The following is a 110,026-nucleotide window of genomic DNA, read 5'->3' on the forward strand; positions in this document are numbered from 1 at the left end:
ATTGGAAGACATCAGGCGCTGCATCGCGCAGTGCATGAGCTGCTACCAGAGCTGCCTCGGCACCGCGATGAACCATTGCCTCGAGACCGGCGGCAGGCACGTCGAGCCCAGCCATTTTCGCCTGATGATGGCCTGCGCAGAAATGTGCCGGACAGCCGCGCATTTCATGCTGATCAACACGCCGCATCATCGGCATGCTTGCGGCGAATGCGCCGAGATCTGCAGCGAAGCGGCCTGAGCCGATGCCCATGCTGGAAGACAAGCTCAAGGAAGCCATCATCGGCGAACTGGAACGCCAGGCGGCCGACCGGCCGCAAGCTCTCGAGGTCCAGGGCGCGAGCGAGGCGAACCGCTCGGAACAGCTGACCGTCAACGGCAAGATCGATCTTGCCGCTTTGGTCATGGTGATCGCGGGATCGGTTGCGGGCGGACCCTAGCTCGCGCGGGTGGGCCTCGTTTAGCCGTATTCCTCGCCGATGCCGTACTCCTTGTAGATCTCCAGCGGATCCATGTCGGGAAACAGGCGGCATTTGGCCTGGGCGAGGTGCAGGCTCACTGCCGCCGGCTCCTTGCCGTTCGCGAGCATCTTGCGGATGTCGTCCATATGCGCGGTCGGCTGGTGCTTCGGCGCGAGCTGCTCCAGCGCGACCAGCGCAGTCGCGAGGGCCTCGGTCAGAACCCATTCGTCGTGGCCCGTGATTCCCTTCTTCGGCATCGGCAGACCCCAGCTATGGCGGCGCTGCCCACTCTAACGCGACTTGCGTCAAATCGCCATTGAGCCGTCGCCCCCGGCCCGGCAGGCGCGCCCTTGCATTATGGCAGCGCGTGGCCAAAAGGCGGCAAATTGCAGCGCTGCGGTATCTTTGTTGAAACGACTATTGGCGTAGACGGGCGCCTGCAGGGATCCAGCCGGCAGTTCCGGTCTGGCTCCATTGACCCGCATTCGCAGCACGCTTCCGCCTGCGCACCCTCAAGGCACAAGCCAGTATGGTCTTTCTCAGCTTCGTCTACCGCTTCGTCACCAACTTCGCGTTCCTGGCTGTGGTCTATTTCAGCCTGAACTTCATGGAGAAGTATCCGAACCGGGCGATCCTCGCGATCCTGGTGCTGGTCTATGCCGGCATGCGCGCGGCCTCGACGCTGCGAGCGTTCTACTTCTTCCAGAAGATCGAGAAGCTGGAGGTCGAGACGAAGCGTCTCCAGGCCCCGATCAATGACGGCTCGGGCGGAACGAATGCGCGCAAGCAGATCGTGGCCGACGTTGCGCGGCTGCGCCGCGACGGCGAGCTCAAATCCTATATGGACCTGTTCTTCCTGGCGCTCATCGTGCTGCTCTGCGTCGCCGCGATCATGCGGCAATAACCGCTTTAGGCGCGCTTCTTCACGCTGTTCGGGCGGGACGCCGTGCCCTTGGATGCAGTGCTCTTGGCCTGCGCGGCATGCCTGGGTGCGGCAGGCGCCGCATGCGCCGTCCGAGCCGCGTGCGGCTTGATGGCCTTGCCCTTTGCGGCCTTATCCTTGGCCGCGCCGGGGGTCTCGGCGGCCATCGCCATCCGCGCCGCGGCGCGCCGCGACAAGGTCGTGGACAGCAGTACCTCGACCGAGCCTTCCGGAATGGCAAACAGATCGCGGCCGGGCACGGGCAGGGTGGATGCGATATCCGTCTGCCCCTTGGTCCGGCCTGGCAGCAGCGGCTGATGCTCGGCCTGCGCATTGAGGTCGGCCAGCGCGGGCGCCGGCAGCGTCCTGGTCTCGGTGAACACGAAATTCGGAACGGCCGGCCAGCGTGCGATCGGCGTCGTCTCGGTCGGCGGATGCAGCAGCCATTCGACCGGTGTAGTCGGCGTTTTCGGGCGGTCCGCGGTCGCCGGCACCACATGCACGATGCGATAGCCGCGCGCCTTGAGGTCGCGGATGATCTTCGGCAGCGCTGCAACCGTCCGCGCCTGGATGTCGTGCAGCAGCAAAATGCCCTTGCCCTTGGCCTCCAGTCGCTGGATCGCGAGCTGATAGACGCGATCGGACGACACGTGCCGCCAGTCGTCGGCCGGGAAATCGGCGCTCCAGACCTGGATGCCGCGCGAGATCAGATAATTTTCGACGCCCTCGGCGCGCATCAGGCCGGGAATGCGGAAGAACGGCGCGAGTTTTGACGGGTCGATCATCGCGGCCGAGGTCCACTCGATGCCGCCGTTGATCTCGGGCTCATATTTCTCGACCGCCATCCGGTCGAACGTCAGCGGATGGGTCATGCTGTGGGTGCCGACGGTGTGTCCCGCCGCCACCAGCTTGCGTACGCCTTCCGGGTTCGCCTTGGCCTGCTGGCCGATGATGAAGAAGGTCGCCTTGATGCACTCGTCGTCGAGCATCTTGAGGACCTGGTTGGAATATTTCGGCAGCGGACCGTCGTCGAAGGTCAGGACGACCTCGTGATCCTTCAGGGGCAGCGTCTCGCGGTATTGCATGGTGCCGATGCGCGGATGCTCGCGCGGGTCGACCACGAGGGTGCGGGATGTGCCGAGCGCGTCGGGATGGCCGGGGCAATCGGCCGCATAGGCCGCCGATGCGCCCACTGTCAGCAAACCCAGACAGAGGACGATCCACGATCGCGTCCGAACCACAACGCTACTTCCGATCATCAACCCGGTCTGCCCTCATCAATTGCCGCCATTGTAGGTCGGAGCTGCACTGGAACGGTTCAGGCGCAAGTCCCCTTCCATCTTTGCATTCCGTAGCATGAACAGAGTGTTAATAGGGCCAAAATCACCCCATTTTGCGCCGCCGTGACATTCCGGCATCAGCGCGCATCGGCATTCCTTTGGGGGGTGCCGGCCGGGACCACGTGAACCACGCGAAACCCGTTCTCCTTCAGATACCGCAGGAAGGCCGGCATGATCGCCGCCGTGCGCGCCTTGGGATCGTGGAAGAGGATGATACCCTTGCCGCTCGCGGCAAGGCGCTCCGTGACGAGCTTCAGCTCCTGCTCCGGCGTCATCTCGTTCCAGTCGCTGGCCCAGAGGTCGGCGCCGAACACGGCGATGCCGCGCGACTGCAGCAGATCGAGCTGTCCTTGCGTCGCCTCGAAATAGGGGAAGCGAAAGAACGGCGTCGAGGGCGTCGTTGTCGACACCCCGTGCAGCGCCAGCTCGTCGGCTGCGATGCCGCGCTCGATCTCGCTCTTGGCCTTGTCGAAAGGGATCCGCGCCATGAATGGATGCGAGAAGGTGTGATGGCCGATGGTGTGGCCTTCGCGCGCGATCCGCTTGACCATCTCGGGATGCTCTGAGGCGTGCAGGCCGATCAGGAAGAAGGTCGCGCGCACGCATTCCTGCGCCAGCGCCGCCAGCACCTTCGACGTCGTCGGCGGATGCGGACCGTCGTCGAAGGTCAGCACGACCTCGTGATCGGCGAGCGGCAGCGTCTGCGGGAAGTTCTTCAAGCCGACGCGCGGTGTGGTCCTGGCGTCGACGCTCAGGATGCGCGCCGTGCCGAGCGCATCCTTGCGTGGGCACTCGGCAGCATCCGCCGAGGCCATGCCGGCGAGTGTCGCAAGGACCGCGCCCGCCGATATCGACATCCATTTCAGCCGAAGCATCTTTGCCATTGCGCTTGCAGTTGCCTTGTGGGTATTGCCTGAACGATCAGCTGAGACGACTCGTTCCAACCTGTCAAACGGCGAGGCGCGCCATGGATGAACATATGGACGGTGCCCCCGCCGCGGATTCGGTACTCGACCACGTGCCGATGCGCAATGAAGACGGCGAAATTCGTCACGAGTTCGTCGCGGAAATTGCCCGTGCGATCGAGGCCGGGGACAGCGCCGCGCTGCGCGCCTGCGTTGCCGAACTGCACGAGGCCGACCTCGGCGACCTGATCGGCGCTCTCGCGCCCGACGACCGCGTCCGACTGGTCGAGCTCACGGGGCGCGATTTCGACTTCTCGGCGCTGAACGAGGTCGACGAGGCCGTGCGCGAGGAGATCCTCGAGGAGCTGCCGCCGGAGACGGTGGCCGAAGGCGTCCGCGAGCTCGAATCCGACGACGCGGTCGAGCTGCTGGAGACCCTCGACCAGGACGAGCAGGAGGAGATCCTCGAAAAGCTGCCGCTGCAGGAGCGCGTCGCGCTCGAGCGCAGCCTGCTCTATCCGGAAAATTCCGCCGGTCGCCGCATGCAGACCGAGTTCATTGCCGTGCCCCAGGATTTCACCGTGGGGCAGGCGATCGACTACATGCGCGAGACGCCTGACCTGCCCGACCGCTTCTACGAGATCTACGTCGTCGACAAGGACCAGCACTGGCAGGGCGCGGTCCCCCTCGACGTGCTGTTGCGCGCCCGCCGTCCGGTGCCGCTCGCTGAACTCACCGACGAGGACCGCCGCCGCGTCTCCGTCCTGGAGGACCAGGAGGAGGTGGCGCGCATGTTCGGCAAGTACAATCTCGTCGCGGCCCCCGTGCTCGACACCCAGGATCGCCTCGTCGGCGTCATCACAGTCGACGACGTCGTGGACGTCATCGAGGAGGAGGCCGACGAGGACCTCAAGGCGCTCGGCGGCGTCACCAGCGACGAAGAGCTGTCGGACAGGGTCCTCACCATCGCCCGCGGCCGTTTCAACTGGCTGCTGGTGAACCTCGCCACCGCGTTCCTGGCGTCCTCCGTGCTCGGCCTGTTCGAGGGGCAGCTCGAGAAGATGGTCGCGCTCGCGGTGCTGGCGCCGATCGTGGCGAGCCAGGGCGGCAATGCAGCGACCCAGACCATGACGGTCGCGGTGCGCGCGCTCGCCACCCGCGAGCTCGGCTCGTCCAATGCGTGGCGCGTGGTGCTGCGCGAGACGCTCGTCGGCCTTGTCAACGGTCTTGCCTTCGCCGTGATCACGGGCATCGCCGCGGTCGCCTGGTTCAAGATCCCGGGCCTCGGTATCGTCATCGGGCTCGCCATCATCTGCAACCTCGTTGCCGGCGCGCTCGGCGGCATCCTGATCCCGATGGCACTCGAACGCGTCAGGGCCGACCCCGCGGTGGCGTCGGGCACGTTCGTCACCACGGTGACGGATGTGGTCGGCTTCTTCTCCTTCCTCGGCATTGCGACGCTCTGGTTCGGGTTGAAGTAGGGGAGGTGCACGCTCTCTCCTCGTCATGGCGGGCGAAGCGAAGCAATCCAGACTGCCGCCGCGGAGGGATTCTGGATTGCTTCGTCGCAAGGCTCCTCGCAATGACGGAGGAGGCGGCGGGGGCACCCCAACCCTCGTGCCGCAAGCGCGGTGCGCCTTTAATCCCACCTTAAGCGACCTGCCGCATCATCGCCCCTGCTTGGGGGAATGGGCATGCGGTTGCGGCTGAAGGCGGATGGACGGATCGTCGAGTTGCGGGACGGACAGGAATTTCCGGTCCAGCCGGCGGCCAATGCTGCGTCAAGCGACACCAGTTCGCTCGCGGTGCGCGACCTGCGGCGCCGCGCCTGCCTGACCCAGATGGAGTTCGCCGCCAAGCTCGGCGTTCCCGTCGAGACCATCCGCAACTGGGAGCAGGGCAAGCGCGCCCCGCGGGGACCCGCCCGCGCGCTACTCGCGGTGATCGCGCATGCGCCCGACACCGTGTTCCAGGCGCTGGCCAAGGTCTGAGTTCGAGGCCTGACGCGTCGCGCGAACCTCCTGTTAGCATTGCCCCTGAAGATACGTGCCGCAGGCACCGACGTCCGTTGGCAACCACCACGGGTAAGGTCCATAATGTCGGCCGGGGCTGCGTCACAGAGAGGATTCCTCATGCTGTTCGTCGAGGCCAATGGCGCAAGGATTCCGGCAATCGGGCTAGGGACCTGGGAACTGGAAGGGCGCGCCTGCGCCCGCGTGGTCGAGCAGGCGCTGCGGCTCGGCTATCGCCACATCGACACGGCCCAGGTCTATGACAACGAGCGCGAGGTCGGCGACGGCTTGCGCGCCTCCGGCGTGCGCCGCGACGACATCTTCCTGACCACGAAGGTCTGGACCAACCGTTTCGCGCCCCACGATCTCGAGCGCTCGGTCAAGGAGAGTCTGGCGCGCCTGCGGCTTCCCACGGTCGATCTGTTGCTGCTGCACTGGCCCAATCCGCACGTACCACTGGCCGAGACGCTGGGCGCGCTCTCGCATGCCAAGCGCATGGGCCTCGCCCGCCACATCGGAGTCTCCAACTTCACGGTGGCGCTGATCGAGCAGGCGGTTGCGCTGTCATCAGAGCCGCTCGTCTGCAACCAGGTCGAATATCATCCTTATCTCGACCAGGCGAAGGTGAGGGCGGCCTGTGACCAGCACGGCCTCGCGCTGGTCGCCTACAGTCCCATTGCCAAGGGCCGCATCAAGTCCGACCAGGCCCTCGCCACCATCGGCCGCGCGCATCGCAAGACGTCGGCGCAGGTGTGCCTGCGCTGGCTGCTGCAACAGAATGTCGCTGCGATCCCGCGCACCTCGCGCGTCGAACGCCTGTCGGAGAACATCGATATCTTCGATTTCGAGCTGTCGGACGAGGAGATGGCGCAGGTCGCCGCGCTGGCCAGCCCCAAGGGCCGCCTGACCGATTTCGGCTTCGCGCCGAAATGGGATTGAGAGGAGATCGCGGTATGCTAACAGCAGGGCGGCAACCCAAGACCGGGCGATGGAACTGCGGAAGATCATACGGACGGACATTGCAGCGTCGGCGATCGCGCATCTGACGCTGGTGGCGCTGATCATCGTGATCAGCGAGGTCCGTCCCTTTCACGCCGCGGCACCTGAGTCCGTTTCGGTGGACATCGTCACCGCGGAGCAGGTGAAGCAGGAGGAGATCAAGGCAGAGAAGGCCAAGGAAGAAGCAAAGGAGAAGCCGCCGGAGCCGCTCCCCGACCTGAAGCTGCCGAAGCTGGATTTTACCGACAAGGCGGAAACGGCACCGAAGCCTGCGGCCAAGCAGCAGGCCGCGTCGCAATCGTCGCAGCAGAAGGCGTCGCCCGAGCCGGAGCAGAAACAGCCACAGCCGCAACCCTCACAGGCGCCCAAGCAACGCGAGGCCACCGCGCAGCCTCAGGCCCAACAGCCACAGCCGACGCAACCGCAGCCTCAGCCGTCGCAACTGCCGCCGCAGCAGCCACTGCCGCAATCGCAGCCCCAACCGTCGCCACTGGCGATGCAGCCGCCGCAGGCTGCGCCGCCGCCGGCCTATCAGGCGCCGGAGCCCGACGTCACCGTCAAATATGGCGTCATGCTCGGGCTGCCGCCCGAACTGCCGAGTGACCTGCCCAGGGACGATGGCGGCGACGCCAAGGATTCGATCGCTGCCAAGCTTCCGCCCGAGGTCATCGCAGAGCTTCGCCGTCATTTGAGGAGCTGCGCCAAGCTACCAGCCGGGGTCGAGCCGACTGACAACGTCCACATCAAGCTGCGCACGGTGTTCGCCACCGATGGCACGCTGGCGCGCCCGCCGATCCTGCTCGAAGCCCCGCCATCCGCGAAGGGCGTTGCGATCGTGAAGTCCGCAACGAGCGCGCTGCAGGCCTGCCAGCCCTACAAGATGCTGCCGGCCGCCAAATACGAGGAATGGAAGGTATTGGACCTGCCGTTCTCGCCGCGGGATTTCGCGTCGTAGCCCACCGTAGCCCGCGCGTCGGTGACGCCGTAGGAGAATTGCGCTGCTTCCTCATACACCGTCATTGCGAGCGCCGCGAAGCAATCCAGAATTCCCACCGCGGATAGACTCTGGATTTTCTTCGCTCCGCACGCAATGACGAGGTGGAGAGAGCCGGGCTCAACGGCCGCGCTTCTTCATCGCCGTATCGCCATCCACCGCCTCCGGCGCCATCGCCGCCCAGGCGCTGGAGGCGAACTGGCGCCGCCACGTCACGACCACGACTGCGGCCGTGGTCACGAACAGCACCCAGGGGCTGACGAACCAGCCGAGATAGCCGAGCGCGAAGAAGAAGGCGCGCTGGCCGCGGTTGAAATGGCGGCCGGCGGATTCGAACACGCGCGTGGTGCGTATGACGTGGGCTTCGGCCGCCGGCGTATCGCGTTGCGAGGCCGGCGGCATGCCGCCGAACAGGATCGCGACATAGTTGAACAGGCGATAGGCCCAGGCGAACTTGAAGAAGGCGTAGACGCAGATCAGCACGAGGCCGACGCATTTCAGCTCCCACATCGCGGGCGAGGTGCTGAGGTCGATCGGCAGCTTGCTCAGAATCGTGATCGCGTCGTTGGTCGCGTGCAGCAGCGCCAGCGCGCCGCCGAGTGCGAACAGGCTGGTGGAGGCGAAGAAGGCGGTGCCGTTCTGGAGCGAGGCCATGATCTGCATGTCGACCATGCGCGTCTCGCGGTCGAGCAGGCGGCGCACCCAGACCTCGCGATAGCGGTTCATGCGCGCCGACAGGCTGTCGCGGCCATAGGCCGAGTGTTCCAGCGTCAGGGCATAGGCCGCCCATTCGATGATGAAGAAGCCGACCGCCGTGATGTCGACCCAGTGCCTGCTCATGTGTTGCTCCTAGAGAGATCGCAACGATTGCCACGCATGGCCGGGCGCAGCAACGATTGATTGGCGGCATGCGATGGCGTTAAAAGCAGCTCGCTTCAAGACGTCTCGGGAAGGACTGGTGACATGGCAACGCTCAAGCTCGCGATCGGCAACAAGAACTACTCGTCATGGTCGATGCGGCCCTGGCTCGCGCTGCGCGCGAACGACATCCCTTTCGTGGAGACCCTGATCCCGCTCTACACCGACAATCCCGCCGACAAGGAGCAGATCCTGTCCTTCAGCCGCGCCGGCAAGGTGCCCGTGCTGGTCGATGGCGACGTGACGGTGTGGGATTCGCTCGCCATCATCGAATACATCGCCGAGCGTTATCCGGAGAAGAAGCTGTGGCCCGACGATCCCGCGGCCCGCGCCCATGCCCGTTCGGTCTGCGCCGAGATGCATTCCGGCTTCGTGCCGCTGCGCAGCGAGTGCGGCATGAACCTGCACCGGCCGATCCGCTCCGTAGCGCTGTCGGCGGACGCCAAGGCCAACGTCGCGCGCATCGAGGAGATCTGGCGCGAGTGCCGGGCGCGTTATGGTGCCAAGGGACCGTTCCTGTTCGGCCGCTTCGGCGCGGCCGATGCGATGTATGCCCCGGTCGTGCACCGCTTCCGCACCTATGCGATCGACGTTGCTCCGGACACCAAGGCTTACATGGATACGATGATGGCGCTGCCGGCATTCCAGGAATGGACGCGCGAGGGGATCGCCGAGACGCTCGTCATTGCGAAGTTCGAGGACGCCTGACCGGCGGAGCATGATCCGAAGAAGTGGGTACCGGTTCTTCGATAAATCATGCTCGCCTGGAATGCGATCGGGCGCCGCTTGACGATGCACAAGACGACGGCGCTCAATCGCGGGACGATCGGCAAGAAGAGGCACGCCATGGGAATCCTGGACTCGCTGGAAAACAATCCCGCGCTGCGCAGCGTCGGCCAGCTCGGTGCCGCCGTGCTGCCGGCCGTGCTCAACGAGGTGCTCGGCAGCAACAACCAGGGCGGGCTCAGCACGATCGTCGCCAAACTCCAGCAGGCCGGCTTCGGCGACCAGGTCAAATCCTGGCTGGGCAACGGCCAGAACCTGCCGATCTCGGCCGACCAGCTCCGCGCGGTGCTCGGCAACGACACCGTCCGCCAGCTCGCCGCACGCTACAATATCCCGGTCGACCAGTTGGGTGAGATCCTCGCCCAGGAGCTGCCCAAGGCTGTCGACCAGGCGAGCCCGCAAGGCCATCTGCCCCATAACGCCTAGGGGTTGGTTCCAGCGGTATCAAAGTGGGCGCCGGCTCCCTCTTATCGTCCTGAAAAGACTTGAAAATTTGTGTATTCACCGCGCTCGCATGAGGCTGGTCAAAAACGCCGCATGCATGCTATATAGCACCCGGGTTTCCGGCCGGCCATCGCAGTGGGACCATGGGCGAGGCAGGCGTTGTTTGAGTAATGGAGAGGGTGTTGAAGCACAAATTCCCCGTTGGAACGCGCGTTCTGTTCACGGCCAGCAACGTCGCGCGCCCCGCTGCCAGCGGCTCGTACGAGGTCATCCGCCTGCTGCCGACGGAAGGCGACGACTGCCAGTACCGGATCAAGAGCTCGACGGAAGCGTTCGAACGGGTCGCCAAGGAAAGTCAGCTGGCGCTGTCCTGACGCGCCGCCGACACCGCCCATTGCTGTCGCGGACGAATTTGCTCCGATCGCCGTCAAAAGGCCCGCTTCGCCTTCACAGGGTGGGGCGGGGCAGTTGCCGAGTCGCGGTGCTCGCTTGACCATTTGCTCTTCGCTCGCGTGAGGGGGACATCGCGCATGAACTGGGCATCGGCCACTTCGCTCGACCAAATCTGGCGCGCGCCGGCACTTCCGATGTGGATGACGCTGGTGGCGGCTGGATTCTTCGGATTGATCCTGATGATCACGCTGCTGCGCGCCGAGAGGTCGGTCGCCAATGGTGCGCTGACGGTGATTACGCTGCTGTCCATCGCGATCGCCGGGGCTGCCATGGTTCACGCCTATGGAACGGCGGGGCAGGACGCGCCGACCCAGTCGCGAGCACAGGCCGCGTTCGTCCCGAGCCTGCCGGCCCTGTCCTGTCTCGACGGACTAGCCGGCGATGCCGTGGCCGCTGGCTGTGAGCGAGTGCTGTTCGGCGCACCCGACACCGCGGCGGCTGCAGTTGCCTACACCGCGGCCAGGATCGACCGGCTCACCGCACTCGGTGATGCCGCGACCGCCGACAAGAGCCTGACGCTCGACATCAAGGTGCTGCGCAGGTCGCTGGAGCGCGACCGCTACGGCCTTCTCGCGCAGGTGCTGGTCGCGCGGGACGGCTGCACGCAGTCCGATTGTGCCGCCTTCCGCTCGCTGACCGATCAGCAGCAGGTCGCCGCCAACATGGATTCCCATCTCTACGACACGCTGGTCGCACGCTACGCCCCGACCTGGAATGCGCCCGCGGCGGTGCCGTCGCCGGCCATGCCGGCCACTGCCGCGCTCGCGGGGTTGCCGCCGTCGATGCCGACGGGCAAGCCGACCAATGCGGAGTTCCCGAGCGCCTCGTCCACGCCTCCGGTGAGCATCATGAATCCGGAGCCGCCCACTGCGGCCTCGCGCCAGGCGGCGCCTGCCGCCAACGCAGCAGCGGCGCCGCGCGCGCCGGCCGCGACCTCCGCGCAGGCTGCCGCGCCCGCGGCACCGGCTGCCAAGAAGCCGCCGGCGCCGAAGGCTGCGCGTGCGCCCGCTGCAACACCGGTTCCGCTCGCGCCGCCGGCTTCTGCTCCGGCTGCTCCGGCTGCTCCGGCTGGCCCGGCTGGTCCGGCTGCTCCGGCTGCGGATAAAGATTAGTTCGGCATTCCAAATGCGTGGCTGCCCGGCTAATGCTGGGGCATGCCACTCCATCTGATCAAGCTCGCCGTCGGCTGCGACTCCGTCAAGGAATTGAAGGAGTGGGTGGCCGAACGGATGCAGACCGCCAAGAAGAAGGGTCTGCCGCAACATCACATCCACATCACCCGCATGGTACCCAAGCGCGATGCCGAGATCCTCGCCGGCGGGTCGCTCTACTGGGTCATCAAGGGGGAGATCGCGGCACGCGAAAAGATCATCGGCATCGAGCCGTTCCGCGACAAGGACGGCATCGGACGCTGCCGGATCGTGATGCAGCCGAAGGTGATCTCGGTCTCGCCGCGGCCGATGCGCCCGTTCCAGGGCTGGCGCTATCTCACCGAGGATTCCGTGCCGGCCGATCTCGGCAAGTCCGCCGCCGGCTCGATCGCGGCCATGCCGGAGCCGATGCGGCGCGAGCTACGGGATCTCGGATTGCTCTAAACCGCGATATTGTCGATCAGCCGGGTGGTACCGAGCTTGGCTGCGACCAGGATCCGCAACGGGCCGTCCTTGCGCGAGGTGACGGGTGCCAGCGTCGCGGCATGGCGGGCCTCGTAATAGTCGAGCGCAAAGCCCGCCGCCTTGATCATCTCGGCGCCGCGCGCGACCGCGGGTGCGATGGCTTCGCCACCACGGATGCGGCCGGCGCTCTCCTTCATGGCGCGATAGAGCGTGGTCGCGGTCTGCCGCTCCTCCGCCGAGAGGTAGACGTTGCGCGATGACATCGCGAGGCCGTCACGCTCGCGCACGGTGCGGGAGCCGATCACCTTCACGCCGAGGTCGAGGTCACGTGCCATCTGCGTCACCACCCGCAGCTGCTGAAAGTCCTTCTCGCCGAAGATCGCAACATCCGGCCGGCACTGCGTGAACAGCTTGCCGACGACGGTGGCTACGCCGCCGAAGAAGTGCGGACGGAAACGGTCCTCGAGGCCGGCGAGCGCCGGCCCCTCCGGCACGATGCGGGTGGCAAAGCCCTCCGGGTACATTGCCTCGACGCCGGGATGCCAGACAATGTCGACGTCCTCGGCCGCGAGCCTGGCGATGTCCGACTTCCAGGTGCGCGGATAGGCGCCGAAGTCCTCGGTCGGAGCGAACTGGGTCGGGTTGACGAAGATCGACACCACGACGCGGCTGGCCCGCCGCTTGGCGAGACGCACCAGCGACACATGCCCGTCATGGAGCGCCCCCATGGTCGGGACCAGCGCTATCGTGGCCTTTCGCTTGCGAAGATTGTCGACGGCGCGCCGGAGTGCGGGGACCGTGCGGGCGATCAGAGGGCTTGACGACATCAGGACTCGACGGGGTTGGAAATCAGCGGGGAAGGCCGCGACGCCTGGCCGGCTAACCTTAACAAGTGGCAGTCGTCGACGCCATGCACCCGGACGCGGCACAGCATCGCGCGCAAGACCACGCGCGATGTCGCGACATTGTAGGCTGGATCACAGACGATGAATGGCGCCGCCAATTCACGATGAAGAACGGCGCGCTGCGATTTGCATTACCTGTCACGCATTTCACTTGACCGCAGACGCGGCCAACTCGAAGATATTCGTCAGGGTGTTGAGGATCGCTATGCTCCTGCAAGCTAGCCAAGGCCAGTCAGGCTCGGCGCATGTTGTCGTGCTCGGCAACGAGAAGGGCGGCTCCGGCAAATCGACCACCGCCTTGCACATCGCCGTTGCGCTCCTGAAGGCCGGTCAGCGCGTCGCCACCATCGACCTCGATTGCCGCCAGCAAAGCTTCACGCGCTACATCGACAACCGCGCCGCCTGGGCCCGCCGCACCAAGCTCGATCTCGAACTGCCGGTGCATCGCTGCATCAAGCTCGGCGAGACCATGCAGATTGCCGAGAACGAGAACTCCGAGTTCCAGCAGTTCATGGAAGCGGTGTCGGAGGTTGAGAGCAGTTTCGATTTCATTGTCATCGATACGCCCGGCACCGACAGCTACCTGATGCGGCTCGCCCATTCGATGGCCGACACGCTGGTCACGCCGATCAACGACAGCTTCCTCGATTTCGATGTGCTCGGCACCGTCGATCCCGCCAACTACGCGGTGACGGGCGAGAGTCACTATGCAGAGATGGTGAGGGACGTCAGGCGCAAGCGCCGCCAGCTCGACGGCTCGACCGCCGACTGGATCGTGGTACGCAACCGCCTGTCCATGCTCGGCTCCCGCAACAAGCAGCTCGTCGCCGACGGACTGAAGGATTTGTCGCTGCGGCTCGGCTTCCGTTATGTCGACGGGTTCGCCGAGCGTGTCGTCTACCGCGAATTCTTCCCGCGCGGCCTGACCGCCCTCGACGAGATCGACGAGGCCACGCTCGGCATGCGGCCCAATCTCGGCCATCTCACTGCGCGGGAGGAGGTGACGAGTCTGCTCCGTCAGCTCAAACTGCCGCTCGACGAGCGCGGTCGCCGCCGTGCGGCAAATCGCGCCGAATGGTTTAGCCAGGTCGACAAGCCGCTCGAGGTTCACGACATCATCAGCGCCTGAGCGGTATATCGCTACGTCCGGTCCACCGGCAGCTCGGTTCCTGCCCGGAACCAAGGCGGTGCTAGGCCGTTTCACCCCATGTTTACTGCGAAATTGAGCCCCATCGCGGCCAGTGCGTCAGATGGTAAGCCTGCACCCTGACGTACGGTATTAGAATGGGCTGCCCAAGAAACGAGTGCGCCGCACAATGAAAGGGCTGACGGTTCACAATATTTAGCCTTCCTGTCACGCTGCTGTGACATATATTAGGGAATAGGCGACCAGGGGCCGAAGAGCCTCGGAAGAACACGATTTTCAACAGGGATTCAGGCCGTAAGAGCCTGAGGCTGAGGACGAAAATGAAGCGTGGAATTGCCGTTCTGGTTTCGGTCAGTGCCCTCTGCGGCATCGCCTATTTCACGGCGAGCAAGTGGGCGATCAAGCACGAGACCATCACCTTCTACGATGCTTCGCGCGACAATCGTCCCGTACCTGTCGACATCGCGGTGCGCCGCGACAAGGAAATGCAGGCCAATGCCGGCATGATCACGCTGCCGGTTGCGGTGATCAATCACGGCAACACCGTCAAGAACACCGAGTACGGCTTCCTCGCCAACATCTTTGCTGCGCGCGGCTACATGGTCGTGAGCCCGCAGCATGATCTGCCGAGTGATCCTCCCATGGTGACCAAGCCCGGCGAGCTCTATGTCGGCCGGCTGCCGCAGATCCTGCGCGGCGTCGCCAACATCCATCTCGCCATGCAGGAGATGAAGAAGGTTCAGCCCAACGCCGACTACGACAAGGTGACGATGGTCGGCCACTCCATGGGCGGCGACATCACCATGTACTTCGCCAAGCAGTATCCGGATGAGGTCAAGAAGGTCGTCACGCTCGACAATCTGCGCGTGCCCTTCGTCACTGCCGGCAAGTTCAAGATCCTGTCGTTCCGCTCCACCGATCCGCAGTTCAAGGCCGACGCGGGCGTGATCCCGACGGATGAGGAATGCGAGAAGGCGGGCATCCAGGTCGTGAAGACCGAATTCCAGCACAACGACATGCGTGACACCGGTCCGGATGCGGCCAAGAATTCGATCCAGGGCATGCTCGACAAGTTCCTGAGCGCGACGGACAGCGAGGTCGCGCCGGTCGATACGCAGTCGTCCCCGCCCAAGATCCTCGAGCCCGGCCCGGTCGCCCTGATGGCCCCCGCCAAGAGCTGACACCTCACTGACCGGCCGATGCCGATCTGTGCAATGCCTCCGCCGGCGTCCGCCCGCGGAGGCTTTGCACATTGACCGGGCTGCCTGCGTTCACCACATTAGTCGCCCACGCCTTGGTTGAGCAGCGATGTCGGGCGAACCCATCAAGCCGCGCGATGATGCCGTTTCCACGAAGCCCGGCGGAGCTGTGCAGGCCGGCACGTCGACTTCGGAGGACATTGCTGCCTTCGTCGCGAAGGCCCGTGCCCTATCGCCGCATGCGCCCGACGCAAAGGGGCGGCTGATCTTCGCGCTGGATGCGACGATGAGCCGGCAGCCGACCTGGGACATGGCCTGCGCGCTCCAGGCCGACATGTTTCGCGAGACCGCGGCGCTCGGCAGTCTCGAGATCCGCCTGGTCTACTATCGCGGCTTCAACGAGTGCCGCGCCTCGGGATGGATCTCCGACAGCACCAAACTGGCGACGCTGATGAGCAAGATCGATTGCCGCGGCGGCGACACCCAGATCGGCAAGGTGCTGAGCGAGGCACGGCGCGAGGCGATCGCGTCCGGCGTGCGCGCCCTCGTCTTCGTCGGCGACGCCATGGAGGAGAAGATCGACGAGCTCTGCGCCAGGGCCGGCGAGCTCGGCATGCTCAAGGTGCCCGTCTTCCTGTTTCAGGAGGGCCACGATGCGGTGGCTGAAAAGGCCTTTCGCGAGATCGCGCGTCTGACCGGCGGCGCCTGGTGCCGGTTTGATCCGGGCGCTGCGGCGCAGTTGCGCGAGCTGTTGCGTGCGGCGGCGGCCTATGCCGCGGGCGGCCGCGAGGCGCTGCTGAAATTAGCCAGAAGCGCGAACGGTGCGGCGATGTTGATCGGCCAGATGAAGTAAGAGATCAGGCCTTCAGCGGTGAACGCCATGCATTTTGCCGGCAGGACGGCTATATTCCGGCCATGACCCTGATCGCCGGCGTCGTCGCCGTTATCACGCTTTATCTGCTGCTCCAGATGTTCCGTTCCGCCAATCCGGCGGTGCTGGCGCGCACCATCAAGTTTGGCGGTGGCGTTGTGGCGCTGGCGGTCGCGGCCTTCACGGGCTTGCGCGGCGAACTGGCGGTTGCGATCCCGCTCGGAATTTTCGGGGCCGGGCTGCTCGGCTGGACGCCATTGGCGAACGCCGGCTTCGGCAACATCGGCGGACTCTTTGGCGGCGGCGCTGCGCCCGCGTCCGGGCAGGCCTCGCGCGTGCGCTCGCAATTCCTCGACATGCGGCTCGACCACGATTCCGGCCAGCTCGGAGGCCGGATCGTCGCCGGACCTCACGCGGGGCGCGATCTCGACGAGTTCGATCTCGCGGGCCTCCTGGCGATGGTCCCGGCGTTCGACGCCGAGAGCGTGGCCTTACTTGAAAGCTATCTGGACCGCCGGTTTCCCGCTTGGCGTCAGAACGCGCAGGGTGATGCGGCAGGGAGGCAGCGCCGCACGGCGGCGAGTGGCAAAATGACGGCGGAGGAAGCCTATCAGATCCTTGGCCTGCAGCCGGGGGCGGGGCGCGAGGACATCAGCCGGGCCCACAAATCCCTGATGAAGAAACTCCATCCCGACCAGGGGGGCTCGACGTATCTCGCTGCCCGGGTAAACGAGGCCAAGGATACTCTGCTTCGCACGCATAACGGCTAACTCCGGCACTACGCTACAAACGCTCGTACCGCGTGAGCTCCGTTGCTCTGTCTGTCGCCCCGATGCCCGCCATTGTCGGCGTGGTCGATCCGTTGAGTAAAAATTTAACCGTAAATTGTTGACGAGAGGTTGTCGCGGAACAGGCCGGACGCAGGGCCGAAAACAAAAATGCCCGCGCAAGGCGCGGGCATTTTGATCAAAGCGGTGCGACGATCAGTTGCGCACGGTGATGCAGGAGATGTCGGCGCGCTTCAGGGCGCGGCAGACGGCTTCGGCCTGGTCGCGCTCGAGCCCGGCGAAACGGGCGCGGTAGAGCTTGCGATTGTCCTTGGCGACGACAGGCTCGGTGAACGGATCAGCCTTGCTGAGCAGGCCGCGGGCCGAGTTGCGCGCCGCGTCGATGCGCTGCTGGGCTTCGTTCTCGCTTTCCAGCGCGCCGACCTGGACAATCCAGCCGCTGTGGACGGCCGGCTTGCTGGTGGCGCTCATCTGGATCGGCTGCGGCGCCGGATCGGCGGACGCAAGCTTCGGAGCGGCCGGTGCGGCCGCGGCGCCGGTTGTGGCCGGCAGCACGCCGAGGATGCCGTTGCCGGTGCCAAAGCCAGCCGGCTGGCGCGGCAGCTCGGCGCGCGCGACGTCCGCCTTCGGCGGTTCCGGCTGAATCTGGGGCTCGGGCCTGTTGATCAGATCGGCGCGGGCGACGACGGCGCCGGAGGTCTCCGCAACGTCGGAGCGGGAGGCGATCGTGCTCGTGACCTGCGGAGCAACCGGAGCCGGGGCTGCGGAGGCGACCTTCACGGCGCCGGCCTTGACCTGAACGGTCTTGACCCGAACCGGCTTCATCGGCTCGGACGAGCCGGGGATGATGGAGAGCGGCTGGCTCGAGATCACACCATTGGTGAGCGGGGCGGGCTCGATCCTGGATTCAGTCGGCCGGACCTCGGGCTTGCTGGCTTCCGGCTTGGGCGGGGCCGGCGGCACCGCGGCCGTCGCCGCGGCAAGCGTCGACAGGCGCGCAGCAAGACGAGACTGGGCGGGTTCGGGAGCAGGAGCGGCGGCCTGGACCTGCGGAGCGGGGCGGGCCGGCGTATCCGACGCATCGGCAACCTCGGCAGAGGCGTCAGCGCCATTGCGCTCGGTGACGGCAGCAACGGTGTGCGTGGTCGCGCCTTTCTCGAGGTTCTCCGCGAGCAGGTTGCGCATGATGGCATCGCGCGAGCCGCCGCTGCGGCCGCCGAGCACCACGCCGATCAAATGGCGGTTGCCGCGGCGCATCGAGGTGACGAGGTTGAAGCCGGAGGCGCGGGTGTAGCCGGTCTTGATGCCGTCCACGCCTTCCACGCTGCCGAGCAGGTGATTGTGGTTCCGGATCGACTGGCCGCGCCAGTTGAAGGTCGAAGTGGCGAAATAGCGATAATAGCGCGGGAAGCGCTCCTGGATGGCGCGGCCGAGCGTGGCCTGGTCGCGCGCGGTCGTGACCTGCTCGTCGTTGGGAAGGCCGTTGGCATTGCGGTAGACCGTACGGGACATGCCGAGCGAGCGCGCCTTGCGCGTCATCATCTGGGCGAAGTCATCTTCGTCTCCGGCGATCGCTTCCGCGATGACCACGGCGGCATCGTTGGCGGAGCGGGTGACGAGGCCCTTGATCGCGTCCTCGACGCGGATGGTCTGGCCGGCGCGCAGGTTCAGCTTGGTCGGATCCTGATCGGCGGCGTGCTGAGACACCGGCATCTCGGTATCGAGCTTCATCTTGCCTGACTCGAGACGCTCGAACAGCAGGTAGAGCGTCATGATCTTGGTGAGCGAGGCGGGGTGGCGGATTCCGTCCGGGTTGTTCGACTGCAGCACCGCGCCGGAATTGCCGTCGACGATGATGGACGCGAATTTCGGGCTGGAGCTCTCGGATACGTCGCGCTGCACCCGGTTGTGCGCGTAGTGCCGCCGGTGGCGCCGCGCCTCGGCAGCATCGGTGGTGAAGATGACTGCGGTGGTGACCGTAAGAAGCCCGAAAACGCCAACCCGCGCCAAGCGCGAGGAAGACAAGTTTTTACGAAGCATGGAACCCCGTCCCCGTTTCTGACTTGATCACCGGCCCGTGAGGCGAAATTGTGCCCATGCGACCCGGGATCATTACCTGCTCAGGCTGTTCCTCCGCTTGTGTTCGCTGCGGGGGACGTTGGGCCTGAGCCGCTGTTCTGGCTAAGGTGATGTTCTCAAACGGCTTTGGCCGCTTGCAGAAGCTGAACACGTCCAGGGAATCAGGGTAGGGGCCTGCGGTTTCCAAAAGCTTAAGGAACCCTTGCGGGAATAACTGGAAATTTCCGTGATCCGCATTTAGTTTTGTGCATCGCACAAGATTCTTGACTTTATTGTGCGTTGCACTAATTATGGGCAGTAGTCAGGGAGCCGGGGCTTCCCGACGAGAGCCAGGGAAAAGGATTCCGAAATGTTCAAGGTTGAAGACTTTCAGAACTACGGGAAAGAGCACTTCGAGCAGTGCGTTGCCTCCGCGTCCTCCGTGCAGCACGGCCTCCAGGCGATCGCCAGCGCCTATGGCGACTACACCAAGAAGTCGTTCGAAGACACCAAGTCCTTCGTCGAGAAGCTTTCCGGCGTGAAGTCGCTGGACAAGGCCATGGAAGCCCAGACCGACTTCGCCCGTTCCGCCTACGAGACCTTCGTCGCGGAATCGCAGAAGATCGCCGGCCTTTACAACGACCTCGCCAAGCAGGCGTTCAAGCCGGTCGAGACCATCGTGTCGAAGTTCACCCCTGCCGCCAACTAAGCTTTCTCGGATATCCTGAAAGCAAAAGCCCGGCTGAACAGCCGGGCTTTTCGTTTGTCGCCCGGGTCCGTCTCGGCGCGCCACGCGCAGCACGGCCGACTCGATCGTACTGAATGTGTGGCCGATTGGGTTCGCTGCTCGGGGCGAGCTTGCGCGCACGAAGATCATGATGGTCCATGGGTCCCCGCGTTTCGCCCGGCTTCTTCCTTGCCCGATTTTGCGCCAGGCGATTCAGGCGGAAGGTCGACTGAACCGTAGAAGTCCGGAGAGCTCGCGCGCGAACCGTCACAGCTCAGTTGGCCGGCCGGTTCCTGATCAACATGTCCTGGCCAGGCGGCGCGGAAATTTTTGTCAAATCGGCCCAGATTGACTAACCTCGGTCGGGATCGTCCGGATCGGGAATCGGGACCGTCGCGGCCGCATCGGCCGGACCTTTGCACGCTTGCGGCGAGCCGGGGTCGGGCCCATATTGTTGATCACCGATACGGCTTGACCGGACCGGTTGGAAGCGGCGATCCAACGAGGCGGCGCGCCCGCGTGAAGCTCCGAGGTCCGGGGCTCCGCGGCGGACCGTCATACGCTTCCGTGGGGAATTTGAACGCCTGAGCCATGCCGCAACTGTTGTCCAGACTCGACCTGTCCGCGGCCATCGCCGCTCCCGCTCCCCGGATGAGCAATGACGAGAACCGTTCCGGCAGTCCGACGGGTCCGAACACCTCTGTCATCACCAAGGTCAAGCCGAAGACCAAGCGACCGAACCTCTACCGGGTACTGATCCTGAACGACGACTACACGCCGATGGAATTCGTGGTCCACGTGCTGGAGAAGTTCTTCCAGAAGGACGTCGAGGCGGCCACCAAGATCATGCTGCACGTTCACCATCACGGCATCGGGGAGTGCGGCGTGTTCACCTACGAGATTGCCGAGACCAAGGTGACGCAGGTGATGGACTTCGCCCGCAAGCACCAGCATCCGCTGCAATGCGTGATGGAAAAGAAGTAGGTCACCTTACGGCGCCTCTCGGGGCCGGCTCTCGTGTCTGTCGCAGGGTGATTGTCTCGTGATGCCTGCGCGCGACGTCTGCTGCAGCCGGCAAGATTAATTCTGCACCAGCGCCAATCCCGCCCAAATCGGAACGGGTTTTGCATCGAAGATTGCCCAGATGGCTAGGTGTCGTGTCGCGGAACCGGTCTTTCGCCGCGATCTTGTATAACTATATGTGACAAAGGTTGTTGTTGCCTGACCGGGCGATCACGACCATGATGGTGGGGGCCATAGAGGACGCGAATGCCGACTTTTTCCCAAAGCCTTGAACAATCCCTGCATCGTGCGCTGGCGATCGCAAATGAGCGTCATCACCAATACGCGACGCTTGAGCATCTCTTGCTCTCTCTGATCGACGACTCCGATGCAGCCGCCGTCATGCGCGCCTGTAGCGTCGACCTCGACAAGCTCCGCACGAGCCTCGTCAACTATCTTGAGACCGAATTCGAGAACCTGGTGACGGATGGCGCCGATGACGCCAAGCCGACCGCCGGTTTCCAGCGCGTGATCCAGCGCGCGGTGATCCATGTGCAGTCGTCGGGGCGCGAAGAGGTGACCGGCGCCAACGTGCTGATCGCGATCTTCGCCGAACGCGAGAGCCATGCCGCTTACTTCCTGCAAGAGCAGGACATGACGCGCTACGACGCAGTCAACTACATCAGTCACGGTATTGCGAAGCGGCCGGGCGTCTCCGAGGCGCGGCCCGTGCGCGGCGTCGACGAGGAGACCGAGACCAAGGGCAGCGAGGACGCCAAGAAGAAGGGCGAGGCGCTCGAGACCTATTGCGTCAACCTCAACAAGAAGGCGCGCGACGGCAAGATCGACCCGGTGATCGGACGCAATTCCGAGATCAACCGCGCGATCCAGGTGCTGTGCCGCCGGCAGAAGAACAATCCGCTGTTCGTCGGTGAAGCCGGCGTCGGCAAGACGGCGATCGCCGAAGGCCTCGCCAAGCGCATCGTCGATAGCGAAGTGCCGGAGGTCCTGGCGGCTGCAACCGTGTTCTCGTTGGACATGGGCACGCTGCTCGCCGGCACGCGCTATCGCGGCGACTTCGAGGAGCGCCTGAAGCAAGTGCTGAAGGAGCTCGAGGCGCATCCCAACGCCATCCTGTTCATCGACGAGATCCACACCGTGATCGGTGCGGGCGCGACGTCGGGTGGCGCAATGGACGCGTCGAACCTGCTCAAGCCGGCGCTTGCCTCGGGCACGATCCGCTGCATGGGCTCGACCACCTACAAGGAATATCGCCAGCACTTCGAGAAGGACCGCGCGCTGGTGCGGCGCTTCCAGAAGATCGACATCAACGAGCCGACGGTCGAGGACGCGATCGCGATCCTCAAGGGCCTCAAGCCGTACTTCGAGGACTACCACCGGCTGAAGTACACCAATGAGGCGATCGAGGCTGCGGTGCAGCTCTCTTCGCGCTACATCCACGACCGCAAGCTGCCCGACAAGGCGATCGACGTGATCGACGAGTCGGGCGCGGCGCAGATGCTGGTCGCCGAGAACAAGCGCAAGAAGACGATCGGCATCAAGGAGATCGAGACCACGATCGCCTCGATGGCGCGGATCCCGCCGAAGAGCGTGTCGAAGGACGATGCCGAGGTGCTCAAGCATCTCGAGCAGACCCTGAAGCGCACCGTGTTCGGCCAGGACAAGGCGATCGAGTCGCTCGCCGCCTCGATCAAGCTCGCACGCGCGGGCCTGCGCGAGCCGGAGAAGCCGATCGGCTGCTACCTCTTCTCGGGCCCCACCGGCGTCGGCAAGACCGAGGTTGCCAAGCAGCTCGCGGCGACGCTCGGCGTCGAGCTGCTGCGCTTCGACATGTCCGAGTACATGGAGCGGCACACCGTGTCGCGCCTGATCGGCGCGCCTCCCGGCTATGTCGGTTTCGACCAGGGCGGCCTGCTCACCGATGGCGTCGACCAGCATCCGCATTGCGTGGTGCTGCTCGACGAGATCGAGAAGGCGCATCCCGATCTCTACAACGTGCTGCTCCAGATCATGGATCACGGCCGGCTCACCGACCACAACGGCAAGCAGGTCAACTTCCGCAACGTGATCCTGATCATGACCACGAATGCCGGCGCGGCGGATCTCGCCAAGCAGGCGTTCGGCTTCACTCGCTCGAAGCGGGAAGGCGACGACCACGAGGCGATCAACCGGCAGTTCGCGCCGGAATTCCGCAACCGTCTCGATGCCATCGTCTCGTTCGGCCATCTCAGCGTCGAGGTGATCGGCACCGTCGTCGAGAAGTTCGTGCTGCAGCTCGAGGCGCAGCTCGGCGACCGCGACGTCACCATCGAGCTGTCCGAGCCGGCCAAGGCGTGGCTGGTCCAGCACGGTTACGACGAGCAGATGGGCGCGCGTCCCATGGCACGCGTGATCCAGGAGCACATCAAGAAGCCGCTGGCCGACGAGGTGCTGTTCGGCAAGCTCAAGGGCGGCGGCCACGTCCGCGTCGTTCTCGTCAAGGACGAAGCCGACGAGACCAAGGAGAAGATCGGCTTCGAGTTCGTCGAGGGCCCGGTCACGCCGAAGCAGGAGAAGCTGCCCGGCACCCGCAAGCGCCCGCCGGGCAAGTCAAAGCCGGGAGGCCCCGGCGGTTCGAAGGGCCCGACCTCCAAGGGACCGCTGGTCAAGGCTTGATCGGCATGTGATGAAATCGAGAAGGCCGGCTGCGAAGCCGGCCTTTTTGTTCTGAGTTGCGAGCGATCCTCAGGTTCCTGCCTCGGGCGCCGCTCCGCCGGCCGCCGCGGCCGCTTCGCGGGCGGTCGCGCGCTTCGAGCTCGGACAGACGACTGCATCGTCACGATGACCGGGGGGTTGGGCTCGGTTGCCGCGCCGGTCGCAGCATCGACGCCCATGCCGACCACGCCGCCCGGCAGGGATTGCCGGCAAAGCCGGCGGCCCCGCCGAGCAGGGCGTCGGCTACCACGCCTGAAGGTGTCGATGAGATGCTGATATTTGCGGCGATCCCAGCGGTCCTCTCCCGCTCGGCTCTTCTGAGAGCAGCTCAAGGGCGCTCGTCACACTGCCGGGGGATTGCGGTCGGTGAAGGTCGTGCGCTGGTGCCAATAGGGATAGGGTAGCGTCACCTTGCTGGCGGCGTCGAGCTTTGCGACCTGATCCTTGGTGAGGGACCAGCCGACCGCACCGAGATTTTCGCGCAGCTGCGCCTCGTTGCGTGCGCCGATGATCAGCGTCGAGACGGTGGGGCGCTGCAGCAGCCAGTTCAGGGCGATCTGCGAGACGCTCTTGCCGGTCTCCTTGGCAATCTCATCGATCGCGTCGACCACACGATAGACGTGCTCGTCGGGCACGGGCGGGCCGAACTCGGCGGTCTTGGGCAGGCGGCTGACTTCCGGCTTCGGCTGACCGCGCCGGATTTTTCCCGTCAGGCGACCCCAGCCGAGCGGCGACCAGACCACTGCGCCGAGCCCCTGGTCGAGGCCGAGCGGCATCAGCTCCCATTCGTAGTCGCGCCCGATCAGCGAATAGTAGGTCTGGTTGGCGACGTAGCGCGGGAAGGCGTGCTTGTCGGCAATTCCGAGCGACTTCATCAGGTGCCAGCCCGAAAAGTTCGAGACGCCGACATAGCGGATCTTGCCGGCGCGCACGAGCACGTCGAGGGTCGAGAGCACTTCTTCCGGCGGAGTGAAGGCGTCAAAACCATGCAGCTGGAACAGATCGATGTAATCGGTGCCGAGCCGGCTCAGCGAACCGTCAATGGCCGCGAGCAGGTGCTGCCGTGACGAGCCAATGTCGTTGGGACCGTCGCCGAAGCGGAAAGTCGCCTTGGTCGAGATCAGCACCTTGTCGCGGCGGCCCTTGATGGCCTCACCCAGAACGCGCTCGGACTCGCCGAGCGAATAGACGTCGGCGGTGTCGAACATCGACACGCCGGCCTCGAGGCAGATATCGAGAAGACGCCGAGCTTCGGTCGCGTCCGTCGTACCCCAGGCGGCGAGGCGGCCGACGCCGCCGAAAGTGCCCGTTCCCAGGCTCAAAGCAGGCACCATCAGGCCGGACCGGCCCAAGCGTCGGTATTCCATCGATAGGCTCCTCGGCTGGCCGCTGATTGATTTGGTGCGGCCTTGGTGCCGAAACTAACGCAAGCGGGCGCCTTGTCCTATCACGCGCTCACATAGCGGCCTTGCTTGGGAACGCCCTAGTCATGCCCAAGCATGTCGTCGAGCGCGGCGTCGACGATGCGCGGGCCGACGATCTTCGCCGGAGGATTTGCCGCGCGCCTTGCTACGGATGGGGAAACGCAGGCGAGGTCAGTGTTGCGATCCTGCTGCGGCAGCAGCGTCAAACCCCATCCCACCACGACCAGCACCGCGAGCCGGATCGCGATCATGCTCAGCAGCAGCTCTGATCCGCCTGTCGTCGCGTGAGTCCTCATGCGCACCAGCCTGAGGCACGCGGTGTGACAAGACAATCTGGAATTGGCGAGCCTTGCCTTCGTCGTACACGAAGGCTGCGGCTGATGTCTGTGCCGTCTGGACGATGCGACTAGGCGAGGCAGTGACCGAGCAACTCGGGATGCGCCGCACAGATGTGATGCGCACCGGCGTCCCGCAGCTCGGCTTCGCTGCCATAGCCGTAGAGCACGCCGATCGCGGTCATGCCGTTGGTGCGGGCGCCGACGACGTCGTGGCTGCGGTCGCCGATCATGATCGCGCTGGCGGGATCGACCTTGGCCTCGGCGAGCGCGTAGCGCAGCAGGTCACGCTTGTCGACGCGGGTGCCGTCGAGCTCGGAGCCGAACACGCGCTCGAAATAGGGTTTCAGGCCGAAATGATCGACAATGCGGGTAGCATAGACCGCGGGCTTGCTGGTCGCCACGAACATGCGCGGCGTCGTCGCGGCGAGCGTCGTCAGCGTGTCCACGATGCCGGCATAGGCCTCGTTCTCGAACAGGCCGATATCGGCAAAACGTTCGCGATAGAGCAGCAGCGCCCGGTCGGCGAGTTCGTCGCTTCCCGCGAGTTTCTTCAGGCTGGCAAGCAGCGGCGGCCCGATGCACCAGGTCAGCTCGTCCTCGCTTGGCACCGCCAGGCTCAACCGCTCCAGCGCGTACTGGATCGAGCGGGTGATTCCGGGCTTCGGGTCGGTCAGCGTGCCGTCGAGGTCAAAATAGATTGTGGCCATCAGGGCGGAACCGGCGTTGAGACTGCCGCCCGTTGCTAGACGGCCGGGCTCTCAAGTCAAGGCCCGTCGCATCATTGCTGCCGGGCCCATGCGACGATCGCCGCGGCGTCCGGGCCGGCCTGGGCTTCCCAGGCGGCGATCGTGCTGGTCGCTGCGTTGCGGAGCGCTGCGACGAGAGATTGCGGCGCGGGCTCGGCGATGGTGACGCCGTTGTCGCGCATGCGTGCGTAATTCTCGGCGGTGCGATGGGCGAGCAGCACGAACTGGCTCTGCTCGGTCTCGGCAGCGGCCGCCATGACCTCCCGCTGCATCGGCTCGGACAGCTCTGCGAACGCCTCGCTGCGGACGAAGGCGATCGAGATCGGCATCGCATAATTGATGGCCGTGAAATGCGGCAGGAAGTCCCAGAGCTTGCGTCCCGCACCGCCATCACCGGAGGTGAGGAACGCGTTCAGCTGGTGTTCCTTCAGACCGGCAAGCGCCTTGTCCATCGACAGGAACTGCGCGTTGGCTCCGGCGGTGCGCATCACCGCACTGGAATTGGCGTCGTAGGCGCGCAAATTCAGCTTCGGCAGATCGTCGGTGCCGGCGAGCGCATGATCGGACCAGAGGCCCGTCGCCGGCCAGATCGTCAGATAGAGCAGCTTCAGACCGCGGGCCGCGAACGCCTTCTCGTAGAGCGGGCGGGCCCGCGCATTGGTGGCGTGGGCGACGTCGGCCGATTGCACCAGAAAGGGCAGGGTGGAGAGGCCGAGCACCGGGTCGAGGCCGGACAGTGCGCCGGCAAAGGCATCGCCCCCGGCGATGCGGCCATCCAGCGCCGCCCGCGGCATCTCGCCCGAATTGATCTTGAGCTCGTTGTCGAAGGCGCTCGTCACGGTCACGAAACCGTTTGTGCGCGCTGCGACGCGATCGGCGAAAGTGGTGAGGCCGATGCCGGAAATGTTGTTTTGCGGGTATTCCGTGGTCATCCGCCAGTTGACCTGCGCCAGGGCCGGAGCAGTGGACAGGACGAAGGCGGCGAGGGCCAGGATCGCGCGGATCCGTCTGGCGGGGGAACGCATTGGGAGAAGCAGGTCAGGCAGCATATATTGGCAACTCGTCAAACCATGGCACGATGCCACATGGCAGAACAACTTGTCGCATGCCGCGCCGGCAGGCGCTACAGCGTTGCTTGGGCAGTGTCGGCGCGGATTGCAGCACTCATTCTTGTCGCGCCGGCCGCGTCGGCGACACAGGCGGCATGGGACAGCTCGCCCGCGAAAACCAACGTCGCAGTCCCCAGCGTCGAGGAGCTCGCGATGTCGCCGCCGAAGCCGGCCAATGCGCGCGAGAGCGACACGCGGGAATCGATCTGCCTGATCGTGGAGGCGGCCGCGCGCGATGCCAATCTGCCGCTGGAATTCTTCGCCCGCGTCATCTGGCAGGAAAGCCGCTTCCAGGCCGATGCGGTGGGGCCCATGACGCGCAGCGGCGAGCACGCGCAGGGCATCGCGCAATTCATGCCGGGGACCGCGAGCGAGCGCGGGCTGCTCAATCCCTTCAATCCGGTGCAGGCATTGCCGAAGTCGGCCGAATTCCTGAACGAGCTGCGCAATCAGTTCGGCAATCTCGGCCTTGCCGCAGCCGCCTACAATGCCGGGCCGCGCCGTGTGCAGGAATGGCTCGCCGGCACCGGTCCGATGCCTGAGCAGACCCGCAACTATGTCTACGCCATCACCGGCGCGAGCGTCGAGGCATGGGCGAAGGCGGGCAGCACCGGCAAGGGCCCGCCGAGTTCGCCGCCGACGAGCTGTCGCGATCTCATGGCCCTGTTGAAGCGCGCGCCAAATCCGTTCGTCGCCGAGCTCGAGCAGCATGTCGAGCTTGCCGCGGCGAAGATCTGGGGCGTGCAGCTCGCCGCCGGGTTCGACCGCAACAAGGCGCTGGCGATGTATTCCCGCGCGGTCACGCGCCTGAGCGCGGTGATCGGCGAGCGCGATCCGAGCCTGCTGAGCTCGGTGATGCGCAGCCGCGGCACGCGTGCATTCTACCAGGTGCGCATCGGGGCGGATACGCGCAGCGAAGCGGATGATTTGTGCAACCGAATCCGCAAGGCGGGCGGCGCCTGCTTCGTGCTGAGGAATCGGGGTGCGGGGTAGGGGCGTCTCTCCGCACGCATGCCAGCCCCGCCGCGCGCTTCCTTGACGCGGACGGCCGCATTGCCCGTTATGCAGCCACGATTCCGTAACCCCGGCCAATCCTCCCGTGGCGCTCCCCCCGCTCGATTCACCTCAATGGCAAAGTCAGTGGCGCGCCTTTGCGTGGGGCCTGCGCTCGATCACGCAGACGATCCTCACGATCGTGCTGTTCGTGACCTATCTCGGCATCGGTGCGCTCGCCCACGACACCCATTTCAGCCTGCTCTGGGCGCTGTGCTCGACGCTGTTCGTCTGGGCGGGGCCGGCGCAGATCATCCTGATCACCACGCTCGGCTCGGGCGCCACTATCATCCAGTCGGCGATCGCCGTGACCGTCAGCGCCATCCGCCTGTTTCCGATGGTGGTCTCGGTGCTGCCGCTGATGCGGACGCCGAGCACGAAACGGCGCGAGCTGGTCTTCGCCGCGCATCTCACCGCGGTGACGCTGTGGGTCGAATGTCATCGCTTCCTGCCGCAGGTTCCGCGCGAGCGGCGCATCGCCTTCGTGCATGGGCTCGGCTGCGGCCTGGTCTCGGTGTGCCTTACCGCCAACACGGTCGGCTATTTCCTCGCCGCCAATCTGACGCAGACGCTTGGCGCGGCGATCCTGTTGCTGACGCCGCTGTCGTTCCTGTTCTCGACCGCGCGCAACAGCCGCGAGGTCGCCGACGTCGTGGCGTTGACGCTCGGGATATTGCTTTATCCGCTGGCTGCAAAGATGAACTCCGGCCTAGACATCCTCGTCAGCGGCGTGGTGGCCGGCACCATCGCCTACGGCGTGCATTGGTGGCGGGAGGTGCGCGCATGAATTTCGCACAGATCATCGGCGACTGGCATGCGCTCGCGGTGCTGTTCGTCGCCGGCGTTGTTCCCAACCAAATCTGGCGCATGCTGGGTCTGTGGTTCGGCGGCGGCATCGACGAGGGCTCGGAGCTGCTGGTCTGGGTGAGGGCGGTCGCGACCGCGATCCTGGCCGGCGTCATCGCCCAGATCGTGGTCGAGCCGCCCGGCGCGCTGGCCAGCGTGCCCGATGTCCTGCGCTATGGTGCGGTCGGCGCCGGACTGGTCGTCTTCCTGCTGACGCGCCGTTCGATCTTCGCGGGCGTGCTGACCGGCGAAGTCTTCATGCTGGCCGGCAAGTGGTGGTTGGGCTAAATTCACCGCCGAACAGGCTTGAGGAACAGGAATAATGGTTCGCGAAAACGAGCTCCGCGAGGGCGAGATCGCCATCGAGCTGCCGTCCACCGAGGATGCGGGCCTCGTCTTCATCGGCCGCATCCGCACACCCTGGACCTCACGGCTGGAGACGCCGCGGCAGGGCCGTCAGGACGGCCCGATCTGCCGCCTCGAGATCTTCGAGCCGTTCGTGCCCGCCATCAAGGGGGTCGACTTCTACAGCAATCTCGAAGTGCTGTACTGGCTCGACCGGTCGCGCCGCGACATCATCCTGCAGAGCCCGAAGAACAACGAGAAGACCCGCGGCACCTTTTCGCTGCGCTCGCCGGTGCGACCCAATCCGATCGGCACCTCGATCGTGAAGCTCGTCGGAATCGAGGGCAATGCCATCCTCGTTCGCGGTCTCGACTGCATCGACAATACGCCGCTGATCGATATCAAGCCGGACCGCTGCGAGTTCACCCCGCTGGCGGCGCCGCAGCCGGGGGATTTTCAGACGGAGTGAGGGCGCACTGTCGTCTGTTCGTCATTGCGAGGACTTCTTGCGACGAAGCAAATCCAGAACTGCCTCCGCGGAGGGATTCTGGATTGCTTCGCTTCGCTCGCAATGACGAGTGGAGAGATCTACCCCGCCTTCAGCGCCGCGATCAGCTTGGTCGCGTTCTCTTCCAGCACCTTGACGTCTTCCTTGCGGCTCGCGGGCGGCAGCATGGCGACGCCGTCGTGGCGCGGCAGCACGTGCATGTGAAGGTGAAACACCACCTGTCCGCCGGCGGGCTCGTTGAATTGCTGCACGGTGATGCCGTCGGCGTTGAACGCCTTCATCGCAGCCGCCGCGATCTTGTGCGCGCCGCGGGCGACATGAGCGTAGTCGTCCGGCTTGATGTCGAGGATGTTGCGGGCAGGCGCCTTCGGGATCACCAGGGTGTGGCCGGGGACGCGCGGCATGATGTCGAGGAAAGCGAAGACGTGCTCGTCCTCGTAGACCTTGTGGCAGGGAAACTCGCCGCGCAGGATCTTTGCGAAGATGTTGTTGGTATCGTAGGCGGTCATGGCGGCGCTCCCGAAATTTGCGCTTAGAATTTTGCGCTAACTGTCACCAGCCATGGCGGGCCGTCAAGGCGCCTCGTCGATGCCTTTGCGGAACGGGCCGAGCTCGGCGAGCTCCCGTCCGGCTTCCGCGACATAGGCGCGCTCGCGCTTGAGGTAATCGTCGATGGCGCGGCGGAGGGCGGGATCGGCGATGAAGTGGGCGGAATGGGTCGTGCGCGGCAGGTAGCCGCGCGCGATCTTGTGCTCGCCTTGCGCTCCGGCCTCGACATGGGTGAGGTCATGTTTGATCGCGAAATCGATCGCCTGATAGTAGCAGACCTCGAAATGCAGGAAGGGATGATGCTCGACCGCGCCCCAGTTGCGGCCGAACAGCGTGTCCGACCCGATGAAGTTGATCGCGCCCGCAATCCAGCGGCCGTTGCGGCGGGCCATCACCAGTAGCACGTCCTCGCTCATGGTCTCGCCTATCAGCGAAAAGAACTCGCGGGTGAGGTACGGCCGGCCCCACTTGCGCGAACCGGTCTCCATGTAGAATTCGAAGAACGCGTCCCAGGCATCCTCGGTGATGTCCTTTCCGGTGAGCCAGTGGATGGTGATGCCGGCCGCGAGCGCGTCGCGCCGCTCGCGTTTGATCGACTTGCGGTGACGCGAGTTCAGCGTGCTGAGGAAATCGTCGAAGCTCCCAAAGCCCTGGTTGTGCCAGTGGAACTGCTGATCGGTGCGCTGGAGGAAGCCGTGCTCGGCCAGCAGCCTCCATTCGTCCTCGCGCGCGAAAGTGACGTGCACGGACGAAGCCTTGCTGACGCCGCACAGCGCCACCAGCCCGCTTACCAGCGCCTCCCTGATCCGCTCGCGGTCGACGCCGTCGCGGACCAGCAGCCGCGGTCCCGTCGCCGGGGTGAAGGGAACCGAGACCTGGAGCTTCGGGTAGTAGCGTCCGCCGGCGCGCTCATAGGCATCCGCCCAGCCGCGGTCGAAGACGTATTCGCCCTGGCTGTGCGATTTCAGATAGCACGGCACGACTCCGGCGACGCGGCCGTCGAGCTTGGCGACGAGGTGCCGCGGGCCCCAGCCGGTCCGGATCGTTGCCGAACCCGATTTCTCGACCGCGAATAGAAATGCGTGCGAGACGAACGGGTTATAGGTTGGTCTTGAGAGGCCGGGGGAATGGCCTGGAAGCGAGGATGAGGTTCCCGCGCCATGCCCGTTGCAAGCCTTTGCCTTAAGAGCCTTGGCGGGATTGGCGCAGGCGTCCCAATCCTCCGGCGAGACTTCGCCAATGGACGGTACGGCCTCGAGCGTAATGTCGGATGATGCCATTCCGCCCAAGATCGTGCATTGCAGCAGCGACTTCAAGGGGTGGGAACTCAGGTCTGGCGGTCGCGACCGCCGTCATTGCGAGCGCATCCAGACTGTCACCGCGAAAGGATGCTGGAAGGAGCGAGCCCTACGGAACGAACCCCTCGAAAATCATCTGGTCCGCATAGTGCCCGACCCGCGTCCGCTGCTCCGGCGTCCGGACGGTCCAGCCGAGCAGGGCGCAGCCGAAGACGTTGCGGGCGAGCCATGGGGCGGGAGCCGGGAGGTGGTCGACCTTGAAGGCGACGAAATGCGGCTGGGTCTGCAAGCCGTGGCGCAGGTACAGCATGCTGTCGCGCTGCTCTTGCGTCAGGGTGGCCCAGTGTTCGTCCTGATAGCTCCGCTGCGCGACGATGCCGCGCGGGCGGTTGGGCAACAGCTCGCGCATAGCCAGCAGCAGGTCGGGGTCGAAGGACATGCCGACGGCCGGGCCGTCATAGGATGCCAGCACCTCGGCCATCCGCTGCACCAGCTTGCGGTCGCCGCCAAACCGGCTCTTGACCTCGATCACCAGCGGTACGCGGCCGGCGACCATGGCGCAGAGGTCGGCGAGCGACATCATCCGCTCGTCGGTGTCCTTGAACCTGACCGCTTTCAGCTCAGCGGCGGTCTTCCCGATCACCTCGCCGGTGGCCTCGGTGAGGCGGCCGAGCGAATGGTCGTGATGCACCATGGCCTCACCATCGGCGGAGAGCTGGATGTCGACCTCGATTGCGAAATTGCCCGCGATCGCAGCCTGCACCGCCCCCGGCATGTTCTCGACGATGCCGCGTGAAATGTCGTGCAGGCCGCGATGGGCGACCGGCCGGGCTGTCAGCCAATCCGGAGCGCGCATGCGCGTCAGGCGACCTCGAACACGCCTTCGACCTCGACCGCCGCGTCCGCGGGCAGCGAGGCGACACCGACCGTGGTGCGGGCATGGCGGCCCTTGTCACCAAAGGCGGCGACCATCAGGTCGGAGGCGCCGTTGAGCACCTTCGGCCCATCCAGAAAGTCCGGGGCCGAGTTGATGAAGCCGCCGAGCCGCACCACGCGCACGACCTTGTCGAGGTCGCCGAGCGCCGCCTTGACCTGGGCCAGCAGGTTGACCGCGCAGCCGCGCGCGGCCGCGGCGCCCTCCTCGATGGAGACGCCGGCGCCGAGCTTGCCCTTTGCGATCAGCTTGCCGGCGGGGTCGAAGCAAACCTGGCCGGAGACGAACAGGAGGTTGCCGGTTCGCACGAACGGGACGTAATTGGCCACAGGCGTGGGTGCCTCGTGCAGCTTGATGCCCTGTTCCGCCAGTTTCTGCTCGACCGTGCCCGCCATGTCCGACCTCGTTGTCCAAAATCAGTTCGCTCCGGCTCGTCCGCAGGCGGCCGGGCGCGACCTGTTTCGCCCATCGAGCCGCCACATGCAAGCAACCGGACGGGCCGCATTTGTTTAGACAGGCCAGCAGGTTCAAAGTGGCGGCCGCAACTTTACGTGAAACGGCCTCAGTTGCGACGCAATGGAACGGTCATTAAAATGTCGAATCTGCGCTTTCCTCAGGGAACAGACATGGTGCACCTTTTCCGGACTTCGCTCGGTGCGATGGCGCTTGCGGCGGCCGCTTTCGGCCCAGGCGGCGGGGCGCTTGCCGCCAACGGCCCGTTCCTGGCGCACCAGGCGCTCTATGATCTCAGCCTCCTCAAGTCGCGCTCCAATTCGGTCAACAGCGCGCGCGGCCGCATCCTCTACAACTTCACCGGCAGCGCCTGCGAGGGCTACACCTCCGAATTCCGCCAAGTGTCCGAACTCGACAGCGGCGAGGGCAAGGTCACGGTCAGCGACCTCCGTTCCAATTCCTGGGAGGACGCTGCGGGCAAAAGCTACCGCTTCAAGATCGAGACGCGGATGAACGAGGCCGATGCCGGCAGGGTCGACGGCTCGGCCGAGCGCGATGGCGACCACATCAATGTCAAGCTGAAGCTGCCGGCGCCGAAGAGCTTCACGCTCGACGGCAAGATCGTGTTCCCGACCGAGCAGATCCAGCGCATCATCGCCGCCGCCAAGGAGGGCAAGTCGCTGCTCGAGCTCTCGGTCTATGACGGCTCCGACGACGGCCAGAAGGTCTACAACACGCTGACCGTGATCGGCCAGCCGATTGCCGCCGACCGCGCCACCTCATCCGACCCGTCCACGTCCGACGAGCACATGAAGTCATTGAAGCGTTGGCCGGTCACCGTCAGCTATTTCGACCGCGAGGCCCACCAGAAGGAAGGCGAGCAGACGCCGGTCTACGCGATGGCGTTCGAGCTTTACGAGAACGGCGTCTCGCGCCAGCTCGTGCTCGACTACAACGATTTCGTCATCTCCGGCGCGATGGGCAAGTTCGACGCCAAGGACAGCAAGCCCTGTAATTGACGGCTGCTCCGTCATTGCGAGCGTAGCGAAGCGATCCAGAATCCCTCCGCGGAAAGATTCTGGATCGCTTCGTCGCAAGAGTCCTCGCGAATGACGGGGCTAGCTCTCGTCATACTCTCCAGCTAGGCTCTCTCCCAACCACAAACTCCGGGAGGCCCTTCATGCCCAAGCTCGACCATCTCCGCCCCAGCGGCCTGCATCACAATCCCGCCTATTCCCACGTCGTCACCGCCACCGGCGCGCGCACCATCTACATCTCCGGCCAGGTATCGACCGACGAGGAGGGACGGATCGTCGGCGAGGGCGATATCGCCGCGCAGACGACGCAGGTGATGCAGAATCTCGGGCATGCGCTGAAGGCGGCCGGCGCGAGCTATTCCAACATCGTCAAGATCACGACCTTCGTCGTGAACTACAAGCCGGAGCTGCGCCCGATTATCGGCAAGGCCCGCTCGGCCTTCTTCGAGGGCATGGAGCCGCCGGCTTCTACCCTGGTCGGCGTCTCCGCGCTCGCCGCGCCGGAATGGCTGATCGAGATCGAGGCGGTGGCGGTGGCGGATTGAAATGTGATCTTGCAGTCCGAATGGAGCGAAGCGCCATCCGGACTACGCGGCAGACATTTCTCGCAGAACGGCCATCGCCTCATCGGCCCGGTCGACGGGTACAAAGAGATGGTCGTGGTGAAAGGCCGAAACGGCGTTCACGCTGATGCCTGCTTCGGCCAGGCGCGCCGTGATCGCAGCGAGGAAGCCCACCGCATTAAGCGCGGAGTGAACCGTCAGGGTGATCAGGCGTGAGGGGAACGCGTAGCGCAGGCCTGCTGCTTCGGCCTCCTCGCGCAGGACAACCAGCGTTGTTCCTTGGCGTTCGCGGAACGTCAGCATCGCGCTGATGGTGGCTGGAATGCTCGCGCCCGGTGCAAGCGTGCAAAACACGAAGATGCCGTCCAGGATCTCCGGCTTCATCTTACTCAGCAGCGCGCCGAGATCGCTTTCGCCCGTCACCATGGCAGCCCCCGAACCGGCAAGACCGTTTGAGCCGCTGCGAAGCCATCCGCGGCAGCGGCTGTTGAAGCCTCAACCAACATACCTTCGTATATTTCCTCCAATATTTCGATTACGCCGATCTTACGCTGGTACAATTGAGTGACGGCGGGAGATTCTTACAATTTGAGTCCACTCGGTCACTGCGAGGAAGCTCAATGAATGTCGTCATTCGAAAGCTCAACGGCCTGTGGCACCTCATTGTCGGGTCTTGCCAGATCCGAACTCCGTTCCTGGAAACTCAGGATCGGCAGTTGGTCGTTCAGTATGCGAGGCGCGTCTATCCGGGAGCACGGATCTTCGAACGCGACTGAGCCGAGCAGGATCAGATCACTCCTGCGCCTTCGCCGGTCCGTCATAGGCAATGCCGCGGATCACCGCGGCGCTGCCGAACTTCTTGCGCAGGCGATCCACCGCGCGTTCGGCGTGGGCGGCGCGGCGGTCGAGCATGTCGGTGTCGTCGGCGGGCGAGCCCTCGCGCAGGGCGCTGACGCCGGCGCCCATCAGGCGGAAGGCGGTGCCGTCGATTTCCTTCGCCAGCATTTCGCGGCAGATCGAGAAGATCTTTGCGGCGAGCTGCGTCGGCGCGGAGATCGATTGCGAGCGGGTGCGCTGGCGGAAATCGGCGGTCTTCAGCTTCAGCGTCACGGTCGAGCCGGCGAGTTCGCTGCTCTTCAGCCGCGACGACGTCTTCTCGCAGAGCCGCCACAGGATCTTCTCCAGCGTCGCGAAATCGCGGATGTCGGTTTCGAAGGTGGTCTCGCTGGAAATGGTCTTGGCGCCGCGATCGGCCTCGACGCGGCGGTCGTCGATGCCGCGGGCGAGCCGCCACAGCCTGCGACCGTCGCCCGGAAACTGCCGCATCATCTCGATCTCATCGGCCTTTTGCAGGTCGGCGATGATGCGGAAGCCGCGCTGCACGAGGCGCTCCTGGGTCGCAGGGCCGACGCCGAAGATGAAGCCGACCGGCTTTTCCGCCAGCATCGACCGCGCTTCATCCTGGTCGAGCGCGGCGAAACCACGGGGCTTGTCGAGGTCGGAGGCGATCTTGGCCAGGAACTTGTTGCAGGACAGGCCGACCGAGACGGTGATCCCGATGTCGCGCTCGACCTCGCGGGCAAAGCGCGCCAGTACCTTGGCGGGCATCATGCCGTGCACCCGCTCGGTGCCGGAGAGATCGAGGAAGGCCTCGTCGATCGAGAGCGGCTCGACCAGCGGCGTCAGCGCCTGCATGGCCTGGCGGACCTCGCGGCCGACGCGGACGTATTTGGCCATGTCGGGGCGGATCACGGTGGCATGCGGGCAGGCCTCCAGTGCCTTGAACATCGGCATTGCCGAGCGCACGCCATAGGTGCGCGCGATGTAGCAGGCGGCGGACACCACGCCGCGCTTGCCGCCGCCGATGATGACGGGCTTGTCCGCGATCTCAGGATTGTCGCGCTTCTCGACCGTCGCATAGAAGGCGTCGCAATCGATATGGGCGATGGTCAAGCTCGCCAGCGCCCGGTGGCGGACGAGGCGAGGGGAACCGCACGTCCCACAGCGACGGACGCCCACATCCAGGTCGGCCAGACAATCGCGGCAGAAGCAGCGGGGCCCGGCCGGGTCGGGTGTGCTCACGGCACGTCGCGCTCCCAATTGGGGTCGCCGAGCGCATCGCCGAGGACCTGCCGCGCTGCGGCAACGTTGGTCGGATGCAGCTCCGCGGCGGCGGCGAAGGCCTTCACGGTGGCATCATCGCGCAGCACGAAATCGAGCACGCTGAGGAGGAAATTCGGGTCCGCGGCGGCGTTCCGGAGGGTCTCCGGGCCGACCCCTGTCTCGGCCAGGAACAGGCCGAGCCGCTCGGGCTCGCCCGCGACGAAGGACAGGGCCTGAATCGCAACGATTTCAGCGACTTCGCGAGGGTTGTGAACAGGCTTTTTCACGGGCCCGGTTTGCCTTTCCGTTAACTTTCGGTGTCTACTTTGCATCATGCCCGAGTCTCCGCCTTGAGTCTTGCGATCCCGGTGCAAGCAACTGGAAACCACATCGCAGAAAGTGTCCCCTCGGGTTTAACGAAACTAGAGCGAATCTGAGGCTAGTTTGAATCCAGTTTTCGAAGCGCCGGCGAGCGGCGCCTGAGGCGTCACATGCATCCGGCTTCGTGCCAATCAGGAGGGCGGGATGGCTAAGACCGTCCTGATCGTGGAAGACAACGAGCTCAACATGAAGCTCTTCCGCGACCTGTTGGAAGCACATGGCTACCAGACTACGGGCACCAGCAACGGCTACGAGGCGCTCGATCTGGTGCGCAAGATGCGGCCAGACCTCGTGCTGATGGATATCCAATTGCCGCAGGTCTCAGGGCTCGAGGTGACGCGCTGGATCAAGGACGATCCGGAGCTGCGCACGATTCCCGTCGTCGCGGTCACGGCGTTCGCGATGAAGGGCGACGAAGAACGCATCCGCGAGGGCGGCTGCGAGGCCTATTTGTCCAAGCCGATCTCGGTCGGCAAATTCATAGAGACGGTCCGGCGTTTCATCGGATAGGAAGTGAGTGCACAGTGTCCGCGCGTATCCTCGTCGTCGATGACGTTCCTGCAAACGTCAAGCTGCTAGAGGCCCGTCTGTCCGCCGAATATTTCGACGTGATGACCGCCTCGAACGGCGCCGAGGCGCTGGCGATCAGCCGCAGAGCCGAATGCGACATCATCCTGCTCGACGTGATGATGCCCGACATGGACGGCTTCGAAGTCTGCCGCCGCCTGAAGTCCGATCCGGCCACGCACCACATTCCCGTCGTGATGGTCACCGCGCTCGACAGTCCCGCCGACCGCAACCGCGGGCTCGAGGCCGGCGCCGACGATTTCCTGACCAAGCCCGTCTCCGACGTCGTGCTGATCGCGCGCGTGCGCTCGCTGACGCGGCTGAAGATGATGACCGACGAATTGCGCATGCGCGCCATCACCTCGCTCGAGATCGGCATGCAGGCGCCCGAGCGCAGCGCGGTCGCCGACACCGGCAAGGGCGGCCGCATCCTCCTGGTCGACGATCGCGAGTCCTCCCATCAGCGGCTGGCGACGATCCTCGCCGCCGAGCACACCATCGACGTCGAGCTGAACCCGACCGAGGCGCTGTTCAACGCGGCCGAGGGCAATTACGATCTCCTGATCGTCTCGCTCGACCTCAACAATTTCGACGGCCTCCGCCTGTGCAGCCAGGCGCGCTCGCTGGAGCGCACGCGCCATGTGCCGATCCTGGCGATCGCCGATCCCGAGAATTCAACGCGGCTGCTCCGCGGCCTCGAGATCGGTGTCAACGACTATCTGCTGCGCCCGATCGACAGGACCGAGCTGCTGGCGCGCGCCCGCACCCAGATCCGCCGCCGCCGCTACACCGATCATCTGCGCGACAACGTGCAGAACTCGATCGAGATGGCGATCACCGACGCGCTCACCGGCCTGCACAATCGCCGCTACATGGAGAGCCATCTGGCGACGCTCGCCGAGCAGGCCGCGACCCGCGGCAAGCCGCTGGCGCTCATGATCCTCGACATCGACTACTTCAAGTCGATCAACGACAATTACGGCCACGACGCCGGCGACGACGTGCTGCGCGAATTCGCGGTGCGGGTGCGCAAGTCGATCCGCGGCATTGATCTGGCCTGCCGCTATGGCGGCGAGGAGTTCGTCATCGTGATGCCGGAGACCGATCTGCACGTCGCCGGCATGGTCGCCGAGCGCCTGCGCCGCTCGATCGCCGTCGAGCCGTTCGCGATCCACAAGGGCACCAAGCGCATCGAGGTCACGATCTCGATCGGGCTCACCACGCTGGAGCAGAAGGGCGAGGCGGTCGCCGACGTCCTCAAGCGCGCCGACACCGCGCTCTACCGGGCCAAGCACGACGGCCGCAATCGCGTGGTGTCGCAGGCGGCGTGAGGCCACCGCGACACAAAAGTTGCGAAAACAACCCCATGCACAGTAGCCGGCGCGAGCCGGATCAACGGGTTATGCGAGTGACCATAAGACTCGCGCCGGCAGCGGCGTCATTTGACCTGTCGGGCAAAACAGGGGCATATTGGCAGGGTCGCGAAATGGTTCTGAAGCTTCGTCAGGTGCCGTTGCTTTCGCCACATACTCCGCTGTCGTCCCTGCGAACTGTCACTGTAGTTACCGTGTCTCACTTTCAGGGGTGCAGATGCAATCACCGCTGGGTACGCGAGGGATCGGACCTATGCAGATATCCAGCGAACACGTCACGCATCGCCGTACTTTCAATTTTCGGTAGGAGACGACCTACCTCACCTCGATGATACCCGGAGTGGGTAACCACATGGGCAAGCATCTCCTCACGGGACATCCGCCCCTGCGTTCCGTCTGTAAAGGTGAAATCGACCAGTTCTTCGAGGTCAGAAGAAGTCGCTCGCGAAATGTAATCAATGTACCACTGGTCCGTTAGTCGAATGGTGGGGGCGAGTTGAGCAAGAACGGGCGTGTCAGCGCTCCAATTCGCCGCGTACGAGTGACGTTCGCCTTGAAGATTGGCGGCAAATATTCGGTCGACCACGTGGGCGTGATTCAGAACACGCAGTGCTGCCCGATATTCCGTTGTGTGCGGTTCAGCATCGACGGTGTTCAAGGCGAGAAGCAACTCCGCATTCGAGGCGGCTTTGTATTGAAGCAACGAGCTTATTAAGGTCTTGGCTGTCATGTTCTTCTCCTTGCGTATCAGAGAATCCCCGGAACGCCCCCCAAACGCCGATCGCAAAATAGCGTCGGCATCAAAGAGTTGCGCTCCGGCATGACGGCTACTTGTGCGTTGGCGGCCGCTCAATCGCGCACTTACAATTTGCACGTGTATGCAGGCGGTTCAAGAGCAAAAAGCAATGTTTCCGTCATGATCATCGCCGGTCACTCGAGGTGAGAAATTAATTCGGTGTGCCACCGGAACAGGGTCTCCTTTTTGTGAAGGGTTTCGGATGCCGGCCGCTTGAGAGAGGCGCCGCGTATTCGGCAGCCGGCGTCCGAAAGCCTCCAAAGGAGGAAACCGCGCTGGGGGAACGCAGGAGACAGGCTGGCAGCTCGAAAACATCGTTCTTGAGCTAACACCCAAGTATTGGAGCGATGGGTCGACACCCTACGAGGAACGACAGTTCATCGTGACCGTCGACGGGGACCTCACAAATCCAGCTCTGGAAACCGACAAAGTGTCAGAATCTCTGTGGGTTGATCGCGCGAACGTGGAGAAGCTCAAAGAGAACCGTAAGCCGCATGACCAATTCATCTACAATTCGGTGGTGGAGGCTCTGAATGCTCTCGAGACAGCGGGGCCTCAGATATGAGATCGTCGTTGCGATTTGCTCCGCAACTGCGACGTCCCTTGTTGGCTCTCAGCCGACAATCTCCGGCTATCAGCCGGCAGACCGCTTTGACCCCCGGCAGACTTCGTCTCCGATCAGGGTCCGAAGACGGCGGAGACTCCCACCAAAGTGCGCCATGAGGGGGTGGCTTGCACACCGTTGTAGTTGTTGATGACCGGAATGCCGACAAGCACGTAGCTCGACCAGTTATCCATGGTCAGCCGAACACCCGGCGAAACGAAGACCGTGTTGCCGCCCGAATTGGGATCACTGATCCCGGCAATTCGCTGCTTGTCATGCCATTCGCCGTTGATCTCGAGTAATGCGTCGACCGCAACGTGACCGTGCGGCGCAGTCACCGTTGAAGCCTTCGTGATCATCCTCGAGTGGTCATGACCAGCATGCGCATAAGCGTTCCGTGGATCGTGCGTATGCGGCTCGCTCGTGGTCTCGCCGAAGACCCGGTAGGAAAGCGCGGCGTTATAAAGGAAGCGGTTGCCGAGGTTGGTATTCTGCGTTCCGGTGCCAGTGGCAATCGCCAGCACGTTGGCATGGAAGCTCAGCGCGGGATTTAGACGCTGGCTTATCGCAGCGCCGAAAAGCCCATCCCAAGAGCCTGAGCCCGGCTGAAATTCGGCCTCGAAGATTTCACCGAACCTATCAACCAGGTCGGTTGTACCCGTTGGAGCCTTGACACCAAACAGCACTGCCGCCTGCGTTCCGCTTACCTGATTGTTCAGGAAGCGATATTGGCCAAGTACGGTGACATCACCGAAACCCGACGTACTGCCACGGTCACGCACCGTGGCGGGATCAGCCGGGTCTTCCCGCACAGCTTCCAGGATGCCCGTGCGGCGCACCCATGGCAGACGCACCGACACCGTGAGATCGTTGGTGATGCCATAGGCAAGCGCAAGAGCGTAGCTCTCGACCGTTTGCAAACCATGGACGTCGTTGCCAACGTTCGCGAGCAGCGTCGGTTCGCTCAGTTGCTTGAGCCGAAGATAATCGACGAAGGTTGAAAACGCGAACTGGCCCTGGTCGAGGGTGCCAGCGCCTATCGTAAAGATACCGCCTGCACCACCGATACCACCGATGCCCGGATGATGCGCCAATGCGGCCGTCGCGCCTGTTGCCGTCGATGCGACGAGAGCAACAATGAATGAGAGCCGATTGATCATTGTCCGTCCCTCCGGCCTCCACGGCATCCACTATAACCCATTTCGTCACTTCCGCTATCGACCCAACGTTGACGTGGAGCGACCGGACAGAAAGGTCGTCTTCGGCGCGATAGCAGACGCGAAAATTCAGGCGCAGCGCCGGTAGCAGAACGCGATCCGCTGAGAGATCAAAGGCCCATGTACGACCCGACAGGGAGTACCACCATTTTTCCATCGCGATTGGCGGCCACGAGGTTGTCGCCGTCTTGTTGGAAATGGCAAAAACGCCCACCCTTGGTTACGCCAGCTCATTCCGACATCGCATTGATGAAAAGCAAAGCTAGGAGGGAACATGCGCAAATCTGTCCGTGGTACCTTTGTCGCCGTGCTAGGTCTTGCCTTTATCGGCGCAACCCTCAGACCAATTGCAGCAGAAGAGCCTTACAAGGCTCAACTCGACGCGTTGCGAAAATCGCTGGAGAAATATCAGGACTACAAGGCTGCCGTGCGCGACCGCTACCTGTCGACGGTGGGCTGCGTGCATTATTCCGGCGAGAAAATACCGCACCACATGGAGTATGCCAAAGGCGCCATGGGAGTGCACTTTGCCAATGTCACAGTGCAGGGCGCTCCCGATCCGATGAAGCCCAACGTGTTGATCTACGAACCCGTGGGCAAGGAATTGAAGCTCGTGGCTGTCGAGTGGCTGGTGCCTCTAACGGCAGATACCAAGCAGCGCCCCTCTCTCTTCGACCAACCCTTCATGGGCCCGATGGAAGGACACTGGCCGCTCATTCCAAAGGAGTTTGTACATTATGATCTGCATGCCTGGTTGTTCAAGGACAACCCGCTCGGCATGTTTGCGCCCACCAACCCGAATGTCAGCTGCGAGGGCTATGACTTTTCCTTGCTGGAAACGCCGACCATGATGATGCCGGGCCCATGAGCCAATCGCGAGGCTGGCCAAGAGACCATCGCGACGTTGTTTGATCTCGATCAATAGGCGGCCTTTTTGCTGAGCTAGGGAAGGGGTGCGTAGCCCCACTACGCGCCCCACCGAAGGCCGTCGGCTTCCCCAAGGGCTGACGGCTTCCTTTTGCGCGCGTTCTCCGGGAGGGCCTTGGAAACGCTCCGGGTAGTTGCTACATTTTCCCGAGTTTGCGTTCGATCAATCTCGCCTTGGCGTATCTGCCTAGCATGTGTTGAACCTTCAGGGAGGTCGAACGATGCTGGTGAGGATCACTACCGCCCCCCGCATGCAAATCGACGGGCAGCTTGCTGCTCTGGCAGGCGAGCAGATGTCCTGCTCTGAATTCAGCTATCGCAGGGGCGCCGAGATTTTTGGCGAGGGCGAAGAGCCCGAATATGTCTACCAGATCATCTCCGGCGCGGTGCGCACCTACAAGCTTCTGCCCGACGGTCGCCGTCAGATCAACGCGTTCCACCTGGCCGGCGACATGTTCGGGTTCGAGAACGAGACAACTCACCGCTTCACGGCCGAAGCGATCGTCGAGACCAATGTCCACCTCATGCGGCGCGCCAGCATTCTGGAAGCGGTACGAAATGGGCGCGCGGGTACCAGGGACCTCATCAAATTCGTCACCCAGAATCTTCAGCACGCCGAGAGCCACATGCTTCTCCTCGGCCGAAAGACATCACTCGAGCGGGTGACGGCATTTCTTCTCGAGATGGATGAACGGCTGCAGCATCCGGACGTGATGAGCCTGCCGATGAATCGGCGCGACATCGCCGATTATCTGGGGCTGACCCTGGAAACCGTGTCCCGGGCTCTTTCAATCCTGCGAGACGAAGGACTGCTGCGCTTTGACGGAAATACGCAGCGGCGGCTCGAACTGGTCGATCGTGGCGCTCTCGCGAAGATCGACGCCTGACGGCGGGTATCGCCGGCCTGGCGAGCTTCCCCGACGCCAGCGTTCGAGCGCTGGGCGTTGTTGCACTGCGTTAGGCTCAATGACCGCTGGTGGTCCAGGGCGGGCGTGGAACACGCCGCGGATCTAGTGGTGGGGAGGACTGCAGTCGAGTTCCTTGATCCTCCCGGCGGCGTCAAACGCAAAAAGCGCACTCATGACGCCGGCACTGGTGACGTAGGAGAGAATGGTCCCGTCGTGCCAGGGATTGAGATCGTCCAAGGTGCCTGCCGGATATTCCCGGAGGCGATCGACCCAGTAGGCCCTAAGGGCCTCGCGGCCGGTAATGGTTTTGACGCAGCCGCAGCCGCAGTGAACCACGGCATCGTCGGCATACATATCCAGGATCGTTTCGATATCGCCTGCGCGGTAGGCATCGAGCCAGTCAACCGCAACGCCCATCGGGTCAAACGACATACTTTTCACCTGCATACCGTCAAAATCATACCGTCAAAATCGCAATTTTAGACCGGGTTAACCCCGCTAAACCTCTTTCTCGAAACGGTTAATTGTATTTTAATACCCCGTACCCGGCCCCGGCCATATGGCGAAGGACATAGAACCGGGGAGGCATATTTCATGTTGGACGTCATTGCGAAGCAGGGGATATTTCAGCGCATCCGGCTTGTGATCGCAGATCGACAACCGATCGTCCTGCAGGGACTGAAGTCGGTACTCGCGGCACAGCAGGACTTCGACCTCGTTGCATCGTCCAGCGACGGGACAAGGTGCCTCGAAGCCATCAGGAAATTCACCCCCGACGTCGCGCTTGTTGCCGATACCCTGCCGGATCTGACGGTCTCCGAGATCCTCGCGATCGCGAAAGCCGAGAAGTTTTCCACGCGGCTGGTGTTCTTTACCGACTCCGACACCCACGACCATCTGACCACGGCTATTGCTGCCGGCACCTGCAGCGCAATTTCGAAGTTTGCCTCTCCGGCCACGATGCTGCGATCACTGAGGCTGATGACGAATAGCGGTGTGTCGCTGGAGCAGTCCGATCTCTCGCCGAGCGGCAAGGAATTTGACGGCGGCAAGATTGAAAAGCTGCTGGAGCAGCTGACGCACCGGGAACGTCAGATCGTTCGACTGGTGTCGGAGGGACTGTCGAACAAGGAGATCGCGCGCCAGCTCGACCTTTCCCATGGGACAGTCAAAGTCCATCTGTACAACATTTTCCAGAAGCTCGAGATCACCAACAGAACGGTGCTCGCGACCATCGCATTGATGCAACGTGCCTCCGGCTTCGGGGCGCTCTCGCTGGCCCTCCTGGTGCTCGCCATTGCGGACGAACTCAAGGCGTCGGAGGCGAACGACTTGCTTCCGGATGACGACAGCATCGGCCATGCGGGCGAGCACGCCGAATATGAGCCCTGGAAAAAGGCCATTCTCCGGCACCGCATCGCCTGGGAATCCGCCCAGACGTCCCCGCTCGCGCTGAGAGACTTTCTTGCCAAGGTGGGCGAGGTCACCAGCGAGGTCACGAGCCCGGCGGCGGCCATGGAAGGGCTACGCGCCGCGGGGCAGTCCGTGGGCTCCAAGCTGTGGAAAGACCACGGTCCCGTCGGATCGAGCTCGCCCAGTCTTCCCGCGGCTTTACCGCTAGGGACGAGCGACACACAGATGGGAGCTGACCCGGCCCCGGAGCATCTCGTCCCGCGGCTTGCCTCCAATCCGATGTCGCTTCAGGGCGGATATGGCACCTTCGCCACTCTCGCCGGCGCGTTGATCTACGCACTGCACGACCCGCATCTCGCCGCCGCAAAGACGCATGACGCGGGTCATGCGTCGATCGACAGCTTCCTGGCCGTCACCGGAGAGAATGCGACTACGAAACTGGCCGCGATCACCGATGCTGGGGCTCATCATGCCGACAACTCAGCCCCGGCTTTCCCTTCGCACGCGTCCCACGCCCCTTCGGTGTTTGTGACCACCGGACACGAAAGCGTCGCTGGAGAAGGCGCTCGGGGCCAGATGAGTGATGGCGCCGCGGGTGACAACCTCCAAAAAACGCCTGGCTTGGTGGACCCTGGTCACGATGCCAGCCTTGGCGGCGATGGCCGCGATCAACCGACGGGCAGCAACGTCGACGAAAACATTGTTCATCGCTCCTCGACCGATTCCCCTTCTACCTCTTCCCAGTCTGGCTTCGATTTCGAATCCGGGTCGAGCAGGATCAATCTTGCGGCTTTCGGGGCGCTTGCCTGGCTGCATATGACTGCGGCAAGCAAGTCCGTACCGCCGCATACGCTCGCCTGGATCTACAACGCCGCAAGCAATGAAACGATCGTCTATGTCAATCCGACCGATCATAGTCTCGATGTCGGCGATCGCGGCCTGGTGGAAATCCATGTGCAGGGGCTGGTATCCGTTGCCGAGTCGGATCTGGTCGGCCAGCCGGAAGGCACGGCCGTCGCGATCACCCTGGAGCAGCTCGAGGCAGCGCTGACATCGGCGGCCGCAACCGATGAGACTGTTCCGAGCACGGACAATGTCCATGCCGTTGGCGGGGCGGGCGAGAGCACAGTCGAGACGGCTGGAGTCTGGAACATTCGGGCCGACGATGGCCTGAGGTTTCAATTCGGGCAGACCCGGACCGGATTAGGGGAGTCGACGAGGTCGAAAAGTGTCGCCAGCGATTCGGCGGATGCAACGAAAGAGAGCGATGGCGCGTCTGCCGCGTCGGCTCATGCATCATCGATCGTGCTTGCTCATAACGTGAAGGTTACGGCAGTTGAAAGTCCCACATCGAAGAGCGAGCCGATCGATGCGGGCACCGGCGCTTCGTCGGGGCTGAACGAGAACGTTCAGCCGAGCGTCGCAACGGCCGACAGTGGGGGCCGCGGCAACTCCGAGCGCGTTTCGGAGCAAGGAGCTGAAAAGGCCACCGCCACGGAGTCGGCTGAAGCTGACACCGAACCGGGTAACGGCGTCGGCAACGACGAGACGGCCGAGGCGGCCGACGAGCAACACGGCAACTTAGGGCACGATTCGAAGCCAGAGTCTGCAAAGCTGGCGGCCTCGGATTGGACTGAAGATGATTCCAACCCGGGCAACCGCGCCGCCGATGACAAGAAGACGGCAGAGCCGGCCGTGGATCACGGCAGCTCGGGGCTCGATTCGAAGCCAGAGTCTGCAAAGCTGGCGGCCTCGGATTCGACTGAGGATGATCCCAAGCCGGGCAACGGCGCCGCCGATGACAAGAAGACGGCAGAGCCGGCCGTGGATCACGGCAGCTCGGGGCTCGATTCGAAGCCAGAGTCTGCAATGCTGGAAGCCACGGATTCGACTGAGGATGATCCCAAGCCGGGCAACGGCGTCGGCAATGACAAGACGGCCGAGGCGGCTGAGGAGAAGCACGGCAACTTAGGGCACGATTCGAAGCCGGAGTCTGCAAAGCTGGCAGCCACGGATTCGACTGAAGACGACTCCAAGCCGGGTAACGGTGCCGACAACGACAAGAAGACGGCCGAGGCGGCTGACGAGAAACACGGCAACGCCGGGCACGATTCAAAGCCGGAGTCTGCAAAGCTGGCAGCTACGGATTCGACTGAAGACGATTCCAAGCCGGGTAACCGCGTCGGCAATGACAAGAAGACGGCCGAGGCGGCCGTGGAGCACGGCAACCCGGGGCACGATTTACACCCAGCCTCTGCAAATGGACCGCAAGCAGGCGACGTCGTTGCATTGGTCGTCGCAACGGCGGAGAGCACGAGCCATGGCAACTCGGACCACGCTTCGGAGCCGGAGCCTGCAACGGCCGATGCCCCGGAGCTGGCTGAAGCTGACTCCAAGCCGGGCAACGGTGTCGGCAACGACAAGAAGACGGCAGAGGCGGCCGTGGAGCACGGCAACCCGGGGCACGATTTACACCCAGCCTCTGCAAATGGACCGCAAGCAGGCGACGTCGTCGCGCTGGTCGTCGCAACGGCGGAGAGCGCGAGCCACGGCAACTCGGACCACGCTTCGCAGCCGGAGCCTGCAACGGCCGATGCCCCGGAGCTGGCTGAAGCTGACTCCAAACCGGGCAACGGTGTCGGCAATGACAAGAAGACGGCAGAGCCGGCCGACCTGGACCACGGCAACTCCGGGCACGACTTACACCCTAATTCCGCAAACGGACCGCAAGCAGCCGACGTCGTCGAAGCGGTAACCGCCGATAGCACGCGCAATGGCAACTCGGATCCCGAGCCGAGGCCTGTAGACGCGGTTGTCAAGAAGCTGGCTGAAGTTGACCCCACGCCGGGCAACGGTGACGGCAATGACAAGAAGACGGCAGCGCCGGTCGCCGTCGAGCACGGCAATTCGGGGCACGATTCACGGTCAACCACCGCGCCGGACGCAGCCGAGACTGTCGAACCAAGCGCCGCAGGCGGCGGTAACGCCGGACACGGAAACTCGCACCAGGTGGCGCAATCTGCTGCAATCGCATCAGAAGCCCCGCAGCCGGCTCAAGCTGCGTCCGAGACCGCGGATCAGGACCTGGTGTTCCGCTTCGACAGCGCGGCAGCTCCTTCTACTCCGGTCACGGTCGTTGTGCATCAAGTGCTCAATGGTCCGCTCGATGCGCACGTACCGCCCGGTCAGGACAAGAACATCGAGATCATCGTCCAGATAACTTCCGGCGCCCTGGACGACCACGCGGCCTACCACGGCAATAGCGGCTCGCATCCCGTTGGACATGCGGCTCATGACTTGCTGATTTGAAGCGATGCAGCGTCCTCGGCTCTCGTGCGCCGGACGCAGGGTCTCGCCGTCACCCCTGAGCGGCCAAAAGAAAAACGGGGCCGCGAGGCCCCGTCAAAAGTCCGTAGCGTAGTCCGCGATCTTACTTGATCTTCTTACTTGATCTTGGCTTCGCGGAACTCGACGTGCTTGCGCGCGACCGGGTCGTACTTCTTCTTGACCAGCTTGTCGGTCATGGTGCGCGAATTCTTCTTGGCGACGTAGTAGAAGCCGGTGTCGGCCGAGGACACGAGCTTGACCTTGATGGTGACCGCTTTGGCCATGTTCTGAACCTCAGAAAATTGGGGAATCTGGAGCCGGCCAAACGGCCCGCGTTGGCCGGCAACCTAGCCAGAAACCGCCTGATGTCAAGGTTTTAGGGGGCATAAACCACTCAAATCGGGCCGATCAGGCCTCGAAGAAGCGGTTTTTGGGCCGCGGCAGACCCAGATTCTCCCTCAAAGTGGCCCCTTCATACTCCTGGCGGAAGATCCCGCGTTTCTGCAGCTCCGGGACCACCTTGTCGACGAAATCGTCGAGGCCGGCGGGCAGGAACGGGAACATGATGTTGAAGCCGTCCGAGCCGCGCCCGACCAGCCATTCCTCCATCTGGTCGGCGATGGTTTTGGCGGTGCCGACGAAGGACAGGCCGCCATAGCCGCCCACGCGCTGGGCGAGCTGGCGCACGGTGAGCTTTTCGCGGGCGGCGAGATCGACCATGCGCTGGCGGCCGCTCTTGCTGGCATTGGTCTCGGGGATCTCGGGGAGGGGGCCATCTGGATCGAAGCCGGAGGCGTCGGTGCCGAGGATGACCGACAGCGAGGCGATGGCACTGTCGTACTGCACGCGGCTGTCGAGCAGCGCGCGCTTCTCCTTGGCCTCATCGACGCTGTCGCCGACCACGACGAAGGCGCCGGGCAGGATCTTGAGGTGTTCAGGATCGCGGCCGACCTTCTCCATGCGGCCCTTGATGTCGGCATAGAGCTTCTGCCCGTCGGCGAGGCTGCCGCCGCCGGTGAACACGGCTTCCGCGGTCTCGGCCGCGAGCTGCTTGCCGTCCTCGGAGGCGCCGGCCTGCACGATCACCGGCCAGCCCTGCACGGGGCGGGCGATGTTGAGCGGGCCGCGCACCTTCAGATATTTACCGTTGTGGTCGAGCGTGTGCATCTTGGCGGGATCGAAGAACAGCCCGCTCTCGACGTCGCGCACGAAGGCGTCGTCGGCGAAGGAATCCCAGAGGCCCGTGACGACGTCGTAGAACTCGCGGGCGCGCTTGTAGCGCTCGGCGTGCTCCATGTGGTCGTCGAGCCCGAAATTCAGCGCCGCGTCAGGGTTCGATGTGGTGACGATATTCCACCCGGCGCGGCCGCCGCTGAGATGGTCGAGCGAGGCGAAGCGCCGCGCCACGTGATAGGGCTCGTCGAAGGTGGTCGAGCCCGTGGCGATCAGGCCGATCCGTTCGGTGACCGCCGAGAGCGCCGACAGCAGCGTGAACGGCTCGAACGAGGTCACGGTGTGGCTGCGCTTGAGCGCATTGATCGGCATGTTCAGGACCGCGAGGTGATCGGCCATGAAGAAGGCGTCGAACTTGCCGGCCTCGAGCTTCCGGATCAGCTGCTTGATGTGACCGAAGTTGAAATTGGCGTCGGGCCAGGCCCCGGGATAGCGCCAGGCGCCGGTGTGGATGCTGATCGGGCGCATGAACGCGCCAAGCTTGAGTTGCCGTTGTGCCATCGCCCCGTATCCGTTCTGGGTGTCGTTCGCAAAGACATAGGCACGGCCGGGAACTGCACCATTGGGGGAGGCGGGAAGAATTTTTTGTTTTTCGCGAGGTGCTCAGCACAATCGCGTCATTCCGGGTTCACGCTGCGCGCGACGCGGAATTAGGGGGAGGGTCATCGAACCAAGCTGCCGCATAGCCCGACCAAGCCATGACCCCGTGAGGAGACTTCAATGGCCGGCGCAATGACAGTGGATGGCAGCATGATTCGCATCGACCGTCCCATGCCCTGGGTCGGCCGGCTCTTGTCGCTGCCGCTGCTCGGCGCGAGCGGTTATCTGCTGTGGAATGTCGCGCTCGGCCTGCGTCAGGATTTTTCCGGCTTCGGCCGGCTCGCCGACGACCTCCTGCCGGTGCTGGTGTTCACGGGGCTCGGACTGCTCGTTGGCATTCCCGGCCTGATCCTGCTCACCTTCCGCACTTTCGTCGTGCTCAACGAGGCGCTGCGCCAGATCGTCATCACCAGGCAGTTCGGCCCGCTGAATATTCGCAGGCATCGCAATCTCGGCGACTACCAGTTCATCAGCATCACCGAGGACTATGACCCGGAGCTCACGGCCTACGACGTCAATCTGTGCGGCAGCAAGGGTACCGAGCCGATCAACCTGATGAGCTTCACGAAGCGTGATGACGCGGACAGGCTGGCGAGCGAAATCGCCCGCGTTCTCAAGCTGCCGGCGCGCAGCTATGTCGGTACCGAGCCGGACAGCGATGACGCCAGCTGATGGATAGCTCGATCGGCCGCCTCGGCTCGCCTCCCCCAGTGGAGAGAGGTGACGCCAGCCAGGCTCATCCCGCTTCGATCAGCTCAAAACATCCTTCTGCATCTTGCCGCCGTAGAAATGGAAGAACGGCACCGGCGCGTCGTGGCGCAGCGGGCCGGTGGCAAGGCGTGTGTCGAGCTCGTTGAGCACGTTGCGTGTCATCGGATGCAGATCGGCGAGCGGCTTCGAGCCGAGCTCGACCCAGACCAGCTCGACCAGCTCCGCATCGGCATGGATCACGCCCTCGACGCGGTGGGTGATCGCGGAGGCATCCGCGGTGAAGAAGCGGGTGTCGAAGCGCTTGACGCGGCCGGGCGGGGTGATCGCGCGCGCGATCAGGAACAGGCTGGAGGGATCGGGCAATAGGCCTGCATCCGCGAACGGCTTCCACGGACCTTCGAGCCTGGCCTTGCCCTCGGCCTTGCGGCCGAGACAGAGGCCGGTTTCCTCGCAGGCCTCGCGGATTGCGGCGATCGCCAGCGATTTTGCGCGTGAGGCCGGCGTCTTCGGGCTGCCCTTGGCGAGATTGGCCTCCAGCTCCGCGGTGATGGGCGCTGCAACCGGCACGCGGTAATCGTCCTTGTCGACACGGCCGCCGGGGAAGACGAACTTTCCGGGCATGAACACCACCTTGTCGTGGCGCTTGCCGACCAGGACTTTTGGAACGGCGCCGCTGCGATCGACCAGGATCAGCGTCGCGGCATCCTTCGGGCGGAAATAGGGATGGTGATCGGCTTCCTTGCCTTCGTGGATCTTGGCCTTCTCTTCTGCCTGCGAAATATCCGTCATGTCCTCACCCAAACCTTTTCTTGCTATTGCTTAGACCGGCGGAATACCATCCGGAGGATTCTCGTCAAAGCCGTGCATGCGCAGAGCCCATTGCAATCCGACCACGGCGCCCTTCACGGGCTGCAGCAGTCCGAGCGAGGCAAAGAACGTGAAGGGCAGATAGGCCGCAAAGCTGATCCAGACCGGCGTGGTGTAATTGGTCTCGATCCAGAGGATCGCGGGCACCACGATGTGGCCGACGATGACGATCACGAGATAGGCGGGCAGGTCGTCGGCGCGGTGCGGCGTGAAATCGAGGCCGCAGACCGAGCAATTGTCGGCGGTCTTCAGGAAGGCGCGGAACAGTTTTCCCTCGCCACAGCGCGGGCAGCGGCCGCGAAAGCCGCGTTTCATCGCCGACCAGACGTCGCGCTTCTCGACGAGGCCAGTCTCGCGCGTCCAGATCTTCGGGGCCGTGCTCATCGTCACCACGCCTTGCCCTTCTGCCCCTTGCCTTTTCCCTTGTTCTTGCCCTTCTTCCCCTTGCCGGACTTTTGCTTCTCCGGCTTGCGTTTTCCCTCCGGGCTGCGTCCGGGATGCGCCTTCGACGATTTGCGCTGCGCGCGGAACGGCCTGCGCTCGCGCGGGCCGGTGTCGCTTTCCGAGGACAGCAGCTCGAAGCGTAGTGCGCCTGCGATGGGAGCTGCTTCGATCAGGCGAACGTCGACGACGTCGCCGAGCTGATACATGGTGCCGCTGCGCGTGCCGACGAGGGCATGGCGGCCCTCGTCATAGTTGAAATATTCCGTGCCAAGGGATCGGATCGGGATCAATCCGTCGGCGCCGGTCTCGTTCAGCTTGACGAACAGGCCGGCGCGGGTGACGCCGGAGACGCGGCCCTGGAAACTGGCGCCGATGCGGTCGGCGAGATGATGGGCGATCAGGCGGTCGACCGTTTCGCGTTCCGCTTTCATCGCGCGCCGTTCGGTCAGCGAAATATGCGCGGCGACTTCGCTTAAGCTCTCCGGCGTCTCGCTGTCGGGCAGGGCGCCTTCGCCAAGCCCGAGCGCGCGGACCAGCGCGCGGTGCACGACGAGGTCGGCATAGCGGCGGATCGGGGAGGTGAAGTGGGCGTAGCGGCGCAGGTTCAGGCCGAAATGGCCGTAGTTCTCCGATGAGTACTCGGCCTGCGCCTGGGCGCGCAGCACGACCTCGCTGACCAGCGGGTAGTAGTCGTGGCCCTCGAGCTGGGCCAGCACGCGGTTGAACAGCGTCGGGCGCAGCGCGCCTGACTTCGCAAAGGGAACGTCGAGCGTCTCCAGGAATTCCGCGAGCGCGTGGACCTTCTCCAGCGTCGGCTCGTCATGGACGCGGTAGATCAGCGGCAGCGATTTCTTCTCCAGCATCTCGGCCGCCGCGACGTTGGCGAGGATCATGAACTCCTCGATCAGCTTGTGGGCGTCGAGACGTTCCGGCACGACCACGCGGTCGACCGTGCCGTCGCTCTTCAAGAGAATCTTGCGCTCGGGCAGATCGAGATTGAGCGGATCGCGCTCGTCGCGTGCGCGCTTGGCGCAGGCATAGGCGGCGTAGAGCGGCTTGAGGATCGGGTCGAGTAGCGGGCCGGTGGTGTCGTCGGGCCGTCCGTCGATCGCGGCCTGCGCCTGCGCGTAGCTGAGCTTTGCGGCCGAGCGCATCAGGATGCGATGAAAACTGTGCGAGCGCTTGCGGCCATCGGGGCCGAGCACCATGCGCACCGCGAGCGCGCCGCGCGGCTCGCCCGGCACCAGCGAGCAGAGATTGTTGGAGATGCGCTCGGGCAGCATCGGCACGACGCGGTCGGGGAAATAGACCGAGTTGCCGCGGTCGAGCGCGTCGCGGTCGAGCGCGGTGCCCGGCCGAACGTAGAAGCTGACATCGGCGATGGCGACGTTGACGATGAAGCCGCCTCTGTTGTTGGGGGCGTCGTCGGGGCGCGCATGCACCGCGTCGTCGTGATCCTTGGCGTCGGGCGGATCGATGGTGACGAGCGGGACGTCGCGCCAGTCCTCGCGGCCCTTCAGGTTCGCGGGCTCGGCGGCTTCCGCCTCGCGCTCCGCTGCGGAGGAGAATTGCAGTGGAATCTCGTGGGCGTAGATCGCGATCAGGCTGATCGCCTTCTCCGACTTGACCGAGCCGAGCTTCTCCTTGACCCGGCCGGAGGCGAGACCAAAGCCGCGGCTGCGGACGATGTCGACGCTGACGAGGTCGCCGTCCTGTGCACCTTGCGTGTCCGTTTTGGCGATGTTGAGCTCGCGGTCGGCGAACTTCTTGTCGACGGGGACGAGCCGTCCGCCGCCCTCGGGAAGGCTGCGGAAGACGCCGAGGATGCGACTCTTGGCCTTGTCGATGACCTTGATGATGCGGCCGCGATAGGCGGGACCTTCGTCATCGTCCGAGCGCTCGACGCGCAGCAGCGCACGGTCGCCGACACCGGCGGCGGTGCCGGGCTTGGCCCGGCGCGGCATCTCGATGAGGATCTTTGGCGGCTCGCCGCTCTCGACCTCGTCCCATTCGGCGGGGGAGGCGATCAGCTCGCCATCGGAGTCGCGGCCGGTGATGTCGGCGAGCAGCGTCGGCGGCAGCGCGTCCGGCTCGGAAACCTTGTGGCGCTTCTTCTTGATGATCCCGTCGTCGGCGAGCTCGCGCAGCATGCGCTTGAGCTCGACGCGATCGGCGTTCTTGAGGCCGAACTCGCGCGCAATTTCGCGGGTCCCGACCTTTCCTGGATTTGCCTTGATGAAGGCGACGATGGCTTGCCTGTCGGGAAAGCCACGGTCTTTCTTTGGTTTCACTTAACCTCTAATTCTTGCCGGCGCTCTTCTTGGCCGGAGCCTTGGTGGCGGCGGCCTTGGTCGGCGACGTCTTTGCGGTCGACGACACGGCGGCGCGCGCCTTGCTGGTGGATTCGGATTTGGATTTGGCCGCGGCTTTCTTCGCGGCCGGTTTCTTCGGTTTTGGCGCGGCATCCTCGCCGTCGGCCGTCTCCGCAGCCTTCTTGGCCTTGGCAGGCTTCGCCGCCTTCTTCGCCTTGGTCTTGCCGCCGCCCTTGGCCGCGCGCTCGTCGATCAGCGCGATCGCCTGCGGCAGCGTGATGGCGTCCTTCTCGAACTCGGCCGGGATCGTCGCGTTGACGCCGCCCGCGGTGACATAGGCACCATAACGGCCGCTCTTCACGGTGACTGTGCCGAGCGTCGGATGGTCGCCGATCGCCTTGCCGGGATCGGCGCCGAAGCGGCGGCTCGGACCCTTGGCGGCCTTCTCGGCGATCAGCGTCACGGCGCGGTTGAGGCCGATATCGAAGACCTCGTCGCCGGCCTCCAAGCTCGCATAGGTCTTCTCGTGTTTCACGAACGGCCCGAAGCGGCCGAGACCTGCCGTGATCGGCTGGCCCGTTTCCGGATGCTTGCCGATCTCGCGCGGCAGCGACAGCAGCTTCAGCGCGAGCTCGAGATCGACATCGCTGGGCGAGGTGCCCTTGGGGATGCCCGCGCGCTTCGGCTTCTCGCCTTCCTCATAATCCTTCTGCTCGCCGAGCTGGATGTAGGGGCCGAAGCGGCCGGCCTTGACCCAGACATCGCGCCCCGTGTCAGGGTCCTGGCCGAGCGAACGGTCGGCGGTCGCCTCGCCGTCAGCGGCGAGCTGACGGGTGTAGCGGCATTCCGGATAGTTCGAGCAGCCGACGAAGGCGCCGAACTTGCCGGCCTTGAGGTTGAGGCGCCCGGTGCCGCAATTCGGGCACTGGCGCACGTCGCCGCCGTCGGCGCGCGGCGGATAGATGTGCGGCCCCAGCATCTCGTCGAGCACGTCGAGCACCTGCGCGACGCGCAGGTCCTTGATGTCGTCGACGGCGCCGATGAAGTCACGCCAGAAGTCCTTCAGCACCTGCTGCCAGGAGATCTCGTTGTTGGAGATGCGGTCGAGCTGCTCCTCCAGCGCGGCGGTGAAGTCGTATTCGACATAGCGGCTGAAGAAGCTCTCCAGGAACGCGATCACGACGCGCCCCTTGTCTTCGCCGTGCAGGCGCTTCTTCTCCAGCTTGACGTAGCCGCGGTCCTTCAGGACCTGGAGGATCGAGGCATAGGTGGAGGGACGGCCGATGCCGAGCTCTTCCATGCGCTTGACGAGGGACGCTTCGGAGAAGCGCGGCGGCGGCTCGGTGAAATGCTGGGTGACGGCGAGCGACTGCCGCTTCAGCGCCTCGCCGGCGCTCATGCCGGGAAGGCGGCGGGAATCCTCGTCCTCCTCGTCGTCGCGGCCTTCCTGGTAAAGCGCGAGGAAGCCGTCGAACTTGACGACCTGGCCGGTGGCGCGCAGCTCCAGCGTCCGGCCGCCGGCCTTCGCGGTGATGTCCACCGTGGTGCGCTCGAGCTCGGCCGCCTCCATCTGGCTCGCGATGGTACGCTTCCAGATCAGCTCATAGAGCCGGGCCTGATCGGCATCGAGCTTGCGGCTCATGCTGACGGGACGGCGGGAGAGATCGGTCGGGCGGATGGCTTCGTGCGCTTCCTGGGCGTTCTTGGCCTTGGCCTGGTACTGGCGCGGGGAGTCCGGCACATAGGCCTTGCCGTAATCCTCGCCGATCACCTTGCGCGCCTGCGTGATCGCCTCGGGGGCGATCTGCACGCCGTCGGTCCGCATATAAGTAATGAGTCCGGTGGTCTCGCCGCCGATGTCGATGCCTTCATAGAGGCGCTGGGCGATGCGCATGGTGTGCGCCGGCGCAAATCCGTATTTGCGGCTGGCTTCCTGCTGCAGCGTCGAGGTGGTGAAGGGCGCCTGCGGATTGCGACGGGCCGGCTTGGCATCGACCGCGGTGACGGCATAGGCGGCCGCTTCCAGCGCCTTCTTGAAGTCTTCGGCTTCCGCGCCGGTGCCGATGTCGAGGCGCTGGATCTTCTTGCCGTCGGCGCCGACGAGGCGGGCCTCGAAGGCATCGCCGCGCGGGGTGAGCAGGGTCGCGATCAGCGACCAGTATTCGCGCGGCACAAACTTCTCGATCTCGAGCTCGCGGTCGCAGACGAGGCGCAGCGCCACCGACTGCACGCGGCCGGCCGAGCGGGCGCCCGGCAGCTTGCGCCACAGCACGGGGGAGAGGGTGAAACCGACGAGGTAATCGAGGGCGCGGCGCGCCATATAGGCATCGACCAGCGCACCATCGATCTGGCGCGGATGCTTCATCGCCTCGGAGACGGCCTGCTTGGTGATGGCATTGAACACCACGCGCTCGATCTTCTGATCCTTCAGCGCACGCTTCTCCTTGAGCACTTCGAGCACGTGCCAGGAGATGGCCTCGCCCTCGCGATCAGGGTCGGTCGCCAGAATCAGGCGGTCGGCGCCCTTCAGGGACCTCGCAATATCATTGAGCCGGCCGGCCGCCTTGGGGTCGACCTCCCAGATCATCTTGAAATTGGCGTCGGGATCGACGGAACCATTCTTCGCCGGGAGATCGCGGACATGGCCGAACGAGGCCAGAACCTCGTAGGACGAGCCCAGATACTTGTTGATCGTCTTGGCTTTCGCCGGCGACTCCACAATGACGATATTCATTTAGTTCCAGTGGCTTACGGGAAAATCTGGGGCCGAAAACGAAAGGACTCGGGTCGGCCGTTTCGCCCCGAACATGGGTGGTGAGACCCCGGCTGTCAAATCGGGCGGTGTTGAAAGCGCGCCGAATGAGAAAAGTTTCATATCGAGAAAGTTGCAAAGTACCACCTTGGAGTTGCGATCCATGTAGGCGTAGTGTCTCTGTGGGGGCATGGATTCGGGGTGGGGACGGGTGACAAGGCGGGGAAAGAAGCGAGCGCGCGCCGTGGCAGGCGCGCCGGGAGGCTCGCGCAACGACGAACCGGGAGAGGGCGGGGCAGATGAGGCGGTGGCCTTCATCGCCGAGCAGGTGGCTGCGTTGCGCAAGCTCACCGAGCGCCACAAGCTGGACGTGCTGCATTATCTCCTAGGGATGACGCAGCTGGAAGCCGATGAGCATTTGCGGCTGCGGACGAGGCGCAAGCTGTCGTGAGGAGCGGGTCTCTATTAGTCCCGTCATCCTGAGGCGCGAGTGGCGCGATGCCAGGCATCGCGCCGGGAGCCTCGAAGGATGCACGGCCGAGGTGCCAGCGGGGCCGTCGCCCTTCGAGGCTCGCCGACGAGACGAGCGCCTCAGGGTGACGGTGATATCTGGAGCGCGCGCCGCATCAACGTCGTCATTGCGAGCGCAGCGAAGCAATCCAGAGTCGTTCCAGGGTGGTGGTCTGGATTGCTTCGCTGCGCTCGCAATGACGCGGTGGTCAGCCCTTGCGTCCAGCTATGCTGGTGTCCATCGGTCGCTCGAAGCGTCCGCGAAGGCTTTGGGTCGTGTCCCCAGTGATGGTGTAGCTCGGTAGAGCAAAGCCGTCCGCCCGCGCGCCCTCAAATAGCGCCGTAGCGGGTGGACGGCTTTGCGGTGGTCACCGGCAATTCGCCGGTAGGGTCGGGTTGCTGACACCAACCTGATTCGAGGAACCACCGATGACCGACGAGATGATGAACCTTCGCGCGCTTGTGGAGAAGGCCCCCGACGCCGACCTGCTGCGCGAGATGATTGGCTTTGCCGCCCAGCGGCTGATGGAGTTGGAGGTCGCCGGGCTGACCGGCGCGGCCTACGGCGAGAAGAACGCCGAGCGCCTGGCCCAGCGCAACGGCTACCGCGATCGGAGCTGGGAGACGCGCGCCGGGGCCGTCGAGCTGCGCATTCCCAAGCTGCGCAAGGGGAGCTACTTCCCGGGTTTCCTGGAGCCGCGCCGGATGGCCGAGAAGGCGCTGACCGCCGTGATCCAGGAAGCTTATGTGCAGGGCGTCTCGACCCGCTCGGTCGACGACCTCGTGCAGGCGATGGGCATGAGCGGGATCTCCAAGAGCCAGGTGAGCCGGCTGTGCGGTGAGATCGACGACAAAGTGAAGGCCTTCCTCGCCCGCCCGATCGAGGGCGACTGGCTGTATCTGTGGATCGACGCCACCTACGTGAAGGTGCGCCAGCAGGGGCGCATCGTCTCGGTCGCGGTGATCGTCGCAGTGGGTGTCAACAGCGATGGCCGGCGCGAGATCCTGGGCATGGATATCGGCCCCTCCGAGGCCGAGACGTTCTGGACCGCGTTCTTGCGCAAGCTCGCCCGCCGCGGGCTGCGCGGCGTCAAGCTCGTGATCTCCGATGCGCATGAGGGCATCAAGGCCGCCGTCAGTAAGGTGCTCAATACCGCTTGGCAGCGCTGCCGCGTCCACTTCATGCGCAACGTCCTGGCACATGCTGGCAAGAGCGGCCGGCGCGTCGTCTCCGCCTTCATCGCCACCGCCTTCGCCCAGGACGATGCCGAAGCGGCCAGGACGCAATGGCGCAAGGTCGCAGATCAGCTCCGTCCCAAACTGCCAAAGCTCGCCGCCTTCATGGATGACGCCGAGCCCGACGTGCTGGCCTATATGAGCTTCCCGGCTCCGCACCGTGCCAAACTGCATTCGACCAATCCGATCGAGCGCCTCAACGGTGAGATCAAGCGGCGGACCGAGGTGGTCGGCATCTTCCCAAACGAGGACGCCATTGTCCGCCTCGTCGGTGCGATCCTGCTCGAACAGAACGACGAATGGGCCGTCCAGCGCGCCCGCTACATGACGCTGGAAACCATCGCTCCCTTGAGCGATGATCCCATCGTCGGCTTGCCCGCCGTGGCAGGCTGATGCCTTCCGACCCGCCGGAAAATTGGCGGTGGCCTGCTGTCAGTTACACCACGCCACGGGGCACGATCAGGCTTTGAATTGCGCCGCGGGTCCGCCCATGTAGGTCGGGCTGCCAAACGCGACCGCGGTGGCGCGGTCGATCGTTTCCAATACGCTCTCATTTTGGAAGCGGCCTGACATGATGTCGTTGGGCCTTTAGCCATCTTGACGCCGTTTATACTTACTACAAGTGGCACTACGTCGTCATTGCGAGCGCAGCGAAGCAATCCAGAGGCATTCCTCCGAGGTAGTTTGGATTGCCTTGCTGCGCTCGCAATGACGGAGGGGTGGCTGGCATGCGTCGTCACCCCGACCGCCGCCGTCGCGCCGGTCGCGGTTTCAGCGTGGTGTCGGCGGGGCTGAGCACGCGGCCGTCCTCGGCGCGCATTTCGAGCTTCTTCACCGGGCGGCCTTTCTCGCGATCGACCAGGATCGTCGCGATCTCGTCGGGGTGGTCGTCGAACTCCTCGCTCCATTGCCTTAATGCGACCAGGATCGGGAAGGTGCCGCGGCCCTTTGGCGTCAGCACATATTCCTGATAGGCGCTGCCGTCGGAGGCGGGGGCGGTTTCCAGGATGCCGTGGTCGACCAGTGCGCGCAGCCGCACTGACAAGATGTTCTTGGCCATGCCGAGCTTGCTCTGAAACTCGCCGAAGCGGCGCAGGCCGAACAGCGCCTCGCGGATGATCAGCAGCGACCACCAGTCGCCGAGCGCGTCCAGCGAGCGCGCGATCGGGCAGGAATCGCCCTCGAAGCTCGTTCGTTTCACCATCGTCGTCTGTCCTTTCGCGTTCGCACGGTCCGGCCGCCGATCACGCGCTTGTGTGGTTGCATTATAAAACCAAGTGGTCTAGATGGCAATGTAGTTTCATAATGCAACTACTTGGAGGCGAGCGTGAGACTGAAGGACAAGACGGCCTTGATCACCGGCGGCAACAGCGGCATCGGGCTTGCGACGGCAAAACTGTTCGTGGCCGAGGGCGCCAAGGTGGTGATCACCGGGCGCAACAAGGAGACACTGGCGGCCGCCGCCAAGGAGCTTGGGGCGAACGCGCTCGCGCTCGCAGCCGATGCCACCGACATCGCCGCGACCGAGGCGGCGATCAAGCAGGGCGCCGAAAAATTCGGCAAGTTCGACATCGTGTTCGCCAACGCCGGTATTCCCGGCAGCACGCCGCTCGGCGCAGCGACGCTGGATGTGTTCGAGAAGGTCATCAGCACCAATTTGACCGGCGTGTTCTTCACCGTGCAGTCGGCGCTGCCTCATCTCAACGACAATGCCTCGATCATCCTCAACGGCTCGGTGATCTCGGTGCTCGGCATTCCCGGCTATTCCGCTTACGGTGCCGCGAAGGCCGGTGTGCGTGCGATGGCGCGGATCATGGCCTCGGAGCTGTCACCGCGCGGTATCCGCGTCAACGTCGTCGCCCCCGGTGCGATCCGCACGCCCATCTGGGGGCCTGCGATCGCGACGCCCGAAGCCGAGAAGGCCTTCGAGAAGCGGATCGCGCTGTCGACGCCGCTGGGGCGTATTGGTGAACCCGATCACATCTCGAAGACGGTGCTGTTCCTCGCCTCCGATGATGCCGCGCACGTGCAGGGCCAGGAGATCTTCGTCGATGGCGGCGCGGTGGCATCGCCGAGCGGCGCGCCGATCTATCGCGGTTGATCAAGTGAAGTGAAAATTGAATCGGCCGGCGTCGCCTTCGTCGGTTGCGCCGGCCGGTTCCCTCGCGTTGTGCGGCGTATTGTCTAAACCTTTGCGTGAGGCGTTGAACCTTCGCTTGCGCTGCAAAGACATTTCTACGGGCGGGGGTCACAAGACCCGATTTCAAGGGAGCCCGTGATGCCAAAGGCAGCTCGCATTTTTTCATCGATTTCAGCACCGCGTATTTTCACCGAACGTTCCGCCATTCCCGCCAAGCACTCTGACATCTCGGAGTTCATCGGCGTGGCTCTTTTCTCCGGGATCGGCCTGTTCATTTCGCTCGTGGCCGTCATCCTCGGCATGCAGGGCGCCTGGTTTTAGCGATGTTGACTGTCAGCCGCCGCCGGAGTCCGGCAGCGGCTGGGGTCGTCGTGCGAACTTTACGCAGCGCGCAAATTGGTCGCCGCCTGGAGCGCGCCTGCAATCGCCTTTTCGCGGTGCTCCGGTCCGACCTGGATGCCATCGGCGCTGATGAATTCGGGATTGATCCCGATGAAGCCGAACACGCCGCGCAAATAGGTCTCGAGATGCTCGAGCGCCGCCGCCGGCGAGCCTGCGCCATAATAGCCGCCGCGTGAGATGGCCAGGATCACGCGCTTGCCGCCGGCAAGACCCTGCGGCCCATTCGCCCCGTAGCTGAACGTCTTGCCCGCCACGACGATGCGGTCGATCCATGCCTTGAGCTGGCTGGGAATCGTAAAATTGTACATGGGGGCGCCGATCACGACGATGTCGGCGGCCAGGAACTCGTCCAGCGCGGCTGCGCTCGCGGCGAGGTCGGGTCCGAGTTCCGCCGGCGCCGGCGCGCCCTGCGCGGCTGCCAGGTGCGAGCCGGACAGGTGGGCGAGAGGGGTCTGGCTCAGGTCGCGATAGACCACCTCGAGGGACGGCGTCGCCTGCTTGAGGCGGTCGACGATGGCGGCGGAGACCTGCCGGCTGACGGAGTGGGGGCCGAGCACGCTGGAGTCGATATGGAGGAGTTTCATTTGGGGTCACCCTGGTATAGATTTGTAACCCGGACTACATGAGTGACTGTTGAAATCCCCGCAAGAACGCACTTTTTTGAGCCATGGACACATTATTGAAACCTGCTCACACCGATTTACCTGCCTCGCCAAGGCTGGATCAGAGGCTGGGTCCAGGTCCGGATCAAAGGCCGGATCCCAACCACGCGGACTGCCGCGGGGTCGCTTCCGTGCTGTCCCGCGTCGGCGACAAATGGAGCGTGTTCGTCATCATGATGCTGAGTGACGGGCCGAAGCGCTTCAATGAGCTGAAGCGCATGATCAACGGCATCTCGCAGCGGATGCTGACCCTGACGCTGCGCGGCCTCGAGCGCGATGGCCTCGTCACGCGGACGATCTTCCCGACCATTCCGCCGCGCGTGGATTATGAGCTGACCGATCTCGGACACGGGCTGTCGCGGCCGGTCGAGGCGCTCGGCAAATGGGCGAAGGATCATCTCGATCAGATCGAGGCCGCGCGCACCCGGTTCGACCGGCGCAACGACGGCTAGATCAGCGAGAGCTTTGGTTGAAAAGCTGCGAGCGGCGAGCTCCAACACCTCTCCCCGCCGGGGGCCCCGCGGTGACGACAGCCGCACGAACCAAACTTCATCATTTCAGCAGCGACACCAGGCCGCCGCCGTGGCGTTCGAGGCGGCCGGCAAGCTCGAGCTCCAGCAGCACGGTGCGCACGATCGCGGGCGAGGCGCCGGACATCCGGACGAGATCGTCGATCGAAATCGGGGCAGGGCCGAGCAGGCCGGTGATCTGGTCGCGGTCATGGCCTTGCGGATCGCTTTCGAACGGATCGCTTTCGAACGGATCGCTGTCGGGCTCGCCGACGGGGTGCATCGGCGGCCGCTCCATGATCGGCTGCAACGCGTTGACGATGTCGGCGGCTTCGGTGACGAGCGTTGCGCCCTGCTTGATCAGGTCGTTGGTGCCGGCGGCGCGCGGGTCGAGCGGCGAGCCGGGGACGGCGAACACTTCGCGGCCCTGTTCGGCCGCCATGCGCGCGGTGATCAGCGAGCCGGAGCGGTGCGCCGCCTCCACCACGACGACGCCGAGCGCGGCGCCGGAGATCAGGCGGTTGCGGCGGGGGAAGTCGCGGGCGCGCGGCTCGTGGCCGAGCGGCATCTCGGAGATCGCCGCGCCCGCGTGATCGAGGATCGATCCGAGCAGATCGCCATGTTCGGGCGGATAGATACAGTCATGGCCGCCGGCGAGCACCGCGATCGTGCCGCTCTCGACGCTGGTGCGATGCGCGGCCTGGTCGACGCCGCGGGCGAGGCCCGAGATGATGACGAAGCCGACCTCCCCGAGCTCGCGCGCGAGCTGGCCGGCAAACTTCAAGCCGGCGCCGGAGGCGTTGCGCGAGCCAACGATCGCGATTATCGGCCGCATCAGGGTCTTCGTGTCGCCGCGCACCGCAAGCAGCGGCGGCGCATCGTCGATCATCGCGAGGCGCGCTGGATAACCGTCTTCGCCGGGCGCGAGCCAGGCGATGCCGAACTTGCGGCTCGCCGCGAGCTCGGCCTTTGCTTCATCCGCGCTGCAGATACGCCCCGATCGCTGCGCACCGCCGCGACGGGCGAGATCCGGCAGCCGCTCCAGCGCGGCGCGCGCCGTGCCGAAATGATCGACCAGCGAGCGAAAGGTGCGCGGCCCGACATTGTCGGAGCGGATCAGCCGCAGGCGGTCGATCCGCTCAGCCTCGGTCAGCTCCACGCTTGGGTTGATGGCGTCCACGGCGTCTCCTTGTGAGCGCAGCATGGAACAACCTGAGGGCGTGGGCAACAGCGTCGTGCGCTTGCGTGGCCCCTTCGCGATGCTAAAAGCGATGCCAATAAGAAGGGTTTCGCCATGATCTCACTCGCCGACCTCCAGCACCGCATCGAAGCGGGCGAGCTTTCGCCCGAGGCCGCCATCGCCCAGTCGCACGCGGCGATCGAGGCCAGGGAGAAGGACGTCCGCGCCTTCGTCCGGCACGACAAATCCGCCAAGGCGCAAGCCTCCGGCCCGCTGCGCGGCATCGCGGTCGGCATCAAGGACATCATCGACACCGCCAACATGCCGACCGAGATGGGCTCGGTGATCTATCGCGGCTGGCAGCCGCGCTCGGATGCGCCGGTCGTGATGATGCTGAAGCGGGCAGGCGCGACCATCATCGGCAAGACCACCACGACCGCGTTCGCCTCGCGCGACCCGACGCCGACGCTCAATCCGCACAATCTCGGTCACACGCCGGGCGGTTCGTCCGCGGGCTCGGCGGCAGCGGTCGGCGCCGGCATGATCCCGCTGGCGCTGGGCACCCAGACCGGCGGCTCGGTGATCCGGCCTGCGGCCTATTGCGGCACCGCCGCGATCAAACCGTCGTTCCGGATGCTGCCGACGGTTGGTGTCAAATGCTATTCGTGGGCGCTCGACACCGTCGGCCTGTTCGGCGCGCGCGCGGAGGATCTCGCGCGCGGACTTTCGGCGATGACGGGCCGCAACGAATTCTCCGGCATCGCTCCGGCGAAGGCGCCGCGCATCGGCGTGGTCAGGCAGGAATTCGCCGGTGCCGTCGAGCCGGCGGCGGAAGAGGGGCTGCAAGCTGCGATAAAGGCGGCCGAACGTGCCGGCGCCAGCGTGCAGACGCTCGCCACGCCGGAGTCGCTGGCGGAAGCCTGGCGCGTCCACCCGATCATCCAGGATTTCGAGGCGCATCGCGCGCTCGCCTGGGAGTTTGACGAACATCACGACGAGATCGCACCGATGCTGCGCGCCAGCCTCGATGCGACGGTCGGGCTGACGCCGAAAGACTACGATGAGGCCCGCCGCATCGCTCGTCGCGGCCGCCGCGAACTCGGAGAACTGTTCGAGGATTTCGATGTGCTGCTGACCTATTCGGCGCCGGGCACGCCGCCGGCCAAGGAACTCGCAACGACAGGCGATCCCCGCTACAACCGGGTCTGGACGCTGATGGGCAATCCTTGCGTCAACGTGCCGGTGCTGAAAGCCAATGGCCTGCCGATCGGCGTCCAGGTGATCGCGCGCTTCGGCAATGATCCGGTGGCGTTGTCGTCGGCCTGGTTCCTGGAGAACGCGCTGGCGAAATCAGGCTAGCGCCGCTTCGGCGGCGGGCAGCGTGTGTTGGGCGTCCGCGCCGGACGCGCCTTGCCCGAGCCAGCGCTCGGCAGCCTCGCGGCCGCTCCGGTGCAGCGCGCGGATGAAGCCGCGGCCGAGATCGGTCGATGAGCGCTGCGCCAGCCCGTCAACGGCATCTTCCGCGGCGATCCTGGAGAGCCGCAGCGACGGCGCGGCGCGTGACTGTGCCCATTCGATGGCCGCGACCTCGGCGTTGAGCGCAGCGTTTGCCGCGATCTGGTCGAGACGGCGGTCGATCGCGGCGAGGGTGATAGGCACGTAGCTGTCGCGGGACGGCGTGACCTGGACCAGCAGCACGTCCGCCGCAGACGTTTCCTGCACCAGCCGCACCAGCGGCGGATTGCCGCCAAAGCCGCCGTCCCAATAGGCCTCGCCGTCGATCTCGACGGCGCAGTGCACCAGCGGCGGGCAGGTCGAGGCCAGCGCAACGTCGGGGGTGATGGCCTCGTTGCGGAAGATCTGCTGCTGCCCGTCGCGGATCCGCGTTGCCGCGATTAAAAGTCTTGGCGCGTTTGCGGCGCGCAGCGCCGCGAAATCGATGTCGCGCGACAACGCCTGCCTGAGCGGGTCGAGATCGAACGGATCGAAGTGGCCGGAGCGCAGCGTCGGCCCGAACGCGACCGAGCTTCCTGCGGGCGAAAATCCGCCGAGCAGCATCAATGAGCGGAACGATGCTTCGTGCATCAGGCGGACCCAGAACCGGTTCAGCCGATTGCGCGCGGCTTCACGGCCGCCCTCGGCGAGGCCGGAGGCGAGCAGGAGCGCATTGATCGCGCCGGCACTTGCGCCGGTGATGGTGTCGATTTCGATATCCGGCTCTTCCAGCAGCCGCTCCAGCACGCCCCAGGTGAAGGCGGCGAAGGTGCCGCCGCCCTGGAGGGCCAGCGAAAGTTTTCGCGGCGGCCATTGTCTGGATGGAGTCGGCGCAACGGGTGGGGCGACGGTGATCACCGCGACGGGAAGCGGAGGCTGCGCAACAAGAACGGGCGGCGTCGCCGGCGGGGCAACGGAGGCAGGCCCGGGAGGCGGCGAGGGAGCACCGGACCAGATGTCCGTCGCAAAGAGCAGCAGGCTTGCAGCGGTGCGGGCTGCACCTTGCGAACCACCGTCAATCTGCGCGCCGACAATCTTCTCGCTCATTCTGAGCAACCGCGTAACGCCATCTTCCACGTCAGGATGACAGGCATGGAACCCGTCCGCTACAGCCTGAGGCGAGTGGTGCGGAAGTTGCGAACAGGATTTGGCATATAATGCGGAAAGGGTGCGGCGGTATCCGCACTTTTTCGGATCAGGCCTTAGGCCTTCTCGCCGATCCGGCTTTCCTTGCCTGATTGCAGCCGCTTGATGTTCTCGCGATGCGCGTAGAACAGCAGCAGTGTCAGCACCGCGAACAGCGCGGACAAAGCGAGATGGCCGAACCACCATAGGAACATCGGCGTGATGAAGGACGCCACCAGCGCCGAGAGCGAGGAGTAGCGGGTGGTGAAGGCGGTGGCGAGCCAAAGCAGGCAGAACACCACCGCGGCCGGCCAGAACAGTCCAATCAGGATGCCGATATAGACCGCGACACCTTTTCCGCCCTTGAACCTGAGCCAGACCGGAAACAGGTGCCCGAGGAAAGCGCCAAGTCCCGCCACCATCGCCGCGTTGGGCCCAGCGATGTAGCCACAGATCACCACGGCCACGGTGCCCTTGAGCGCATCGAACAGCAGGGTGCCCGCGGCAAGGCTCTTGCGCCCCGTGCGCAGCACATTGGTGGCGCCGATGCTGCCGGAGCCGATCGAGCGGATATCCTGCGTTCCGGCGAGTTTTGTCAGCACCAGTCCGAACGGAATCGAGCCGAGGAGGTATCCGATGACGAAGGCCACCGGCAGGAAGGCTTCAAGCCCCATGGCTGGATCTCCAAAGGCCGCATCCGCATGTCGAATCGAGGCGCCACGCATGATCCCGCACGTCAGACATGTTCGTACACCGTCCGTCCGCCGACAATGGTGCGCACCACTCGGCCTGTAAAGCGGGCCTCGTCGAACGGGGTGTTCTTGCAAGGCGATTTGAGGTCGGCGGGATCGACCACCCAGGGCACATCGGGGTCGATCACGATGACGTCCGCAGGGCTACCCGCGCGCAAGGTTCCGCCCGGCAAACCAAGCAGCTCGGCCGGCCGGGTCGACATCGCCCGGATCAGCGTTTTGAGTTCCAGCTCGCCATTGTGCACCAGCCGCAGGCCGGCGGGCAGCATGGTCTCGAGCCCGACGGCGCCGCTGGCCGCTTCCGCGAACGGCAGGCGCTTGACTTCGACGTCCTGCGGATTGTGGTCGGACATGATGACGTCGACGAGGCCGGAGGCGACGGCGGCGACCAGCGCGCGGCGGTCGTCCTCGGTGCGCAGCGGCGGCGACAGTTTCAGGAAGGACCGGTAGGGTCCGATGTCGTTCTCGTTCAGCGCAAGATGGTTGATGGAGACCGAGGCGCTGACGGGGAGGCCGGCATCGCGGCCGCGCTTGAGGATCTCGAGCGAGTCGATGCAGGACAGCGAGGCTGCGTGATAGCGGCCGCCGGTCAGCGCGACGAGGCGCATGTCGCGCTCGAGGATCACCGCCTCGGCGGCACTCGGGATGCCCATCAGGCCCAGCCGCGATGCGAACTCGCCCTCGTTCATCACGCCTTCGCCGACGAGATCGGGGTCCTCCGTGTAGTGCACGATCAGCGCGTCGAAATCGCGGGCGTAGGTCAGCGCGCGGCGCATCACCTGCGCATTGGTCACGCTTCTGTCGCCATCGCTGAAAGCCACGGCGCCGGCGGCCTTGAGCAGGCCAAACTCGGTCATCTCCTGGCCGTGCATGCCCTTGGTGAGCGCCGCCATCGGCTGGATGTTGACGATCGCGGTGTCGCGGGCGCGCCGCATCACGAAGTCCACGGTCGCCGAATTGTCGACAACGGGCAGGGTGTCGGGCTGGCAGATGATGGTGGTTATGCCGCCGGTCGCAGCCGCCTGGCTCGCGGTGGCAAAGGTCTCACGATGGCTGTAGCCGGGCTCACCGACGAAGGCGCGCATGTCGATCAGGCCCGGCGCGACGACCTTGCCGGCGCAGTTGACGATGTCGGTGCCCTCGGGGACGCCGGCGGCGCCGATGCCGCGGCGGGTCTCGCGGATGGTGCCGTCGGCAATCAGGACGTCGCCGACGCCGTCGAAATCCCTCGAGGGATCGACGACACGGGCGTTGGCGAGCAGGACGGGGCGGCGGTCGGTCAGCATGGGCATCACGCGTTCGGCAGGTTGCGGGCGAGCGCTTCCAGCACCGCCATGCGCACGGCGACCCCCATCTCGACCTGTTCGCGGATCAGGGATTGCGCGCCGTCGGCAACCGCCGTGTCGATCTCGACGCCGCGGTTCATCGGGCCGGGATGCATCACGAGGGCGTCCGGCTTGGCGTAAGCGAGCTTCTTCTGGTCGAGCCCGAAATAGTTGAAGTACTCGGAGGTCGACGGCACGAAGGAGCCGTTCATGCGCTCGCGCTGGAGCCGCAGCATCATGACGATGTCGGCGCCGCTGAGGCCCTCGCGCATGTCGCGCGCAACCTCGACGCCCATCCGCTCGATGCCGGGCGGCAGCAGCGTGGAGGGGCCGACGACGCGGACGCGGGCGCCCATGGTGTTGAGCAGGATGATGTTGGAGCGGGCAACGCGCGAATGCAGCACGTCGCCGCAGATGGCGACAACGAGCCCCTCGATGCGGCCCTTGTTGCGACGAATGGTGAGCGCGTCGAGCAGCGCCTGGGTCGGATGCTCATGCGCGCCGTCGCCGGCGTTGATCACGGAACCGTCAACCTTGCGGGCCAGCAGTTCCACCGCGCCGGAGGCGTGATGGCGCATCACCAGGATATCCGGGTGCATCGCGTTGAGCGTCATCGCGGTGTCGATCAGCGTCTCGCCCTTTTTGATGGACGAGGAGGCGACCGACATGTTCATGACGTCGGCGCCGAGCCGCTTTCCCGCAAGCTCGAACGAGGACTGGGTGCGGGTGGAGGCCTCGAAGAAGAGGTTCACCTGCGTCCGTCCACGCAGGACGGTGCGCTTCTTGTCAACCTGGCGGTTGAGCTCGACATATTCTTCGGACAGGTCGAGGAGGCCGGTGATGTCGGCCGCGGAAAGGCCCTCGATGCCCAGCAAATGCCGGTGGCCGAGGACGAAGGTCGATTTCGATGTCATTAAAAGCAGAGCTATAGGCGCGGACCGGTGGTGGGGCAAGGGGCAAAGAGCGGGACCGGAGTTATCCCCTGATCTGTCTCCCGCACGGTCGTTCCGGGATGGCGCGCAAGCGCCAGACCCCGCATCTCGAGATCCTCAGGCGCGCAGGGGCGCGCCGGAGTTCGGCTCTTCGAGCCGCCCCGGATGACGCCCGAGGACGCGGAGGCATTGTGAAACCAATTCTCGCTGCATTTGTATCAATCGTCGCAATCTCATCCGCGACAGCCCAATCGCTCCCCGGCGGCTTCGTCTATCTGCGCGACATCGATCCCAGCATCGTCCAGGACATCCGCTACGCCACGTCGAACAACTTCGTCGGCCGTCCGCTCGCCGGCTACGGCGCCGGCGAATGCGTGGTGAAACGGGAGGTGGGGCTGCGGCTGAAGGCGGTGCAAGCGGAGCTGGCGGCGCAAAATCTGTCGCTCAAGATGTTCGACTGCTACCGGCCGGCGCGGGCCTCGCTCGACATGGTCAGGTGGTCGCAGAACGGCCACGAGACCGCTGCCGAGCGGCGCTACAACCCGAAGATCCCGAAGACCGAGCTGTTTCGCCTCGGCTACATCGCGAGCCGCTCGCAGCATTCCACCGGTGCGGCACTCGACCTCACGCTGGTCGATCTCATGGCCGACAATTCCGGCAAATATGATCCGACCAAGACCTACGCCGACTGCACGGCGCCGGTCGCGGCGCGGGCGCCTGAGGGCAGCGTCGACATGGGCACCGGCTACGACTGTACCGACGCCAGGGGCCATACTGCGGCACCGTCGATCACACCGGGCCAGCGGGCCTGGCGCAGGCGGCTGGTGGCTGCGATGGCCAGGCAAGGCTTTGTGAACTATTCGAAGGAGTGGTGGCACTTTTCCCTGCCGGGGGCGGGCGGGGCGGCCTATGATTTCCCGATCCAGCCGCGAACAAGGTAGAGTTTGATTGAAGCAGATGCAGCCGCGAGCCGGATTACCTCTCCCGAGGGGAGAGGTCGGCGCTAAGCGCCGGGTGAGGGGATCAACTCCCTCGGTAGTGCGTAACCCCTCACCCGCGCCTCCGGCGCGACCTCTCGTCGGGAGACGTGGCAGCCCGTGCGGACACGGATTTGATCGGAACGCGTATGACCCAGCCCAGTTTTGCGACCCATGACGTCTTCAACCAGTCGCCGCCATTCGAGGACGTTGACCTGTTCGCCGTGGATCGGCCGCTGGTCGACGCGGTCAAGGCCAATGGCGGTGCGGCGGCGGAACGCGAGCTGTCGGAGTTCGGCAGGCATTGGGGCTCGGCCACGATGGCCGATCGCGGCCGCGTGGCGAACGAGAACACGCCGAAGCTGCGGGCCTTCGATGCAAAAGGCAATCGCCGCGACCAGGTCGAGTTTCATCCGGCCTATCACGAGCTGATGGCGCACAGTGCGCATTCCGGTGTGCACAATTCGACGTGGACGGCGGACGGCAAGCCTGCGGGCGATGCCGCCGAGGTCATCCGGGCCGCAAGGTTCTACATCGCCGCGCAAGTCGAGACCGGCCACCTCTGCCCGATCACGATGACGCGCGCCTCCGTCGCCGCGCTCGCGATGCAGCCTGATCTGCTCGCGCGCGTGATGCCGGTGCTGTCGACCAGAAGCTACGATCCCTGCTTCGCGCCATGGTGGGAGAAGCGCGGCATGACGCTCGGCATGGGCATGACCGAGAAGCAGGGCGGCACCGACGTCCGCGCCAACATGACGCGCGCGGTGCGCGACGGCGATGCCTATCGCATCACCGGCCACAAATGGTTCATGTCGGCGCCGATGTGCGATGCGTTCCTGGTGCTGGCGCAGGCCGATGGCGGGCTGACGTGCTTCTTCATGCCGCGGTTTGCGCCTGACGGTTCGGTCAATGCGATCCAGTTCCAGCGGCTGAAGGACAAGCTCGGCAACCGTTCCAACGCCTCCTCCGAGGTCGAGTTCGTCGGCGCCTATGCGCAAGCGGTCGGCGAGGTGGGCAAGGGCATCCGCACGATCATCCAGATGGTGCAGCTGACGCGGCAGGATTGCGCCATCGCCTCCGTCGGCCTGATGCGCTCGGGCCTCGCCCATGCGCTGCATCATGCCCGTCACCGCAGCGTGTTCCAGAAGCATCTCGCCGATCAGCCCCTGATGCAGGCCGTGCTGTCGGACATGGCGCTGCATGTGGAGGCGAGCGTGGCGCTGGTGATGCGGCTTTGCCGCGCCTTCGACCGCACCCCGTACGACGCGTCCGAGGCCGCCTATATGCGGCTGCTCACGCCCGCGATCAAATACTGGACCTGCAAGAGCGCGCCAGCGTTTCTTTACGAGGCGATGGAGTGCCTGGGAGGCAACGGCTATGTCGAGGACGGCATTTTGGCGCGCCACTACCGGGAGTCGCCGGTCAACGCGATCTGGGAAGGCTCGGGCAACGTGATGTGCCTCGACGTGCTGCGCGCGCTCGCGCGCGAGCCGGAGGCGGCGGTCGCGGTGCTGCAATCGCTGGCGGCCGAGACCAAAGGCCTGCCGGGCGCAGGCGAGGCGGCCGCGTTCATCGGCAAGACCTTTCGCCGCGCCGATGGCGAACGTGTCGCGCGCCTTGCGCTCGAGAAGCTGGCGCTGCTGGCCGCGGCCGCCGCGCTCAACGGCGTGTCGCCTCGTCAGGCCGAACTGTTCGCGACGACGCGCCTCGCAACGAGCCACGCCAGCATGTATGGCGCCGTCGAGTTGGATCGCGCCGATGTGCAGGCATTGCTCGAGCGGGCGTTGCCATGAGCTTCCCCAACGAAAGCCTCCTGATGGACTCCCTCAATCCCGATCATCCGCCGCTCGTCATGACGCCGGCGCCGCCGCGCGTCTGGAAGTTCTGGGGCACGGCCCTGTGGGGCCTCTTCATCTTCTTCGCGATGTTCGTCGGCCAGGTCGGGGCGATCGTTCTGCTGGTCGTGCTCCGCGGCGTGCCCTTCAACATGGCGTCGCTGCAGTCGATCGGTCACGAGCCTCAGGCGCTGGCGCTGTCGGTAATCATGGGCCTGCCGGCGACACTGGCTGCGGTGTGGCTTGCCATCCGCATCAAGAAGGCGTCCTTCGTCGACTATCTCGCGCTCTATTGGCCGTCCTGGAAGCAGTTGCTGTTCGGCGTGATCGGTCTCGTCCTGATCGTTCTGGTCTGGGAGGTGGTGTCGCGATCGCTCGGCCGCGAGGCGACACCGGGCTTCATGACCGATCTGCTGAAATCGGGGCGCGACAAGGGCGCCGCGCTCCTGCTGCTGGTGGCCTTCAGCGTGGCCGCGCCGATTTCGGAAGAAGTCCTGGCGCGCGGCTTCCTGTTTCGCGGCTGGTCGGCGAGCTTCTTGCGCGTGCCGGGCGCGATCCTGCTGTCGTCGCTGGTGTGGACAATCGTGCACCTGCAATACGACATGTACTTCCTCGCCGAGGTTTTCACCATCGGCCTGTGGTTCGGCTACATGCGCCATCGCGCGGGCTCGCTCTGGCTGACGACCATCTTGCACGCGCTGAACAACATGACCGCGGTGGTGCTGACGATGTGGCTTGGGAGCTGAGGCCTCTTGCTCCGTCATTGCGAGCGCAGCGAAGCATTCCAGACTACCTCCGCGGAAAGATTCTGGATTGCTTCGTCGCAAGGGCTCCTCGCAATGACGGTGGTGAGAGGCGTGCTCGCGATGACGGGGGCTAGGCCACCAGCGCGATCGCGATCGGCATCGTGATCGCCGCCAGGATCGTCTGCAGCGTGATGATCTGCGCCAGGAGCGGCGCGTCGCCCCCCATCTGGCGGGCCAGCACATAGGCGCTGGGTGACGTCGGTACGGCCGCGCAGATCGCGACGATCGCGAGGCTCTTGCCTGCGAGCCCGAACCAGGTGGCAAGAATCAGTGCGAGCACGGGCATCAGGACCAGCTTGAACGCGACGCCGAGGCCAGCGCTCATGCTGGGGCGGAGCAGGCCCTTGAGCTGCAGGCCGGCGCCGGTGACGAGCAGGCCGATGGCGAGCGAGGAGCGGCCGAGCGCGTCTGCCACCTCGTGCCAGATCTTTGGCAGCGGCAGATGGACGACGTTGATGATGAGGCCGATCACGCAGGCCCAGATCAGGGGATTGCGGATCACTGTCATGGCGACGGGGGGACCCGACTGCTTCTCGGGCGAAGCATAATGCGCAAGCACGGCGACGCTGAAGACGTTCACCAGGGGAATGATCGCGACCATGGCCACGGAGGCGAGCGCCAGCCCGACATCGCCGAACATGTTGGCGGAGACGGACAGCGCGACATAGGTCTGCCAGCGCGTCGCGCCCTGGAAGATCGAGGTGAAGGCGGGGCCGTCGATGTCGAGCCGCGACAGCGCAGGGCGCAGCGCGAGGCAGAGCAGCGACATCGCCAGGGCCGACAGCAGCAGCGCGCCGCCGACCCCTGCGACCGGCACCTTTGTGAGGTCCGCCTTCACCAGCGTCTGGATCAGCAGCATCGGGAACAGCACGAAATAGGTCAGCCGCTCCAGCCCGTGCCATTGCGTGTCCAGCCGCATCAGGCTGTGCCTGAGCACGACGCCGAGCACGATGAGGATGAAGACCGGCAGCAGCGCCGCGATCACGACCGCCATGGATCAGCCGGTGCGCAGATTGGCCAGCCGGTCGAGCGCGCCTTGCAGGATGAAGATCGCGGCGTGCTCGTCGATCACCTCGGCGCGCTTGGCGCGGCTGACGTCCATGCCGATCAGCTCGCGCTCGACCGCCGCGGTCGACAGGCGCTCGTCCCAGAGGCCGATAGGAAGCGCGGTGAGGCCGGCGAGGTTGCGGGCGAAGGCGCGCGTCGATTGCGCGCGCGGGCCCTCGCTGCCGTCCATGTTGATGGGCAGGCCGAGCACGAAGCCGACCACTTTGCGCTCGGTCGCGATCACCAGCAGCCGGGCCGCGTCCTGCTTGAACTGCTTGCGCTGGATCGTCTCGACGCCGGTGGCCAGCCGTCGGTCCGGGTCGGACACGGCAACGCCGATGGTCTTGGTGCCCAAATCAAGCCCGACCAGCGCACCGCGTTCAGGCCAATGGGTTGCAGCATCGGTGAGGGGGAGGATAGGAGCCGGCATGGCTCCAGCGCATAGCACGCGTCGCGCTGCGGGGTGAACCCGGAACATGGATGCGTCGACACTATTCGGCCTCCGATGCTGGTCTGCTATGCCCTGGAATTTTCGCCTGACGGAACACCAGCGCTTGCCTCAGGCCGCGATGACATCCTCGTCCTTCTTCAGGCAGGCGATGAAACCTTGCAGCGCGCTGTACTGATGTCCGGCGCTGCGTTGGATGAAAAGCGTCTCGGCGCGCGCGTGCGCGGGGCTCAGCGTGTGGATCGATACGCTGGCGTTCATCGCGCTGCGTTCGACGACCGCGCGCGGCAGCAGCGTCACGCCCATGTCGGCGGCAACGCAGCCGATCATGCCGTCGAGCGTGCCGAGCTCGAAGCGTGCGGCCGAGGGCCAGCCGAACTCGACGAACACCTGCTCGAGCCGCTGGCGATAGGTGCAGCCGGTGCGGAACACCAGGGCGGTCGGACCGGACTCCGGCGTGCCGGCGCGCAGTTCGGCGAGCGAAGTCCAGCGCCGCGCGCTGACCAGCACCAGCTCTTCGCGAAAGGCGCTGGTCGCGGTGAGGTCGGCATGTGCGATGGGCCCAGCGACGAAGGCGCCGTCGAGCGTGCCTTCGAGCACGCCGGCGACGAGGTCGGCCGTCGTTGAGGTGCGCAAGGAGAGGCGCACGGCGGGGAAGCGGCGGTGGAAATCGGCGAGCAGTGGTGGCAATCGCACGGCCGCTGTCGTCTCCATCGAGCCGATCGCCAGCGGTCCCTTCGGTTCGCCGTCGTCGCGCGCGGCCAGCACGGCCTCGCGTGACAGCGCGGCCATCCGCTGCGCGTAGGGGAGGAGGCGTTTGCCGGCGCCGGTCAGCGTCATGCCGCGGCTGTGGCGCTCGAACAGCGACGTCCCGATCTCCGCCTCCAGCGCCTTCACGCGCTGGGTGACGTTCGACTGCACGGTGTTGAGCTCTTCAGCGGCGCGGGTGATGCCACCGGTACGGGCGACAGCGGCAAAGGTCTGGATATCGCTGAGTTCCATGGCCTCGTTTCGCTTCTGAGATGGTAGCGTTCGCAACAATTCATTTTTCGAGAATGCTAGTCGCGCTTACTGTCGCTGTCCAGATCCGGGAGGAGCCATGTCGATTGTGACGCCGCTGACCACGCTGCTGGAGATCGAGCATCCGATCCTGCTCGCGCCGATGGACATCATCGCCGGCAGCCGCCTGGTGACGGCCGTGAGCCGCGCCGGCGGTTTCGGCATTCTCGGTGGTGGCTATGGCGAGCGGGCGTGGCTGGAGCGGGAGACGGCGAAGCTCGCCAAACTGCGTGCGCCGTTCGGGATCGGCTTCATCACCTGGAGCCTCGCCAGAAAGCCCGAGCTTCTCGGCGTTGCGCTCGCCGCAAAGCCGTCCGCGATCATGTTGTCGTTCGGCGATCCCACCCCGTTCGCGCCGAGGATCAAGTCCGCCGGCGCGCGCCTGATCTGCCAGGTGCAGGACGAGGCGATGGCGCGGCAGGCGCTTGACGCCGGCGCCGATATCCTGATCGCGCAGGGGACGGAGGCGGGCGGTCATGGCGCCTCGCGCACGACCGTCGATCTCGTGCCCGCGATGGTCGATCTCGCCGCGGGCCGTGTGCCCGTGGTCGCGGCCGGCGGCATCGCCGATGGGCGCGGGCTCGCCGCGATGATGATGCTGGGTGCGGGCGGCGTGCTGCTCGGCACGCGCTTCTATGCGAGCCTGGAGGCCGACGGTGCGGAGGAAGCCAAGCGGCGCATCTGCGCAGCAAACAGTGGCTCCACGGTGCGCGGCATCATCTTCGATCTCTCCCGCAACAATGTCTGGCCGGCCCCGTTCACGGGACGGTGTCTGGTCAACGACCATGCCAGGCGCTGGATCGGGCGGGAGGTCGAGCTGATGCAGAATGTTGCCGCAGTCGCGGCCGAGTATGCCGCGGCGAAAGAAAGCGGCAATTTCGATATCGCCGCTGTCATCGCGGGCGAGGCAGTCGGACTGATCCATGATATTCCACCGGCGGCGGAGATCGTCGAGCGGATTGTGGTGGAGGCAGAGCAGTTGCTGGAGGGAAAGCGCAATTCGGTGAGCGGTGCCTTCCCTTCTCCCCTTCTTGTGGGAGACGGTGGCGCGAAGCGCCGGATGAGAGCTATCTCTCCGCAAACTTAGTATGGTCTTTGAGGAGAGATACCCCTCACCCGTCTCGCCGCTATCGCGGCGATCCACCCTCTGCCACAAGGGGCGAGGGGAAGAGCGAATACGAGGCAAGAACAATGTGGCCTGACCGTCGACTGATCGATCTCTTCAAGACCGAATTCCCGATCGTGCTTGCGCCGATGGCCGGTGTGATGGATGCGGAGCTGGTGATCGCGGCGGCGCAGGGCGGCGCGCTGGGGTCGCTGCCGTGTGCGATGATCTCGGCCGAGAAGGCGCGCGAGCAGGTCGGTCTGGTCCGCCAGCGCGTGAAGGCGCCGGTCAACATGAACTTCTTCTGCCACACGCCCGTCGAGCTCACGAGCGAGGCCGAAGCGCGCTGGAAGCAGCGGCTGACGGGCTATTACACCGAGCATGGTCTCGATCCGGCCGCGCCGATCGCCGCGGCGAACCGCGCACCGTTCGATGCGGCGTTCTGCGATGTCGTCGAGCAGCTGAAGCCGGAGGTCGTCAGCTTCCATTTCGGCCTGCCGGAGCAGGCGCTGCTGAGGCGCGTCAAGGCGGCCGGCTGCCTCGTCATCTCGTCCGCGACGACTGTCGAGGAAGCGGTCTGGCTCGAGCAGCATGGCGTCGATGCCGTGATCGCGCAGGGCGCCGAGGCCGGGGGTCATCGCGGCATGTTCCTGACCGACAAGATCGCCGAGCAGCCCGGCACGTTTGCGCTGGTGCCGCAAGTTGCCGATGCCGTGAAGGTGCCGGTGATCGCGGCGGGCGGCATCGCCGATGGGCGCGGCATTGCTGCGGCCTTCGCGCTCGGCGCCTCCGGCGTGCAGATCGGCAGCGCCTATCTGCGCTGCCCGGAATCCAAGGTCAGCGCGGGCGGACGCAAGGCTCTGGCGGAGGCACGGGACGATTCCACCGTGATCACCAATGTCATGACCGGCCGGCCGGCGCGCGGGGTGCAGAACCGCCTGATGCGCGAGGCCGGCCCGATCTCGCCGGATGCGCCGCCGTTCCCTCATGCGGCGACCGCGCTGGCGCCCCTCAAGGCGGCGGCCGAAAAGCAGGGCAGGGTGGATTTCACCAATCTCTGGGCGGGGCAGGCGATTGCCCTTGGCCGCGAGGTCCCTGCGGCCGAATTGACCCGGAATCTGGCCCAATCGGCGCTGGCCCGCATGAAGACGCTGGCCGGCTAGGCCGGTTGCGGCGCAAAAGCGGCCTCTGCTATACGGCACATGGGTTTTGCCGTGAGAGGCCTTATATAATGTCCGTCGACGCCGCTACCGTCCGCCGCATCGCGCATCTGGCGCGCATCGCGGTTTCCGAGGACGAGGTTCCGCATCTGCAGGGAGAGCTCAACGCCATGCTCGCCTTCGTCGAGCAGCTCTCGGAGGTCAATGTCGAGGGCGTGGAGCCGATGACCTCGGTCACCCCGATGCAGATGAAGAAGCGGCAGGACGTGGTCAATGACGGCGAGATCGCCGACGATATCGTCGCCAATGCACCGGCGACCGAAGGTCACTTCTTTGTTGTGCCGAAGGTCGTAGAGTAAACTTTTAGGACGTGGTCCGATGTGTCTGCTTTGCGACGACGAGAAGGCCTACCAGGCCTACATGAATTACCTCGACAAGATGGAGCGGCAGGGCAAGGCTGCCGACCCCAATGTCGCCGTCAATGCCGTGCTCGACGAGATCGAGGCGGCCGCGAAAGGCGCCGCCAAAAAAGACGACCCGGCCAACGACAAGACCCTGTCTCCGTTCTTCTGCAGCCCGATCAATAAATGACCGATTTGACATCGCTGACGCTCGCCGAGGCCCGCAAGGGTCTCGCCGACAAGACTTTCACGTCGCTCGAGCTGACCGATGCGCATCTGAGCGCGATCGAAGCTGCGCGCGTGCTCAATGCCTTCGTGCTGGAGACGCCCGACCAGGCGCGCAGCATGGCGCGCGAGGCCGACGCCAGAATCGCCAAGGGCGATGTGGGGCCGCTCGCCGGCATCCCGCTCGGCATCAAGGATCTCTTCGCGACCAAGGGCGTGCGCACCACGGCATGCTCGAAGATCCTCGGCAATTTCGTGCCGACCTACGAGTCCACCGTGACCTCGCAGCTCTGGCGCGACGGCGCGGTGATGCTCGGCAAGCTCAACAATGACGAGTTTGCGATGGGCTCGGCCAACGAGACCTCGTGCTTCGGCCCCGTCGGCAATCCCTGGCGGCGCGAGGGGAGCAACACGACGCTCGTCCCGGGCGGCTCGTCCGGCGGCTCGGCCTCGGCGGTGGCGGCGCTGCTGTGCATGGGTGCGACTGCGACCGATACCGGCGGCTCGATCCGCCAGCCGGCGGCGTTCACGGCGACCGTCGGCATCAAGCCGACCTATGGCCGCTGCTCGCGCTGGGGCATCGTCGCCTTCGCCTCCTCGCTCGACCAGGCAGGTCCCATCGCACGCAGCGTGCGCGATGCCGCGATGCTGCTGCGCTCGATGGCCGGTCACGATCCGAAAGACACGACCTCGGTCGACATCCCCGTGCCGGACTACGAGGCCGCGATCGGCAAGTCCGTGAAGGGCATGAAGATCGGCATCCCCAAGGAGTATCGTCTCGACGGCATGCCGGCCGAGATCGAGAAACTGTGGAGCGAGGGCGCGGCGTGGCTGAAGGCGGCCGGTGCCGAGCTCGTCGAAGTGTCGCTGCCGCACACGAAGTATGCGCTGCCGGCCTATTACATCGTGGCCCCGGCGGAGGCGTCCTCGAACCTCGCGCGCTACGACGGCGTCCGCTATGGCCTGCGCGAGCAGGCCAAGAACATCATCGAGCTGTACGAGAACACCCGCGCCGAAGGGTTTGGCGCCGAGGTGCGCCGCCGCGTCATGATCGGCACCTATGTGCTCTCGGCCGGCTATTACGATGCCTACTATCTGCGCGCTCAGAAGGTGCGCACGCTGATCAAGAAGGATTTTGAGGATTGCTTCGCCAAGGGCGTCAACGCGATCCTCACGCCGGCGACGCCGTCGGCGGCCTTCGGCATCGGCGAGAAGGGCGGCGCGGATCCGGTCGAGATGTATCTCAATGACATCTTCACGGTGACTGTGAACATGGCGGGCCTGCCGGGCATCGCCGTGCCCGCCGGCAAGGATATGCAGGGCCTGCCGCTCGGCCTGCAGCTGATCGGCCGTCCGTTCGAAGAGGAGACGCTGTTCTCGCTCGGCGAGGTGATCGAGCAGGCGGCAGGCCGCTTCACGCCCGCGAGGTGGTGGTGAATGTCGCCGGCTTCATCGCGAGCCTCGACTGCGCGGCGCCCGCGTCGGAGCTGAACGCGCCGCTCAGAGGGCTCTGGTGGGCCGGCAAGGGCGACTGGGACCGCGCGCACAAGATCGTCCAGGACGAGAGCAGCCGCGATGCGGCGTGGGTGCACGCATACTTGCACCGCGTCGAAGGCGATCTCGGCAATGCCGGCTACTGGTACCGTCAGGCCGGCCAGCCCGCGGCAAAGGATTCATTGGAAGCGGAGTGGGAGCGGATCGCTGCCACGCTGCTCGGGAGCACAACATGAGCACGGCCACGCACAAGCTTCTCAAGGGCGCCACCGGTGACTGGGAAATGGTCATCGGCATGGAAATCCATGCCCAGGTGACCTCGAACGCAAAACTGTTCTCGGGCGCCTCGACCGCTTTCGGCGGCGAGCCGAACAGCCATGTGTCGCTGGTCGATGTCGCGATGCCCGGTATGCTGCCCGTCATCAACGAGGAATGCGTCAGGCAGGCTGTCCGGACCGGGCTTGGTCTCAACGCGAAGATCAATCTGCGTTCGGTGTTCGATCGCAAAAACTACTTCTATCCGGACCTGCCGCAAGGCTACCAGATCAGCCAGTACAAGTCGCCGATCGTGGGCGAGGGCGAGGTGCTGGTCGAACTCGACGGCGGCCGCAGCGTCACCATCGGCATCGAGCGCCTGCATATCGAGCAGGATCCTGGCAAAATGCTGCACGACCAGTCGCCGTCGCTGTCCTTCATCGACTTCAACCGCTGTGGCGTGGCGCTGATGGAGATTGTCTCAAAACCGGACATCCGCGACGCCGAGCAGGCCAAGGCCTATGTGACAAAGCTGCGCTCGATCATGCGGTACCTCGGCACGTGTGACGGTGACATGGAGAAGGGATCCTTGCGCGCCGACGTCAACGTCTCGGTGCGCAAGCCTGGCGGGCCGCTCGGCACGCGCTGCGAAATCAAGAACATGAACTCGATCACCTTCATCGGCCAGGCGATCGAGTATGAAGCGCGGCGCCAGATCGAGATCATCGAGGATGGTGGGCAGATCGAGCAGGAGACGCGTCGGTTCGACCCCGACAAGGGCGAGACGCGCTCGATGCGGTCGAAGGAAGAGGCGCACGACTATCGCTACTTCCCCGATCCCGACCTCTTGCCGCTGGAGTTCAGCCAGGCGTTCGTCGACGAGCTGAAGGCGAAGCTGCCGGAATTGCCGGACCAGAAGAAAGCGCGCTTCGTTGCCGATTTCGGCCTGTCGGCCTATGATGCGAGCGTGCTCGTCGCCGAGCGCGAGAGCGCGGTGTTCTACGAGACGGTGCTCGACAAGCTCGCCAATGGCGCGCGCGACGGCAAGATGGCGGCGAACTGGGTGATCAATGAACTGTTCGGCCGTCTCAACAAGGAAGGCAGGGATATTACTGGCTCTCCAGTCAATGCCGAGCAGCTCGCTGCGATCATCGACCTGATCGGCGAGGGCACGATCTCCGGCAAGATCGCGAAGGACCTGTTCGAGATCGTCTGGCAGGAAGGCGGAGACCCGCGCGCGCTGGTCGAAAGCCGCGGCATGAAGCAGGTCACCGATCTCTCGGCGATCGAGAAGGTGGTCGACGACATCATCGCGGCCAATCCGGACAAGGCCGCGCAGGTGAAGGACAAGCCGCAGTCGCTCGGCTGGTTCGTCGGCCAGGTGATGAAGGCGTCCGGCGGCAAGGCCAACCCGCAGAGCGTCAACGACCTGCTCAAGTCCAAGCTCGGCATCTAGCCTCGCGCGTTCGAACGGGGTGACGGACACCTCGCCGGGGGCCCGATGCGACGTTCGCGCGCATCGTTGGCGGCAACATCACCCGCTTGGGGCGCGCAGCGCCACCGAATCGCCGTCGCGCGATTCGCGCAAAACGGCGACTTGTACGGCTCTGACGAGCGGTTGCGCCGTTAAGCATGAAAATAATTTCGTTGCCAAAGTTCGCGACTCAGAGTCCGCGACTCGCTTCTGCGCGGCGATAGGCGCATTGCAGCGCATTTCGTCGCACTGATCACGCGTGATGTGTGTGCGCAGAATAGTACTTGCTGCATAGAGTTTTTTTGCAATCGCTGCGCCGGGCGACGTCGATGCTGCGAGAAACATTTGCAATTCCAGACGCGTGTCTCTGCGTCTCGGCAAATCAAGCGCGGCTGGCGCACGCGCACCGCGCCGTCAACACTTCCTTAAGTGAGAAGATGTTTTTTTCGTCGTGTTGGTGTATTTGGGGGGAGTGCATTCGATCCCCGAGTGCACGCAGCGATTAAAGCCATCTCACACATCGGAGGGCAACATGGCCAAGAAAGCGAAGAAGGCGAAGAAGGCGAAGAGCGCAGTGAAGAAGACTGCGAAGAAGACCCGCAAGGTCGCGAAGAAGAAGAAGTAACTTCGCTTCTGAAGTCGCCGGCTCTTAAAGCAGCCGGCACGTCATCAGCGCCTCCCAGAGGTTCTGGTCGACGATAGAGGGTGTCGGCGAGACATCAGGTCAACGGTCGGGCCGTTTTGTTTCACGGTCCGGCAGAAGAAACGAGTTTCTTCGTTCGGTGCGGTTCGCCTTCCGGGGCTCCGCAATTTCACAAGCGGCCTTCGGGTCAACGTGAAATATGGTCCTGACGTGTTCGCCGACGCCCTCGTTCTCCTGAGGCCGGGGTATTGCCGGCATTCCCTTTCCCGACATTGCTGATCTGACCGAGACGTGGCCGCGCCGCTTCTGTCGTGCTGCCTTGGGGCAGGCGAGGGGTGCGGCAAAGCGGCGATTGCCGTAACGGTCATTGCTCGGGCGGCTGTGCAAAGCCACCAACTCCCATTTTCCGATCCCGAGCTTCGCGCCGGCCAGCATTGGCGGCTGCGCATGGTGCCGCCGCATGAGGCGGCCACGGAGCTCTTCCCGTGAACCACTCCCACGAATTGTAACCGCAGGTCGCGCACCACCGCGCGCGATGGTTATCGAGATCCCAAAATCCAGCGGTAAACAGAATCCGACGAATGGCAAAAGTGCCTGGAAAGCAGGGACTTTTTGAATTTTGCGTACAGGGGCGCGCACGCGCGTTTACGTCTGCTTCATCGCGATACTTAAACTGCCATTCAAATTTGCCCGCCATCATCGCTTCCAACAAGCCGGCAAGCGGCGTGGGGAGAGTTGAACAGTGCACGATCCCAGAGGGGACCATGCACATCGGAGTTGGACGGGAGCCGCGCTCAGGGGAGCGAGGCGGCACAAGAAAAAGGGGATGCGTTATGTTTCAGGGTACTTTCGATCTGGAGACGGCGACGCCGATCGACGCCAGCGCGCTGTCGGACGTGCTGTTCGAGCGCGGAATCTATTGGGCGAGCGGCCGCTCCGGCCTCGTTGATCTCGTCGCCGCGCACAAATGGTTCAACCTCGCTGCCCTGAAGGGCCGCAAGGACGCCGTGGCGCTCCGCCAGGAAGTTGCCGGGCAGATGTCGGATGCCGAGATCTCGGCCGCGCAGCGCGAGGCAAGGGCCTGGCTTTCCGCCCACTAGAGCCGTTTCCGGTCCGATGGAACCGGACCGGGGCTCTCGGTCGGTTGGATACCGGTCCTTGCGCGAGCCCGTATCAACTACGCGCGAAACCGCTTTGAACTGAGAATCGCATCCGACCCGGCGTTTTCACGGCGGACCTGTTGCGCTGGATCAAATCTTTGGTCGTGCCGCCACTTAAGAATCTCCGCGGCATGGACACCCACGACACCAATCGACAATGGCTGCCGATTCAGATCGCGCCCGACGACTGCGATCTGGAACTCGCACGGCCGAACAAGACAGGCATCGTGCCCTGGACCTTTCCGGCCCGCCGCAGGTCCGGCGTCTGGTTCAACGTCTGGGCCAACGAGCCGGTGCTGATTTCGCCGTCGCATTGGCGCATCTGGCGGTCCGAGCGCTAGGTGCGGACACGCACATATATAAGGTCATCGCGAATCGGCGCTGAGCCCGGCGTCGCTGATTTGGGGTCCCACGCAGCCATTCGGCGGTCGCTTTCAGGTGAAAGAACCCAGACACCTTGAATCTGCTGGCGCGTGGCGGAGAGGGAGGGATTCGAACCCTCGATACAGCTTGAGACCGTATGACGCTTTAGCAAAGCGTTGCCTTCAGCCACTCGGCCACCTCTCCGGTGCGAGCCTTATGCCTCTAATTAGTTGGGCCGGTCAATTTGTAAGCGCGTGATTGCGCTCGAATATTCCCAGCGATTTTCGAAACAAGCCGATCTCTTCCCGGGGCGCCAACTTGGTGCCGCGAGAACGGACCTGGTGCTGGAAGCGCCTTCCGTCCCTTAGCAAGGATATTTTTCCCGGATGAATGCGTTTCTTCTCATGCAAGCCACTGAATCATCGATGAATTTTCAAAAATTGCGGGCGTGGGCGCCTGACTGTGTTTCCTCCAGATCCGCCTGGTTAGTTGCTGGCCCGATCCTTAGGCGGACGCCAAGAGCACGCCGCGGCCGAGCGCCACTTTGCGCGCGCACGCGGGAAGACCTGGATCAGAAAAAGAGCCGCGGAATCAAGCCATGACTCATCCTTTGAGTCTCCTTTCTGATTCCACGATTCGCTCATGCCAGCGCCTGTGGAGAGGAGTGCGTTGGCCGGCGCTCCTTAAGTGGGGAATTTTCGGGGCAAGCGGAACCGTCTCGAAAAATCTAACGTAAACAGAGGCTTACACGGGCGTCGCGATCACATCTGCGTGTTATTTGTGCAACACCCGTCGGAAAACAAGCTTCATAGGCCCGTTTCGGAGCGTTCTGTTGTTGTGTGTGCAAGGACGTTCGGTAATTGTGACTGAGCGACGGAGGGGGGCATCCCGAGGTCGTCCCGTTTAGGTCTTTCGCTTAAGTAGACCATCGTTACGAGGATGCGTTGATCTTCAACGTCTTTTCGCGGGTAGCTCAAACGGCTTTGTACGATGATTTGTACGGGGCCTCAACTTGGAGGTTTAACATGAAGTTCAAGGGCCTTTTGCTCGGTTCTGCGGCGACACTGCTCGCCGTCGGCGGGGCACAAGCGGCTGATCTTCCCGTAAAGGCCAAGGCGGTCGAATACGTGAAGATCTGCTCGCTCTACGGTGCGGGTTTCTATTACATCCCGGGCACCGACACCTGCATCAAGCTGGGTGGTTATCTGCGCGCTGAAGTCGCCCTGAATACCAACAGCATGTACGGTATTCAAAACGGCTCTCCGGCTGGTGCGCACAACCGCCTGAGCAACTACTACACCGCGCGCGCTCGTGAAGACCTCAACATCGACACGCGCACCGCGACCGAGTACGGCGTCGTCCGCACCTTCTTCGATGCGACGTTCTCCTGGACGACCGGCGGCTATCAGGGCACCGGCTCCGCGTTCGGCGGCACCGCCTATACCAGCACGCTGGCCCTCAACAACGCTGGCGCGACGCCGGCCCTCGTTGGTTCGTCGATCAACCCGACGGACGGCGGCACCTCGGGCGGTTCGGTCGGCGTGTACTACGCCTTCATCCAGTTCGCCGGCTTCACGATGGGTAAGGCAATATCGCAGTTCGACGCGCCCTGGACCAACTATCCCGGCAACAACATCGACAGTCTCGTCGGCGGCAGCGGCACGGTCACGGGTGTCAACCAGTTCAGCTACACCGCTGACTTCGGTCAGGGCGTGACGGCGGCGTTCTCGGCTGAAGATAGGGCGGCCTATTACGATGCTGGCAACCTCAACCTTAGCTCCCTGGCTGCTTCTGGTGCTGGTGCTATCGCTGGTCTGACCACTGGTGCGATTGGTGCCAACGCCATCGGCGGCACCCGTTCGCCGAACCTCGTCGCTATGGTTCGTGTCGACCAGGCTTGGGGTCTCTTCCAGGCGTCGGTGGCTGCGCATGACAACCACGTTGCCTACTACGGCGCGACCGAACTGACCGGCCACCCCGGCGACAAGTGGGGCTGGGCGGCTCAACTCGCTCTGTCGATCAAAAACATCCCGACCGGTGCGGGTGACGTGATCAACATCCAGGGTGTCTACACCGACGGTGCCACCCGCTACAACTTCCAGAACCTCGCCGGTAGCACGTACCTTATGTACGGCGGCTCGAGCATTGCCTATCAGAGCGTCGCGGCAGTTCAAGCTCCGGACACTGTGTATGTGAACGGTAGCAACCAGGAAACCATCAAGACCTGGGGCTTCCGTGGTGCCTACACGCACAACTGGGATGCCTACTGGAACACCGCGATTTACGGTGCTTACGCCCAGGCTCAGTTCGGCAGCGGTGCCAAGAACTTCCTCTGCGGCCCGGGTGGCGTCTTCTCGGCAGTTCCAGGCCTGACCTCGTGCAATCCTGACTTCAACATCGGTCAGGTCGGCTTGATCACCCGCTGGACCCCGGTCAAGAACCTTACGTTCTCGGGCGAGTTCAACTGGACCCATGTCGACCAGAAGTATGCCGGCGTCGTTCCTACCGGCGCCAACTTCACGGTCGCCAAGCCGGCCGCGTTCTACGAGCTGAAGGATCAGGACAGCTACACGATGCTCCTCCGCGCTCAGCGCAACTGGTAAGTTCGGTCTTACGACCTGACCTCCAAGGCCCTCGGCAGGAAACTGCCGGGGGTTCTTTGTTTTTCAGATGACGAAGCTATGGCTCGCGGTCCGTCTGACCGCCCGCGGCGGCCGGAGGTGGTTGGACAGATCTAGATCGAATTTGTTGATTTCGGAGGTTCAGTCTAGTCTGGGCGAGCGCCTTGAAGCTGGCCGTTCCGCAGTGGAATATCGTCGTGACCATTGCCGAGGACCAAAATGGTCCCGGTTGATTGCCGAAGCGTTGCGCGTACATTCGTCCATCAATCGTTCAAAGGAATAGCTCAAGCAAGAGCACGCCAAAGGCCCTCAGAGAGTTCGGCCATTTGGCAAGAGCAGGGACGCCGTAAGTACTGCTATCAAGTAGGATGGGGGAGGCGGACGTTACATCGATAGAGCTGATGTAGTAGCTTGAGCGCTCTCTGGATGGGGTCACATGATCATCTTCCCCTTTGGCTTCTATATCTTGGAAGGCAAGCGCCCGATCTATATGGGTAACGACATAGAAGCGCAGAGGACCGTGCGGGCGTGGATTGAGGCGAACCCCACCACTGTTCATTTGCGATTGGACGTGATCGGGCTTGTGCAAGTTTCAACGAGGTTCCTGGGCTGTGATGAAAGTGGCCGGTCCGCAGCGATGGATCATGCGCCGCGATTATTCGCAACGACCTTTTGCGAGGAGGGGAAAAGCACTGTGCGCCGTTTGTATAGTGATTACGACGCAGCCCTCGCTGGGCACGCTCAGCTGGTGGAAATCGAAAGACGTAGATTGCTTTGATCCACTGGGCGCTTGGTGAAGTCCTAAGCAATGTTGCACGCGCGACAGGACCGGCTGCTCTGGTCCCGGCCAAGCCGGTCGCGACGCTCCTCCGCACTCAGCGCAACTAGCTAGCCAGTAGTTTGATCTAACGACCTGACGTCCAATGCCCTCGCCAGAAAACTGCCGGGGGTTTTGCTGCTGCCAGAAGAGTTTCATTGCGGTCTACCCTGCCGAGACAATTGCTTGAGACAGAAATGTTGTCTCAATAGGGTTGACTTTTCTATTTAGAGACATCAATGTCTCATGGTCTAGACCCTAATGAGATAGGATTGAATATGACCATCATCGGGTACGCCCGTGTGAGCACGACCGATCAGCACCTTGATGTCCAAGAGAACACGTTGCGTGCGGCAGGCTGCGACCTGATCCGGTCTGAGAAGCGCAGCGGCACCACCACCGTAGGCCGCGAGGAGCTTGGCACGGTACTCGACTTCCTTCGAGCTGGGGACGTGTTGATGGTCACGCGCATTGACCGGCTGGCGCGCAGCATCGGTGATCTCCAAGACATCGTGCGCACTGTGAAGGCCCGTGGCGCTTCCCTGCGAGCCACAGAGCAGCCCATCGATACGAGCACAGCGGCGGGAAAATGCTTCCTCGACATGCTCGGTGTATTTGCTGAGTTCGAGACCAACCTACGGCGCGAGCGCCAACTGGAAGGCATAGCGGACGCGAAGGCCCGTGGCGTCTACAAGGGCCGCAAGCCCTCGGTGGATGTCGCCAAGGTGAAGGCGATGCACGCAGAAGGCAATGGAGCATCCGCCATTGCGAAGGCTCTAGGTATCGGCCGCGCGTCGGTCTATCGCGCTCTGGAAGGCAAGGGGGGCTGAGTCTATGCGGAAGATCATGGGCTCCCTCCCTGGCGCTGCCGTCCAGCTAATCGGCAGCTAAAGGGACTCCGGCTCCCGGTGGGGCCCCTCGGCCTGTCGTTGCCGGGGCCCCGCCTTCAAAAAGCTCGGGCTAAAGCCTTCGGCCTCTGCTCGGTTGAAGCGGGCGGTGTGCTTCGCCAAGAGTACCGTGTGGAGCCCCGACAGGCCCGGACTCAATAGTGAATTTGCAGGCGGGAGCGCTCTCGGTCTCTCAGCCTGCGCATTCCAGGGATGGTGATCAGGTGTTCCAGGCGATGGTGATCACGGATTCCAGCGATCGTGATCAGATGCGGAGGCGAACACGACTGACGGGTTTATGTGTGCTGGAAATGGTCTCCTGGTCAAGGCTGGCGGGTTGGTTCGGAGATCGTTCCGGCGGTCCATGGGAGGGCCCCGTGCGCGGCGCGGAGTGCCCCCATGAGCGACGGAGCGACGCGCGCGGGAGGGGCCTGTGGGCCGGCGGGGCGATCGTGCGCGAGGTGCTCACGGTTTTTTCTTTTCGCCAGCCTGACGCCGTAGACTGTCGCCTTTGAGCTCGAGGCGGTGCGCATTGTGAATGATGCGGTCCAATATCGCATCGCCAAGGGTGGGATCGGCAATGACGTCGTGCCATTGCGACACGGGGACCTGACTTGTGATCAACAAGGATCCCTTGTCGTAGCGATCATCGACAATCTCGAGCAGATCGCGGCGCTGGTCGGCGGTGAGCGGTTCGGGTCCCCAGTCGTCAAGGATGAGGAGATTGACGCGCTCGAGCGCGGCGATCAGGCGCGCCAGACGGCCTTCGCCGCGCGCCTGGGCGAGATCGGCGAACAGGCGGGATGTTCGCTTGTAGAGGACGGAGAAGCCGTCGCGGCAGGCCTTGTTGCCGAGCGCACAGGCAAGCCAGGACTTGCCGGTGCCGGTTGGGCCGACGATGACCAGGTGGTTGGCCTCACGGATCCATTGGCAGGTGGCGAGGGTTTGGAAGAGCGAACGGTCAAGGCCGCGAGCGGTGCGATAGTCGACGTTCTCAATGGCGGCGGCTTGCCGGAGCTTGGCACTGGTCAAGCGGCGCGTGAGGCGGCGGTTGTCGCGGGCGGTGACCTCGCGATCGACGAGGAGGCCGAGCCAATCGGCGTGCGGCATCTCGGCCGCCTCGGGGTTGTTCTGCAGTTCAGTGAGGGTATCGGCCATGGCGGCGAGGCCGAGGGCGCGCAAGCGATCGACGGTGGGGTGAATAAGCATGCTGATCTCTCCTGATCAATTGTAGTAGCTGCGGCCACGGATGTTGGCGTGGAAGAGGATGGGCGCCTCCTCGGCGGGAGGCGCGGTTCTGTCGGTGCCGTTCTTGAGGATGGCGGCGACCGTTTTGTACGAGCGGGCGTTGAGCAGCAGGGCCCGGGCGCAGGCGGCGTCGACGCGTTCCTGGCCGTAGCGCTTGACCAGCCCGAGAATGCCGATCGCGGAGCGGAAGCCCTGTTCCGGATGCGGCCGCGACCGCAGGATGACGTCGATCAGGGTGTCGGCGTCGGGGCCGACCTTGGCGGCTTCGGAACGAATACGCTCATGGGTCCAGTCACGATAGCGGCGATGCGAACTCGGCATATGCTCGGCAATCGTGGTCGGGCGATGCGGCAAGGTGCTGCGCAGATGCGAGGCCACGCGCTTGCCACGGAGGAAGATCTCGACGGTCTTTTGGGTGATGCGAGCCTCGACCTCCTGATGCAAGAGGTTGTGAGGGACGCTGTAGTAATGCTTGGCGATCTCGACGTGATAATCGAGGTTGACCCGGCAGCGCTTCCACTCGGCATACTCGTACGGTTCATCCGGCAAGGGGGTGAGCGCCTGATGATCGAACTCTTCGAACAGATCGCGCCGACTTCGCCCCCAGCTCCGGAGAGGTCGATCGTTCAGCTCGACAAGGAGGCTGTGGATCGCCTCGTTGAGGGCGGCGAGCGAGAAGAAGCGGCGGTTGCGCAGACGCGCCAGAATCCATCGCCCGACGATTTGGACCCCGACCTCGACCTTGGCTTTGTCGCGCGGCCGATACGGCCGCGCCGGGACGATGGCGGTGCGGTAATGGCGGGCGAGATCGGCATAGGTCCGGTTGACCATCGGCTCGTGAAAGCAGGCCCGGGTGATGCCGGCCTTCAAATTGTCGCTCACCGTCTGCCGGGCCACACCGCCGAAAAAGGCAAAGGCCCGCACGTGCGAGGCGATCCAGTCCGGCAGGCTCTGGGTGAGGCTGGCCTCGGCGTAGGTGTAGTTCGAGGCGCCGAGCACGGCGACGAAGATCTGCGCGCTGCGCACCTCACCGGTGAGCCCGTCAACTACCTCCATGGTGTGGCCGGAATAGTCGACGAACAGCTTCTCGCCGGCGACATGGACCTGGCGCAGGGTCGGCTTGAGGCGGCCGGCCCATTCCTTATAGCGTTCGCAGAACCACGCATAGCTGAAGCTGTCGGAGTTTGCGTCGCAATACTCCTCCCACAACAGCATCAGCGTGACGTTCGGGCGCCGCAGCTCGCGATGCACGAGCGCCCAGTCCGGATGCGGACGCTCGTCGCTGGGCCGATCGGAAGGCGGCGGAAACAGGCGGTTCTCGAGCTGGACGTCGTCATCGAGCTCCGTTGGCAACGGCCAGGTCAGACCGGCGCGGCGGGCTCGGTTGACGTACTTACTGACCGTGCCCTGGGCCAGACCGAGGCTGCGGGCAACGGCGCGTTGCGACATGCCGACGCTGTAGTGCAGGCGTAGAACTTCGCGAATGTGGCGCATGGACAGTCTCTCTGTCGGCATCTCGATCCTCTGCGGTTGGGCAAAAGACCGAGCTACCCCGGTTGCAGACTGTCAGCGGTGGGCGCCTCCTGGTTGTCCCCGATCATGATCGCTGGAAATAGCGATCACGATCGGCTGGAAACGGTGATCACGATGCTCTGGAATGGGTGATCACGATGGCCTGGAATCGGTGATCACGATCGGCTGGAACGCGCACTCAGCCACCGACACCTACGGACAAGCCGGTGATGGCGGAACAATGCGTCTATTTAATCGAAGGTTGCTAGCCCTACTTTTGCTCGGCCCTAGCTTGCGCGATTGCATTTTCTAGTTCGTCCGCGAGAAGCTTGTAATGGGCAACCACCCGCTCGAAAGCCGCTCGCTTTATTCCCGGCCTCGCGGCATCCCGTAGCTGCTCGCACTTTACAATCTGCTCGCGCAACGTCGCGAGGTGTTCAATCATGTCTTTCATGGTTTCCCTGCGAGGATCACCATACCACAGTAAATTAGCCGGCACTGCGGCCTTGATGAGCCCTCCTGTACTGTCGTACCTTTGACTGCAATGGGGGTCACGCCTGCTGTCTTTAGGCAGGGGCATTGGGAGTGACCAACAGGGGTCGCCGGCCATACTTTCAGAAGTCCCGGCGACCCATCTTCCGCTTCCCCAACCAAGCGGTGGTTGCGTCAACGGGGGAAATTGGCGCCTGGTCTTCTCCTTGTTTTACGGTCTCCCATATGGCCAAACCGCGCCCTGTGGCGGCCTGTCAACGGCATCAATTCAGCTTTTGGCGAAGTTTCCGCATGATGTCTCGTAGGTCTCGTATGTATTGTTGAGTGATCCGCCGTATCTCCTCGTCGCGCGAGGGCAGGAGCTCATCCTTGTCAGGAGGTCTCTCGTTGGGCGGCTTGTTCACCTCGGGATCGTGAGCCGGGCTCAAGGCATGCCCTTGAGTTAAATCAACGCGGATCGCCCTCCGGGCCCGCACTCCCAACCGCCAAGCTCGGCGTGCCTCGACCGAGGCGAGGCGGTCAAGCCGTCTTAATCGCTACCGATACTGTCTGCGGAGTTGGACCGGACAGGCGCTTGGTTTCCCGCCAGCGCTGCCTTCATCCTGACAGCCACAGTCGCCAAGGCCAGCCAGTCGCGCATGAACTGTTCGCCTATCGCTTTGATGCGTTCATCTTCCGTCGCCGCGACGGCAACGACATGCGAGCACAGGCCGAGATTGGCGAACTTGGTGCAGCTGCACGACCATTCCGCGTAGCGGTCCCGCTTCACCAAATTGTCTGGGCCGATGAGCCAGCCCTCCGGGATTTTGAGTATCCGACCGTTCTCAACGGTGATGCCGGTTTGAATTTCGTACAAAATCATGCGCGTCCCCCCACCTGCGCCTATGCTTACGGTTCCCATCGTGTGGCTGCAAGCACGCGAGCGTTGTCCGTCCTGTCACCCACACGCTCCTAAGCGCTGTGGCGCCAATAGCCCCCAGGCAATCAGCTCCCGCGCGGACCCTTCAGCGTAGTAGGCGGCGGCGTCCCTTGGCGGCATTGACGTGTCCGCAGCCTGCTAAAGCCAAGGGCCCTTGTTCGGCTGAAACGGGCGGCGTGCTCTGCCAGAAGTACCGTGTGGGGCCCACAGGCCCTGCAATAGGAACGACGGGCACCGCGAGGGCACTCTGGCGCCGATGCCTCTAGGAGACTCAGCGGAGTCCTCTAGGGGGCTAATAGCTAGCCGCGGTGCCCCGCCTGGGCATTGTGTCAAAGGCCCCCACGGGCTTCCTAGAGTCCTACAGGGGCATTTGCCGGGATGCCCTGTACAGCCCAAGACTAGGCCATCAGCCGTTTGCACAGATACGGCGGGCGATCCTAGTCAAGCCTGCTATTCGGCCCGGTGGGCGGGTCGCAGCCAAATTCGTTCTCTGTTATAGGCGATGTGTGCTGTGGTGTATTCTACCAGTAGCCATCTCCTCTATCTCTCATATAGGGCTAACAGGGCGCTGTAGGTCTGAGGGACGTTAAGCGAAGGGCATCAAGGCACGAACAGGTGCTCTCCCTGCCTGCTGCTGATTTTGAGGCTAGGACTGACGGGGATATGGCCGATGCGGAAATGCCCACCGAAAGCGCCCATCAACGCCATTGCGCCCCGGCGCTCATGCTCTTCAGGCACAATCAGGCTATCATGCACCGCTAGGCTCGGGACGCCATCCCGCATTAACCCTTGCATCGCAGCGACGATAACGCGGCTCTCATCAAACATAAGATCAGCCCAAGTGCGGACCCGGCCATCCTTTAGCGGCTGGCCCCACTGGCCGAGAATTGGGTGGTGCTTGATTATCACCTTACCTAGCTGGACCGGAGGGTACCGATTGGTGTCCAGAGGATGGCCGTGCTCTAGCTCGTAATCCTTCAGAATGACTGTAGGCCACTTGCGCAGCGGCCCAGTGCTGCCGAAGGTCGCGGCCACCCAGAGCTTCACAACGGCGCGCGCCTCCTCGCCTATACCGGGAATAACGTAAGGGTCCTGTTTCCTATCGAGTTGCACGCCGTGCCAAGCGTAAAAGATAGTTAGATAGCTTGCTCGCAGATCAATTTCGACGACCGGCGACCCATTGATGGTCATCTCAAGGCGCTTCTCGCCGCCCTGCTGTTGATAGTTTCTGTCTGCCGGTTGACTATACAAACGTCCGCCCTGATCCCAATTGAAGTCTGCGGCGCTGCCGTTCTGGAAGATGCGGACATAGCCGTGATGTATGCAGCCACCGCCGAAGGTCTGCTTTGCGAGAAATTCATTCAGCTGCCGCACGTCCGCTTCCAGCTTTAGGGACAGGTCCGTGTGCTCGAACTTCAGTCGGCGGCCTTGGACCTTGCGGCCAGCATCCCATGTGCTCGCGGCGCGTTTCTGAAGCGGCTGCTTCGGCAAGCCGTAGTGGAAGTGATCTAGCGAGTTCTCGAAGCTAATTCCGTGTTCGCCCGCCAGCGCTATGAGCTTCTTGGTAGGACGATAGCGCGAGGCCCTCCGCCGCGAGGCCAATGGCGGCCCGTCTTCGTCAAAACGGAACCAGCTTTCAGCAACTCCTTCACGGTGCTCTACAAGACCTAGCAACCGCATTGTATCTTGGAGCGGAATAAACACGCGGGCCCCGACTGGCGCTCCCGTGAAGCCGTCTTTCTTAAGTGACCGATAAACCCATTTACCGTCAGCGCTCAACAAATCAGCTAGGAAAGCCGCGATGGCGGGCTTGAGCTTCTTGCGGTGCGTCTTGGGCTCCCCGAAAAACTCTGTGTGGGCTAACTGTTTCAGCACCTGTTCGTTAACGACTTCAGTGAGAGCCTGCGCCGCTTCGGTGCCCGCGTGCCCCTCAAGGGAAGCGAAAGTAGCATCGCGCAGCTCGTCTCCATTAGATGCCTCCGTCTCCGGGGCGGCGGAAAGTGCGTTTTTCAACAACGTAGTGTTCTTTCTCTTGTAACGTTCCCCCCGTGAGCACCGTGCTCCGAGGGTTCTCAAGTTGCACTGGCATTATAGCCGAACTGCTTGCAGCAACGCGGCAGCGGCCTACTTGGCGGTGATTAACTCCCGAGTAGCGCATTGAGTTGGTCCCAGAGGTGACTTCAGTCCACCTTGTACATTGGGAATTTCTTCACGGCTTCGGCGAGGTCTTCCGGCAGCGGTTTCGTGTATGCTCGTCCTATTGTCGCCGGCGAATGCCCGGTGATTGCGTCGCTGTAACGTTCATCAATGCCTGCGCGAGCTGCCATGGCCTTGAACGTGTGCCGCCATGCGTGATTGGGGCTAATCTCTGGATCGGTTATGCCGAGGGAGCGGACCCAAGTGCCAACCTGAGACCTCATGCGCTCAGCGGGGCTCTGACGAGGTCCATCTTCGACCTTTGCGACCGGACGCTGCTTTCTTGGGTAAAAGAGTGGCCCGCCTTGGGCTCGCTCGACGAAATCGAGAAATCCCTGTGCGATAAGGTGCTGATTAAGTGGTACCGTCCGAGCCTTCCGTGTTTTTATTTTACCGGCGGATGGTGTCAGCTTAGCGAAGTGCATTCCATTGCGCTGCTGAATGTCGCTCGCCCGCAGTTGCGTAATCTCGCCAGCGCGGGCACCAGTATAAGCGCAAATCCAAGGGACCCACCGAAACGCGCGTTCTCGGTAGGACTTGGTGTCGTCGCAGCGTAGCGCGGCCCCCAAGATAATCTTGATCTCGGCGTCATCGAAGGCTTTCGTTTCGCGCTCGGTATTCTTCCGAGGCACACTGATGCGCACCTCTGGAAACGGATTGTTGTCGATCATCTTTTCTGCGACACCCCAACCAAAGACCGTCTTCAGGGCTGTCCGCCATGCGGCTGCAACGGTTCCGGCCGACCGATTTTCATTGACCAGGCCGTTCATCCACGTCTTGGCTTTTTCAAAGCTGATGTTTCTGACGTCGAGAAAATGTCGATCAGCTTCCTTGAACACGGTGGTCCATCGGTAGACCGTTCCTTCCGCCGGCTGCACAGCTTTCGTCCAAGCCTCGAACAATTCCATCGCCTTGACAGGAGTACTTCCCCCGAGCTCTGCAAATTGGGGAAACCCCTGCTGATGGACATCCGGCGAGTAGTCGCCACGGGCCATTGCTTCCAACCGCTGGAATGCCGGCAGTAGGTTGTCGCTAACGGCGTCCAAGAAAAGATTGGTGGCATCTGGCGTCAAGCTGAGGCCCTGTTCCAAAAGGAAGGCAGCAGTCTGGGCTTCAGCAGCGATGGCGGGGCGGACTTCTTCTCTGACCTGCGGATCGAACTGCCAATCCCAATGTGGATCATCCATTGGGCGCTCTTCGTAGTCATCCGGCGCATGTGGGCGGATCACGTTCCAGACTAGGATTTCGGTCAAGGTCCTCCAATGAGCTGGCGTGCGAAGGTCACGTTCGTGTCGCGCGACGAACCAAGCGTACCACCTGCCTGCTAATGCGTAGGCGTTTTGGCGGGTCAGTGGTTGGGGGCCGTTCTTTTTGGCAGCTCTGAGGCTGCCAATGCGCGTCTCGATGTCGGCCAACCACTCCCCGAAACGCGCTCGAGCTTCATGATCTGAGGCGCCTTTTTCCAGGCGGAACTTCTCTTCCCAGGCGTTGCCAAACCTCGCTGCGTACTCAACTCGAATGTCCTTGGGGATCACTTTCCGGGCCACGTAGGCGCCCGTAGAAGTTCGTGTCAGTCCAGCCATCAGCAGTGCCATTTGTACGGTGCCTTGTACTTACAGGCATCCCGATAGTGATGGCAATCCAGTAACTTACTGAATTTTCTGAACCTCAGCTCTCCGAGTTCTCGGATCGCTTAAGTCCCTCGCGTTCATGCGGGTGTGTCCGAAGGCGCGAAGGGACCAACAGCGGTGATTTAGAGCGGGTTGGGGAATTGGCCGTACGGGTCAGTGACCATCCCTGAAGAGCAACTTGGAGGTTTAACATGAAGTTGGTTAAGAGCCTTTTGCTCGGCTCAGCGGCGGGTCTGATCGCCGTGGGCGGAGCGCAGGCAGCCGATCTCCCCGTGAAGGCCAAGGCGGTCGAATACGTGAAGATCTGCTCCCTGTACGGTGCGGGTTTCTACTACATCCCGGGCACCGATACCTGCATCAAGCTGGGTGGTTATCTGCGCGCTGAAGTCGCGTTGAACACCAACTCGGATATCAACGGCCAGTATAACATCTCGACCCAGGGCGCCAACGGTGCACGCAACCGTCTGACGAACTACTACACCGCTCGCGCTCGTGAAGACCTCAACATCGACACGCGCACCGCGACCGAGTACGGCGTGGTCCGCACGTTCTTCGACGGCGTGTTCTCCTGGACGACCGGCAACTTCGTCGGCACCAACAGCGCATTCGGTGGAACCGCCTACAGCGGCACCCTTGTCCTCGGCAACGGCAACACGGCGCTCTTCGGCTCGGGTGGTGGCTCGGTGAACGGCACCGACGGCAACACCTCGGCTGGTTCGCTCGGCGTGTACTACGCCTTCATCCAGTTCGCCGGCTTCACGATGGGTAAGGCAGTGTCGCAGTTCGACGCCCCCTGGACCAACTATCCGGGCAACAACTTCGACGGCCTCGCCGGCGGCAGCGGCACGGTCACTGGTGTCAACCAGTTCTCCTACACCGCTGACTTCGGTCAGGGCGTGACGGCGGCGTTCTCGGCGGAAGATGCCACCCAGTACTATCAGGCTGGTAACCTCAACCTGAGCGGCGGGAGCGTGGTCGGCTTCTTCTCCGGTTCGTTCGGTACCGGCTCCATCGGTGGCTCGCGCTCGCCGAACCTCGTCGCTATGGTTCGTGTCGATCAGGCTTGGGGTCTGTTCCAGGCGTCGATTGCCGCGAAGGACAACCACGTTGGTTACTATGGTGGGACCGAACTGACCGGTCACCCCGACGACAAGTGGGGTTGGGCGGCTCAGCTCGCTCTGTCGATCAAGAACATCCCGACCGGTGCGGGTGACGTGATCAACATCCAGGGTGTCTACACCGACGGTGCGACCCGCTACAACTTCCAGAACCTCTCGGGCAGCACGTTCGCGATGTTCGGTAGCTCGGGGGTGGCCTACCAGAGCGTCGGCTTCGCGACCGCACCGGACACGGTGTATATCAACGGTAGCAGCCAGGAAACCATCAAGACCTGGGGCTTCCGCGGTGCTTACACCCACAACTGGGATCCCTACTGGAACACCGCGATTTACGGTGCCTGGGCTGCGGCGCAGTATGGCTCGCTTGGCAAGGCCGCGATTTGCGGTCCTCTCGGGATCGGTGGCGGTATCTTCGGAGCTACCCCGGGTCTCACGAGCTGTAACCCCGACTTCAACCTGAGCAACGTCGGTATCATCACCCGCTGGACGCCTGTGAAGAACCTGACCTTCTCGGCTGATTTCACTTGGAGCCATCTCGACCAAAAGATGGCGGGTGTCGTGTTCAACCCCGCGACTATCGCCATCCCGGCCAAGCCGGCCGCGGCGTACGAGCTGAGGGATCAGGACACGTTCACCCTGCTCCTCCGCGCTCAGCGCAACTGGTAAGTCGGTTTAACGACCTAACCTCCAAGGCCCTCGGCAGGAAACTGCCGGGGGTTTTGTTTTGGCGAACGGGCTTCCGACCCGACTTTGTCAGCCGAGCCAGCGCCCCCGCTTCCGTGACCTTTGCTCGCTAGGGCTCAGGTCCCAGCCTCTCCGCGCGTCTGCTTGATCCGAAACGGACCTTTGATCTGGATCAACCCAGAGGAGTGGCGCCTCGCTTCTGTACGCCTCACGGTTGGTCAAAGACCCCACTATCGAAAAGCGCATAACAACCGAAGCAACTCGTCGCGCGGTGTGAAGCAACGCAGGCCGCTGATGCACGGGCCGGGGGCGTCATGAATCTGGCTGATACGAAGTCGTTGTCTGGCTCCGGACAATCGTTCGAAGATCCAGCAGCCGAGGGGATGCTTTACGTGCCGGGCGGCACGTTTCGAATGGGCTCGGATCGACATTATCCGGAGGAAGCGCCAGCCCACCGCGTTACCGTTGACGGATTCTGGATGGATCGCACGCCGGTCACCAACCGCCAATTCCGCAAATTCGTGAACGCAACCGGTTACGTCACTTTCGCCGAAATTACACCTGATGCGAAGGACTATCCGGGCGCTCTGCCGCACATGCTCAAGGCCGGCTCACTGGTCTTCACGCCGCCCAAGCGGGCTGTGGACCTGCGCAACTGGGCGCAATGGTGGAGGTTCAAATTCGGCGCCAACTGGCGCCGCCCCTATGGTCCGCGCAGCAATATCAGCGGGCTCGACGACCACCCGGTCGTCCACGTCGCCTACCGCGACGTCGAAGCCTATGCCAAATGGGCCGGCAAGGAATTGCCGACCGAGGCCGAATGGGAATTCGCCGCACGCGGCGGACTGGACGGCGCGGAATTCGCCTGGGGTGACGAGCAATTCCCCGGCGGCAGGCATATGGCAAACACCTGGCAGGGCAATTTCCCGCACCAGAACCTTGCGGCCGATGGCTTCGAACGCACTTCGCCCGTCACCGCATTCCCGGCCAACGGTTACGGCCTGCACGACATGATCGGCAATGTCTGGGAATGGACAGCCGATTGGTATTCGCAGAAGCACGAAGCCGACGCCCCGAAATCCTGCTGCATTCCGCAAAATCCTCGCGGTGGGCCCGAGGGCGCGAGCTACGATTCTTGTCAGCCGACCCTCAGGATTCCGCGCAAGGTGCTCAAAGGCGGCTCGCATCTTTGCGCTCCCAACTACTGCCGCCGCTATCGTCCGGCCGCGCGTCATGCCGAGCCGATCGACACCTCAGCAAGCCATCTCGGCTTCAGGTGCATCACCAGGAAGAGGATCACGTCATGAGTACAGATAGGATTCCGGAAAAGCCTGAGATGAGCACGAGACCAAGCGGCGGAGAATTGAAGCGCCGCGATCTCTTGTTGAGTGGTAGTTCTCTCGTCGCCGCTTCGGCGCTCTCGGCCGTCGGATTGACGAGCCCGGTACAAGCGCAGCAACCGGCACCGGCGCCAGCCGCGGCCGGCCAGCGGCCGAACATCGTCGTCATCATGGGAGACGATATCGGCATCTGGAATATCGGCGCCTACCACCGCGGGATGATGGCCGGGCGGACGCCAAACCTCGACAAGATCGCCGCCGAAGGCATGCTGTTCACCGATTACTACGCCGAGGCGAGTTGCACGGCGGGTCGCGCCAACTTCATCACCGGCGAGCTGCCGATCCGGACCGGCATGACCACAGTCGGCCAGGCCGGCGCTCCCACCGGCTTGCCGGCGGAGGCCGTGACCATTGCGACGGCGCTGAAAGGAATGGGCTACGCCACCGGCCAGTTCGGCAAGAATCACCTTGGCGATAAAAACGAGTTTCTGCCGACGGTGCATGGCTTCGATGAATTCTTCGGCTACCTGTATCACCTCGATGCGATGGAAGATCCGGCCCACCCCGGTTATCCGCAGGACCTGTTGAACGTCGTCGGTCCGCGCAACATGGTCCACTCGTGGGCGACCGATGTCGATGATGCCACCGTGGATCCGCGCTGGGGCAAGGTGGGCAAGCAAAGGATCGAGGACGCAGGCACGCTCTATCCGAAGCGGATGGAAACCGTGGACGACGAAATCCGGGACCTTGCCTTGAAGTTCATTGAAAAGGCCAAGGCCGACAACAAGCCGTTCTTCCTGTGGCTCAATCCAACCCGCATGCACATCGTCACGCACCTGTCGCCAAAATACCAGGCGATGCGCAATTCCAAGAACGGCTGGACGATTCATGAAGCGGGCATGGCGCAGCTCGACGACGATGTCGGCATCGTCATGCAGAAGCTCAAGGACATGGGCGTGGATGACAACACCATTGTAATCTTCACTACCGACAACGGCACAGAGGTCTTCACCTGGCCCGATGGCGGACAGACGCCTTTTGCGCAGAGCAAAGGCACGGTCATGGAGGGTGGCTTCCGCGCGCCGGCCATGATCCGCTGGCCGGGCAAGGTGCCGGCCGGCAAGGTTGAGAACGGCATCATCTCCGGGCTGGACTGGTTCCCGACCTTGCTAGCCGCAGCCGGCAACCCGAACATTGTCGAGGAGCTGAAGAAGGGCAAACACATCGTGGACCGCACCTACAAGTGCCATCTGGACGGTTACAATCAGATGGACATGATCACCGGCAAAGGGCCCTCGAAGCGGCACGAAATCTGGTACTTCGGCGAGAGCGAGCTGGGAGCCGTGCGCATCGACGACTTCAAGTATCGCTTCATCGACCAGCCCGGGGGATGGCTGGGCGAAAAGACCAAGGTTGACGTTCCCTACCTGATCAACCTTCGCCTCGATCCGTTCGAGCGGACGGGCTGGCCCGATAGCGGGACCAAATTTGGCGCGCAGCAATACTTCGACTGGTTCAAATATGAATTCTGGCGCTTCGTGTTCGTTCAGCAGGAGGTCGAGAAACTGGCCATGACGGCGATCGAGTTTCCGCCGATGCAGAGGGGGGCAAGCTTCAATCTAGACGCGGTGAAGGCCAAGATCGAAGCGGCGCGGGCGGCGATGGCGAAATAAGCGTGGACCACTTGCGGGCCGCCTCCTATGGTCGCCCGCTCCTCCCGGCAGCGACTCAGAGTAGGGCCGTCTCTATTCCACGCTGCCGGTGCCGCGGCGCAAATCGGCCTCGATCTGTAGTCGCGTGCCGCCGCCGAACCGGGCGCGGTAGACCTGAAGGTTCTCCATGATCCGCTGCACGTAGTTGCGGGTCTCGGAGAAGGGGATCAGCTCGACCCAGTCGACCGCGTCGACCTTGGGGTCGCGCGGATCGCCGTAGCGGTCGATCCACTTCTTCACGCTGCCGCGGCCGGCATTGTAGGCGGCAAAGGTCATGATGTACGAGCCGCGATAATCCTCGAGCAGCCCGCCGAGCTCGGCCGAACCGAGCGTGGCATTGTAGACCGAATCGTTCTTCAGCCGCCCCAGATCGTAGGTCGCGCCATGCCGCTTGCAGACGTAGCGGGCGGCGTCCGGCGTCACCTGCATCAGCCCGTAGGCCTGCGCCGGCGAGACCACTGACGGGTTGAACGCGCTCTCCTGCCGCGCGATCGCATAGATGATGCTGCGCTCGACCTCGGGGCCGATCGGGGTGAACTGCGGGATGCCGTTGACGGGGTAGGCATAGAAGTCGAACGGCAGGCCGCGGTTGAGCGCGGCCTTGCCGACCAGCAGCATGCCGCGCGCGTCGCCGTAGCGCTGGGTCAGCTCGCCGAGGCCGGCAAGCGCCTCGGGATCGCCGTTCTCGCCCATGTCGGCGAGCATCGGCACCGCCATCTCGCGCTCGTCGAGCTCGTAGAGCAACTGGGCCGCACGCACGATCTCCAATCGTTCGGCGCCGCGCCCGCGCGGCTGGCTGTTGAGCTCGATCTGCGGCAGGCCGAGTTTTGCGCGCGCGAGCTGACCGTAATAGCTCGTGGATTGCTCTGCTGCCCGCGCGTAGGCGTTGCGCGCCTCCTGCTGACGGCCCGCAGCTTCCGCAGCGCGGCCCTGCCAGTAGCCGGCGCGCGCCAGCGTGGTCGGGTTGACGCTGCCGACGCCGATGCGGGCGAAGTGCTGCGCGGCCGTCGTGGGGTCGTTGAGGAAGCGCAGCGCGATCCAGCCCGCGGTGAATTCCTGCTCGGTCTTGTAGATGTCGCGCGAGGGCAGGGCGGCATCTCGCGCGATCAGATAGGCGCTGCGGAATTCCTCGGTGTCGATCATCTTGCGTGCCAAAAGGCGCCGCTCGATCCACCATTCGTCGAGATTGTAGAGCCGGTTCGGATCCTTCGGCGCCGACAGCATCAGCTGGGCGGCCTCAGTGAACTTCTCCTCGCGGCGCAGCAGCTGGATCTTGCTGAAGAGGAAGCCGGGATCGTTGTGCAGCTCGTGCGGCACCGCCTCGAGCAATGCCCGCGCGTTCGGCGCCTTCTTGACGGAGGCGATGCGGGCCCTGGCCAGCGCGACATAGCCGGCGCCGAGGCGCCTCGCGGCGCGCAGCGCGGCCTCGTTCTCGCTGCCGTAGAGCAGGGTGTCCATTCGCGCCTTCTGGTCGCCCGCCGTCAGCAGGGCACCGAACTGGTCGAGCGCATTGTTCTCGGTGTCCTCCGACATCGGATCGCTGCGCCAGGCCTCTCGCACCAGCCGCTCGGCATTGGCGCGGTCGCCGCGTGCCAGCATCGCCTTGGCGAGCGTGAAGCGGCCCTTGGCGGACACCGGGGACTCGTTCTCGAACCACGACCACGCGACGGAATCGTCGCGCCTGTCGTCCCACATTGCCGCTTCGAGGCGGCGGCGCAGGAAGGTCTGCGACGGCCAGCTCGGATTGGCCGAGAGGAAGGCGCGGTAGCGCTCGACGGTCGCGCCATTGTCCTCGCTGCGCAGGATGATCCATTCCGCAAGCTTGCGGGCAACGGGATCCGAGATCGAGGCTGCATAATTGGTGGCATCGCCCGGCTTGCGCTTGCGGACGAGCTCGATGACGTTCTCCAGCGTGTCCTTGTCGGCCTGCGACGTCGACGAGGTCGCGGCGACCGCGGCTGGCGTGACCGGCTTGCGCGGTGCGGCGTGCTGGCGGGTTGCCGGCGCGAGCACGGGAGCTGCGATGGGTTTTGCCGGGGCCGGGGCGGTCGGCCGGATGGTGGCGGTCACCGCCGGGGCGGGGGCAGTCTTGGGCGGCGCACTGTTGGCTGATTTTGGCCCGGGGGCTGCGGCCGCTGGCTTCGGCTTGTCCTTGCCGGAATCCTTGCCCCCGTTCTTGCCAGCATCCTTCCCTGCCTCCTTGGCCGGCTTCTTTGCTGCGTCATTGGTCTGGGCGCCAGCCGCCCCCTTGCTCGCGCCCTTCGTTGCGTCCTTGCCGGTTCCCTTGGATGTGTCCTTGGCGGATCCTTTTGCGGTGTCCTTGGCAGCTTGCTTCGCTGGTTCCTTGGGCCCGTCTACGGGCGTCTCGTTGGACTTGGCGAGGGCGACGCAGCCGACCGAGAGCCCTGCCATCAGGCTCACGACCAGACCTGCGGATCGCCAGGCGGCACGAGGAAAGGAGGTCACGGCGGTTGTTCGCCCCGAATCAGTGAAATGGCTCAAGATCTAGCTGAATCTGATTGAATATGCGGACAAATTACCAACAGCCGCTTACTTCCGGCGGGTTTGCACCACCACCGCGGCAAAATCGCGGCCTAAACGGTGCGTCGCCGGGCTGCGGCCCTTTTACCGGCGGGGTAGACCCGATATGTATGGGGCTTGCTCTCAAGATTGCCGCGTACGGAGGAAGTCCATGGCAGCCAAGACGAAATTCCGGGGATCGTTCACCGCCTTGGTCACGCCGTTCAGGAACGGCTCGCTGGACGAGGCGGCGTTCCGCTCCCTGGTGAACTGGCAGATCTCGGAGGGCACCAATGGCCTCGTGCCGGTCGGCACCACCGGCGAGAGCCCGACGCTGAGCCATGACGAGCACAAGAAGGTCGTCGAATGGTGCATCGCTGAAGCCAAGGGCCGCGTCCCGGTCATCGCGGGCGCCGGCTCCAACTCGACCAAGGAGGCGATCGAGCTCTCCCAGCACGCCGAGAAGGCGGGCGCCGACGCCGTGCTGATCGTGACGCCCTACTACAACAAGCCGACCCAGGAAGGGATGTATCAGCACTTCAAGGCAATCAACGATGCGATCGGGATTCCGATCATCATCTACAACATCCCGCCGCGCTCCGTGATCGACATGTCGGTCGACACCATGAAGCGGCTGTGGGAGCTGAAGAACATCGCCGGCGTCAAGGACGCCACCGCCAGCATGGTTCGCGTGTCGCAGCAGCGCGCAGCGCTGGGCGAGGACTTCAACCAGCTCTCGGGCGAGGACGCCACCATCATCGGCTACATGGCCCATGGCGGCCATGGCTGCATCTCGGTGACCTCGAACGTCGCGCCGCGCCTGTGCTCGGAGTTCCACGCCGCCTGGCAGAAGGGCGATCATGCCACCGCCCTGAGGCTGCACGACAAGCTGATGCCGCTGCACAACAATCTCTTCATCGAGAGCAATCCGGCGCCGATCAAGTATGCGATGTCGCTGCTCGGCAAGCTCGATGAGACGCTGCGGCTGCCGATGGTGCCGGTCTCCGAGCCGACGCGCGTTGCGGTGCGCAGTGCCATGGTGCACGCCGGATTGATCAACTGAGGCGCTAACCAACCCCGGGGAGCTTTTCATGGGGGTCGATGAAAAGGGCATGCGGATGCTCAAGGAGTTCCGCGAGTTCGCCATGAAGGGCAATGTCGTCGACCTCGCGGTCGGCGTCATCATCGGCGCGGCCTTCGGCGCCATCGTCACGTCGCTGGTCGGCGACGTCATCATGCCGATCATCGGCGCAGCGACTGGCGGCCTCGACTTCTCGAACTACTTCATCCCCTTGTCTAAGGCGGTTACCGCCACCAACTTAGCGGATGCGAAAAAGCAAGGCGCGGTGCTTGCTTACGGTAGCTTTCTCACGCTGACGATCAACTTCATCATCGTCGCCTTCGTGCTATTCCTGGTGATCCGCGCCATGAACACGCTGAAGCGCAAGGAGGAGGCGGCGCCCACGGAGCCGCCGAAGCCGTCTGCGGAGGTCGTGCTGCTCACCGAGATCCGCGATCTCCTCAAGAAGTGACGCGCCCGCTTCGTGCAAACTGTTAGCTTAAGCGCGTATCTCGATCAGGTCTTTTGCCAGGTTTTGTAGGTCATGGCCGACAAGAATGAACGTCCGATCAAGGTCATGGCGGAGAATCGCAAGGCCCGCTTCAACTATGCGATCGAGGACACGATCGAGGCGGGCATTGCGCTGACCGGCACCGAGGTCAAGTCGATCCGCAACGGCAAGAGCACGATCGCCGAATCCTACGCCGACTCCAAGGACGGCGAGATCTGGCTGATCAACGCCACCATTCCCGAATATCTCCAGGGCAACCGCTTCAATCACGAGCCGAAGCGGCCGCGAAAACTGCTGCTGCATCGGCGGCAGATCAACAAGCTGATGGGCGCGGTCGACCGCGAGGGCATGACGCTGATCCCGCTCAAGCTTTACTTCAACGAGCGCGGCCGGGCCAAATTGCAGCTCGCCGTCGCGAAGGGCAAGAAGCTGCACGACAAGCGCGAGAGCGAGAAGAAGCGCGACTGGAGCCGCGAGAAGGGCCGGCTGATGCGGGCGAGGGGCTAACGCGATGAACCAACGGAACCTGCTCGAGGTGGACTGGAGCCAGATTCCGGCGCCTGCCGATGACGGCCGTGCCGCGCATCTGACCGGCATGACGCTGCCGCCGATCGGCCTGCTCGCGACCGACGACAGGTCAGTGACGCTGTCGACGCTGCCCGGCCGGACCGTGGTGTTCGCCTATCCGCGGACCGGCGAGCCCGGCAAGATCGCGCTGGTGGACGATTGGGACATGATCCCGGGCGCGCGCGGCTGCACGCCGCAGACGTGCGCGTTCCGCGATCTGTTCGCCGAGCTGAAAGCCGCCGGCGCCGCGCAGGTGTTCGGTCTCTCGACCCAGAGCAACGAGTACCAGACCGAGATGGCCTCGCGGCTCCATCTGCCGTTCCCCGTGCTATCGGACGAGAAGCTGGCACTGACGCGCGCACTGAACTTGCCGACCATGGAGGTCGCGGGCCTGACGCTGATCAAGCGCCTTGCGCTGATCATCGACGACGCCAGGATCACGCATGTGTTCTATCCGGTGTTTCCGCCCGACCGGAATGCCGGCGACGTCCTGGATTGGCTGAAGGCCAATCCGACCAGGGCCTAGATCGCCAGCTAAGGTTGGATGAGGTTTGGTTGCAATCAGGCGTCGACTCCCCGCCGGGGAGAGGTGAACCCCGACCGACCGGCCCAGCCCCATCAGGCCCTAGTCGAGGTCGGCCTTGATCCTCGCGAACACCGACCGGAACATGTCGGCGGTCAGCACGCCGGTGTTCGTGTTGTAGCGCGAGCAATGATAGCTGTCGTACAGCTTGAACGGGCCGGCCTGATGCACCGCGCCGTGCCCGAAGGGGGCTTGCGAGGCCTTCAGCTTCAGCGGCTTGAGCACGCTGTCGTGCGCAATCCGTCCGAGCGCGACGATGGCGCGCAGCTTCGGCATCGTCTCGAGATTCGCGACCAGGAACTGGCGGCAGGTATTGATCTCGACCGGCAGCGGCTTGTTCTGCGGCGGCACGCAATGCACCGCATTGGCGATGCGGCAGTCGACCAGCTTCAGCCCGTCGTCAGGCCGCGCTTGATAGGTCCCCTTGGCAAAACCGTATTCGAGCAGCGTGGCGTAGAGCAGCTCGCCGGCATAGTCGCCGGTGAACGGGCGGCCGGTACGGTTGGCGCCCTGCATGCCCGGCGCGAGGCCGACGATCAGCAGGCGCGCCGTGATGTCGCCGAAGGGCGGGACCGGAGCGTTGTGCCACAACGGCTCGCGCGCGCGGTTCGCCTGACGAAAGGCGACCAGGCGCGGGCAGAGCGGACAGTCACGGTCGGGGACGAGGGCGGGAGGCTGGCGGCTTGACCGTGCCGCCTCACTCCTCGAAGTCGTCATCGCCCCTCGGCGCCATGGTTGTCGCGCGCTGGAGGAACTGCGGGGCATGGTGGCGTCCCTCACCACGCTCGCCGCGGTCGCGCGGGGCGGGGCGTTCGGACGGGTCACGGCCGAGCTTGGATTGCAGCTCGACGAGGTCGGTGAAGACGTCGGCCTGGCGGCGCAGCTCGTCGGCGATCATCGGCGGCTGGCTGGCGATGGTGGAGACCACGGTGACCCGCACGCCACGGCGCTGGACCGCCTCGACCAGGGAGCGGAAGTCGCCGTCACCGGAGAACAGCACCATCTGGTCGATGTGCTCGGCGAGCTCCATGGCGTCGACGGCCAGCTCGATGTCCATGTTGCCCTTGACCTTGCGGCGGCCGGAGGCGTCGATGAACTCCTTGGTCGCCTTGGTGACGACGGTGTAGCCGTTGTAGTCCAGCCAGTCGATCAGCGGGCGGATCGAGGAGTATTCCTGATCCTCGATGATGGCGGTGTAGTAGAACGCCCGGAGCAGCGTCCCGCGGCTCTGAAACTCCTTCAGCAGGCGCTTGTAGTCGATGTCGAAGCCCAGGGTTTTCGCCGTCGCGTAGAGATTGGCCCCGTCGATGAAGAGCGCGATCTTGTTGGTAGGAGAAGGTGACATTCAGTTTGCTCGCGTAGTGTGTCGTGATTGATCGATTATTGTTGGCGCGGCGGCAGCCAGTCGCGCAGTCCCAAGCTGGCGCCTAAACCCGTCGAATCCGCAAATCCGGAGAAGTCGGGGCAATCAAGGTATAGTTATGGCGGACTCTCATACGCCCGGCGCCGCCCTCGCTGGCAGCCCGGGAAATCACCCATCCCAGCCCTAATGTGGGGGTACCAGAGCCATTTGGCGAGGCCAAATCACAAATTGGCCTTGCGAAACCGCCTTGGCCCCTATAACTAGCCCCAATCATCCACATATTTCGCCTCACCCACAACGGAGCGACAGTCCATGGCTCGCGTCACCGTAGAAGATTGTATCGACAAGGTCGACAACCGGTTTGACCTGGTCCTGCTGGCCGCCCACCGCGCCCGCATGATTTCGTCTGGTTCACAACTAACGGTTGACCGCGATAACGACAAGAACCCTGTTGTGTCCTTGCGCGAAATCGCCGACCAGACCATCTCGCCGGAGGACCTCCGCGAGGAGCTGGTGCACTCGCTCCAGAAGTTTGTCGAGGTCGACGAGCCCGAGCCGGATACGGTGCCGCTGATCGGTTCCGCCGGCGCCAGCGTTGATGCGGACGATACCGAAGTTGCTGTTGAGCGCATGACCGAAGAAGAGCTCCTGAAGGGCCTCGAAGGCCTCGCGCCGCCGGAAGAGCAGCCCGAGGAGGACGAGTAGATCGTCCCGTCGCAATCATCGACTTCTTGTGATCTTATCAGGGGCCCGAACAGCTGTTCGGGCCTTTGCTTTTGTTGGCGTTTTCGTGGTTACCATAGTGTTGTCGGTTGGCGCCGCGCACCTGTCACCGAATTGATCGGACGCGCACGCGATCGGAGCTAGGATGTATACAACGGGTCGCTTCATGGCCCGTTTGAAGGCAGGACGGCATGGCATATCGGCGCCGGAGATCAACGCAGATGCAGGCCGCAACCGAATCGGTTGCCATGGCCCCGACTGCGCCGGTGATGCGCCCGGCAAGGCCGCGCGCGCGCATGATGCGCCAATATGACCTCGTCGAGCGCGTCAGGTCCTACAATCCCAACACCAACGAAGACCTGCTGAACCGCGCTTATGTCTACGCCATGAAGGCGCACGGCTCGCAGACGCGGGCCTCGGGCGATCCGTATTTTTCGCACCCGCTGGAAGTCGCGGCGATTCTCACCGACCTCAAGCTCGACGATGCCACCATCGTGGCCGCGCTGCTGCACGACACCATCGAGGACACCGAAGCGACGCGGGCCGAGATCGACCAGATCTTCGGGCCCGAGATCGGCGCGCTGGTCGAGGGCCTGACCAAGCTGAAGCGGCTGGAGCTGGTGTCGCGCGAGGCCAAGCAGGCCGAGAACCTGCGCAAATTGTTGCTGGCGATTGCCGACGATGTCCGCGTGCTGCTGGTCAAGCTCGCCGACCGTCTGCACAACATGCGCACGCTGGAATTCGTGCCGACGGAATCACGCCGGCGCATCGCCGAGGAGACGCTCGACATCTATGCGCCGCTCGCGGGCCGCATGGGCATGCAGGAAATGCGCGAGGAGCTGGAGGATCTGTCCTTCCGCACGCTCGACCCCGAGGCCTATTCGGTGGTGATGCAGCGGCTCGATGCGCTCGCCGAGCGCAACCGTAACCTGATCGGCGAGATCGAGGACCAGCTCTCCAACAATCTGCGCCACCGGGGCCTGGGGGCGCGGGTCTACGGCCGCCGCAAGAAGCCGTTCTCGATCTGGACCAAGATGGAGCGCAAGTCGATCGGCTTCGAGCAATTGTCGGATATCTTCGGCTTTCGCGTCGTCGTGAACGACGTCGAGGCGTGCTACCGCGCGCTCGGCATCGTTCACACCACCTGGCCGGTCGTGCCGGGCCGCTTCAAGGACTACATCTCGACGCCCAAGCAGAACGACTACCGCTCGATCCACACCACCGTGATCGGCCCGGGCAACCAGCGCGCCGAGCTCCAGATCCGCACCGAGGAGATGGACCAGATCGCCGAGCGCGGCATCGCCGCGCACGTTTTCTACAAGGAAGGCGCGGGCTCGCCGACCGAATACCTCAAGCGCGAATCCAACGCGTTCGCCTGGCTGCGCCACACCGTCGGCATCCTGTCGGAGAGCGCCAATCCCGAGGAATTCCTCGAGCACACCAAGCTCGAGCTGTTCCACGACCAGGTGTTCTGCTTCACCCCCAAGGGCAAGCTGATCGCGCTGCCGCGCCATGCCAACGTGATCGACTTCGCCTATGCCGTGCATACCGACGTCGGCAACAGCGCCGTCGGCTGCAAGATCAACGGCAAGTTCGCACCATTGTCCTCGGAGCTGCAGAACGGCGACGAGGTCGAGGTGCTGACCTCCGAGGCGCAGTCGGCGCCGCCATCCGCCTGGGAGACGCTCGCGGTCACCGGCAAGGCGCGCGCCGCGATCCGCCGCGCCACGCGCACCGCCGTGCGCGACCAATATGTCGGTCTCGGCCGGCGCATCGTCGAGCGCCTGTTCGAGCGTGCCAAGATCG

Annotated in this window: 106 protein-coding genes, 1 tRNA gene and 1 pseudogene (2 of these 108 running past the window's edge); 61 read left to right on the forward strand and 47 right to left on the reverse strand. The window is 64.1% G+C overall.

What is annotated here, in order from left to right:
* Together ACRQ5Q_RS18900 and ACRQ5Q_RS18905 are read left to right on the forward strand one after the other, a co-directional pair.
* Positions 1-235, forward strand: a pseudogene (locus ACRQ5Q_RS18900) (four-helix bundle copper-binding protein) (its annotated part extends 8 nt beyond the left edge of the window); the annotation flags it as partial.
* 13 nt (positions 236-248) lie between these two features.
* Positions 249-437 (forward strand): hypothetical protein, encoded by a 189-nt coding sequence (locus ACRQ5Q_RS18905; RefSeq protein ID WP_439368677.1) that lies wholly within the window; start codon positions 249-251, stop codon positions 435-437.
* A 20-nt stretch (positions 438-457) separates the two neighbouring features.
* Here ACRQ5Q_RS18905 and ACRQ5Q_RS18910 read toward each other — a convergent pair whose 3' ends face one another.
* Positions 458-715 carry a hypothetical protein gene (locus tag ACRQ5Q_RS18910; RefSeq protein ID WP_439368676.1) on the reverse strand — a complete coding sequence of 86 codons (258 nt, stop codon included), beginning with the start codon at positions 713-715 and terminating at the stop codon, positions 458-460.
* Positions 716-987: 272 nt separating this feature from the next.
* Here ACRQ5Q_RS18910 and ACRQ5Q_RS18915 point away from each other — a divergent pair, with 272 nt between their 5' ends.
* The gene (locus ACRQ5Q_RS18915) at positions 988-1,362 is read left to right on the forward strand and encodes a hypothetical protein (protein WP_439399453.1); all 375 of its coding nucleotides are present in this window, start codon (positions 988-990) and stop codon (positions 1,360-1,362) included.
* 5 nt (positions 1,363-1,367) lie between these two features.
* On the opposite strand, the gene ACRQ5Q_RS18920 is transcribed toward ACRQ5Q_RS18915, so the two are convergent.
* Positions 1,368-2,639, reverse strand: coding sequence for a polysaccharide deacetylase family protein (locus ACRQ5Q_RS18920; protein ID WP_439399455.1), 1,272 nt, complete (start codon positions 2,637-2,639; stop codon positions 1,368-1,370).
* A gap of 158 nt (positions 2,640-2,797) precedes the next feature.
* The gene (locus tag ACRQ5Q_RS18925) at positions 2,798-3,604 is read right to left on the reverse strand and encodes a polysaccharide deacetylase family protein (RefSeq protein WP_439399457.1); all 807 of its coding nucleotides are present in this window, start codon (positions 3,602-3,604) and stop codon (positions 2,798-2,800) included.
* A gap of 83 nt (positions 3,605-3,687) precedes the next feature.
* Between ACRQ5Q_RS18925 and mgtE the strand changes: the two genes are divergently transcribed.
* From mgtE to ACRQ5Q_RS18945, 4 genes are all read left to right on the forward strand, one after another.
* A complete protein-coding gene (gene mgtE, locus ACRQ5Q_RS18930) occupies positions 3,688-5,106 on the forward strand; it encodes a magnesium transporter (RefSeq protein ID WP_439368672.1) in 1,419 nt (472 codons plus the stop codon).
* Between the two features lie 207 nt (positions 5,107-5,313).
* Positions 5,314-5,616, forward strand: a complete 303-nt coding sequence (locus ACRQ5Q_RS18935; RefSeq protein ID WP_439368671.1) for a helix-turn-helix domain-containing protein — start codon at positions 5,314-5,316, stop codon at positions 5,614-5,616.
* A gap of 141 nt (positions 5,617-5,757) precedes the next feature.
* Complete coding sequence (locus tag ACRQ5Q_RS18940) at positions 5,758-6,576, forward strand: aldo/keto reductase (RefSeq protein WP_439368669.1); 819 nt, start codon at positions 5,758-5,760, stop codon at positions 6,574-6,576.
* A 49-nt stretch (positions 6,577-6,625) separates the two neighbouring features.
* The gene (locus ACRQ5Q_RS18945; RefSeq protein WP_439399459.1) at positions 6,626-7,591 is read left to right on the forward strand and encodes a hypothetical protein; all 966 of its coding nucleotides are present in this window, start codon (positions 6,626-6,628) and stop codon (positions 7,589-7,591) included.
* 159 nt (positions 7,592-7,750) lie between these two features.
* Here the strand turns inward: ACRQ5Q_RS18945 and ACRQ5Q_RS18950 are convergent, their stop codons facing one another.
* Positions 7,751-8,470 carry a DUF599 domain-containing protein gene (locus ACRQ5Q_RS18950; RefSeq protein ID WP_439399461.1) on the reverse strand — a complete coding sequence of 240 codons (720 nt, stop codon included), beginning with the start codon at positions 8,468-8,470 and terminating at the stop codon, positions 7,751-7,753.
* A 123-nt stretch (positions 8,471-8,593) separates the two neighbouring features.
* Between ACRQ5Q_RS18950 and ACRQ5Q_RS18955 the strand changes: the two genes are divergently transcribed.
* The 5 genes from ACRQ5Q_RS18955 to ACRQ5Q_RS18975 all read left to right on the forward strand — a co-directional run bounded on the left by ACRQ5Q_RS18955 (position 8,594) and on the right by ACRQ5Q_RS18975 (position 11,826).
* Positions 8,594-9,256, forward strand: coding sequence for a glutathione S-transferase family protein (locus ACRQ5Q_RS18955; protein WP_439399462.1), 663 nt, complete (start codon positions 8,594-8,596; stop codon positions 9,254-9,256).
* A 138-nt stretch (positions 9,257-9,394) separates the two neighbouring features.
* A complete protein-coding gene (locus ACRQ5Q_RS18960; protein ID WP_439375629.1) occupies positions 9,395-9,760 on the forward strand; it encodes a YidB family protein in 366 nt (121 codons plus the stop codon).
* 188 nt (positions 9,761-9,948) lie between these two features.
* Positions 9,949-10,152 (forward strand): hypothetical protein, encoded by a 204-nt coding sequence (locus tag ACRQ5Q_RS18965; protein ID WP_018647393.1) that lies wholly within the window; start codon positions 9,949-9,951, stop codon positions 10,150-10,152.
* 156 nt (positions 10,153-10,308) lie between these two features.
* Complete coding sequence (locus ACRQ5Q_RS18970) at positions 10,309-11,343, forward strand: hypothetical protein (RefSeq protein WP_439399464.1); 1,035 nt, start codon at positions 10,309-10,311, stop codon at positions 11,341-11,343.
* Between the two features lie 42 nt (positions 11,344-11,385).
* Positions 11,386-11,826, forward strand: coding sequence for a DUF1489 family protein (locus ACRQ5Q_RS18975; protein ID WP_018647395.1), 441 nt, complete (start codon positions 11,386-11,388; stop codon positions 11,824-11,826).
* Here ACRQ5Q_RS18975 and panC read toward each other — a convergent pair.
* Positions 11,823-12,674, reverse strand: a complete 852-nt coding sequence (gene panC, locus ACRQ5Q_RS18980) for a pantoate--beta-alanine ligase (RefSeq protein ID WP_439368661.1) — start codon at positions 12,672-12,674, stop codon at positions 11,823-11,825. The genes ACRQ5Q_RS18975 and panC overlap by 4 nt on opposite strands.
* Positions 12,675-12,957: 283 nt before the next feature.
* Between panC and ACRQ5Q_RS18985 the strand changes: the two genes are divergently transcribed.
* From ACRQ5Q_RS18985 to ACRQ5Q_RS19000, 4 genes are all read left to right on the forward strand, one after another.
* Positions 12,958-13,881 carry a division plane positioning ATPase MipZ gene (locus ACRQ5Q_RS18985; RefSeq protein ID WP_439368660.1) on the forward strand — a complete coding sequence of 308 codons (924 nt, stop codon included), beginning with the start codon at positions 12,958-12,960 and terminating at the stop codon, positions 13,879-13,881.
* Positions 13,882-14,219: 338 nt separating this feature from the next.
* Complete coding sequence (locus ACRQ5Q_RS18990) at positions 14,220-15,080, forward strand: alpha/beta fold hydrolase (RefSeq protein ID WP_439368659.1); 861 nt, start codon at positions 14,220-14,222, stop codon at positions 15,078-15,080.
* A gap of 127 nt (positions 15,081-15,207) precedes the next feature.
* Positions 15,208-15,951 carry a VWA domain-containing protein gene (locus tag ACRQ5Q_RS18995; protein WP_439368658.1) on the forward strand — a complete coding sequence of 248 codons (744 nt, stop codon included), beginning with the start codon at positions 15,208-15,210 and terminating at the stop codon, positions 15,949-15,951.
* A 62-nt stretch (positions 15,952-16,013) separates the two neighbouring features.
* Positions 16,014-16,739 (forward strand): DnaJ domain-containing protein, encoded by a 726-nt coding sequence (locus ACRQ5Q_RS19000; protein WP_439399466.1) that lies wholly within the window; start codon positions 16,014-16,016, stop codon positions 16,737-16,739.
* A 213-nt stretch (positions 16,740-16,952) separates the two neighbouring features.
* Here ACRQ5Q_RS19000 and ACRQ5Q_RS19005 read toward each other — a convergent pair whose 3' ends face one another.
* Entirely contained in the window at positions 16,953-18,797 is a 1,845-nt protein-coding gene (locus ACRQ5Q_RS19005; protein ID WP_439368655.1) for a serine hydrolase, read from the reverse strand.
* A gap of 388 nt (positions 18,798-19,185) precedes the next feature.
* Here ACRQ5Q_RS19005 and ACRQ5Q_RS19010 point away from each other — a divergent pair, with 388 nt between their 5' ends.
* From ACRQ5Q_RS19010 to clpA, 3 genes are all read left to right on the forward strand, one after another.
* Positions 19,186-19,524: a phasin family protein gene (locus tag ACRQ5Q_RS19010; protein WP_439399468.1), complete on the forward strand. Its 339-nt coding sequence runs from the start codon at positions 19,186-19,188 to the stop codon at positions 19,522-19,524.
* Positions 19,525-20,193: 669 nt separating this feature from the next.
* A complete protein-coding gene (clpS, locus tag ACRQ5Q_RS19015) occupies positions 20,194-20,526 on the forward strand; it encodes an ATP-dependent Clp protease adapter ClpS (RefSeq protein ID WP_027548135.1) in 333 nt (110 codons plus the stop codon).
* A gap of 285 nt (positions 20,527-20,811) precedes the next feature.
* Positions 20,812-23,220 carry an ATP-dependent Clp protease ATP-binding subunit ClpA gene (clpA, locus tag ACRQ5Q_RS19020; RefSeq protein ID WP_439368653.1) on the forward strand — a complete coding sequence of 803 codons (2,409 nt, stop codon included), beginning with the start codon at positions 20,812-20,814 and terminating at the stop codon, positions 23,218-23,220.
* A 380-nt stretch (positions 23,221-23,600) separates the two neighbouring features.
* Here clpA and ACRQ5Q_RS19025 read toward each other — a convergent pair whose 3' ends face one another.
* The 4 genes from ACRQ5Q_RS19025 to ACRQ5Q_RS19040 form a co-directional block, all read right to left on the reverse strand.
* Positions 23,601-24,626 carry an aldo/keto reductase gene (locus ACRQ5Q_RS19025; RefSeq protein WP_439399470.1) on the reverse strand — a complete coding sequence of 342 codons (1,026 nt, stop codon included), beginning with the start codon at positions 24,624-24,626 and terminating at the stop codon, positions 23,601-23,603.
* A 116-nt stretch (positions 24,627-24,742) separates the two neighbouring features.
* Positions 24,743-24,979, reverse strand: a complete 237-nt coding sequence (locus tag ACRQ5Q_RS19030) for a hypothetical protein (protein ID WP_439368650.1) — start codon at positions 24,977-24,979, stop codon at positions 24,743-24,745.
* Between the two features lie 110 nt (positions 24,980-25,089).
* Positions 25,090-25,728 (reverse strand): HAD family hydrolase, encoded by a 639-nt coding sequence (locus ACRQ5Q_RS19035; protein WP_439399471.1) that lies wholly within the window; start codon positions 25,726-25,728, stop codon positions 25,090-25,092.
* 71 nt (positions 25,729-25,799) lie between these two features.
* Positions 25,800-26,816, reverse strand: a complete 1,017-nt coding sequence (locus ACRQ5Q_RS19040; protein ID WP_439399473.1) for a TRAP transporter substrate-binding protein — start codon at positions 26,814-26,816, stop codon at positions 25,800-25,802.
* A 21-nt stretch (positions 26,817-26,837) separates the two neighbouring features.
* Here ACRQ5Q_RS19040 and ACRQ5Q_RS19045 point away from each other — a divergent pair, with 21 nt between their 5' ends.
* From ACRQ5Q_RS19045 to tsaA, 4 genes are all read left to right on the forward strand, one after another.
* Complete coding sequence (locus ACRQ5Q_RS19045; protein WP_439375628.1) at positions 26,838-27,869, forward strand: lytic transglycosylase domain-containing protein; 1,032 nt, start codon at positions 26,838-26,840, stop codon at positions 27,867-27,869.
* Positions 27,870-27,975: 106 nt separating this feature from the next.
* Entirely contained in the window at positions 27,976-28,716 is a 741-nt protein-coding gene (locus ACRQ5Q_RS19050; protein WP_439368648.1) for an AzlC family ABC transporter permease, read from the forward strand.
* Complete coding sequence (locus ACRQ5Q_RS19055; protein ID WP_439368647.1) at positions 28,713-29,063, forward strand: AzlD domain-containing protein; 351 nt, start codon at positions 28,713-28,715, stop codon at positions 29,061-29,063. The genes ACRQ5Q_RS19050 and ACRQ5Q_RS19055 overlap by 4 nt, the downstream gene beginning before the upstream one ends.
* Before the next feature lie 34 nt (positions 29,064-29,097).
* Positions 29,098-29,589 (forward strand): tRNA (N6-threonylcarbamoyladenosine(37)-N6)-methyltransferase TrmO, encoded by a 492-nt coding sequence (gene tsaA, locus ACRQ5Q_RS19060; protein ID WP_439368645.1) that lies wholly within the window; start codon positions 29,098-29,100, stop codon positions 29,587-29,589.
* 119 nt (positions 29,590-29,708) lie between these two features.
* On the opposite strand, the gene ACRQ5Q_RS19065 is transcribed toward tsaA, so the two are convergent.
* From ACRQ5Q_RS19065 to ACRQ5Q_RS19080, 4 genes are all read right to left on the reverse strand, one after another.
* A complete protein-coding gene (locus ACRQ5Q_RS19065; protein WP_439368643.1) occupies positions 29,709-30,137 on the reverse strand; it encodes an HIT family protein in 429 nt (142 codons plus the stop codon).
* A 63-nt stretch (positions 30,138-30,200) separates the two neighbouring features.
* Positions 30,201-31,457, reverse strand: coding sequence for a GNAT family N-acetyltransferase (locus ACRQ5Q_RS19070; protein ID WP_439368642.1), 1,257 nt, complete (start codon positions 31,455-31,457; stop codon positions 30,201-30,203).
* Positions 31,458-31,584: 127 nt separating this feature from the next.
* Positions 31,585-32,331: a glycerophosphodiester phosphodiesterase gene (locus ACRQ5Q_RS19075; RefSeq protein WP_439368640.1), complete on the reverse strand. Its 747-nt coding sequence runs from the start codon at positions 32,329-32,331 to the stop codon at positions 31,585-31,587.
* A gap of 5 nt (positions 32,332-32,336) precedes the next feature.
* Positions 32,337-32,804: a RidA family protein gene (locus tag ACRQ5Q_RS19080; RefSeq protein ID WP_008130072.1), complete on the reverse strand. Its 468-nt coding sequence runs from the start codon at positions 32,802-32,804 to the stop codon at positions 32,337-32,339.
* A gap of 231 nt (positions 32,805-33,035) precedes the next feature.
* Here ACRQ5Q_RS19080 and ACRQ5Q_RS19085 point away from each other — a divergent pair, with 231 nt between their 5' ends.
* Together ACRQ5Q_RS19085 and ACRQ5Q_RS19090 are read left to right on the forward strand one after the other, a co-directional pair.
* Entirely contained in the window at positions 33,036-33,881 is an 846-nt protein-coding gene (locus ACRQ5Q_RS19085; protein ID WP_439399475.1) for a cell envelope integrity EipB family protein, read from the forward strand.
* A 161-nt stretch (positions 33,882-34,042) separates the two neighbouring features.
* Positions 34,043-34,444: a RidA family protein gene (locus ACRQ5Q_RS19090; protein WP_179738631.1), complete on the forward strand. Its 402-nt coding sequence runs from the start codon at positions 34,043-34,045 to the stop codon at positions 34,442-34,444.
* 42 nt (positions 34,445-34,486) lie between these two features.
* Here the strand turns inward: ACRQ5Q_RS19090 and ACRQ5Q_RS19095 are convergent, their stop codons facing one another.
* The 3 genes from ACRQ5Q_RS19095 to ACRQ5Q_RS19105 all read right to left on the reverse strand — a co-directional run bounded on the left by ACRQ5Q_RS19095 (position 34,487) and on the right by ACRQ5Q_RS19105 (position 36,852).
* Positions 34,487-34,885: an ACT domain-containing protein gene (locus ACRQ5Q_RS19095; protein WP_439399830.1), complete on the reverse strand. Its 399-nt coding sequence runs from the start codon at positions 34,883-34,885 to the stop codon at positions 34,487-34,489.
* Positions 34,886-35,254: 369 nt separating this feature from the next.
* Positions 35,255-36,544, reverse strand: coding sequence for a DNA polymerase IV (locus ACRQ5Q_RS19100; protein ID WP_439368638.1), 1,290 nt, complete (start codon positions 36,542-36,544; stop codon positions 35,255-35,257).
* Complete coding sequence (locus ACRQ5Q_RS19105; RefSeq protein WP_439399477.1) at positions 36,541-36,852, reverse strand: DUF3572 domain-containing protein; 312 nt, start codon at positions 36,850-36,852, stop codon at positions 36,541-36,543. Before ACRQ5Q_RS19105 ends, ACRQ5Q_RS19100 begins: the two co-directional genes overlap by 4 nt.
* A gap of 238 nt (positions 36,853-37,090) precedes the next feature.
* Here ACRQ5Q_RS19105 and ACRQ5Q_RS19110 point away from each other — a divergent pair, with 238 nt between their 5' ends.
* Both ACRQ5Q_RS19110 and ACRQ5Q_RS19115 read left to right on the forward strand, forming a co-directional pair.
* A complete protein-coding gene (locus tag ACRQ5Q_RS19110) occupies positions 37,091-37,456 on the forward strand; it encodes a response regulator (protein ID WP_027573612.1) in 366 nt (121 codons plus the stop codon).
* A gap of 14 nt (positions 37,457-37,470) precedes the next feature.
* The gene (locus tag ACRQ5Q_RS19115; protein WP_439368636.1) at positions 37,471-38,844 is read left to right on the forward strand and encodes a PleD family two-component system response regulator; all 1,374 of its coding nucleotides are present in this window, start codon (positions 37,471-37,473) and stop codon (positions 38,842-38,844) included.
* Positions 38,845-39,109: 265 nt separating this feature from the next.
* On the opposite strand, the gene ACRQ5Q_RS19120 is transcribed toward ACRQ5Q_RS19115, so the two are convergent.
* Both ACRQ5Q_RS19120 and ACRQ5Q_RS19125 read right to left on the reverse strand, forming a co-directional pair.
* Positions 39,110-39,616 (reverse strand): DinB family protein, encoded by a 507-nt coding sequence (locus ACRQ5Q_RS19120; protein WP_439399479.1) that lies wholly within the window; start codon positions 39,614-39,616, stop codon positions 39,110-39,112.
* Positions 39,617-40,360: 744 nt separating this feature from the next.
* Entirely contained in the window at positions 40,361-41,446 is a 1,086-nt protein-coding gene (locus ACRQ5Q_RS19125) for a transporter (protein ID WP_439368633.1), read from the reverse strand.
* A gap of 331 nt (positions 41,447-41,777) precedes the next feature.
* On the opposite strand from ACRQ5Q_RS19125, the gene ACRQ5Q_RS19130 reads away from it, so the two are divergent.
* Positions 41,778-42,371, forward strand: a complete 594-nt coding sequence (locus tag ACRQ5Q_RS19130) for a hypothetical protein (protein ID WP_439368632.1) — start codon at positions 41,778-41,780, stop codon at positions 42,369-42,371.
* A 280-nt stretch (positions 42,372-42,651) separates the two neighbouring features.
* Positions 42,652-43,317, forward strand: a complete 666-nt coding sequence (locus ACRQ5Q_RS19135) for a helix-turn-helix domain-containing protein (protein WP_439368631.1) — start codon at positions 42,652-42,654, stop codon at positions 43,315-43,317.
* A 123-nt stretch (positions 43,318-43,440) separates the two neighbouring features.
* Here the strand turns inward: ACRQ5Q_RS19135 and ACRQ5Q_RS19140 are convergent, their stop codons facing one another.
* Positions 43,441-43,770, reverse strand: coding sequence for a nuclear transport factor 2 family protein (locus ACRQ5Q_RS19140; RefSeq protein ID WP_439368630.1), 330 nt, complete (start codon positions 43,768-43,770; stop codon positions 43,441-43,443).
* A 162-nt stretch (positions 43,771-43,932) separates the two neighbouring features.
* Here ACRQ5Q_RS19140 and ACRQ5Q_RS19145 point away from each other — a divergent pair, with 162 nt between their 5' ends.
* Positions 43,933-48,060: a LuxR C-terminal-related transcriptional regulator gene (locus ACRQ5Q_RS19145; RefSeq protein ID WP_439399481.1), complete on the forward strand. Its 4,128-nt coding sequence runs from the start codon at positions 43,933-43,935 to the stop codon at positions 48,058-48,060.
* 134 nt (positions 48,061-48,194) lie between these two features.
* Here ACRQ5Q_RS19145 and rpmG read toward each other — a convergent pair whose 3' ends face one another.
* Positions 48,195-48,362 carry a 50S ribosomal protein L33 gene (gene rpmG / locus ACRQ5Q_RS19150; protein ID WP_007603295.1) on the reverse strand — a complete coding sequence of 56 codons (168 nt, stop codon included), beginning with the start codon at positions 48,360-48,362 and terminating at the stop codon, positions 48,195-48,197.
* 124 nt (positions 48,363-48,486) lie between these two features.
* Positions 48,487-49,812 (reverse strand): LLM class flavin-dependent oxidoreductase, encoded by a 1,326-nt coding sequence (locus ACRQ5Q_RS19155; protein WP_439399483.1) that lies wholly within the window; start codon positions 49,810-49,812, stop codon positions 48,487-48,489.
* A gap of 219 nt (positions 49,813-50,031) precedes the next feature.
* On the opposite strand from ACRQ5Q_RS19155, the gene ACRQ5Q_RS19160 reads away from it, so the two are divergent.
* Complete coding sequence (locus ACRQ5Q_RS19160; RefSeq protein WP_439399484.1) at positions 50,032-50,583, forward strand: hypothetical protein; 552 nt, start codon at positions 50,032-50,034, stop codon at positions 50,581-50,583.
* Positions 50,584-50,661: 78 nt separating this feature from the next.
* On the opposite strand, the gene ACRQ5Q_RS19165 is transcribed toward ACRQ5Q_RS19160, so the two are convergent.
* From ACRQ5Q_RS19165 to topA, 4 genes are read right to left on the reverse strand one after another with little or no spacing between them, the layout of a single operon-like run.
* Positions 50,662-51,411: an NUDIX hydrolase gene (locus tag ACRQ5Q_RS19165; protein ID WP_439368624.1), complete on the reverse strand. Its 750-nt coding sequence runs from the start codon at positions 51,409-51,411 to the stop codon at positions 50,662-50,664.
* 30 nt (positions 51,412-51,441) lie between these two features.
* Positions 51,442-51,882 carry a DUF983 domain-containing protein gene (locus ACRQ5Q_RS19170; protein WP_439368622.1) on the reverse strand — a complete coding sequence of 147 codons (441 nt, stop codon included), beginning with the start codon at positions 51,880-51,882 and terminating at the stop codon, positions 51,442-51,444.
* Positions 51,876-54,224: a ribonuclease R gene (gene rnr / locus ACRQ5Q_RS19175; protein WP_439399486.1), complete on the reverse strand. Its 2,349-nt coding sequence runs from the start codon at positions 54,222-54,224 to the stop codon at positions 51,876-51,878. The genes ACRQ5Q_RS19170 and rnr overlap by 7 nt, the downstream gene beginning before the upstream one ends.
* A 7-nt stretch (positions 54,225-54,231) precedes the next feature.
* A complete protein-coding gene (gene topA, locus ACRQ5Q_RS19180; protein WP_439399488.1) occupies positions 54,232-56,979 on the reverse strand; it encodes a type I DNA topoisomerase in 2,748 nt (915 codons plus the stop codon).
* 262 nt (positions 56,980-57,241) lie between these two features.
* Between topA and ACRQ5Q_RS19185 the strand changes: the two genes are divergently transcribed.
* Together ACRQ5Q_RS19185 and ACRQ5Q_RS19190 are read left to right on the forward strand one after the other, a co-directional pair.
* On the forward strand, positions 57,242-57,448 hold the full coding sequence (locus ACRQ5Q_RS19185) for a hypothetical protein (protein WP_439368618.1): 207 nt from the start codon (positions 57,242-57,244) through the stop codon (positions 57,446-57,448).
* A 488-nt stretch (positions 57,449-57,936) separates the two neighbouring features.
* Positions 57,937-59,136 carry an IS256 family transposase gene (locus tag ACRQ5Q_RS19190; RefSeq protein ID WP_439392260.1) on the forward strand — a complete coding sequence of 400 codons (1,200 nt, stop codon included), beginning with the start codon at positions 57,937-57,939 and terminating at the stop codon, positions 59,134-59,136.
* Positions 59,137-59,479: 343 nt separating this feature from the next.
* Here ACRQ5Q_RS19190 and ACRQ5Q_RS19195 read toward each other — a convergent pair whose 3' ends face one another.
* The gene (locus tag ACRQ5Q_RS19195) at positions 59,480-59,947 is read right to left on the reverse strand and encodes a winged helix-turn-helix transcriptional regulator (RefSeq protein WP_439368616.1); all 468 of its coding nucleotides are present in this window, start codon (positions 59,945-59,947) and stop codon (positions 59,480-59,482) included.
* Positions 59,948-60,070: 123 nt separating this feature from the next.
* Between ACRQ5Q_RS19195 and ACRQ5Q_RS19200 the strand changes: the two genes are divergently transcribed.
* Together ACRQ5Q_RS19200 and ACRQ5Q_RS19205 are read left to right on the forward strand one after the other, a co-directional pair.
* The gene (locus tag ACRQ5Q_RS19200) at positions 60,071-60,844 is read left to right on the forward strand and encodes an SDR family NAD(P)-dependent oxidoreductase (RefSeq protein WP_439399490.1); all 774 of its coding nucleotides are present in this window, start codon (positions 60,071-60,073) and stop codon (positions 60,842-60,844) included.
* A 177-nt stretch (positions 60,845-61,021) separates the two neighbouring features.
* The gene (locus tag ACRQ5Q_RS19205; protein WP_439368614.1) at positions 61,022-61,204 is read left to right on the forward strand and encodes a hypothetical protein; all 183 of its coding nucleotides are present in this window, start codon (positions 61,022-61,024) and stop codon (positions 61,202-61,204) included.
* A gap of 59 nt (positions 61,205-61,263) precedes the next feature.
* Here ACRQ5Q_RS19205 and ACRQ5Q_RS19210 read toward each other — a convergent pair whose 3' ends face one another.
* Complete coding sequence (locus tag ACRQ5Q_RS19210; protein WP_439368613.1) at positions 61,264-61,869, reverse strand: FMN-dependent NADH-azoreductase; 606 nt, start codon at positions 61,867-61,869, stop codon at positions 61,264-61,266.
* 83 nt (positions 61,870-61,952) lie between these two features.
* Here ACRQ5Q_RS19210 and ACRQ5Q_RS19215 point away from each other — a divergent pair, with 83 nt between their 5' ends.
* Entirely contained in the window at positions 61,953-62,399 is a 447-nt protein-coding gene (locus ACRQ5Q_RS19215; protein ID WP_439368612.1) for a winged helix-turn-helix transcriptional regulator, read from the forward strand.
* A gap of 100 nt (positions 62,400-62,499) precedes the next feature.
* Here ACRQ5Q_RS19215 and dprA read toward each other — a convergent pair whose 3' ends face one another.
* Positions 62,500-63,660, reverse strand: coding sequence for a DNA-processing protein DprA (dprA, locus tag ACRQ5Q_RS19220; protein WP_439399492.1), 1,161 nt, complete (start codon positions 63,658-63,660; stop codon positions 62,500-62,502).
* A gap of 90 nt (positions 63,661-63,750) precedes the next feature.
* Here dprA and ACRQ5Q_RS19225 point away from each other — a divergent pair, with 90 nt between their 5' ends.
* The gene (locus ACRQ5Q_RS19225) at positions 63,751-64,995 is read left to right on the forward strand and encodes an amidase (protein WP_439368609.1); all 1,245 of its coding nucleotides are present in this window, start codon (positions 63,751-63,753) and stop codon (positions 64,993-64,995) included.
* On the opposite strand, the gene ACRQ5Q_RS19230 is transcribed toward ACRQ5Q_RS19225, so the two are convergent.
* The 4 genes from ACRQ5Q_RS19230 to ACRQ5Q_RS19245 form a co-directional block, all read right to left on the reverse strand.
* A complete protein-coding gene (locus ACRQ5Q_RS19230; RefSeq protein WP_439399494.1) occupies positions 64,987-66,177 on the reverse strand; it encodes a patatin-like phospholipase family protein in 1,191 nt (396 codons plus the stop codon). The two genes, ACRQ5Q_RS19225 and ACRQ5Q_RS19230, sit on opposite strands and share 9 nt — an antisense overlap.
* Positions 66,178-66,332: 155 nt before the next feature.
* The gene (plsY, locus tag ACRQ5Q_RS19235) at positions 66,333-66,929 is read right to left on the reverse strand and encodes a glycerol-3-phosphate 1-O-acyltransferase PlsY (protein WP_439368607.1); all 597 of its coding nucleotides are present in this window, start codon (positions 66,927-66,929) and stop codon (positions 66,333-66,335) included.
* Between the two features lie 62 nt (positions 66,930-66,991).
* Entirely contained in the window at positions 66,992-68,293 is a 1,302-nt protein-coding gene (locus ACRQ5Q_RS19240) for a dihydroorotase (protein WP_439375625.1), read from the reverse strand.
* A gap of 5 nt (positions 68,294-68,298) precedes the next feature.
* On the reverse strand, positions 68,299-69,246 hold the full coding sequence (locus ACRQ5Q_RS19245; protein ID WP_439399496.1) for an aspartate carbamoyltransferase catalytic subunit: 948 nt from the start codon (positions 69,244-69,246) through the stop codon (positions 68,299-68,301).
* Between the two features lie 218 nt (positions 69,247-69,464).
* Here ACRQ5Q_RS19245 and ACRQ5Q_RS19250 point away from each other — a divergent pair, with 218 nt between their 5' ends.
* The 3 genes from ACRQ5Q_RS19250 (at position 69,465) to ACRQ5Q_RS19260 (ending at position 72,822) form a co-directional block, all read left to right on the forward strand.
* Complete coding sequence (locus ACRQ5Q_RS19250; RefSeq protein ID WP_439399831.1) at positions 69,465-70,205, forward strand: M15 family metallopeptidase; 741 nt, start codon at positions 69,465-69,467, stop codon at positions 70,203-70,205.
* 185 nt (positions 70,206-70,390) lie between these two features.
* Entirely contained in the window at positions 70,391-72,034 is a 1,644-nt protein-coding gene (locus tag ACRQ5Q_RS19255) for an acyl-CoA dehydrogenase family protein (RefSeq protein WP_439399498.1), read from the forward strand.
* A 23-nt stretch (positions 72,035-72,057) separates the two neighbouring features.
* Entirely contained in the window at positions 72,058-72,822 is a 765-nt protein-coding gene (locus ACRQ5Q_RS19260) for a lysostaphin resistance A-like protein (RefSeq protein WP_439399832.1), read from the forward strand.
* 130 nt (positions 72,823-72,952) lie between these two features.
* Here ACRQ5Q_RS19260 and ACRQ5Q_RS19265 read toward each other — a convergent pair whose 3' ends face one another.
* The 3 genes from ACRQ5Q_RS19265 to ACRQ5Q_RS19275 all read right to left on the reverse strand — a co-directional run bounded on the left by ACRQ5Q_RS19265 (position 72,953) and on the right by ACRQ5Q_RS19275 (position 75,379).
* On the reverse strand, positions 72,953-73,876 hold the full coding sequence (locus ACRQ5Q_RS19265; RefSeq protein WP_439399500.1) for an AEC family transporter: 924 nt from the start codon (positions 73,874-73,876) through the stop codon (positions 72,953-72,955).
* Positions 73,877-73,879: 3 nt separating this feature from the next.
* Positions 73,880-74,359, reverse strand: a complete 480-nt coding sequence (gene ruvX, locus ACRQ5Q_RS19270) for a Holliday junction resolvase RuvX (protein ID WP_439368600.1) — start codon at positions 74,357-74,359, stop codon at positions 73,880-73,882.
* Between the two features lie 129 nt (positions 74,360-74,488).
* Positions 74,489-75,379, reverse strand: a complete 891-nt coding sequence (locus ACRQ5Q_RS19275) for a LysR substrate-binding domain-containing protein (RefSeq protein WP_439399501.1) — start codon at positions 75,377-75,379, stop codon at positions 74,489-74,491.
* Positions 75,380-75,476: 97 nt separating this feature from the next.
* Between ACRQ5Q_RS19275 and ACRQ5Q_RS19280 the strand changes: the two genes are divergently transcribed.
* From ACRQ5Q_RS19280 to gatB, 7 genes are all read left to right on the forward strand, one after another.
* Positions 75,477-76,523: an NAD(P)H-dependent flavin oxidoreductase gene (locus ACRQ5Q_RS19280; protein WP_439399503.1), complete on the forward strand. Its 1,047-nt coding sequence runs from the start codon at positions 75,477-75,479 to the stop codon at positions 76,521-76,523.
* Between the two features lie 104 nt (positions 76,524-76,627).
* Positions 76,628-77,704 carry an NAD(P)H-dependent flavin oxidoreductase gene (locus ACRQ5Q_RS19285; protein ID WP_439399505.1) on the forward strand — a complete coding sequence of 359 codons (1,077 nt, stop codon included), beginning with the start codon at positions 76,628-76,630 and terminating at the stop codon, positions 77,702-77,704.
* Between the two features lie 68 nt (positions 77,705-77,772).
* The gene (gene gatC, locus ACRQ5Q_RS19290) at positions 77,773-78,060 is read left to right on the forward strand and encodes an Asp-tRNA(Asn)/Glu-tRNA(Gln) amidotransferase subunit GatC (protein ID WP_439368596.1); all 288 of its coding nucleotides are present in this window, start codon (positions 77,773-77,775) and stop codon (positions 78,058-78,060) included.
* Positions 78,061-78,079: 19 nt separating this feature from the next.
* Complete coding sequence (locus ACRQ5Q_RS19295) at positions 78,080-78,292, forward strand: hypothetical protein (protein WP_439368595.1); 213 nt, start codon at positions 78,080-78,082, stop codon at positions 78,290-78,292.
* A complete protein-coding gene (gene gatA / locus ACRQ5Q_RS19300; RefSeq protein ID WP_439368594.1) occupies positions 78,289-79,764 on the forward strand; it encodes an Asp-tRNA(Asn)/Glu-tRNA(Gln) amidotransferase subunit GatA in 1,476 nt (491 codons plus the stop codon). The genes ACRQ5Q_RS19295 and gatA overlap by 4 nt, the downstream gene beginning before the upstream one ends.
* Complete coding sequence (locus ACRQ5Q_RS19305) at positions 79,755-80,057, forward strand: hypothetical protein (RefSeq protein ID WP_439399507.1); 303 nt, start codon at positions 79,755-79,757, stop codon at positions 80,055-80,057. Before gatA ends, ACRQ5Q_RS19305 begins: the two co-directional genes overlap by 10 nt.
* Positions 80,054-81,532 carry an Asp-tRNA(Asn)/Glu-tRNA(Gln) amidotransferase subunit GatB gene (gene gatB / locus ACRQ5Q_RS19310; RefSeq protein ID WP_439368591.1) on the forward strand — a complete coding sequence of 493 codons (1,479 nt, stop codon included), beginning with the start codon at positions 80,054-80,056 and terminating at the stop codon, positions 81,530-81,532. The genes ACRQ5Q_RS19305 and gatB overlap by 4 nt, the downstream gene beginning before the upstream one ends.
* Positions 81,533-81,610: 78 nt before the next feature.
* Here gatB and ACRQ5Q_RS19315 read toward each other — a convergent pair whose 3' ends face one another.
* The gene (locus ACRQ5Q_RS19315) at positions 81,611-81,895 is read right to left on the reverse strand and encodes a hypothetical protein (RefSeq protein ID WP_439399509.1); all 285 of its coding nucleotides are present in this window, start codon (positions 81,893-81,895) and stop codon (positions 81,611-81,613) included.
* A 1,131-nt stretch (positions 81,896-83,026) separates the two neighbouring features.
* On the opposite strand from ACRQ5Q_RS19315, the gene ACRQ5Q_RS19320 reads away from it, so the two are divergent.
* Positions 83,027-83,293: a hypothetical protein gene (locus tag ACRQ5Q_RS19320; protein WP_439368589.1), complete on the forward strand. Its 267-nt coding sequence runs from the start codon at positions 83,027-83,029 to the stop codon at positions 83,291-83,293.
* Between the two features lie 191 nt (positions 83,294-83,484).
* The gene (locus ACRQ5Q_RS19325) at positions 83,485-83,694 is read left to right on the forward strand and encodes a hypothetical protein (protein ID WP_439368588.1); all 210 of its coding nucleotides are present in this window, start codon (positions 83,485-83,487) and stop codon (positions 83,692-83,694) included.
* A 133-nt stretch (positions 83,695-83,827) separates the two neighbouring features.
* On the opposite strand, the gene ACRQ5Q_RS19330 is transcribed toward ACRQ5Q_RS19325, so the two are convergent.
* A tRNA-Ser gene (locus ACRQ5Q_RS19330) sits at positions 83,828-83,920 on the reverse strand.
* Positions 83,921-84,741: 821 nt separating this feature from the next.
* Here ACRQ5Q_RS19330 and ACRQ5Q_RS19335 point away from each other — a divergent pair.
* The 3 genes from ACRQ5Q_RS19335 to ACRQ5Q_RS19345 all read left to right on the forward strand — a co-directional run bounded on the left by ACRQ5Q_RS19335 (position 84,742) and on the right by ACRQ5Q_RS19345 (position 87,984).
* Positions 84,742-86,319: a porin gene (locus tag ACRQ5Q_RS19335; protein WP_439399510.1), complete on the forward strand. Its 1,578-nt coding sequence runs from the start codon at positions 84,742-84,744 to the stop codon at positions 86,317-86,319.
* A gap of 454 nt (positions 86,320-86,773) precedes the next feature.
* Positions 86,774-87,115: a hypothetical protein gene (locus ACRQ5Q_RS19340; protein ID WP_439399512.1), complete on the forward strand. Its 342-nt coding sequence runs from the start codon at positions 86,774-86,776 to the stop codon at positions 87,113-87,115.
* A gap of 317 nt (positions 87,116-87,432) precedes the next feature.
* Entirely contained in the window at positions 87,433-87,984 is a 552-nt protein-coding gene (locus ACRQ5Q_RS19345) for a recombinase family protein (protein WP_439399833.1), read from the forward strand.
* A gap of 522 nt (positions 87,985-88,506) precedes the next feature.
* Here ACRQ5Q_RS19345 and istB read toward each other — a convergent pair.
* The 6 genes from istB to ACRQ5Q_RS19375 form a co-directional block, all read right to left on the reverse strand.
* Positions 88,507-89,250 (reverse strand): IS21-like element helper ATPase IstB, encoded by a 744-nt coding sequence (gene istB / locus ACRQ5Q_RS19350; RefSeq protein WP_439392912.1) that lies wholly within the window; start codon positions 89,248-89,250, stop codon positions 88,507-88,509.
* 15 nt (positions 89,251-89,265) lie between these two features.
* A complete protein-coding gene (gene istA / locus ACRQ5Q_RS19355) occupies positions 89,266-90,804 on the reverse strand; it encodes an IS21 family transposase (RefSeq protein ID WP_439392910.1) in 1,539 nt (512 codons plus the stop codon).
* Positions 90,805-91,072: 268 nt separating this feature from the next.
* The gene (locus ACRQ5Q_RS19360; RefSeq protein ID WP_439399514.1) at positions 91,073-91,255 is read right to left on the reverse strand and encodes a hypothetical protein; all 183 of its coding nucleotides are present in this window, start codon (positions 91,253-91,255) and stop codon (positions 91,073-91,075) included.
* A 567-nt stretch (positions 91,256-91,822) separates the two neighbouring features.
* Positions 91,823-92,155, reverse strand: coding sequence for an SWIM zinc finger family protein (locus ACRQ5Q_RS19365; protein WP_439399515.1), 333 nt, complete (start codon positions 92,153-92,155; stop codon positions 91,823-91,825).
* Between the two features lie 657 nt (positions 92,156-92,812).
* On the reverse strand, positions 92,813-94,225 hold the full coding sequence (locus ACRQ5Q_RS19370) for a hypothetical protein (RefSeq protein WP_439399517.1): 1,413 nt from the start codon (positions 94,223-94,225) through the stop codon (positions 92,813-92,815).
* A 167-nt stretch (positions 94,226-94,392) separates the two neighbouring features.
* Positions 94,393-96,003: a tyrosine-type recombinase/integrase gene (locus tag ACRQ5Q_RS19375; RefSeq protein ID WP_439399519.1), complete on the reverse strand. Its 1,611-nt coding sequence runs from the start codon at positions 96,001-96,003 to the stop codon at positions 94,393-94,395.
* 227 nt (positions 96,004-96,230) lie between these two features.
* Here ACRQ5Q_RS19375 and ACRQ5Q_RS19380 point away from each other — a divergent pair, with 227 nt between their 5' ends.
* The 3 genes from ACRQ5Q_RS19380 (at position 96,231) to ACRQ5Q_RS19390 (ending at position 100,854) form a co-directional block, all read left to right on the forward strand.
* On the forward strand, positions 96,231-97,823 hold the full coding sequence (locus tag ACRQ5Q_RS19380; RefSeq protein ID WP_439368587.1) for a porin: 1,593 nt from the start codon (positions 96,231-96,233) through the stop codon (positions 97,821-97,823).
* Positions 97,824-98,155: 332 nt separating this feature from the next.
* Complete coding sequence (locus tag ACRQ5Q_RS19385; RefSeq protein ID WP_439399521.1) at positions 98,156-99,148, forward strand: formylglycine-generating enzyme family protein; 993 nt, start codon at positions 98,156-98,158, stop codon at positions 99,146-99,148.
* A complete protein-coding gene (locus ACRQ5Q_RS19390) occupies positions 99,145-100,854 on the forward strand; it encodes an arylsulfatase (RefSeq protein ID WP_439375623.1) in 1,710 nt (569 codons plus the stop codon). The genes ACRQ5Q_RS19385 and ACRQ5Q_RS19390 overlap by 4 nt, the downstream gene beginning before the upstream one ends.
* 72 nt (positions 100,855-100,926) lie before the next feature.
* On the opposite strand, the gene ACRQ5Q_RS19395 is transcribed toward ACRQ5Q_RS19390, so the two are convergent.
* Positions 100,927-103,305 carry a transglycosylase SLT domain-containing protein gene (locus tag ACRQ5Q_RS19395; protein ID WP_439399834.1) on the reverse strand — a complete coding sequence of 793 codons (2,379 nt, stop codon included), beginning with the start codon at positions 103,303-103,305 and terminating at the stop codon, positions 100,927-100,929.
* Positions 103,306-103,585: 280 nt separating this feature from the next.
* On the opposite strand from ACRQ5Q_RS19395, the gene dapA reads away from it, so the two are divergent.
* From dapA to ACRQ5Q_RS19415, 4 genes are all read left to right on the forward strand, one after another.
* Positions 103,586-104,476, forward strand: a complete 891-nt coding sequence (gene dapA / locus ACRQ5Q_RS19400) for a 4-hydroxy-tetrahydrodipicolinate synthase (RefSeq protein ID WP_439368585.1) — start codon at positions 103,586-103,588, stop codon at positions 104,474-104,476.
* 55 nt (positions 104,477-104,531) lie between these two features.
* The gene (mscL, locus tag ACRQ5Q_RS19405) at positions 104,532-104,945 is read left to right on the forward strand and encodes a large conductance mechanosensitive channel protein MscL (protein WP_439375621.1); all 414 of its coding nucleotides are present in this window, start codon (positions 104,532-104,534) and stop codon (positions 104,943-104,945) included.
* A 72-nt stretch (positions 104,946-105,017) separates the two neighbouring features.
* A complete protein-coding gene (gene smpB / locus ACRQ5Q_RS19410) occupies positions 105,018-105,491 on the forward strand; it encodes an SsrA-binding protein SmpB (RefSeq protein ID WP_035709956.1) in 474 nt (157 codons plus the stop codon).
* Positions 105,492-105,495: 4 nt separating this feature from the next.
* Entirely contained in the window at positions 105,496-106,077 is a 582-nt protein-coding gene (locus ACRQ5Q_RS19415; RefSeq protein WP_439368584.1) for a peroxiredoxin, read from the forward strand.
* Positions 106,078-106,176: 99 nt separating this feature from the next.
* Here ACRQ5Q_RS19415 and ACRQ5Q_RS19420 read toward each other — a convergent pair whose 3' ends face one another.
* Positions 106,177-106,851 carry a uracil-DNA glycosylase gene (locus tag ACRQ5Q_RS19420; RefSeq protein WP_439399523.1) on the reverse strand — a complete coding sequence of 225 codons (675 nt, stop codon included), beginning with the start codon at positions 106,849-106,851 and terminating at the stop codon, positions 106,177-106,179.
* The gene (locus ACRQ5Q_RS19425; RefSeq protein WP_018644573.1) at positions 106,832-107,479 is read right to left on the reverse strand and encodes a LabA-like NYN domain-containing protein; all 648 of its coding nucleotides are present in this window, start codon (positions 107,477-107,479) and stop codon (positions 106,832-106,834) included. The genes ACRQ5Q_RS19420 and ACRQ5Q_RS19425 overlap by 20 nt, the downstream gene beginning before the upstream one ends.
* Before the next feature lie 330 nt (positions 107,480-107,809).
* On the opposite strand from ACRQ5Q_RS19425, the gene rpoZ reads away from it, so the two are divergent.
* Positions 107,810-108,202 carry a DNA-directed RNA polymerase subunit omega gene (gene rpoZ / locus ACRQ5Q_RS19430; RefSeq protein WP_027522935.1) on the forward strand — a complete coding sequence of 131 codons (393 nt, stop codon included), beginning with the start codon at positions 107,810-107,812 and terminating at the stop codon, positions 108,200-108,202.
* Between the two features lie 209 nt (positions 108,203-108,411).
* Positions 108,412-110,026, forward strand: partial view of a RelA/SpoT family protein gene (locus ACRQ5Q_RS19435; RefSeq protein WP_439368579.1) — the 5' portion only. The gene runs 671 nt beyond the window's last position; 1,615 of the gene's 2,286 nt are visible here — the first part of the coding sequence; the start codon lies at positions 108,412-108,414; its stop codon lies beyond the right edge, outside the window.

Source organism: Bradyrhizobium sp. PMVTL-01 (assembly GCF_051861855.1).
Classification (GTDB): Bacteria; Pseudomonadota; Alphaproteobacteria; order Rhizobiales; family Xanthobacteraceae; genus Bradyrhizobium.

Excerpts from the sequence above, each read along its gene's own strand:
- ACRQ5Q_RS18905 (WP_439368677.1), top strand. The coding sequence starts at position 249 with ATGCTGGAAGACAAGCTCAAGGAAGCCATCATCGGCGAACTGGAACGC.
- ACRQ5Q_RS18910 (WP_439368676.1), bottom strand. The coding sequence starts at position 715 with ATGCCGAAGAAGGGAATCACGGGCCACGACGAATGGGTTCTGACCGAG.
- ACRQ5Q_RS18915 (WP_439399453.1), top strand. The coding sequence starts at position 988 with ATGGTCTTTCTCAGCTTCGTCTACCGCTTCGTCACCAACTTCGCGTTC.
- ACRQ5Q_RS18920 (WP_439399455.1), bottom strand. The coding sequence starts at position 2,639 with ATGATCGGAAGTAGCGTTGTGGTTCGGACGCGATCGTGGATCGTCCTC.
- ACRQ5Q_RS18925 (WP_439399457.1), bottom strand. The coding sequence starts at position 3,604 with ATGGCAAAGATGCTTCGGCTGAAATGGATGTCGATATCGGCGGGCGCG.
- mgtE (WP_439368672.1), top strand. The coding sequence starts at position 3,688 with ATGGATGAACATATGGACGGTGCCCCCGCCGCGGATTCGGTACTCGAC.
- ACRQ5Q_RS18935 (WP_439368671.1), top strand. The coding sequence starts at position 5,314 with ATGGGCATGCGGTTGCGGCTGAAGGCGGATGGACGGATCGTCGAGTTG.
- ACRQ5Q_RS18940 (WP_439368669.1), top strand. The coding sequence starts at position 5,758 with ATGCTGTTCGTCGAGGCCAATGGCGCAAGGATTCCGGCAATCGGGCTA.
- ACRQ5Q_RS18945 (WP_439399459.1), top strand. The coding sequence starts at position 6,626 with ATGGAACTGCGGAAGATCATACGGACGGACATTGCAGCGTCGGCGATC.
- ACRQ5Q_RS18950 (WP_439399461.1), bottom strand. The coding sequence starts at position 8,470 with ATGAGCAGGCACTGGGTCGACATCACGGCGGTCGGCTTCTTCATCATC.
- ACRQ5Q_RS18955 (WP_439399462.1), top strand. The coding sequence starts at position 8,594 with ATGGCAACGCTCAAGCTCGCGATCGGCAACAAGAACTACTCGTCATGG.
- ACRQ5Q_RS18960 (WP_439375629.1), top strand. The coding sequence starts at position 9,395 with ATGGGAATCCTGGACTCGCTGGAAAACAATCCCGCGCTGCGCAGCGTC.
- ACRQ5Q_RS18965 (WP_018647393.1), top strand. The coding sequence starts at position 9,949 with ATGGAGAGGGTGTTGAAGCACAAATTCCCCGTTGGAACGCGCGTTCTG.
- ACRQ5Q_RS18970 (WP_439399464.1), top strand. The coding sequence starts at position 10,309 with ATGAACTGGGCATCGGCCACTTCGCTCGACCAAATCTGGCGCGCGCCG.
- ACRQ5Q_RS18975 (WP_018647395.1), top strand. The coding sequence starts at position 11,386 with ATGCCACTCCATCTGATCAAGCTCGCCGTCGGCTGCGACTCCGTCAAG.
- panC (WP_439368661.1), bottom strand. The coding sequence starts at position 12,674 with ATGTCGTCAAGCCCTCTGATCGCCCGCACGGTCCCCGCACTCCGGCGC.
- ACRQ5Q_RS18985 (WP_439368660.1), top strand. The coding sequence starts at position 12,958 with ATGCTCCTGCAAGCTAGCCAAGGCCAGTCAGGCTCGGCGCATGTTGTC.
- ACRQ5Q_RS18990 (WP_439368659.1), top strand. The coding sequence starts at position 14,220 with ATGAAGCGTGGAATTGCCGTTCTGGTTTCGGTCAGTGCCCTCTGCGGC.
- ACRQ5Q_RS18995 (WP_439368658.1), top strand. The coding sequence starts at position 15,208 with ATGTCGGGCGAACCCATCAAGCCGCGCGATGATGCCGTTTCCACGAAG.
- ACRQ5Q_RS19000 (WP_439399466.1), top strand. The coding sequence starts at position 16,014 with ATGACCCTGATCGCCGGCGTCGTCGCCGTTATCACGCTTTATCTGCTG.
- ACRQ5Q_RS19005 (WP_439368655.1), bottom strand. The coding sequence starts at position 18,797 with ATGCTTCGTAAAAACTTGTCTTCCTCGCGCTTGGCGCGGGTTGGCGTT.
- ACRQ5Q_RS19010 (WP_439399468.1), top strand. The coding sequence starts at position 19,186 with ATGTTCAAGGTTGAAGACTTTCAGAACTACGGGAAAGAGCACTTCGAG.
- clpS (WP_027548135.1), top strand. The coding sequence starts at position 20,194 with ATGAGCAATGACGAGAACCGTTCCGGCAGTCCGACGGGTCCGAACACC.
- clpA (WP_439368653.1), top strand. The coding sequence starts at position 20,812 with ATGCCGACTTTTTCCCAAAGCCTTGAACAATCCCTGCATCGTGCGCTG.
- ACRQ5Q_RS19025 (WP_439399470.1), bottom strand. The coding sequence starts at position 24,626 with ATGGAATACCGACGCTTGGGCCGGTCCGGCCTGATGGTGCCTGCTTTG.
- ACRQ5Q_RS19030 (WP_439368650.1), bottom strand. The coding sequence starts at position 24,979 with ATGAGGACTCACGCGACGACAGGCGGATCAGAGCTGCTGCTGAGCATG.
- ACRQ5Q_RS19035 (WP_439399471.1), bottom strand. The coding sequence starts at position 25,728 with ATGGCCACAATCTATTTTGACCTCGACGGCACGCTGACCGACCCGAAG.
- ACRQ5Q_RS19040 (WP_439399473.1), bottom strand. The coding sequence starts at position 26,816 with ATGCTGCCTGACCTGCTTCTCCCAATGCGTTCCCCCGCCAGACGGATC.
- ACRQ5Q_RS19045 (WP_439375628.1), top strand. The coding sequence starts at position 26,838 with ATGGCACGATGCCACATGGCAGAACAACTTGTCGCATGCCGCGCCGGC.
- ACRQ5Q_RS19055 (WP_439368647.1), top strand. The coding sequence starts at position 28,713 with ATGAATTTCGCACAGATCATCGGCGACTGGCATGCGCTCGCGGTGCTG.
- tsaA (WP_439368645.1), top strand. The coding sequence starts at position 29,098 with ATGGTTCGCGAAAACGAGCTCCGCGAGGGCGAGATCGCCATCGAGCTG.
- ACRQ5Q_RS19065 (WP_439368643.1), bottom strand. The coding sequence starts at position 30,137 with ATGACCGCCTACGATACCAACAACATCTTCGCAAAGATCCTGCGCGGC.
- ACRQ5Q_RS19070 (WP_439368642.1), bottom strand. The coding sequence starts at position 31,457 with ATGGCATCATCCGACATTACGCTCGAGGCCGTACCGTCCATTGGCGAA.
- ACRQ5Q_RS19075 (WP_439368640.1), bottom strand. The coding sequence starts at position 32,331 with ATGCGCGCTCCGGATTGGCTGACAGCCCGGCCGGTCGCCCATCGCGGC.
- ACRQ5Q_RS19080 (WP_008130072.1), bottom strand. The coding sequence starts at position 32,804 with ATGGCGGGCACGGTCGAGCAGAAACTGGCGGAACAGGGCATCAAGCTG.
- ACRQ5Q_RS19085 (WP_439399475.1), top strand. The coding sequence starts at position 33,036 with ATGGTGCACCTTTTCCGGACTTCGCTCGGTGCGATGGCGCTTGCGGCG.
- ACRQ5Q_RS19090 (WP_179738631.1), top strand. The coding sequence starts at position 34,043 with ATGCCCAAGCTCGACCATCTCCGCCCCAGCGGCCTGCATCACAATCCC.
- ACRQ5Q_RS19110 (WP_027573612.1), top strand. The coding sequence starts at position 37,091 with ATGGCTAAGACCGTCCTGATCGTGGAAGACAACGAGCTCAACATGAAG.
- ACRQ5Q_RS19120 (WP_439399479.1), bottom strand. The coding sequence starts at position 39,616 with ATGACAGCCAAGACCTTAATAAGCTCGTTGCTTCAATACAAAGCCGCC.
- ACRQ5Q_RS19125 (WP_439368633.1), bottom strand. The coding sequence starts at position 41,446 with ATGATCAATCGGCTCTCATTCATTGTTGCTCTCGTCGCATCGACGGCA.
- ACRQ5Q_RS19130 (WP_439368632.1), top strand. The coding sequence starts at position 41,778 with ATGCGCAAATCTGTCCGTGGTACCTTTGTCGCCGTGCTAGGTCTTGCC.
- ACRQ5Q_RS19135 (WP_439368631.1), top strand. The coding sequence starts at position 42,652 with ATGCTGGTGAGGATCACTACCGCCCCCCGCATGCAAATCGACGGGCAG.
- ACRQ5Q_RS19140 (WP_439368630.1), bottom strand. The coding sequence starts at position 43,770 with ATGTCGTTTGACCCGATGGGCGTTGCGGTTGACTGGCTCGATGCCTAC.
- ACRQ5Q_RS19145 (WP_439399481.1), top strand. The coding sequence starts at position 43,933 with ATGTTGGACGTCATTGCGAAGCAGGGGATATTTCAGCGCATCCGGCTT.
- rpmG (WP_007603295.1), bottom strand. The coding sequence starts at position 48,362 with ATGGCCAAAGCGGTCACCATCAAGGTCAAGCTCGTGTCCTCGGCCGAC.
- ACRQ5Q_RS19155 (WP_439399483.1), bottom strand. The coding sequence starts at position 49,812 with ATGGCACAACGGCAACTCAAGCTTGGCGCGTTCATGCGCCCGATCAGC.
- ACRQ5Q_RS19160 (WP_439399484.1), top strand. The coding sequence starts at position 50,032 with ATGGCCGGCGCAATGACAGTGGATGGCAGCATGATTCGCATCGACCGT.
- ACRQ5Q_RS19165 (WP_439368624.1), bottom strand. The coding sequence starts at position 51,411 with ATGACGGATATTTCGCAGGCAGAAGAGAAGGCCAAGATCCACGAAGGC.
- topA (WP_439399488.1), bottom strand. The coding sequence starts at position 56,979 with ATGAATATCGTCATTGTGGAGTCGCCGGCGAAAGCCAAGACGATCAAC.
- ACRQ5Q_RS19190 (WP_439392260.1), top strand. The coding sequence starts at position 57,937 with ATGACCGACGAGATGATGAACCTTCGCGCGCTTGTGGAGAAGGCCCCC.
- ACRQ5Q_RS19195 (WP_439368616.1), bottom strand. The coding sequence starts at position 59,947 with ATGGTGAAACGAACGAGCTTCGAGGGCGATTCCTGCCCGATCGCGCGC.
- ACRQ5Q_RS19205 (WP_439368614.1), top strand. The coding sequence starts at position 61,022 with ATGCCAAAGGCAGCTCGCATTTTTTCATCGATTTCAGCACCGCGTATT.
- ACRQ5Q_RS19210 (WP_439368613.1), bottom strand. The coding sequence starts at position 61,869 with ATGAAACTCCTCCATATCGACTCCAGCGTGCTCGGCCCCCACTCCGTC.
- ACRQ5Q_RS19215 (WP_439368612.1), top strand. The coding sequence starts at position 61,953 with ATGGACACATTATTGAAACCTGCTCACACCGATTTACCTGCCTCGCCA.
- dprA (WP_439399492.1), bottom strand. The coding sequence starts at position 63,660 with ATGCTGCGCTCACAAGGAGACGCCGTGGACGCCATCAACCCAAGCGTG.
- ACRQ5Q_RS19225 (WP_439368609.1), top strand. The coding sequence starts at position 63,751 with ATGATCTCACTCGCCGACCTCCAGCACCGCATCGAAGCGGGCGAGCTT.
- ACRQ5Q_RS19230 (WP_439399494.1), bottom strand. The coding sequence starts at position 66,177 with ATGAGCGAGAAGATTGTCGGCGCGCAGATTGACGGTGGTTCGCAAGGT.
- plsY (WP_439368607.1), bottom strand. The coding sequence starts at position 66,929 with ATGGGGCTTGAAGCCTTCCTGCCGGTGGCCTTCGTCATCGGATACCTC.
- ACRQ5Q_RS19240 (WP_439375625.1), bottom strand. The coding sequence starts at position 68,293 with ATGCTGACCGACCGCCGCCCCGTCCTGCTCGCCAACGCCCGTGTCGTC.
- ACRQ5Q_RS19245 (WP_439399496.1), bottom strand. The coding sequence starts at position 69,246 with ATGACATCGAAATCGACCTTCGTCCTCGGCCACCGGCATTTGCTGGGC.
- ACRQ5Q_RS19255 (WP_439399498.1), top strand. The coding sequence starts at position 70,391 with ATGACCCAGCCCAGTTTTGCGACCCATGACGTCTTCAACCAGTCGCCG.
- ACRQ5Q_RS19260 (WP_439399832.1), top strand. The coding sequence starts at position 72,058 with ATGGACTCCCTCAATCCCGATCATCCGCCGCTCGTCATGACGCCGGCG.
- ACRQ5Q_RS19265 (WP_439399500.1), bottom strand. The coding sequence starts at position 73,876 with ATGGCGGTCGTGATCGCGGCGCTGCTGCCGGTCTTCATCCTCATCGTG.
- ruvX (WP_439368600.1), bottom strand. The coding sequence starts at position 74,359 with ATGCCGGCTCCTATCCTCCCCCTCACCGATGCTGCAACCCATTGGCCT.
- ACRQ5Q_RS19275 (WP_439399501.1), bottom strand. The coding sequence starts at position 75,379 with ATGGAACTCAGCGATATCCAGACCTTTGCCGCTGTCGCCCGTACCGGT.
- ACRQ5Q_RS19280 (WP_439399503.1), top strand. The coding sequence starts at position 75,477 with ATGTCGATTGTGACGCCGCTGACCACGCTGCTGGAGATCGAGCATCCG.
- ACRQ5Q_RS19285 (WP_439399505.1), top strand. The coding sequence starts at position 76,628 with ATGTGGCCTGACCGTCGACTGATCGATCTCTTCAAGACCGAATTCCCG.
- gatC (WP_439368596.1), top strand. The coding sequence starts at position 77,773 with ATGTCCGTCGACGCCGCTACCGTCCGCCGCATCGCGCATCTGGCGCGC.
- ACRQ5Q_RS19295 (WP_439368595.1), top strand. The coding sequence starts at position 78,080 with ATGTGTCTGCTTTGCGACGACGAGAAGGCCTACCAGGCCTACATGAAT.
- gatA (WP_439368594.1), top strand. The coding sequence starts at position 78,289 with ATGACCGATTTGACATCGCTGACGCTCGCCGAGGCCCGCAAGGGTCTC.
- gatB (WP_439368591.1), top strand. The coding sequence starts at position 80,054 with ATGAGCACGGCCACGCACAAGCTTCTCAAGGGCGCCACCGGTGACTGG.
- ACRQ5Q_RS19315 (WP_439399509.1), bottom strand. The coding sequence starts at position 81,895 with ATGTTTCTCGCAGCATCGACGTCGCCCGGCGCAGCGATTGCAAAAAAA.
- ACRQ5Q_RS19320 (WP_439368589.1), top strand. The coding sequence starts at position 83,027 with ATGTTTCAGGGTACTTTCGATCTGGAGACGGCGACGCCGATCGACGCC.
- ACRQ5Q_RS19325 (WP_439368588.1), top strand. The coding sequence starts at position 83,485 with ATGGACACCCACGACACCAATCGACAATGGCTGCCGATTCAGATCGCG.
- ACRQ5Q_RS19335 (WP_439399510.1), top strand. The coding sequence starts at position 84,742 with ATGAAGTTCAAGGGCCTTTTGCTCGGTTCTGCGGCGACACTGCTCGCC.
- ACRQ5Q_RS19340 (WP_439399512.1), top strand. The coding sequence starts at position 86,774 with ATGATCATCTTCCCCTTTGGCTTCTATATCTTGGAAGGCAAGCGCCCG.
- ACRQ5Q_RS19345 (WP_439399833.1), top strand. The coding sequence starts at position 87,433 with ATGACCATCATCGGGTACGCCCGTGTGAGCACGACCGATCAGCACCTT.
- istB (WP_439392912.1), bottom strand. The coding sequence starts at position 89,250 with ATGCTTATTCACCCCACCGTCGATCGCTTGCGCGCCCTCGGCCTCGCC.
- istA (WP_439392910.1), bottom strand. The coding sequence starts at position 90,804 with ATGCCGACAGAGAGACTGTCCATGCGCCACATTCGCGAAGTTCTACGC.
- ACRQ5Q_RS19360 (WP_439399514.1), bottom strand. The coding sequence starts at position 91,255 with ATGAAAGACATGATTGAACACCTCGCGACGTTGCGCGAGCAGATTGTA.
- ACRQ5Q_RS19365 (WP_439399515.1), bottom strand. The coding sequence starts at position 92,155 with ATGATTTTGTACGAAATTCAAACCGGCATCACCGTTGAGAACGGTCGG.
- ACRQ5Q_RS19375 (WP_439399519.1), bottom strand. The coding sequence starts at position 96,003 with ATGGCACTGCTGATGGCTGGACTGACACGAACTTCTACGGGCGCCTAC.
- ACRQ5Q_RS19380 (WP_439368587.1), top strand. The coding sequence starts at position 96,231 with ATGAAGTTGGTTAAGAGCCTTTTGCTCGGCTCAGCGGCGGGTCTGATC.
- ACRQ5Q_RS19385 (WP_439399521.1), top strand. The coding sequence starts at position 98,156 with ATGAATCTGGCTGATACGAAGTCGTTGTCTGGCTCCGGACAATCGTTC.
- ACRQ5Q_RS19390 (WP_439375623.1), top strand. The coding sequence starts at position 99,145 with ATGAGTACAGATAGGATTCCGGAAAAGCCTGAGATGAGCACGAGACCA.
- ACRQ5Q_RS19395 (WP_439399834.1), bottom strand. The coding sequence starts at position 103,305 with ATGGCAGGGCTCTCGGTCGGCTGCGTCGCCCTCGCCAAGTCCAACGAG.
- dapA (WP_439368585.1), top strand. The coding sequence starts at position 103,586 with ATGGCAGCCAAGACGAAATTCCGGGGATCGTTCACCGCCTTGGTCACG.
- mscL (WP_439375621.1), top strand. The coding sequence starts at position 104,532 with ATGCTCAAGGAGTTCCGCGAGTTCGCCATGAAGGGCAATGTCGTCGAC.
- smpB (WP_035709956.1), top strand. The coding sequence starts at position 105,018 with ATGGCCGACAAGAATGAACGTCCGATCAAGGTCATGGCGGAGAATCGC.
- ACRQ5Q_RS19415 (WP_439368584.1), top strand. The coding sequence starts at position 105,496 with ATGAACCAACGGAACCTGCTCGAGGTGGACTGGAGCCAGATTCCGGCG.
- ACRQ5Q_RS19420 (WP_439399523.1), bottom strand. The coding sequence starts at position 106,851 with ATGACGACTTCGAGGAGTGAGGCGGCACGGTCAAGCCGCCAGCCTCCC.
- ACRQ5Q_RS19425 (WP_018644573.1), bottom strand. The coding sequence starts at position 107,479 with ATGTCACCTTCTCCTACCAACAAGATCGCGCTCTTCATCGACGGGGCC.
- rpoZ (WP_027522935.1), top strand. The coding sequence starts at position 107,810 with ATGGCTCGCGTCACCGTAGAAGATTGTATCGACAAGGTCGACAACCGG.